Annotated in this window: 127 protein-coding genes, 2 pseudogenes and 1 riboswitch (1 of these 130 running past the window's edge); of the genes and pseudogenes, 18 read left to right on the forward strand and 111 right to left on the reverse strand. The window is 38.0% G+C overall.

What is annotated here, in order from left to right; all coding sequences use genetic code 11:
- Positions 1–189 precede the first annotated feature (189 nt).
- The 32 genes and pseudogenes from lhaT to ACFFHF_RS21145 all read right to left on the reverse strand — a co-directional run bounded on the left by lhaT (position 190) and on the right by ACFFHF_RS21145 (position 28,585).
- On the reverse strand, positions 190–786 hold the full coding sequence (gene lhaT / locus ACFFHF_RS20990) for a lipoprotein heptaprenylglyceryl N-acetyltransferase LhaT (RefSeq protein WP_340904480.1): 597 nt from the start codon (positions 784–786) through the stop codon (positions 190–192).
- Between the two features lie 60 nt (positions 787–846).
- Positions 847–1,614, reverse strand: a complete 768-nt coding sequence (locus ACFFHF_RS20995) for a menaquinol-cytochrome c reductase cytochrome b/c subunit (RefSeq protein ID WP_160547155.1) — start codon at positions 1,612–1,614, stop codon at positions 847–849.
- Between the two features lie 53 nt (positions 1,615–1,667).
- Entirely contained in the window at positions 1,668–2,342 is a 675-nt protein-coding gene (qcrB, locus tag ACFFHF_RS21000) for a menaquinol-cytochrome c reductase cytochrome b subunit (protein WP_377058975.1), read from the reverse strand.
- A 3-nt stretch (positions 2,343–2,345) separates the two neighbouring features.
- Positions 2,346–2,852: a QcrA and Rieske domain-containing protein gene (locus ACFFHF_RS21005; protein ID WP_160547153.1), complete on the reverse strand. Its 507-nt coding sequence runs from the start codon at positions 2,850–2,852 to the stop codon at positions 2,346–2,348.
- A gap of 150 nt (positions 2,853–3,002) precedes the next feature.
- On the reverse strand, positions 3,003–3,467 hold the full coding sequence (locus ACFFHF_RS21010) for a YpiF family protein (protein ID WP_340904482.1): 465 nt from the start codon (positions 3,465–3,467) through the stop codon (positions 3,003–3,005).
- A 90-nt stretch (positions 3,468–3,557) separates the two neighbouring features.
- On the reverse strand, positions 3,558–4,106 hold the full coding sequence (locus tag ACFFHF_RS21015) for a ReoY family proteolytic degradation factor (RefSeq protein ID WP_160547152.1): 549 nt from the start codon (positions 4,104–4,106) through the stop codon (positions 3,558–3,560).
- A gap of 56 nt (positions 4,107–4,162) precedes the next feature.
- Positions 4,163–5,425, reverse strand: coding sequence for a tetratricopeptide repeat protein (locus ACFFHF_RS21020; RefSeq protein WP_377058976.1), 1,263 nt, complete (start codon positions 5,423–5,425; stop codon positions 4,163–4,165).
- Positions 5,426–5,448: 23 nt separating this feature from the next.
- Positions 5,449–6,348, reverse strand: a complete 900-nt coding sequence (locus ACFFHF_RS21025) for a hypothetical protein (protein ID WP_377058977.1) — start codon at positions 6,346–6,348, stop codon at positions 5,449–5,451.
- A gap of 113 nt (positions 6,349–6,461) precedes the next feature.
- Positions 6,462–7,748, reverse strand: coding sequence for a 3-phosphoshikimate 1-carboxyvinyltransferase (aroA, locus tag ACFFHF_RS21030; protein WP_377058978.1), 1,287 nt, complete (start codon positions 7,746–7,748; stop codon positions 6,462–6,464).
- Between the two features lie 28 nt (positions 7,749–7,776).
- Positions 7,777–8,883, reverse strand: coding sequence for a prephenate dehydrogenase (locus tag ACFFHF_RS21035; RefSeq protein WP_377058979.1), 1,107 nt, complete (start codon positions 8,881–8,883; stop codon positions 7,777–7,779).
- 21 nt (positions 8,884–8,904) lie between these two features.
- Positions 8,905–9,999, reverse strand: coding sequence for a histidinol-phosphate transaminase (gene hisC, locus ACFFHF_RS21040; RefSeq protein WP_377059002.1), 1,095 nt, complete (start codon positions 9,997–9,999; stop codon positions 8,905–8,907).
- A 29-nt stretch (positions 10,000–10,028) separates the two neighbouring features.
- Positions 10,029–10,391: a chorismate mutase gene (aroH, locus tag ACFFHF_RS21045; protein ID WP_377058980.1), complete on the reverse strand. Its 363-nt coding sequence runs from the start codon at positions 10,389–10,391 to the stop codon at positions 10,029–10,031.
- Positions 10,388–11,476: a 3-dehydroquinate synthase gene (gene aroB, locus ACFFHF_RS21050; protein WP_377058981.1), complete on the reverse strand. Its 1,089-nt coding sequence runs from the start codon at positions 11,474–11,476 to the stop codon at positions 10,388–10,390. The genes aroH and aroB overlap by 4 nt, the downstream gene beginning before the upstream one ends.
- The gene (aroC, locus tag ACFFHF_RS21055; RefSeq protein WP_160547145.1) at positions 11,476–12,639 is read right to left on the reverse strand and encodes a chorismate synthase; all 1,164 of its coding nucleotides are present in this window, start codon (positions 12,637–12,639) and stop codon (positions 11,476–11,478) included. Before aroC ends, aroB begins: the two co-directional genes overlap by 1 nt.
- A gap of 114 nt (positions 12,640–12,753) precedes the next feature.
- Positions 12,754–13,530, reverse strand: coding sequence for a CheR family methyltransferase (locus tag ACFFHF_RS21060; RefSeq protein WP_340904486.1), 777 nt, complete (start codon positions 13,528–13,530; stop codon positions 12,754–12,756).
- A gap of 167 nt (positions 13,531–13,697) precedes the next feature.
- Entirely contained in the window at positions 13,698–14,144 is a 447-nt protein-coding gene (gene ndk, locus ACFFHF_RS21065) for a nucleoside-diphosphate kinase (protein ID WP_160547144.1), read from the reverse strand.
- A gap of 92 nt (positions 14,145–14,236) precedes the next feature.
- The gene (gene hepT, locus ACFFHF_RS21070) at positions 14,237–15,199 is read right to left on the reverse strand and encodes a heptaprenyl diphosphate synthase component II (protein ID WP_160547143.1); all 963 of its coding nucleotides are present in this window, start codon (positions 15,197–15,199) and stop codon (positions 14,237–14,239) included.
- A 39-nt stretch (positions 15,200–15,238) separates the two neighbouring features.
- Entirely contained in the window at positions 15,239–15,940 is a 702-nt protein-coding gene (menG, locus tag ACFFHF_RS21075) for a demethylmenaquinone methyltransferase (RefSeq protein ID WP_377058982.1), read from the reverse strand.
- A gap of 5 nt (positions 15,941–15,945) precedes the next feature.
- Positions 15,946–16,764: a heptaprenyl diphosphate synthase component 1 gene (locus ACFFHF_RS21080; RefSeq protein ID WP_377058983.1), complete on the reverse strand. Its 819-nt coding sequence runs from the start codon at positions 16,762–16,764 to the stop codon at positions 15,946–15,948.
- A gap of 152 nt (positions 16,765–16,916) precedes the next feature.
- The gene (gene mtrB, locus ACFFHF_RS21085) at positions 16,917–17,156 is read right to left on the reverse strand and encodes a trp RNA-binding attenuation protein MtrB (protein WP_160547140.1); all 240 of its coding nucleotides are present in this window, start codon (positions 17,154–17,156) and stop codon (positions 16,917–16,919) included.
- Positions 17,157–17,218: 62 nt separating this feature from the next.
- Positions 17,219–17,785 (reverse strand): GTP cyclohydrolase I FolE, encoded by a 567-nt coding sequence (folE, locus tag ACFFHF_RS21090; protein ID WP_160547139.1) that lies wholly within the window; start codon positions 17,783–17,785, stop codon positions 17,219–17,221.
- Positions 17,786–17,986: 201 nt separating this feature from the next.
- Positions 17,987–18,103: pseudogene (locus ACFFHF_RS21095) on the reverse strand (HU family DNA-binding protein); the annotation flags it as partial.
- Positions 18,104–18,284: 181 nt separating this feature from the next.
- A complete protein-coding gene (ltrA, locus tag ACFFHF_RS21100; protein ID WP_340904492.1) occupies positions 18,285–20,180 on the reverse strand; it encodes a group II intron reverse transcriptase/maturase in 1,896 nt (631 codons plus the stop codon).
- A gap of 780 nt (positions 20,181–20,960) precedes the next feature.
- Positions 20,961–21,113 (reverse strand): annotated as a pseudogene (locus ACFFHF_RS21105) (HU family DNA-binding protein); the annotation flags it as partial.
- 346 nt (positions 21,114–21,459) lie between these two features.
- Complete coding sequence (gene spoIVA / locus ACFFHF_RS21110) at positions 21,460–22,938, reverse strand: stage IV sporulation protein A (RefSeq protein WP_160547138.1); 1,479 nt, start codon at positions 22,936–22,938, stop codon at positions 21,460–21,462.
- Between the two features lie 188 nt (positions 22,939–23,126).
- Positions 23,127–23,834 (reverse strand): YphF family lipoprotein, encoded by a 708-nt coding sequence (locus tag ACFFHF_RS21115; protein ID WP_377058984.1) that lies wholly within the window; start codon positions 23,832–23,834, stop codon positions 23,127–23,129.
- Positions 23,835–23,871: 37 nt separating this feature from the next.
- A complete protein-coding gene (locus tag ACFFHF_RS21120) occupies positions 23,872–24,072 on the reverse strand; it encodes a DUF2768 family protein (RefSeq protein ID WP_160547136.1) in 201 nt (66 codons plus the stop codon).
- A gap of 225 nt (positions 24,073–24,297) precedes the next feature.
- Positions 24,298–25,350, reverse strand: a complete 1,053-nt coding sequence (locus ACFFHF_RS21125) for an NAD(P)H-dependent glycerol-3-phosphate dehydrogenase (protein WP_160547135.1) — start codon at positions 25,348–25,350, stop codon at positions 24,298–24,300.
- A gap of 18 nt (positions 25,351–25,368) precedes the next feature.
- Complete coding sequence (der, locus tag ACFFHF_RS21130) at positions 25,369–26,679, reverse strand: ribosome biogenesis GTPase Der (RefSeq protein WP_160547134.1); 1,311 nt, start codon at positions 26,677–26,679, stop codon at positions 25,369–25,371.
- 226 nt (positions 26,680–26,905) lie between these two features.
- Positions 26,906–27,091: a capping complex subunit for YIEGIA gene (locus tag ACFFHF_RS21135; RefSeq protein ID WP_160547133.1), complete on the reverse strand. Its 186-nt coding sequence runs from the start codon at positions 27,089–27,091 to the stop codon at positions 26,906–26,908.
- Position 27,092: 1 nt separating this feature from the next.
- Positions 27,093–27,980 carry a YIEGIA family protein gene (locus ACFFHF_RS21140; protein WP_377058985.1) on the reverse strand — a complete coding sequence of 296 codons (888 nt, stop codon included), beginning with the start codon at positions 27,978–27,980 and terminating at the stop codon, positions 27,093–27,095.
- A complete protein-coding gene (locus tag ACFFHF_RS21145) occupies positions 27,977–28,585 on the reverse strand; it encodes a YphA family membrane protein (protein ID WP_160547132.1) in 609 nt (202 codons plus the stop codon). Before ACFFHF_RS21145 ends, ACFFHF_RS21140 begins: the two co-directional genes overlap by 4 nt.
- Positions 28,586–28,690: 105 nt before the next feature.
- On the opposite strand from ACFFHF_RS21145, the gene ACFFHF_RS21150 reads away from it, so the two are divergent.
- Complete coding sequence (locus ACFFHF_RS21150) at positions 28,691–28,834, forward strand: YpzI family protein (RefSeq protein ID WP_160547131.1); 144 nt, start codon at positions 28,691–28,693, stop codon at positions 28,832–28,834.
- Positions 28,835–28,862: 28 nt separating this feature from the next.
- Here the strand turns inward: ACFFHF_RS21150 and fni are convergent, their stop codons facing one another.
- The 9 genes from fni to prsW form a co-directional block, all read right to left on the reverse strand.
- The gene (gene fni, locus ACFFHF_RS21155; RefSeq protein WP_377058986.1) at positions 28,863–29,912 is read right to left on the reverse strand and encodes a type 2 isopentenyl-diphosphate Delta-isomerase; all 1,050 of its coding nucleotides are present in this window, start codon (positions 29,910–29,912) and stop codon (positions 28,863–28,865) included.
- 12 nt (positions 29,913–29,924) lie between these two features.
- Complete coding sequence (gene rpsA / locus ACFFHF_RS21160) at positions 29,925–31,061, reverse strand: 30S ribosomal protein S1 (RefSeq protein ID WP_160547129.1); 1,137 nt, start codon at positions 31,059–31,061, stop codon at positions 29,925–29,927.
- A gap of 161 nt (positions 31,062–31,222) precedes the next feature.
- Entirely contained in the window at positions 31,223–31,804 is a 582-nt protein-coding gene (locus ACFFHF_RS21165; RefSeq protein WP_160547128.1) for a 1-acyl-sn-glycerol-3-phosphate acyltransferase, read from the reverse strand.
- A complete protein-coding gene (cmk, locus tag ACFFHF_RS21170; protein WP_160547127.1) occupies positions 31,801–32,478 on the reverse strand; it encodes a (d)CMP kinase in 678 nt (225 codons plus the stop codon). The genes ACFFHF_RS21165 and cmk overlap by 4 nt, the downstream gene beginning before the upstream one ends.
- A 151-nt stretch (positions 32,479–32,629) precedes the next feature.
- Complete coding sequence (locus tag ACFFHF_RS21175) at positions 32,630–32,812, reverse strand: YpfB family protein (protein WP_160547126.1); 183 nt, start codon at positions 32,810–32,812, stop codon at positions 32,630–32,632.
- 54 nt (positions 32,813–32,866) lie between these two features.
- Positions 32,867–33,529, reverse strand: a complete 663-nt coding sequence (locus ACFFHF_RS21180; RefSeq protein WP_160547125.1) for a flagellar brake domain-containing protein — start codon at positions 33,527–33,529, stop codon at positions 32,867–32,869.
- Positions 33,530–33,632: 103 nt separating this feature from the next.
- Positions 33,633–34,985, reverse strand: a complete 1,353-nt coding sequence (ypeB, locus tag ACFFHF_RS21185) for a germination protein YpeB (protein WP_160547124.1) — start codon at positions 34,983–34,985, stop codon at positions 33,633–33,635.
- A gap of 13 nt (positions 34,986–34,998) precedes the next feature.
- Positions 34,999–36,045 (reverse strand): spore cortex-lytic enzyme, encoded by a 1,047-nt coding sequence (gene sleB, locus ACFFHF_RS21190; RefSeq protein WP_160547123.1) that lies wholly within the window; start codon positions 36,043–36,045, stop codon positions 34,999–35,001.
- A 131-nt stretch (positions 36,046–36,176) separates the two neighbouring features.
- Entirely contained in the window at positions 36,177–36,869 is a 693-nt protein-coding gene (prsW, locus tag ACFFHF_RS21195; protein ID WP_160547122.1) for a glutamic-type intramembrane protease PrsW, read from the reverse strand.
- 141 nt (positions 36,870–37,010) lie between these two features.
- Here prsW and ACFFHF_RS21200 point away from each other — a divergent pair, with 141 nt between their 5' ends.
- Positions 37,011–37,979 carry an asparaginase domain-containing protein gene (locus tag ACFFHF_RS21200; RefSeq protein ID WP_160547121.1) on the forward strand — a complete coding sequence of 323 codons (969 nt, stop codon included), beginning with the start codon at positions 37,011–37,013 and terminating at the stop codon, positions 37,977–37,979.
- A 29-nt stretch (positions 37,980–38,008) separates the two neighbouring features.
- Here ACFFHF_RS21200 and ACFFHF_RS21205 read toward each other — a convergent pair whose 3' ends face one another.
- From ACFFHF_RS21205 to ACFFHF_RS21260, 12 genes are all read right to left on the reverse strand, one after another.
- Entirely contained in the window at positions 38,009–38,974 is a 966-nt protein-coding gene (locus tag ACFFHF_RS21205; protein ID WP_160547120.1) for a YpdA family putative bacillithiol disulfide reductase, read from the reverse strand.
- Positions 38,975–39,049: 75 nt separating this feature from the next.
- Positions 39,050–40,327: a Glu/Leu/Phe/Val family dehydrogenase gene (locus ACFFHF_RS21210; protein ID WP_340906275.1), complete on the reverse strand. Its 1,278-nt coding sequence runs from the start codon at positions 40,325–40,327 to the stop codon at positions 39,050–39,052.
- A 274-nt stretch (positions 40,328–40,601) separates the two neighbouring features.
- Positions 40,602–41,180, reverse strand: a complete 579-nt coding sequence (locus tag ACFFHF_RS21215) for a genetic competence negative regulator (protein ID WP_160547119.1) — start codon at positions 41,178–41,180, stop codon at positions 40,602–40,604.
- A gap of 84 nt (positions 41,181–41,264) precedes the next feature.
- The gene (locus ACFFHF_RS21220) at positions 41,265–42,173 is read right to left on the reverse strand and encodes a MerR family transcriptional regulator (protein WP_160547118.1); all 909 of its coding nucleotides are present in this window, start codon (positions 42,171–42,173) and stop codon (positions 41,265–41,267) included.
- An 82-nt stretch (positions 42,174–42,255) separates the two neighbouring features.
- A complete protein-coding gene (locus ACFFHF_RS21225; RefSeq protein WP_160547117.1) occupies positions 42,256–43,038 on the reverse strand; it encodes a metallophosphoesterase in 783 nt (260 codons plus the stop codon).
- A gap of 17 nt (positions 43,039–43,055) precedes the next feature.
- Positions 43,056–43,448, reverse strand: coding sequence for a hypothetical protein (locus tag ACFFHF_RS21230; protein WP_160547116.1), 393 nt, complete (start codon positions 43,446–43,448; stop codon positions 43,056–43,058).
- 122 nt (positions 43,449–43,570) lie between these two features.
- Positions 43,571–43,846 carry a CBS domain-containing protein gene (locus ACFFHF_RS21235; protein ID WP_160547115.1) on the reverse strand — a complete coding sequence of 92 codons (276 nt, stop codon included), beginning with the start codon at positions 43,844–43,846 and terminating at the stop codon, positions 43,571–43,573.
- A gap of 79 nt (positions 43,847–43,925) precedes the next feature.
- Positions 43,926–44,384 carry a YpbF family protein gene (locus ACFFHF_RS21240; RefSeq protein WP_160547114.1) on the reverse strand — a complete coding sequence of 153 codons (459 nt, stop codon included), beginning with the start codon at positions 44,382–44,384 and terminating at the stop codon, positions 43,926–43,928.
- A gap of 97 nt (positions 44,385–44,481) precedes the next feature.
- A complete protein-coding gene (locus tag ACFFHF_RS21245; protein ID WP_160547205.1) occupies positions 44,482–45,180 on the reverse strand; it encodes a LysM peptidoglycan-binding domain-containing protein in 699 nt (232 codons plus the stop codon).
- Positions 45,173–45,775 carry a CPBP family glutamic-type intramembrane protease gene (locus ACFFHF_RS21250; protein ID WP_160547113.1) on the reverse strand — a complete coding sequence of 201 codons (603 nt, stop codon included), beginning with the start codon at positions 45,773–45,775 and terminating at the stop codon, positions 45,173–45,175. The genes ACFFHF_RS21245 and ACFFHF_RS21250 overlap by 8 nt, the downstream gene beginning before the upstream one ends.
- Entirely contained in the window at positions 45,765–47,267 is a 1,503-nt protein-coding gene (locus tag ACFFHF_RS21255) for a RecQ family ATP-dependent DNA helicase (protein WP_377058987.1), read from the reverse strand. Before ACFFHF_RS21255 ends, ACFFHF_RS21250 begins: the two co-directional genes overlap by 11 nt.
- Entirely contained in the window at positions 47,264–48,313 is a 1,050-nt protein-coding gene (locus ACFFHF_RS21260; protein ID WP_160547111.1) for a helix-turn-helix domain-containing protein, read from the reverse strand. The genes ACFFHF_RS21255 and ACFFHF_RS21260 overlap by 4 nt, the downstream gene beginning before the upstream one ends.
- 245 nt (positions 48,314–48,558) lie before the next feature.
- Between ACFFHF_RS21260 and ACFFHF_RS21265 the strand changes: the two genes are divergently transcribed.
- Positions 48,559–48,807, forward strand: coding sequence for a ferredoxin (locus ACFFHF_RS21265; RefSeq protein WP_066047499.1), 249 nt, complete (start codon positions 48,559–48,561; stop codon positions 48,805–48,807).
- Between the two features lie 46 nt (positions 48,808–48,853).
- Here the strand turns inward: ACFFHF_RS21265 and ACFFHF_RS21270 are convergent, their stop codons facing one another.
- The gene (locus ACFFHF_RS21270; protein ID WP_160547110.1) at positions 48,854–49,438 is read right to left on the reverse strand and encodes an ECF transporter S component; all 585 of its coding nucleotides are present in this window, start codon (positions 49,436–49,438) and stop codon (positions 48,854–48,856) included.
- A gap of 160 nt (positions 49,439–49,598) precedes the next feature.
- A riboswitch (FMN riboswitch) is annotated at positions 49,599–49,734 on the reverse strand.
- A gap of 156 nt (positions 49,735–49,890) precedes the next feature.
- Here ACFFHF_RS21270 and ACFFHF_RS21275 point away from each other — a divergent pair.
- Together ACFFHF_RS21275 and serA are read left to right on the forward strand one after the other, a co-directional pair.
- Complete coding sequence (locus ACFFHF_RS21275) at positions 49,891–50,826, forward strand: manganese-dependent inorganic pyrophosphatase (protein WP_160547109.1); 936 nt, start codon at positions 49,891–49,893, stop codon at positions 50,824–50,826.
- Between the two features lie 174 nt (positions 50,827–51,000).
- A complete protein-coding gene (gene serA, locus ACFFHF_RS21280; RefSeq protein ID WP_160547108.1) occupies positions 51,001–52,575 on the forward strand; it encodes a phosphoglycerate dehydrogenase in 1,575 nt (524 codons plus the stop codon).
- Positions 52,576–52,612: 37 nt separating this feature from the next.
- Here the strand turns inward: serA and ACFFHF_RS21285 are convergent, their stop codons facing one another.
- The 18 genes from ACFFHF_RS21285 to ACFFHF_RS21370 all read right to left on the reverse strand — a co-directional run bounded on the left by ACFFHF_RS21285 (position 52,613) and on the right by ACFFHF_RS21370 (position 69,296).
- The gene (locus ACFFHF_RS21285; RefSeq protein WP_160547107.1) at positions 52,613–53,425 is read right to left on the reverse strand and encodes a histidinol-phosphatase HisJ family protein; all 813 of its coding nucleotides are present in this window, start codon (positions 53,423–53,425) and stop codon (positions 52,613–52,615) included.
- Positions 53,426–53,496: 71 nt separating this feature from the next.
- Complete coding sequence (locus tag ACFFHF_RS21290; protein WP_160547106.1) at positions 53,497–54,438, reverse strand: peptidoglycan DD-metalloendopeptidase family protein; 942 nt, start codon at positions 54,436–54,438, stop codon at positions 53,497–53,499.
- 231 nt (positions 54,439–54,669) lie between these two features.
- A complete protein-coding gene (locus ACFFHF_RS21295; protein ID WP_377058988.1) occupies positions 54,670–55,866 on the reverse strand; it encodes an RsiX family anti-sigma factor in 1,197 nt (398 codons plus the stop codon).
- Positions 55,863–56,390: an RNA polymerase sigma factor SigX gene (sigX, locus tag ACFFHF_RS21300; RefSeq protein ID WP_377058989.1), complete on the reverse strand. Its 528-nt coding sequence runs from the start codon at positions 56,388–56,390 to the stop codon at positions 55,863–55,865. The genes ACFFHF_RS21295 and sigX overlap by 4 nt, the downstream gene beginning before the upstream one ends.
- 179 nt (positions 56,391–56,569) lie before the next feature.
- On the reverse strand, positions 56,570–58,345 hold the full coding sequence (locus tag ACFFHF_RS21305; RefSeq protein WP_377059003.1) for an ATP-binding protein: 1,776 nt from the start codon (positions 58,343–58,345) through the stop codon (positions 56,570–56,572).
- Complete coding sequence (locus ACFFHF_RS21310) at positions 58,342–59,058, reverse strand: response regulator transcription factor (protein WP_160546478.1); 717 nt, start codon at positions 59,056–59,058, stop codon at positions 58,342–58,344. Before ACFFHF_RS21310 ends, ACFFHF_RS21305 begins: the two co-directional genes overlap by 4 nt.
- Before the next feature lie 82 nt (positions 59,059–59,140).
- Positions 59,141–60,328 carry a c-type cytochrome biogenesis protein CcsB gene (ccsB, locus tag ACFFHF_RS21315; protein WP_160546479.1) on the reverse strand — a complete coding sequence of 396 codons (1,188 nt, stop codon included), beginning with the start codon at positions 60,326–60,328 and terminating at the stop codon, positions 59,141–59,143.
- On the reverse strand, positions 60,325–61,971 hold the full coding sequence (resB, locus tag ACFFHF_RS21320; RefSeq protein WP_377058990.1) for a cytochrome c biogenesis protein ResB: 1,647 nt from the start codon (positions 61,969–61,971) through the stop codon (positions 60,325–60,327). The genes ccsB and resB overlap by 4 nt, the downstream gene beginning before the upstream one ends.
- Before the next feature lie 19 nt (positions 61,972–61,990).
- Entirely contained in the window at positions 61,991–62,518 is a 528-nt protein-coding gene (gene resA, locus ACFFHF_RS21325; RefSeq protein ID WP_340904518.1) for a thiol-disulfide oxidoreductase ResA, read from the reverse strand.
- Between the two features lie 115 nt (positions 62,519–62,633).
- A complete protein-coding gene (gene rluB, locus ACFFHF_RS21330; RefSeq protein ID WP_160546482.1) occupies positions 62,634–63,356 on the reverse strand; it encodes a 23S rRNA pseudouridine(2605) synthase RluB in 723 nt (240 codons plus the stop codon).
- A gap of 147 nt (positions 63,357–63,503) precedes the next feature.
- Positions 63,504–64,037, reverse strand: coding sequence for a nucleoside recognition domain-containing protein (locus tag ACFFHF_RS21335; protein ID WP_160546483.1), 534 nt, complete (start codon positions 64,035–64,037; stop codon positions 63,504–63,506).
- An 8-nt stretch (positions 64,038–64,045) separates the two neighbouring features.
- Positions 64,046–64,633 carry a nucleoside recognition domain-containing protein gene (locus tag ACFFHF_RS21340; RefSeq protein ID WP_160546484.1) on the reverse strand — a complete coding sequence of 196 codons (588 nt, stop codon included), beginning with the start codon at positions 64,631–64,633 and terminating at the stop codon, positions 64,046–64,048.
- Entirely contained in the window at positions 64,626–65,759 is a 1,134-nt protein-coding gene (locus ACFFHF_RS21345; protein WP_340904519.1) for a D-alanyl-D-alanine carboxypeptidase family protein, read from the reverse strand. The genes ACFFHF_RS21340 and ACFFHF_RS21345 overlap by 8 nt, the downstream gene beginning before the upstream one ends.
- A 100-nt stretch (positions 65,760–65,859) precedes the next feature.
- A complete protein-coding gene (locus ACFFHF_RS21350; protein ID WP_160546486.1) occupies positions 65,860–66,756 on the reverse strand; it encodes a Fe-Mn family superoxide dismutase in 897 nt (298 codons plus the stop codon).
- Positions 66,757–66,861: 105 nt separating this feature from the next.
- Entirely contained in the window at positions 66,862–67,350 is a 489-nt protein-coding gene (locus tag ACFFHF_RS21355; RefSeq protein WP_340904520.1) for a YpuI family protein, read from the reverse strand.
- 59 nt (positions 67,351–67,409) lie between these two features.
- Positions 67,410–67,832 (reverse strand): hypothetical protein, encoded by a 423-nt coding sequence (locus ACFFHF_RS21360; RefSeq protein WP_160546487.1) that lies wholly within the window; start codon positions 67,830–67,832, stop codon positions 67,410–67,412.
- Between the two features lie 124 nt (positions 67,833–67,956).
- Positions 67,957–68,544 carry an SMC-Scp complex subunit ScpB gene (gene scpB, locus ACFFHF_RS21365; RefSeq protein ID WP_160546591.1) on the reverse strand — a complete coding sequence of 196 codons (588 nt, stop codon included), beginning with the start codon at positions 68,542–68,544 and terminating at the stop codon, positions 67,957–67,959.
- A gap of 8 nt (positions 68,545–68,552) precedes the next feature.
- A complete protein-coding gene (locus ACFFHF_RS21370; RefSeq protein ID WP_160546488.1) occupies positions 68,553–69,296 on the reverse strand; it encodes a segregation/condensation protein A in 744 nt (247 codons plus the stop codon).
- A 177-nt stretch (positions 69,297–69,473) separates the two neighbouring features.
- Between ACFFHF_RS21370 and ACFFHF_RS21375 the strand changes: the two genes are divergently transcribed.
- Positions 69,474–69,998 (forward strand): DUF309 domain-containing protein, encoded by a 525-nt coding sequence (locus ACFFHF_RS21375; protein WP_160546489.1) that lies wholly within the window; start codon positions 69,474–69,476, stop codon positions 69,996–69,998.
- 21 nt (positions 69,999–70,019) lie between these two features.
- On the opposite strand, the gene ACFFHF_RS21380 is transcribed toward ACFFHF_RS21375, so the two are convergent.
- From ACFFHF_RS21380 to spoIIM, 17 genes are all read right to left on the reverse strand, one after another.
- A complete protein-coding gene (locus tag ACFFHF_RS21380) occupies positions 70,020–70,373 on the reverse strand; it encodes a GNAT family N-acetyltransferase (RefSeq protein WP_160546490.1) in 354 nt (117 codons plus the stop codon).
- Between the two features lie 348 nt (positions 70,374–70,721).
- A complete protein-coding gene (gene lysA, locus ACFFHF_RS21385) occupies positions 70,722–72,041 on the reverse strand; it encodes a diaminopimelate decarboxylase (RefSeq protein ID WP_160546491.1) in 1,320 nt (439 codons plus the stop codon).
- Between the two features lie 120 nt (positions 72,042–72,161).
- The gene (locus ACFFHF_RS21390) at positions 72,162–73,643 is read right to left on the reverse strand and encodes a spore germination protein (protein WP_160546492.1); all 1,482 of its coding nucleotides are present in this window, start codon (positions 73,641–73,643) and stop codon (positions 72,162–72,164) included.
- The gene (gene spoVAEA, locus ACFFHF_RS21395) at positions 73,636–74,205 is read right to left on the reverse strand and encodes a stage V sporulation protein SpoVABEA (protein WP_160546592.1); all 570 of its coding nucleotides are present in this window, start codon (positions 74,203–74,205) and stop codon (positions 73,636–73,638) included. The genes ACFFHF_RS21390 and spoVAEA overlap by 8 nt, the downstream gene beginning before the upstream one ends.
- Before the next feature lie 25 nt (positions 74,206–74,230).
- Entirely contained in the window at positions 74,231–74,653 is a 423-nt protein-coding gene (locus tag ACFFHF_RS21400) for a stage V sporulation protein AB (RefSeq protein WP_160546493.1), read from the reverse strand.
- Positions 74,643–75,266, reverse strand: a complete 624-nt coding sequence (locus tag ACFFHF_RS21405) for a stage V sporulation protein AA (protein WP_340904526.1) — start codon at positions 75,264–75,266, stop codon at positions 74,643–74,645. The genes ACFFHF_RS21400 and ACFFHF_RS21405 overlap by 11 nt, the downstream gene beginning before the upstream one ends.
- A gap of 121 nt (positions 75,267–75,387) precedes the next feature.
- Positions 75,388–76,146, reverse strand: coding sequence for an RNA polymerase sporulation sigma factor SigF (sigF, locus tag ACFFHF_RS21410; protein WP_119709002.1), 759 nt, complete (start codon positions 76,144–76,146; stop codon positions 75,388–75,390).
- Positions 76,147–76,159: 13 nt separating this feature from the next.
- Positions 76,160–76,600, reverse strand: coding sequence for an anti-sigma F factor (gene spoIIAB, locus ACFFHF_RS21415; RefSeq protein WP_160546494.1), 441 nt, complete (start codon positions 76,598–76,600; stop codon positions 76,160–76,162).
- A gap of 3 nt (positions 76,601–76,603) precedes the next feature.
- Complete coding sequence (gene spoIIAA, locus ACFFHF_RS21420) at positions 76,604–76,954, reverse strand: anti-sigma F factor antagonist (RefSeq protein WP_340904530.1); 351 nt, start codon at positions 76,952–76,954, stop codon at positions 76,604–76,606.
- 125 nt (positions 76,955–77,079) lie between these two features.
- A complete protein-coding gene (locus ACFFHF_RS21425; protein ID WP_160546495.1) occupies positions 77,080–78,249 on the reverse strand; it encodes a D-alanyl-D-alanine carboxypeptidase family protein in 1,170 nt (389 codons plus the stop codon).
- 122 nt (positions 78,250–78,371) lie between these two features.
- Complete coding sequence (locus ACFFHF_RS21430) at positions 78,372–79,676, reverse strand: pyrimidine-nucleoside phosphorylase (protein WP_160546496.1); 1,305 nt, start codon at positions 79,674–79,676, stop codon at positions 78,372–78,374.
- Positions 79,677–79,711: 35 nt separating this feature from the next.
- Complete coding sequence (locus ACFFHF_RS21435; RefSeq protein ID WP_340904532.1) at positions 79,712–80,533, reverse strand: purine-nucleoside phosphorylase; 822 nt, start codon at positions 80,531–80,533, stop codon at positions 79,712–79,714.
- Positions 80,534–80,555: 22 nt separating this feature from the next.
- Positions 80,556–81,737, reverse strand: coding sequence for a phosphopentomutase (gene deoB, locus ACFFHF_RS21440; RefSeq protein WP_340904534.1), 1,182 nt, complete (start codon positions 81,735–81,737; stop codon positions 80,556–80,558).
- A 194-nt stretch (positions 81,738–81,931) separates the two neighbouring features.
- Positions 81,932–82,822, reverse strand: coding sequence for a site-specific tyrosine recombinase XerD (xerD, locus tag ACFFHF_RS21445; protein ID WP_377058991.1), 891 nt, complete (start codon positions 82,820–82,822; stop codon positions 81,932–81,934).
- A gap of 6 nt (positions 82,823–82,828) precedes the next feature.
- A complete protein-coding gene (locus ACFFHF_RS21450) occupies positions 82,829–83,056 on the reverse strand; it encodes a YqzK family protein (protein WP_119709010.1) in 228 nt (75 codons plus the stop codon).
- Between the two features lie 163 nt (positions 83,057–83,219).
- Positions 83,220–83,675, reverse strand: a complete 456-nt coding sequence (gene fur / locus ACFFHF_RS21455) for a ferric iron uptake transcriptional regulator (protein WP_160546500.1) — start codon at positions 83,673–83,675, stop codon at positions 83,220–83,222.
- 117 nt (positions 83,676–83,792) lie between these two features.
- Positions 83,793–84,437, reverse strand: a complete 645-nt coding sequence (spoIIM, locus tag ACFFHF_RS21460; RefSeq protein ID WP_160546501.1) for a stage II sporulation protein M — start codon at positions 84,435–84,437, stop codon at positions 83,793–83,795.
- Positions 84,438–84,583: 146 nt separating this feature from the next.
- On the opposite strand from spoIIM, the gene ACFFHF_RS21465 reads away from it, so the two are divergent.
- Positions 84,584–85,147: a GNAT family N-acetyltransferase gene (locus tag ACFFHF_RS21465; RefSeq protein ID WP_377058992.1), complete on the forward strand. Its 564-nt coding sequence runs from the start codon at positions 84,584–84,586 to the stop codon at positions 85,145–85,147.
- Between the two features lie 23 nt (positions 85,148–85,170).
- Here the strand turns inward: ACFFHF_RS21465 and ACFFHF_RS21470 are convergent, their stop codons facing one another.
- Positions 85,171–86,334 (reverse strand): endonuclease Q family protein, encoded by a 1,164-nt coding sequence (locus ACFFHF_RS21470; protein WP_160546503.1) that lies wholly within the window; start codon positions 86,332–86,334, stop codon positions 85,171–85,173.
- The gene (locus ACFFHF_RS21475) at positions 86,331–86,885 is read right to left on the reverse strand and encodes an NUDIX domain-containing protein (protein ID WP_160546504.1); all 555 of its coding nucleotides are present in this window, start codon (positions 86,883–86,885) and stop codon (positions 86,331–86,333) included. The genes ACFFHF_RS21470 and ACFFHF_RS21475 overlap by 4 nt, the downstream gene beginning before the upstream one ends.
- Positions 86,886–86,958: 73 nt before the next feature.
- Between ACFFHF_RS21475 and mciZ the strand changes: the two genes are divergently transcribed.
- Together mciZ and ACFFHF_RS21485 are read left to right on the forward strand one after the other, a co-directional pair.
- Positions 86,959–87,093, forward strand: coding sequence for a Z-ring formation inhibitor MciZ (gene mciZ, locus ACFFHF_RS21480; protein WP_160546505.1), 135 nt, complete (start codon positions 86,959–86,961; stop codon positions 87,091–87,093).
- 85 nt (positions 87,094–87,178) lie between these two features.
- Entirely contained in the window at positions 87,179–88,087 is a 909-nt protein-coding gene (locus tag ACFFHF_RS21485) for an aldo/keto reductase (RefSeq protein ID WP_377058993.1), read from the forward strand.
- Between the two features lie 64 nt (positions 88,088–88,151).
- Here the strand turns inward: ACFFHF_RS21485 and ACFFHF_RS21490 are convergent, their stop codons facing one another.
- The 3 genes from ACFFHF_RS21490 to ACFFHF_RS21500 all read right to left on the reverse strand — a co-directional run bounded on the left by ACFFHF_RS21490 (position 88,152) and on the right by ACFFHF_RS21500 (position 89,833).
- Positions 88,152–88,403, reverse strand: a complete 252-nt coding sequence (locus ACFFHF_RS21490) for a YqkE family protein (protein WP_160546507.1) — start codon at positions 88,401–88,403, stop codon at positions 88,152–88,154.
- Between the two features lie 68 nt (positions 88,404–88,471).
- Positions 88,472–89,128 (reverse strand): 3-oxoacid CoA-transferase subunit B, encoded by a 657-nt coding sequence (locus ACFFHF_RS21495; protein WP_160546508.1) that lies wholly within the window; start codon positions 89,126–89,128, stop codon positions 88,472–88,474.
- 15 nt (positions 89,129–89,143) lie between these two features.
- Positions 89,144–89,833 carry a CoA transferase subunit A gene (locus ACFFHF_RS21500; RefSeq protein WP_340904542.1) on the reverse strand — a complete coding sequence of 230 codons (690 nt, stop codon included), beginning with the start codon at positions 89,831–89,833 and terminating at the stop codon, positions 89,144–89,146.
- A 145-nt stretch (positions 89,834–89,978) separates the two neighbouring features.
- Here ACFFHF_RS21500 and ACFFHF_RS21505 point away from each other — a divergent pair, with 145 nt between their 5' ends.
- Positions 89,979–90,881, forward strand: coding sequence for a hydroxymethylglutaryl-CoA lyase (locus ACFFHF_RS21505; protein ID WP_160546509.1), 903 nt, complete (start codon positions 89,979–89,981; stop codon positions 90,879–90,881).
- 85 nt (positions 90,882–90,966) lie between these two features.
- Positions 90,967–91,890, forward strand: a complete 924-nt coding sequence (locus ACFFHF_RS21510) for an alpha/beta hydrolase (protein WP_340906279.1) — start codon at positions 90,967–90,969, stop codon at positions 91,888–91,890.
- Positions 91,891–92,432: 542 nt separating this feature from the next.
- Here the strand turns inward: ACFFHF_RS21510 and ACFFHF_RS21515 are convergent.
- A complete protein-coding gene (locus tag ACFFHF_RS21515; protein WP_377058994.1) occupies positions 92,433–92,963 on the reverse strand; it encodes a hypothetical protein in 531 nt (176 codons plus the stop codon).
- 109 nt (positions 92,964–93,072) lie between these two features.
- On the reverse strand, positions 93,073–93,402 hold the full coding sequence (locus ACFFHF_RS21520; RefSeq protein ID WP_160546511.1) for an iron-sulfur cluster biosynthesis family protein: 330 nt from the start codon (positions 93,400–93,402) through the stop codon (positions 93,073–93,075).
- 146 nt (positions 93,403–93,548) lie between these two features.
- On the opposite strand from ACFFHF_RS21520, the gene ACFFHF_RS21525 reads away from it, so the two are divergent.
- Entirely contained in the window at positions 93,549–93,758 is a 210-nt protein-coding gene (locus ACFFHF_RS21525) for a CDGSH iron-sulfur domain-containing protein (RefSeq protein ID WP_160546512.1), read from the forward strand.
- Between the two features lie 35 nt (positions 93,759–93,793).
- Here the strand turns inward: ACFFHF_RS21525 and ACFFHF_RS21530 are convergent, their stop codons facing one another.
- Positions 93,794–94,126 (reverse strand): YolD-like family protein, encoded by a 333-nt coding sequence (locus ACFFHF_RS21530; RefSeq protein ID WP_160546513.1) that lies wholly within the window; start codon positions 94,124–94,126, stop codon positions 93,794–93,796.
- A gap of 12 nt (positions 94,127–94,138) precedes the next feature.
- Positions 94,139–95,398, reverse strand: a complete 1,260-nt coding sequence (locus tag ACFFHF_RS21535) for a Y-family DNA polymerase (protein ID WP_160546514.1) — start codon at positions 95,396–95,398, stop codon at positions 94,139–94,141.
- Between the two features lie 161 nt (positions 95,399–95,559).
- Between ACFFHF_RS21535 and ACFFHF_RS21540 the strand changes: the two genes are divergently transcribed.
- The gene (locus ACFFHF_RS21540; protein ID WP_160546515.1) at positions 95,560–95,736 is read left to right on the forward strand and encodes a YqzH family protein; all 177 of its coding nucleotides are present in this window, start codon (positions 95,560–95,562) and stop codon (positions 95,734–95,736) included.
- A gap of 23 nt (positions 95,737–95,759) precedes the next feature.
- Here the strand turns inward: ACFFHF_RS21540 and ACFFHF_RS21545 are convergent, their stop codons facing one another.
- Both ACFFHF_RS21545 and ACFFHF_RS21550 read right to left on the reverse strand, forming a co-directional pair.
- On the reverse strand, positions 95,760–96,563 hold the full coding sequence (locus tag ACFFHF_RS21545; RefSeq protein WP_446695006.1) for an SDR family NAD(P)-dependent oxidoreductase: 804 nt from the start codon (positions 96,561–96,563) through the stop codon (positions 95,760–95,762).
- Between the two features lie 58 nt (positions 96,564–96,621).
- The gene (locus ACFFHF_RS21550; RefSeq protein ID WP_160546517.1) at positions 96,622–98,019 is read right to left on the reverse strand and encodes an aminotransferase class I/II-fold pyridoxal phosphate-dependent enzyme; all 1,398 of its coding nucleotides are present in this window, start codon (positions 98,017–98,019) and stop codon (positions 96,622–96,624) included.
- A gap of 115 nt (positions 98,020–98,134) precedes the next feature.
- Between ACFFHF_RS21550 and ACFFHF_RS21555 the strand changes: the two genes are divergently transcribed.
- Positions 98,135–99,052 carry a DMT family transporter gene (locus ACFFHF_RS21555; RefSeq protein ID WP_377058996.1) on the forward strand — a complete coding sequence of 306 codons (918 nt, stop codon included), beginning with the start codon at positions 98,135–98,137 and terminating at the stop codon, positions 99,050–99,052.
- A 36-nt stretch (positions 99,053–99,088) separates the two neighbouring features.
- On the opposite strand, the gene ACFFHF_RS21560 is transcribed toward ACFFHF_RS21555, so the two are convergent.
- Positions 99,089–100,057 carry an MBL fold metallo-hydrolase gene (locus ACFFHF_RS21560; RefSeq protein WP_160546519.1) on the reverse strand — a complete coding sequence of 323 codons (969 nt, stop codon included), beginning with the start codon at positions 100,055–100,057 and terminating at the stop codon, positions 99,089–99,091.
- Between the two features lie 462 nt (positions 100,058–100,519).
- Between ACFFHF_RS21560 and proC the strand changes: the two genes are divergently transcribed.
- Positions 100,520–101,365, forward strand: a complete 846-nt coding sequence (gene proC / locus ACFFHF_RS21565) for a pyrroline-5-carboxylate reductase (protein ID WP_340904546.1) — start codon at positions 100,520–100,522, stop codon at positions 101,363–101,365.
- Positions 101,366–101,561: 196 nt separating this feature from the next.
- Here the strand turns inward: proC and ACFFHF_RS21570 are convergent, their stop codons facing one another.
- Positions 101,562–102,032 carry a peptide-methionine (S)-S-oxide reductase gene (locus ACFFHF_RS21570; protein ID WP_377058997.1) on the reverse strand — a complete coding sequence of 157 codons (471 nt, stop codon included), beginning with the start codon at positions 102,030–102,032 and terminating at the stop codon, positions 101,562–101,564.
- 625 nt (positions 102,033–102,657) lie between these two features.
- Here ACFFHF_RS21570 and ACFFHF_RS21575 point away from each other — a divergent pair.
- A complete protein-coding gene (locus tag ACFFHF_RS21575; RefSeq protein ID WP_160546521.1) occupies positions 102,658–102,843 on the forward strand; it encodes a hypothetical protein in 186 nt (61 codons plus the stop codon).
- Between the two features lie 156 nt (positions 102,844–102,999).
- Positions 103,000–104,157 (forward strand): glycosyltransferase family 2 protein, encoded by a 1,158-nt coding sequence (locus tag ACFFHF_RS21580; protein WP_340904547.1) that lies wholly within the window; start codon positions 103,000–103,002, stop codon positions 104,155–104,157.
- 37 nt (positions 104,158–104,194) lie between these two features.
- On the opposite strand, the gene rnz is transcribed toward ACFFHF_RS21580, so the two are convergent.
- The 4 genes from rnz to ACFFHF_RS21600 all read right to left on the reverse strand — a co-directional run bounded on the left by rnz (position 104,195) and on the right by ACFFHF_RS21600 (position 107,920).
- The gene (rnz, locus tag ACFFHF_RS21585; protein ID WP_340904549.1) at positions 104,195–105,121 is read right to left on the reverse strand and encodes a ribonuclease Z; all 927 of its coding nucleotides are present in this window, start codon (positions 105,119–105,121) and stop codon (positions 104,195–104,197) included.
- A 296-nt stretch (positions 105,122–105,417) separates the two neighbouring features.
- The gene (locus ACFFHF_RS21590) at positions 105,418–106,218 is read right to left on the reverse strand and encodes an ABC transporter permease (protein ID WP_377058998.1); all 801 of its coding nucleotides are present in this window, start codon (positions 106,216–106,218) and stop codon (positions 105,418–105,420) included.
- Between the two features lie 16 nt (positions 106,219–106,234).
- A complete protein-coding gene (locus ACFFHF_RS21595; RefSeq protein WP_377058999.1) occupies positions 106,235–107,032 on the reverse strand; it encodes an ABC transporter permease subunit in 798 nt (265 codons plus the stop codon).
- 3 nt (positions 107,033–107,035) lie between these two features.
- Positions 107,036–107,920 (reverse strand): ABC transporter ATP-binding protein, encoded by an 885-nt coding sequence (locus tag ACFFHF_RS21600; RefSeq protein WP_377059000.1) that lies wholly within the window; start codon positions 107,918–107,920, stop codon positions 107,036–107,038.
- A 332-nt stretch (positions 107,921–108,252) separates the two neighbouring features.
- Here ACFFHF_RS21600 and zwf point away from each other — a divergent pair, with 332 nt between their 5' ends.
- Complete coding sequence (gene zwf, locus ACFFHF_RS21605) at positions 108,253–109,722, forward strand: glucose-6-phosphate dehydrogenase (protein WP_340906280.1); 1,470 nt, start codon at positions 108,253–108,255, stop codon at positions 109,720–109,722.
- A gap of 582 nt (positions 109,723–110,304) precedes the next feature.
- Here the strand turns inward: zwf and gnd are convergent.
- From gnd to ACFFHF_RS21630, 5 genes are all read right to left on the reverse strand, one after another.
- Positions 110,305–111,711, reverse strand: a complete 1,407-nt coding sequence (gene gnd, locus ACFFHF_RS21610) for an NADP-dependent phosphogluconate dehydrogenase (protein ID WP_160546525.1) — start codon at positions 111,709–111,711, stop codon at positions 110,305–110,307.
- Between the two features lie 141 nt (positions 111,712–111,852).
- Positions 111,853–113,127, reverse strand: a complete 1,275-nt coding sequence (locus ACFFHF_RS21615; protein WP_377059004.1) for a DNA polymerase IV — start codon at positions 113,125–113,127, stop codon at positions 111,853–111,855.
- 79 nt (positions 113,128–113,206) lie between these two features.
- Positions 113,207–113,680: a chemotaxis protein CheW gene (locus ACFFHF_RS21620; RefSeq protein ID WP_160546526.1), complete on the reverse strand. Its 474-nt coding sequence runs from the start codon at positions 113,678–113,680 to the stop codon at positions 113,207–113,209.
- A 124-nt stretch (positions 113,681–113,804) separates the two neighbouring features.
- A complete protein-coding gene (locus tag ACFFHF_RS21625) occupies positions 113,805–114,923 on the reverse strand; it encodes a tripeptidase T (RefSeq protein ID WP_377059001.1) in 1,119 nt (372 codons plus the stop codon).
- Positions 114,924–114,998: 75 nt separating this feature from the next.
- Positions 114,999–115,343 carry the final stretch of a carboxyl transferase domain-containing protein gene (locus ACFFHF_RS21630; RefSeq protein WP_160546528.1) on the reverse strand. 1,206 nt of this gene lie beyond the right edge of the window, so the window shows 345 of its 1,551 coding nt (coding positions 1,207–1,551); its start codon lies beyond the right edge, outside the window; the stop codon is at positions 114,999–115,001.

Here is a 115,343-nt window from a genome sequence, read left to right on the forward strand (position 1 = left end):
CGCCCTTGATACTTTTATCGCAACCTTTTTCGACTGTTTGTCAAGAGCGATTGCGGGGCCTCACGTCCCCCCAATGGAAGTGATCTAATACTTTACATAGTTTTCATAGAACTTTTGACACTACCTTATACTATTAAATGTTATGTATGGGAGGACAAGGTTAGACCATAAAATATCAACTAGGTAAACTCAAATTGTTAGTTCCATTTTCTTGCTGTTTCCTCTTACCACAAACCAATAGGCAAGCGCTAAAGATACTATACTTAACCAAAATGTAAAATAACCAATTTGAGGTATATAGTCATCTAGCATATGATATCTAGGCAGCATTTTAAACACATAATCTATCACGTCATTATGTAGTGTCCAAATACCCGTTACAATTAAATGCCACGCCTTAAAACGGTAAAAAGGTGCATACAATAACCCCTGTAAGGCCATTGCACCATGCGATAGCATAAGCATATAACCGATTATATCTAATTCACCAGACACAACTAAAACAAGGTAGTTCATAACGACTGCCCAAATACCATACTTAAACAAGGTCACCATAGCTAAAGCCTCAAATAAAGGCCAGTTTTTCCCTAGTATAAAAGCAATTAATACAAATACAAAAAATAAACATGCTGTTGGGCTGTCTGGAACAAAAATTAAAAAAATCGGTGGTGTTTCAGCTAACTGATACCGGTACCAATAATAGGCGTAGATGGTCCCTAGAATATTAACTACAAGTAAGAACCAAAGAATCGTTCGATGGGTTAAAAAATAGTAAATCCACTTCATCATGCACACCTCGCTATCATTTGAAAAAAGCTGGCATATACTATGCCAGCTCTCAGGTTATTATTCACTTTTAAGAGAAGAGACAAACTCTGCAAGAACTTCTAACTCTTCATCAGTTCCTTTAAACATTCCAGCAGGCATAGAGCCTCTACCATTTTTAGCAATATCCTTAACATCATCAGCAGTTAATTCATTACCAACTAAAGCTGGATTTGGGCCTCCCCCTTGGAGATCGCCACCATGACAAGCTAAGCAGCCATTTTGATCGAGAAGCTTATAGCCGTCAGACTCTTGGTCAAACTCGACCTCAGCAACGATTTGACCTTGAGCTTTAGCAGCTTCCCAGTCATGTGTTGCAACAGATTCCCAAGTTAAGAATGTGATCGCTGCAAGAGCTAATAACATAAAACCAGTTGCTAATGGACGTTTAGAAGGACGACGTTCAGGTCCACGGTCGATAAATGGTGCTAACAATAATCCACCAAATGCTAAACCAGGAATAATAAATGCCCCAATCGCATTGTATGGTCCTGAAGCATAGCTATACTTTAACAATTGGTATAAGAATAAGAAATACCAGTCTGGCAGTGGAATATATGCCGTATCTGTTGGATCAGCCATTTTCTCTAGAGGAGATGGATGAGCAATAGTTAAACATAAGTATCCAATAAGGAAAACTGCTCCTACCATCCATTCTTTGAGAAGGAAGTTAGGCCAGAATGCTTCCGTTTTGCCAGGAAATTCCGAGTAGTCTTTCGGAATATTCGGTTTGCGTTCTGCAGGTACACGAGAATCACCTACGAACTTCATACCTTTTCCACGATGCATACAACAATCCCCCTCCTTTTTTATCAATCTCTTTCAATAGATTACATTAGATTTTACAATGGACCAGAGATACCTTGCTTACGAATCATTAAGAAGTGAGCTCCCATTAATCCTAATAGAGCACCAGGTAAGAAGAATACATGAATTGCAAAGAAACGAGTTAATGTTTGAGCACCAACAATATCAGAGTGTCCAGCAAGTAAGATCTTCACTTGTTCCCCGATCAATGGTGTTGACTCAGCAATTTTTATCCCTACCTGTGTAGCAAATAGAGCTTTCATATCCCATGGTAATAAATATCCAGTGAATCCTAAACCTAGCATAACGAAGAAAATTAATACTCCGACAACCCAGTTCAATTCACGAGGCTTTTTATAAGCACCTTGGAAAAATACTCGCAATGTATGTAAGAACATCATAACGATAACAAGACTAGCACCCCAGTGATGCATGCCACGAACAATTTGTCCAAATGCCACTTCATTTTGAAGGTAATAAACAGATTCCCAAGCGTTTTTAATATCTGGTACATAATACATTGTTAAAAACATACCGGATAAAATTTGAATTACAGTAACAAAGAACGTTAAACCACCAAAACAGTACACGAATGCTGAAAAGTGATGAGCAGGGTTTACGTGCTCAGGTACTTCATGATCAGCAATATCGCGCCACATAGGCGTAATATCTAAACGTTCATCTACCCAATCATAAATTTTGTTAAACATCTATTACGCCTCCTCTCTTGGCTTGGCTTTTCCTAAAAGTAGAAAGCCGTCTTTTTCTTGCGTTGGATATACATCAAGTTTTGCAATCGGTGGTGTACCAGGTACGTTCGTCCCGTCCTTTTCATACAATCCACCATGACAAGGGCAATAAAAACGATTTTGGTTTGCTTTGTCAGTGTTCCAGTCAACCACACAGCCTAAATGCTTACACACAGGTGATAAAGCGACGATCTCCCCATTTTCATCCTTGTATACCCATGCCGTATTTGTTACTTCTGAAGTGTACCAAGCATCTTTTTGCTCAAATGAAAAGTCAACTCGAGTTGGTTCTTCAGTAATTTCACTGATTTTCTGCGGAGTAGGAATAAAATCCCCACTTGCACTCGCTTTCAATACTGGATCTACAGCAAAGCGAACCATTGGCATAAGCATTCCAGCAGCCATGAAACCGCCTACACCAGTGAGAGTGTAGTTTAAGAATTGACGTCTAGAAACACGATGTTTGCTCATACTTTTCCCCCCTCTATTATGAAGTTGAGTCCAACGGACATAATTCAACACATTATAAAACTAGGACATAACCATGATATATCAAGATGTAAGCGAGGTCAATATAATACTTTGACCAAACGTTGTCAACTGTGTGACTAATATCTCATTTTATACATCTTCTTGCCATTTTTGCATGAACAATTGTAAGAGTTGTTTTACTTGGTCCTCTAAAATATTGTTTCTAGCTCCCTCATCCATAGCAGCTAACGGTATGGAGGGTAGCCAAATTAGACCTGCTTTTAATTCCCCTTCCAAAGATTTCCAAACGCTATCTGATGTGACAAAGAAAACATGTTTAAATCCATTATCAAAAAGCTCTTTCTCCCAAACAGCAGCTTCTTCAATTAACTTCTCTTTGCTCTTATTTTTTAAATAACTATGTCCGGGAAGCATGATCATTCTTCCCTTAAACTGCCTTTCTAGGGGAATTGTAAGCAGTTGGATAAATTCCGTCATCGCAACTGATTGTTTAATATCATTTCCAAATGACACTGGATATAAAGGCAACACAGCAGTATCTACATACTCTCTTGCTCCTAAAAACATGTCCATATCCTGAGAAACCCATTTCACGAGAACCACTCCATTTATCTATTAAATCATTCCTATCATACCATTTATTAGAAACAAAAAAAACCTGCTATGTACTAGCAGGTTTTTTCTTTATTCACTGTTTCCGAGCCGTTTTAGCTGTCCTGTTAGTTCCTGAAAGGCTTCCTGATCCTGTCTGTCAAGTGCATCATCAATCAACGTAAGAAGCTTATCACGCTGGAATTTTGATAAACTAGTTGTTAAAAATCTTTCAGCAAGGATACGATCCTTTTCATTAATTTGCAGACTGTTTGGCATAAATGGATTATCCTCTAACACAATCACATATTGATGCGCTTGATTTGATGCGTGAAAATTCAATTGAATATAAATCTCTTCATCTCGGTTTAGGCGAATGTCATGGAATGATTTTTCAGCATCCGTTGTCATCACATTTTCCTTATAAAAACGAAATGGTACTTCATCGACGCAATGTGTTGACATAACAAGACCACGTGGGCAATATTGCGCTTGATCAACAAAATGTACTTTCTCCATTAATTGATCATGGCTCATTAAGTAATTTAATATCCATACACATTCTCGTCTTTTAAGTTGATAATGATTTAAAAACCAGCGAATAAAATCTTTTTTCTCGTTGACAGATACAGGGGTCGTCATCGTTGCTTCCCTCCTCTGCATACAACTAATTTCGATTAAACACCTGTTTTTTTCACTTACACGTCTTCAGAAAATCTGTGCACCAATTCTGCAAACTCTTCATTACTTGGATCCATTTGAAGAAGTATACTAAAAATTTCTGCAGCGTCATTCGTTTTTCCTTCTTCAATTAAAAAATAACCGTAGTCTGATAAAAATTCTTGTTGATTCTTAAAGAAATTATATGCAAGTTGATATTTGTTTAATGCCTCTGAATATCTTTCAACATTCGCCAAAGCATTCGCTTCATCCCACAATAACTGCGGTTCTTCTACTCCTTGCTCATTCATAATATCAATAATTTCTAACACATCATCATATTTTTCTTGGTGAAAAAACAGCTTATTTAATGTAAGTGCGGCTTCAACGAACTCCGGATCAAGTGCTAACGCCTCCCTGATAAGCCTCTCTGCTTCATCCTCAAGATTTAATTTTAATGCAATTTTCCCACCATAAAAGAAGAGGTCTTTATTAAACTCGTCATATTGAATGCCTTCTTTAATAACCTCGAGGCTTTTCGTTAATTCTTCTTCATGCTCATACGCTTTAGCTAAATATAAGTAGAGAGAGTTGTACTCACGGTCTATATTCTTCAATTCTGTAAGTTTCTCGATCGCCGTTTGATAGTATCCCGCATGAAGGGCTGTAAAACCATACCCGAACAATGTATTCACTTCAAATCGGTCTTCTAGTGCTTGTTCGTAATGTGGTAATGCCTCCTCAAACGCACCTCCCGCACTGTACGCCTCTGCTAATCGTTGGTGAATACTTGTGCCAGCAATCTCTTTTTCCTTTTTAAGTATATCCTCATACAATCGAATCGCATTTGTAAATCTTCCTTGTTCCATATAAAGCTCTGCCAAAGCAAAGTCAATCAGAACTTCATCAGGAAGAACTTTTTTAGCTGTTAGAAGCTTCTGTTCACTTACCTCAAATAAACCCTGCATTTGGTATAAATCAGCTGCAAGAAGCAAGGCCTGAGGATAGCTTTGATCAGAAGAGTGTATTTTTTCTAAAGCTAGCATTGCTTCCTCCTCATTACCAAGCTCAATACAGGCCTCTGCTAATAACACCAGTAATTCTCCTTCTTCCGGGTACGCAATTAATAGCGTTTCAAAAAGTTCTTTTGCTTCTTCAAGGAAGCCTAGCTGAAGAAGTTCCTCACCAAGAACAAATCTTTCTTCATTTGATCCATTTAATAAAATATCTTTATAACTTTTTATTGCTTCATCATGTTGACCACTTTCTAATAGAGAAAGGATCTTTTCTACTTTATCCATCTTGTATCCCTTCTTACTTTAAACTATTCCCCTGTAAAAAAACTAGGAGTCTTTATGATGACATGTTCTCCATAGCCTGATCGAAACCATACCTTATCGCCTGCACGAATTACTTCGCCTTTATGGACGGTTACAAGGAGTCTATCACTATGATATAAAAATAGGCTCTTTTCATCAATATTTATGATTTCAGATGATTTCCTATAGAAATTATAGCTCACTTCACTTCCTGCATGTAAATGCGATTTAAGCGGTAAGATTCCGATCTTATGCAGGGCCTCCTGTGTGAGGGGTTCCCCTTGTATCAACTCTTCTCTTATATTAGCGATGTTATGTTTAGCCATGATTTCATTCCATACTTGTTTAGCACGCTTCTTCTCGCGTTCTCCGTCCATTTGAAAACATGGAATTAAAGGACTGTTATATGGAAACATAGCTTCCCTGATCCATCCCCATGGTTTCTCTTTTAGTTCATCTACTGAAGAAAACTCTATAAAAACAGGAACCTTTTCTCGTTTAGTCGTTCGTATAAAGGATGGTGTCAACGCAGATAAAGGAATCTTCACTCCAATAACATAGTCAATTGGACTGCTTAATAACCCCATTTTCGCCTGTTTTAAGCTCGTTTTTAATTTCTTTTCTTGAGATACTGAAACATATGTTAAAAATGTGGTACAGCCCCTTTTAAGAAACCTCTCCGTCATATATGACTTCATGTCTGAAAAGGATGTGAGAGTTGGTATTTTCGGGTCAAAAATGATATGAGGATTTGTCGTTATATAGCCGCTGGCATTCATTTTTACATAAGAATAGTTTTTCATTTCATTTGTGATTGTGGAAATACGCTCATTTTTCACAAGAATAGATATTTTCTCTAGCTTGTCCTTCTTTAAAAGGTTCATATTCTCTATAATATACGCCATAAAACCACCTCTTTTTAGGGTCTTATGACAAACTATGAAACAAAATGGACATTCATACATATTTATAGAAAATATAAAACTGACACGTATTAAATACGGGCCAGTTTCTTTTGTTAATTAATTAATTTATTTAAGTGTGAGAAGAACATTGGATATGACACAGAAATTGCTTCTTCATTTTCTAAGGTTACTTCCTCACTGCTAATTAAACTTGCAATGGCAAGCATCATTCCGATTCGATGATCTCCATAGCTATTCACTTGGCCCCCATGAAGTTTGCTACCACCGTGAATAATCATACCATCGTCCGTTGCTTCAATCGATGCTCCTAATTTCTTTAACTCATTTACAACTGTATCAATTCGGTTTGTTTCTTTTACCTTTAATTCCTCAGCGTCCTTAATAACCGTTGTTCCGTTTGCCTGTGTAGCTAATAAGGCAATGATAGGAATTTCATCGATTAAGCGCGGAATCATATCTCCCTCAATCGTTATTCCCTTAAGACTTGAGGTTGTAATCGTTAAGTCTGCTACAGGCTCTGCCGCATCTTTACCTTCTTCAGAAACATGAAGAGAGGCACCCATTTGAAGCATCACATCAATAATCCCTGTTCTAGAAGGGTTAATACCCACATTGCGCATTGTTACTTCACTATTAGGTACAATCGCTCCTGCAACTAAAAAGAAGGCAGCAGAAGAGATATCACCCGGTACATGAACATGAGTTGCCTGGAGTGTTTGTCCACCAGTTACGGAAACCTTTAAACCATCAACAGACACTTCCCCGCCGAATTGGCGAATCATTCTTTCTGTATGGTCTCTTGTTTTTGATGGCTCAATGACCGTTGTCGTACCATTTGCTTGTAAGCCTGCTAGGATAATGGCTGATTTTACTTGCGCACTTGCCATTGGTAGCTCGTACGTAAATCCTTCTAAATTTCCACCTCTAATAGAAATAGGAGTGAACTTCCCATTTTCTCTGCCGTCAATTACTGCTCCCATTTGGCTCAACGGATTCGTAACCCTTGTCATTGGACGTTTGGCGATTGAAGAATCTCCTTCCAATGCAGCATAAAAAGGTCTGCCTGATAAAATGCCAAGCATTAATCGTATCGTTGTTCCCGAGTTCCCCACATCAAGTCGTTCAGTAGGTTCTACTAGGCCGTCAAAGCCCTTCCCAATGATTTCAACCTTATCTTCGTGCTGGTGAATCGTTACCCCTAATTTTCGAAAGCAAGCAATCGTACTAAGACAGTCTTCACCTGTAAGAAAATTAGATACTGTTGTCTTCCCATGAGCAATCGCTCCAAACATAACAGAACGATGAGAAATAGACTTATCTCCTGGTATAGAGAGTTCACCTACCAGTCTCTTTACTTGTGACGTTAACACCGTTGTCATTGATTGTATCCTTCCTTTCGTGTAACCCCTATAGGCCGGTTGAGGTACCATAATTGGTATAACGCTGTATGCATTCCTCTGCTTTGGCCATATCGGTCTCTGTTTGAAAACTGATAACAAGTACACCGTTTATATCTTCTCTAGTTTCTAAAATACGGATATTTGTAATGGATATACGCTCTTTTGCTAAATAACCTGTGATTTCCGAGATAACACCTGGATAATCCGGAACATCCACAAATAGATCGTAAAATGCAGGGATTGCTCCCTTTTCCTTACTAGGTAGATCATCTCTAAAATTTTTGGCTTCAGCAAAATAATCGAATAGCTGGTCCTCATTGTTATCAGATAATATTTTCGAGAATTTATCCATTTCATCCTTCCAACGATCTAACAAAGAAAGAAGTACCTTCCTGTTATGAAGGGAAATATCCTTCCACATGGCTGGACTGCTAGAGGCAATTCTAGTAATATCTCTAAAACCACCGGCAGCCAACCTTGTTATAAGCTGATGATCTCTACTTGTTTGCTCAGCTTGATGTACGAGAGAGGCCGCAATCACATGTGGAAAATGGCTTATAACACCTGTTAAGTAATCATGTTCTTCAGGTGAAATAGTAATAAATTTTGCTCTAGTTCCTTCAAGCCAACGCTTTAATAAATCCACCTTTTCATCTTGGATATGTGGCTCTGGTGTAAATAAATAAAATGCATTTTCAAATAGAATTTCCTTAGCTGCTGCAACCCCACTTTTGTGTGAGCCAGCCATCGGATGCCCACCAATAAACGTAATGTTTTTCTCCTTTAAACACCTTGCTTTTAAAACAATTGCTTCTTTTGTACTTCCAGCATCACTTATGATCACATCTTGCTTTAGCGGAAGCTCACAAAGCCTCTCAATCATTTTTTCAGTTTCGATAACAGGCGTTGAAATAAGAATGACATCTGCGTTCACTGCTTCTTCTTCCAGATTGAAACAAATTTCATCAATTACACCAAGCATCTTTCCAAGACGGCATTGTTCAATATTTATGTCGAAACCTATTAGTGTTGATTCTGGGTGTCTTTTCTTAACGCAAAGAGCTAATGACCCCCCAATTAGCCCTAGTCCAATGACTAGCACACGCCCTTTCAAGAAATCACCGCCTAAAGTTACTTAATGTGCTTTCACTTGCATGTATTGTGACATTTTTTCAATAATGCCAGCATTTTGTTCTTTCGAGCCAACCGTAACTCGGACGGATGTTGGAAAACCAAGCGCATTTCCTGACCGAACGATATAGCCTCTCTCTAATAAGAACTGAAATACTTCATTGCCATCAGTCTTAAAATCTATTAAGATGAAATTCCCTTGGGAAGGCATATAAGACAGATTGTGCTCCTTACAGAAATTGTAAAACTGTTCTAATCCTTGATGGTTTAAGGTACGACAGTTTTCCACATACTCTTGATCACCTAAAGCTTCAATAGCCGCTAATTGTGCAAAGCTATTCACGTTAAATGGCTCTCTCACCGGTTCCAGCGCTCGAATGATTTCTTTGGAAGCAAATCCATATCCCACACGCAAGCTAGCTAGACCATAAATTTTCGAGAAGGTTCTAAGAACAATCAAATTTGAATACTGCTCTACTAGTTCCACAGAATTATAGTAATCATCCGCTACTACATACTCGAAGTAAGCTTCATCCAATACCACAAGTGTTTCTTTTGGAACTCTAGCAAGAAAACTTTCCAACTTTTTTTTTGGAATATATGTACCAGTTGGATTATTCGGACTACATACCCAAACAACATTTGTTTTCTCATCAATGACCGCAAGCATTTGATCTAAATCATGGTGACCATCTACCAGAGGAATTTCACGAATTTCTGCACCTTCAATAATCGCATTGTGCTTATACTGTGGGAAAGTTGGCGTAGCCATTACCGTATTAAAACCTGGTCGTAAAAGGGCACGGGCAATAATTAGAATCAGTTCATCTGAACCGTTTCCAAAGATCAATTGATCTTTTGTCACTCCCACATGCTCTGCTACACACTCGCGTAAGTTAGTGGCATAGCCATCTGGATAAAGTGCGAAATAGCCTGTCTCTTTAGACATGACTTCACTCACTTTTTTTGAACAACCAAAAGGATTTTCATTAGAAGCTAATTTTATGATTTCTTCCAACCCATACTGCCTTTTTACTTCATCCTTTGATTTCCCCGGCTGATAAGGGGCTAACGACTTTATTTGATCCTTCCATCTCATCATCCATCACCTCTTACGTATAAATATTCCTATTTCTTTAAATCCGGTCGTAAAAGAACGGCTTCTTCCAAATAAACATGTTCGATTTCGGTTTGTGCTACTTCAGTATTTACATGCATCATGACCCTAATACATAATTTGATACCAGTCGAAACAGAGATTTCCTTCATACACATGACAGGAACATAAGTCCAACCCTCTATTTCACGCATAGCTTTAGCTGGAAATGCAGCTGTAACATCATCGGTTACAGAAATAAATACCGATGCGACTGACTCTGGAGAGATTCGATTAGCTTGAATCATTTCATTGAGCAGTCTCTTGGTGGATGCTATAATTTCTTCCTCTTTATTTTCTTGTATCGTAATAGCACCTCTAACTCCTCTAATCATCGGCTCTCCTCCTTCATAAATTGTTTCAGTTCTTCTAAGAGGACATTTTCGTCAATTTTATAAAGGACCGGTTTCCCAACTTCCTCTAATAAAACGAATTGTATTACTTGTCCAATGGTCTTTTTATCCTGCTTCATACGATCGATTAACTTTTCTTCATAAAGGCCAGAAGGAACTTTTGTTGAGTAACCGAGTTTATGTAGCCATTCGAGAAATTCTTGTTGTTCAAACTGTAAATGTAAAAGTTTTTTACTTAACCGTAATGCGAATACCATCCCGATTACAACTGCTTCCCCATGTGTTATGGAGCCATACCCAGCCTCCGCTTCAATAGCATGACCAAGTGTATGTCCAAAATTCAAAAATGCTCGTATACCAAGCTCTTTTTCATCTTTTGAAACAACAGATTCTTTTACTTTTATTCCCTTTGATAAACACTCCTGTAATTGCTCGGTTGTTATCGTTTGAAGATTATCTATATCTGTTAAAAGCCATTGATAAAAATGAAGGTCATTAATTAGAGCATGCTTCATGACTTCTGCAAAGCCTGAACGACGTTCCATCGCTGGAAGGCTTTGTAGAAAATCAATATCGTATATAACAGCTTCAGGTTGATAGAATGCACCTATCATGTTTTTACCAAGAGGATGATTGATTGCCACCTTTCCGCCAACTGCACTATCGTGTGCCAGAATGGTAGTAGGCAACTGAATAAAAGGAACGCCTCTCATAAAAGAGGCAGCAACAAACCCACATAAATCACCAATCGCCCCTCCACCAAGTGCGATAAACAATGATTTACGGTCGAGTTTCTCCTGTAAAGCAGCCGTTAGACAATCATAAAAAACGTCAAACGTCTTGGCTTTTTCTCCATTAGGAACAAGATGTGTGACAACTTCGTATTCACCTAATTGATGTTTTACTTGATTTAAATACCTATCACCAACATTACTGTCGGTTATAATCATGATTTTGGTTACGTTTGAAAGATGTTCTTTTAAAAAAGGGGCTAAAGCTGTTAATGCCTCAGCCCCTAAAATTACAGGATACTCCTTAGAAGTGGTATGGATTTGAATCGTCTCCATTAAAACTCCCTCGCATATGCTCTTTGATCTTCAATCGATTTAATTAATGTATCTAGACGATCTGCATAGAATTGTCCAGTTATTGCTGTAGCAAGCTCCCAAGCAATCACATTTTCAGCAACGACTGCGGCAGCAGGTACTGCACAGCTATCTGATCTCTCAATACTTGCAGTAAAAGATTCTTTAGAATCGATATCCACACTTTGTAATGGCTTATAAAGTGTTGGAATAGGCTTCATTACTCCACGAATAACGATTGGCATGCCCGTCGACATTCCACCTTCAAGTCCACCTAGACGATTTGTGCTGCGATGGAAACCTTCTCCTTCACTCCACTCAATTTCATCATGAACTTCGCTACCAGGCTTCCTAGCTGCTTCAAACCCTATCCCAAATTCAACACCCTTAAAGGCATTAATACTTACGATAGCAGCAGCTAACTTAGAATCGAGCTTTCTGTCATAGTGAACATAGCTTCCTACACCAGGAGGCATTCCCTCAACAACTACTTCGACGATTCCTCCGATAGAGTCACCATTCGCTTTTGCATCATCGATGGCCTGCATCATTTTCTTTTCAGCCACAGGATCTAGACATCTTACTGGTGAATTCTCGGTAATTTCCGCCAAACTCTCCATGGAGTCATATGCATGTACCTCTGATTTAATCCCACCAATCTCAACCACATGAGAAGCAACCTTAATTCCTAGTAATGATAAAAGTTTTTTTGCAACTGCTCCAGCAGCCACTCTTACCGTTGTTTCTCTAGCAGAGGATCTTTCAAGAACATTACGCATATCTCGATGTCCATATTTAAGTGCGCCGTTTAGATCGGCATGTCCTGGACGTGGACGAGTAATAACACGCTTAACTTCTTCATCATCGGTAGGTTCTGCACCCATAATCTTTGTCCAATGCTTCCAGTCGTCGTTTTGTACAACGAGTGCTACAGGTGATGCAAGTGTTAATCCATGTCTGACACCGCTTGTAATATGTACAGTATCCTTTTCAATTTGCATTCTTCTACCGCGACCATGCCCTTTTTGTCTTCTTGCTAATTCTTTGTCAATGTCCTCTGCAAGAAGCGGCATTCCTGCTGGTAAACCTTCAATAATTGTTGTTAATTGTGGACCGTGTGACTCTCCTGCTGTTAAATATCTCATTTCTCTTTCCCCCTTCAACTCATTAAAGGATTATTTCTCAATATAACATATGTCCTTAAATAAACATAGCAGAAATTTGTGAATTTACAAAAAAAGAAGCCAAATTTTTGGCCCCTATCTTCTACGATAAAAAAAAGTGTCTTCTGTTTCAAGTCCATATACAGATGGATTAAAGATTTGCTCGGTACTACCGACAAAGAAAATCCCTTCCTGTCTCAATGCCTCACTGAATTTATAGTATAATACATCTTTCGCTTCTTCCGTAAAATAAATTAATACGTTTCGACACACAATCAAGTCAAAAGGCCCTCCAAAAGGATCAGCAAGTAAATTCTGCTTCTTAAATGTTACCGTCTTTTTGATATCGTCAGAAATCTTAAAGAAACTTCCATCCTGTGTGAAAAATTTCTTTTTCATTTCGGAAGGTACTTCATTCAAAGAACGTTCTGGATACATGCCGATCTTTGCTCTTTCTATTACATTATCATCGATATCAGTAGCCAAAACTTGAATCTGTGAAAGTGGCATAAAGTTTGAAAGGATCATGGCAATTGTATACGGTTCCTCACCTGTTGAACAAGCAGCACTCCACACCTTCAGACGCTTATTCTTCTCTATTAGTTTAGGAAGAATTTTCGTTTCTAATACTTCCCATCGTTTCCCATTTCGATAAAATTCCGACACATTGATCGTCATACGATCAAGAAACTCATTTAATAATAGCTTGTCCTGACTAATTGCTAAGTAATAGTCCTGAAATGAGCGAAACCCTTTTTTTTCATATAGAGAAATTAAGCGCCTTTTCATTTGTGCTTCTTTGTATAACGACAAATCAATCCCAGTCTTTTTCTTTATATTTATAATAAATTGTTCATAATCATTTCCCAGCATACTTTTTCTCCCCTGAACTTGAACTTTTCTATCTGTATGTATTATTATAGCGAAATTCAATAAAAAAGGAGAAAAATTATGTGAGAAAAGCCTTGGGTATTTTTCACTCCTATGTTTTGAATACGGTTACAAAAAAGAGACTTGTAAAAAACAAGTCTCTTTTAGTATTAATAAGCCCAATTGTTTATAAGCTTGTTATATGAAAGAAGTTCCTCTTCTTTAAAAAATAAAGCGATTTCTCTTTCAGCACTGGCAGCTGAATCTGATCCATGGATAATATTTTTCCCAACAATCACAGCAAAGTCCCCACGGATGGTTCCCGGTTGAGAATCCTTTGGATTTGTTGCACCCATCATTTGGCGTGCAGCAGCAATTACATTTTCCCCTTCCCAAACCATTGCGAAAACAGGACCTGAAGTGATAAAGTCAACCAACTCACCGAAGAAAGGGCGTTCTTTATGTTCACCGTAATGCTGTTCAGCTAACTCATTAGAAATCAGCATTAACTTTGCACCCACTAATTGAAAGCCCTTTCTCTCAAAACGTCCAACTATTTCACCAATCAAATTGCGTTGGACCCCATCTGGTTTAACCATTAAAAATGTTTTCTCCATCAGTTACACTCCTCTATGATTCGTATATGTATATGATTGCCAATAAACAATCCACGAAAATCGTAACATAGTTATAACTGATTTCGCAACATTTAAAATTTTCGTTTACCTATGTACACAGCTATATCTCTTAACGTCTTTTTGGCACGGTTATTTGGTAATTGATTTAATACATCAATCGCCTTGTGTAAGTACCGATCACTTATAGAAAGTGAACGCTCAATCGCATCAGAATTCTTTATTGCACGGATAATCTCTTCAATTTCTGCGGATGAAGTATGTTCATGAACAGCAGTAATTTTTTTACGTAAAGAATTATCTTCCATTGCAAACAATACTGGTAGGGTAATATTCCCTTGTAATAAGTCTCCTCCAGCTGGTTTACCTAATTGCTCTTCCGTACCCGTAAAGTCCAGAACATCATCCGTGATTTGAAAAGACATACCTACATAATATCCAAACTGATACAGCTTCTTGTGAATCTCTTCATCCACGTTTGCTGCCACCGCCCCGAGTTGACAGCTAGCTGCAATCAATAAAGCTGTTTTTCGCTTAATACGCAGCAGATAGTCACGTAGTGTTTGATTGTAATCATATTTAAATTTTATTTGCTCAATTTCCCCAACACATAACTGAACAATCGTTTCAGAGAGAATTTGGTGAGCAAGTGGGTTTTTAATATTTGTCATTAATTCTAGCGATCTGGCAAAAATATAGTCGCCTGTATACATCGCAATCCGATTATCCCATTTGGCTTTAATGGTTGGCTGGCCGCGTCTAAGTTCTGCATCGTCAATGACATCGTCATGAACAAGTGAAGCCATATGGATAAGTTCTAGCGCTACTGCCACGTTCTTCATTCCATGTATATCATAGTCGCCAAACTTTCCTGACAGCAAAACAAAAACAGGGCGAATTCTCTTCCCCCCTGCTTGCAACAAGTGTAGAGATGCTTGACGAAGAAGAGGTGACTCAGCCTCCACCGTATCTTCTAGTGTTTTCTCAATTATATTAATATCTGAGTTTAAAAATGAATACATCATTTTCAGCTTCATTCGTGAATCACCTAGCCTAACCTGTACATGAAGATTATTTTATTTATGACCAAAATGAACAGCAGCTGCCCCGCCACTGTATGGCTTATAAGTGACGTCCTTAAAACCAGCTTGTTTGAATAATTCAGCGAGTTCTTTTACCCCTGGAAAATCTCTAGCTGATTCTTGCAGCCAGGAATATTCACTATAACTTTTTGCAAACATCCTACCAAACAACGGCATAATAAATCGAAAATAAAAATAGAAGAGCTGTCGATAGCCTATTATTGTTGGTTGTGATGTTTCAAGACATACTGCAATTCCGCCCGGCTTTAATACACGATTCATCTCTTTCAATACTTGAAGATAATCGGGTACATTTCTTAATCCAAATCCAATCGTAACATAATCAAATGAATGGTCAGGAAATGGAAGCTCCATGGCATTTCCATGGATGAGCGTCACTTGATTGAGATTGGCCTCAGTAATCTTTTGTTTACCCACATTAAGCATATTTTGGCTAAAGTCAAGTCCTACCACTTCACCGGTATAGCCTACAGCATCTGCAAGTGCAATGGTCCAATCGGCTGTTCCACAACAAACATCTAGTGCCTTTTTCCCTTTTTGTACTTTCATTCTTTTCATCGTATCTTCTCTCCATTTAGTATGGAGTTTAAAGCTAATAACAGAATTCATTTTGTCGTAGTTATCTGAGATCTTTTCAAAAACGTTATGAACTCGTTCTTCTTTCGATTGATTCATACTTGTTACCCTTCTTCCACAAATGTTTTTGCCATCGTTTTTTGGTTTATAATGGATGTGATTCGAGAATCTAACAGCTCATTTATTCGAGGAAGCTCTTTTTTAGCCTTTTCTAATAATTGTTTAGAGAACTCTATATATCGGTCACAAATCAATATTAAGTAGTTTTGTTGCTCAAGAGACAGGTCTTTAAGTGAACCGTTATGTTTTGGAAAAACAAGAGTATGAAGAGCGTCAAATACAATCGAGGATTTTCTTTGTACAAAATTATCCTTTTCCTTACTAAGCCGCTTTATTAACAAAAAATTTTCAACAATGCTATCCCATCCATCTAAACGAAAATAATCAGTAAATTGATCAATAAGAGATGATTCGATCAACTTGACATTATTCATCAACGTATCAATTTCAGAACTACCTTTTTGATATACAATTATTTTTTTATCATTAATTTTTTTTATTCCTTGAGCTAGCATCCGGATAGCGTGAACATCATTACACTCTGCTAGTAGTTTATAATATAACCCACTATAATAAACGCCAGCTAATACAGTTAATTGCCTCTGCTTTAAGATTTCATTATTCGTATTTGTGTTGGTCACTTGTTCATGAGTATCAAGGGCTACTTGAAGCAACATGGTCGTTATAGTATAATTCTCCAACTCTTTATCAGATAACTTACACTGATCCAAAATCGAAATTAACAATAAAAGCTTATCTTCGTCTAACACTGGTTTATTAATATATTGGAACATATAGGGGTGAAGGAGCCTTTCCTCTACTTTTTCCTTCACATCGGCTATTTTTCTTTGAAAGTCTCCCACAATTATCACCCTTGTATCCCCAAATTCTGTATATGTAATGTGATTACCCTTATTATAATTCATAAAGTTTACTGCATATGTACGATTTATTACTCCACTAAAGGCAGAGACAATTATAACACAAATGCTTAACAAATGGTCATGTTTAGCATTTATTTCCCTTTTGTTTCGCTCTCAACCTCTCCATAAGAAGTGATAATTTTTGCATTTCCGCGAATTTTTATCGCTGATGTGTGTTCAGTAAACTGAGCAATCATTACTTCGCCTTTATCTAGTTTCTCTGAGTGATGAAACTTGGTATCGGTCCCTCTTGTTAAACCGATTACATTGACACCATCTTCTATTGCTTTAATAACAATATAATCACTTGTTAGCGAAGTTTTTGGGTCCATTATTTCTCGCTCCCTCATTTTGATTGAAAGGGCTAACCGTTATGTAGCCCCCTCTATAATGTTTAGTATTTAATTAAGGAAAGCACCTCAGCTCTTGCTGTTGCGTCCTCCGCAAGTGAGCCTCGGACTGCTTGAGTTACGGTCTTAGCACCAGGCTTTTTAACTCCACGCATAGTCATACACATATGCTCTGCTTCAACAACGACCATTGCACCATAAGGCTCCAGTTTCTCCATAATCGCGTCAACCACTGTGGAAGTAATTCTTTCTTGCAACTGAGGACGTTTAGCTACTGCTTCAACAGCTCTAGCTAACTTACTCAAACCCGTGACACGACCATTTCTTGGTATATAAGCTACATGAGCGACACCATAAAAAGGTACAAGATGATGTTCACACATGGAGTAAAACGGAATATCTTTTACAAGGACAATCTCTTCATGGTCCTCACTAAATACTGTTTCGAAATATTCTTTTGGATCTTGTTTCAATCCCGAGAATACTTCCTCATACATTTTCGCTACTCGTTTTGGCGTATCTAACACACCCTCACGATTTGGATCTTCTCCTACGGCTTCTAATATAAGACGCACCGCTTCCTCTATTTGGGTACGATTAACTTCTGACATACTAAATTCCTCCTACTGCAATGAGTTCCCTCTGTTTTTTCATATCATGCCAACTATACTTATACATATTAGCACAACCAAATTCTTTCTAGCAAAGTAGAAGGTTCTTTTAATGTGCCACAAAAGAGCAGAAAAAATAGAAAAAGGATCACGTATAAACGAGATCCTTTTCTATAACATAAACATATATCAATTTATGTATTATTTTACAGCGTCTTTAAGCGCTTTTCCTGGTTTGAAAGCAGGAACCTTGCTAGCAGAGATTTCGATCTCTTCACCAGTTTGTGGGTTACGTCCTTTACGAGCTGCACGCTCACGAAATAGTGATAGGTAACGTTTTGTTTATGCAACTCCACGTTTTCCCCCACTCCACACCGTACGTGCGAGTTTCCCCGCATACGGCGTTCCATCGATACAGATACCTAATGGTTTACCCAGTACATCGTCGCCTCCGTATGGGCATTCTAGTTAATTCTCGTCGCTCGTTTAACAACTATACCTATTCAGTCATAGTTAATTCTTTTCTTAACTTAAGAATTTTCTTCTGCTGATTAGGCTTTAAGCCTTCCATAACCTGTACATCATTATGGACATATTTATGGCACTGAACACACAATGTCGTCAAGTTAGAGACTTTATTCACTTTATCAAGGGACAATTCAGGTTTGCGATGATGTACCTCCACTGAATGTGGGTATACAAAATCTTTGCAAACTGAGCATTTGGCTTTATCACGTTTAATAGCGTATGGTCGATTCATATAATATTCAAAGTTGTGTTTATGGTTATTTAGGTTCGCATATATTCCTAATTTATCGTAATTAGTCCATATGTCTTCGAGATGTAGCTTACGATTCTTTTGAGTCGATTCGTGCCATTTGTCTCGCCCCGCAGGGGTGTAAGGAATCCAAGCAGGATTGAATAACTTTGCATACTCAATCTTAGTGATTGCAGTAATAGTTATCCCCACGATACTGTCTTGATATACTTCTGCGTATGTCTTGAAGTTATACCCTTCGTGCCTTACAACCCTGTTAGAAAGCTCGCATACCTTATAGATATGTTTGGTATGATTTCCACCATAGAGCTTCCTAAAACTACCCAACGTTACTCTGAATAATAAATTATCGATTTTCGAAAAGGTTTTCTTTGCTATGCCGATTTTATAATAGTTGGCTATACCAATGATTTTTGAATTGATAAGTTCAATCCGTGCTACTCTGTCTTTAGCGTGTTTTAGTCTACGTAATTGGTTAATATCCTGACTAATTTCATTAATCTTAGGCAAGAGCTTCTTCCAATCAGGATAGACTTTCCCAACTATCTTACCATCCAGACGTTTAGGTTCGGCTTTGATTAAGAAACCGAGAAAGTGTAATGGTTCTTCTCGACAGTCTGTAATGACCGTTTTCTCCTCGGATAATTCAAGTGAGAGTTTATGCTTCATATACTTCCTTAGCTTAGTGAGAAGCGTTTGGGCGTATTCCTTGGATTCCGTGAGGATTATCCAGTCATCTGCATATCTCACAAGGTTTACCTTGTGGTGTTTCGCAACCGTCTTATTCCGTAAGGATTGGTAAGTCTTTTCTTCGACAGTTTTTCCTTTTCTAGTAGTGGTATAAGTCACTACCGCTGGGTGTGATTCCCATAAGTCGCTAACCATCCAATCGAAGTTGTTCAGGTATATATTTGCTAGAAGGGGGCTGATAATACCACCTTGCGGTGTACCCATATCAGAGTCGATTATCTCACCGTCATCTAGTATCTTCGATTTCAGCATCTTTTTGATGAGAGCAAGGAATTGTTTATCCTTGATTCCCATTTCCCATAACATTGCTAGTAGCTTGTTGTGGTTGATGTTGTCGAAGTACCCTTTAATATCGCCTTCGATGGCAATATAGGCTTTCGCATTGATGTTTTGTACAACCCTTGCGATGGCGTGTTCTGTACTCCTGTATGGTCTAAAACCATAACTATGAGGGTAGAATTTTGCTTCACAATAGGGTTCGATAGCCATCCTTGCTATTTCCTGAATAATTCGGTCAACTATTACGGGTATGCCAAGTGGTCTGAATTTGCCTGTATTTTTCCCTTTAGGAATATAGGTTCTTCTAACCATCTTTGGGTTATAGTTGTCAATTTGAGATTTAATAAGTTCGATAAGTTCCAATCTATCCATTTGTAGATAGTCGTTGATGGTTGCACCATCGACTCCCGCAGTTTGGGAACCCCGATTGGATTTTATGTTGTGTATGGCTTTATCAATTACTGGTTCGGATTTCATAAACTCAAGTAAATTGTATAGAGGTTTTCCCTCTAGAGCCACTTGATATAACTTATCTTGGAATCCTATTAAGTCTCTTTCTCCTGCGATTGTACGACCTTTAAACCCCATATCATCACTCCTTTTGTAGTAGTGACTGATAGGTTAGCTGTTTAACTCGGACTTGCCTTGTATTGTCGTACGTCGATTTTCACTATCTTCTCTACCGACTAGTCCCCTTCGCTCAGAGATGTTTATATCCTTCATATAGAATTACTCCTATACTAATAACGGCATCTCGTCATCACTACTATGGGACGCTGACTGCTTTCATCACGCTCTTAGGTAATAGCATACCTCCTGTGATTACTCGCTCTCGACTGTTCCACACGACCTTTCCTTTAAACTGAACTTAGGCTCCCTCTTTACGCCGTTAGGCCTGAATAGAGTTTAATATCACAAATTGTTCTCTATTTCCAATACTATTTAGTGTATTAGATGATGGAACCATCGAAGAAAATCCCATCACACCTACTCTGTGTCCCCTTAGTGACAAGGGGAGGCGGCAATATCGACGCTTCACACAAGGGTTAGTCACCTAGCCATATTCAGTTTTGGAGTCCCGCATCATTGTTACGTTCTCAACCGAAGTAGAGATTCTTCATATAGAAGAGAGTCACTCGCAACGTAGATTACGACTTTACCTAGCTTCGTACAATCTGGTGTGCTATCACCTCGTTGCACGTAGGAGTCTCAGACTCATATCCAAATGTGATATTAGATATGGGGCGATTTTTCATACGCCCATCAGGTGCGTGTAGTTAGACTCCAACGGAGTCCGCTCATTTCCTAACTTTGGATTTGCATCCTATAGCGTTATGCTACGTTAGTTATGGAGCAACAGCCCGCACCTTCGAAGTTCCCAAATCCGATTAATTGAACTTTATCACCGTTTTTAAGGGCTTCAAGAATTGAATCGAAAACTGCGTCAACTGCTTTAGTAGCGTCCTTTTTAGAAAGTTCACTTGCTTCAGCAACTGCGTTGATTAGTTCTGTCTTGTTCATGCCTTTCACCTCCTCCCAAAATGGTATATTCAGTAAGTGAAAACGTTCTTATCTTCATTAGTAAACAATTTAGTTGAATTCTATACGTAATTGAAGCTGTTTTCTCTGACATGCCTTATATTAAATGATGAAAACTAATTTTTCAACGTTTTTTTTACGAAAAACCTTTATTTATAAGGGTTTGACGGCATATCGTAGTAATTCTGTTAAAAGATTATCATAATAAATTGGGGTTATCAAGAATTTTCGCTAATTTATGGTAGTATTTTCGTGGTTTTTAACGAATTTTGTCGTAGTTTTATTAAAATCAATCAAAAAAAAAGACTCCTAGATAGGAGTCGATACATTATAAGATTATAGCAATTAATCCACCAGAACCTTCATTGATGATTCTTTCTAGTGTTTCTTTTAGTTTATATCTTGCGTTTTCAGGCATTAATGATAATTTTGCTTGAATCCCTTCACGAACAATTGAACTTAGGCTTCTTCCAAAAATATCAGAGTTCCAGATAGAAAGTGGATCGTCCTCAAAATCCTGCATTAAGTAACGAACCAATTCCTCACTTTGCTTCTCTGTACCGATAATCGGAGCAAATTCAGACTCTACATCCACTTTAATCATATGAATGGATGGAGCTACCGCTTTTAAGCGTACACCAAAGCGTGGTCCTTGACGGATGATCTCAGGCTCATCCAGGCTCATATCCGCAAGTGATGGTGCAGCAATTCCATAACCTGTTTGTTTCACCATCTTAAGCGCATCAGAGATTTGATCATATTCTTGCTTAGCATGTGCAAAGTCTTGCATTAGCTCTAACAAATGATCTTTTCCTCTTATTTCTACTCCGACAATTTCTTTTAAAATGTCATCGTATAAATCATCTGGAGCGTATAGGTCGATCTCTGCAATTCCTTGCCCCATCTCAATTCCAGCAAGACCTGCACGATCAATAAATTCATAATCACTAAATTGACTTACGACTCGGTCAACATCTCTTAATCTCTTAATATCTTTAACTGTGTCTTTCACTGCTTCCTGATAGCTTTCCCTTAACCAGTGATCTTCTCTAAGTACCATAACCCAGCTAGGAAGATTCACGTTTACTTCGAGCACAGGGAATTCATAAAGCGCTTCACGCATCACGTTCATGACATCACCTTCGCGCATTCCCTCTACACTCATAGCTAATACAGGAATATCGTATTTCTCTGAAAGCTCTGAACGTAATTTTTCCGTATTTGGATGATATGGTTGTACGCTGTTAATGACCATAATGAACGGTTTGCCAACCTCTTTTAATTCATTGATTACTCTTTCCTCGGCTTCTAAGTATGCAGAACGTGGAATTTCTCCGATGGTACCATCTGTAGTAATAACCACACCAATCGTTGAGTGCTCTTGTATAACCTTCCTTGTTCCAATTTCAGCTGCTTCGTGGAATGGAATAGGCTCCTCATACCAAGGCGTATTAATCATTCTTGGTCCATTTTCGTCTTCATAACCCTTTGCACCTGGGACCGTATAGCCCACACAGTCAACTAAGCGGATATTCACATCCAACCCATCGTCAACATGAATGCTTGCAGCCTGATTTGGAACAAATTTTGGTTCAGTTGTCATAATCGTTTTTCCAGCAGCACTTTGAGGCAATTCATCTTGGGTGCGAGCTCGATCTGATTCATTTGCCATGTTTGGAATAACAACTAGCTCCATAAATTTCTTAATAAAGGTTGATTTTCCTGTTCTTACAGCTCCTACAACTCCTAAATATATATCGCCGCCCGTTCTTTCGGCAATATCTTTAAAAATATCTACCTTTTCCAAGTGATCCCCTCCTGAAATCTATGAGATAGTGGGATAAAATAACCCTAATGTATAGACAATATATGTGTATGACGTTGTCCTACAACGTTATGACAGTTTTTATAATTTTTTTTGCCTAACTGTTATAGTCCATACAAATATAAAAAGCCCCTCTCCTACATTCTATTTCTGTAGGTGAGGGGTTATGACTAATCCACTAAAAAGATAGGTTCTTTCGTCTTTTCATCCATTGTATAAGGTAGTGAAAAGGCAGGCACAAACAATGAATCTTGCAATAAGCAGTCGCGAATATCCTCTCCCGCTGTCTTCTTACAACTTCCACTTTGCATCGCTTGATATAAATCACTTCTGTAATCTATAAATACTTCACCACTTCCAGTAATAACAAAAGAAAGGTTTTGGTTCGTATAAGGACTAACAACAAATGGTTCTTCCTCATAACCTATTTTCTTGAAATCCATTGTGTATACACCTTTTGTTATTTCTTCTTTGTATGGAGGGTATTTTTGTAAACTAATTAAAAGATTTATATCTTTAATTTTTTCCGCCATTCGCAAATCAAAGATCTTTACCGTTGGATTCTCCTCTACGTCAACTAGTACGTATTGAAATATACCTCCGGATTCATAAGCGTTTCCAGGTGGTTCTGCTAAATACTTTGGACTGATTCGGTTAAAATCAATCGGATACTTTTCGTAAATAGGAGTATCCATTTCCTTTGTCTTTATAGGTAAGATGCCACCATTGTCCTCTTGAAATTGCTTAACCGCTGATTGAACTGCTTGAACTTGATCTTCGTACGGTATTTGGTTTTGAGCTAACTCATCTTGAGGATACATGCAGCCCGTCAATAATATTAAAACAATAGACAATAACAATACTACTTGGTTTTTCATACACTCAACCCTTTTAACCTATGTATTTCCAATACACTTAACTTGTTGGTCCCGATAGCACGACAAAAAAAATGATTATTCCAGAAATAACCATTAAAGAATAAGCAATAATAGCCGTTATTGCTTTTAAAACTTTGTTAGAAAATTTAAATCTGCTTAAGTAAATTAAAATAATGGAAATAAACATAAAGCCCATCCCCGCCAAGGAGATCCACATTTTCATTAGTGACGTTGACATAAATAACTCCCTCCCTTTGCCTAAAATATTATATCATAAATGCTCCAATGCTTGCCTTACTCATTTAAGATCAAAAAAAGCTGAAGCAAAGGAGGGGCAGCTCTTTACTTCAGCTCGTAAGACTAAATATACATACTCCCTGTTCATTTCACCAGGTTTGCTTCGTTGCATTGTATGCATTTCTCTATGTAAACGCATCATTGAAAAGCCCAATTTTGAAAATATTTATTCCAATCCCTTTTCAACTAGTACATTTGCAAGATCTTCCATCTCATGAGTTTTTACACGTGTCATGAGTAAATCCACTTCATCCTTCGGTTTTGCATGGTTAAATAGAACATTATATAAAGCCGTTGTAATTGGCATCTTCACACCGTACTTTTCTGCTAGTTGGTAAGCGGCTTTTGTGGTTCTTACACCCTCTACTACCATGCCCATATTTTCAAGCACCTCATCTAAATTCTGGCCTTTGCCAAGCAAATTCCCAGCTCTCCAGTTTCTTGAGTGAACACTTGTAGAAGTAACGATTAAGTCCCCTATACCTGTTAAGCCTGAGAATGTTAGAGGACTTGCCCCCATTTTTGTACCTAACCGAGCTATTTCTGCAAGCCCCCTAGTTATTAAGGCAGCCTTTGCATTATCCCCATATCCTAATCCATCCGTGATCCCGGCAGCTAACGCAATAATATTCTTTAATGCGCCACCCACTTCTACACCTATAATATCAGGATTTGTATATACCCGGAAATGCTGATTAATAAATAAGTCCTGCACACGTTCAGCTGCTTCCATGCTCTTGGATGAGACCGTCACCGTTGTTGGTTGACGAAGACTTACCTCTTCAGCATGACTCGGCCCAGATAATACAACCACATCTTGTAAAAGACTCTCTGGCATTTCATCTTCAATCATTTCTGAAATGCGCATAAGTGTATCCGGCTCAATCCCTTTACTAACATGAACTATTGTTAGTGGATTTTCAAGGAATGGAATCATCTTTTTAATCACTTCACGAATCGCCTTAGTTGGTACAGCTAATATGATGGTGTTTACTTCTTTTAAAACTTCTTCAAGAGAGTCGTAACCAACAATTGTTTCAGGAAGTATGATTTCTGGTAAATACTTCTTATTCATGTGAGTGGCATTTATCTCGCTGATTTGATCCCGATTATGTCCCCATAATCTCACTTCATGATCATTGTCCGCTAACACTAAAGACAAGGCAGTTCCCCAGCTTCCCGCTCCAATTACAGCAATTTTTTCTTTTTGGATTTGCATAGCATCACAACCTTTAACTTATTTTCTTTCTCTAGCAAAGATTTTGATAGGAGTTCCTTCAAATCCGAAAGCTTCTCTAATACGATTTTCTATAAATCGCTGATATGAGAAATGCATAAGCTCTGGATCATTGACAAAGACAACAAAGGTAGGTGGCTTGACTGAAACTTGAGTCGTATAATAAATTTTAAGACGCTTTCCGTTGTCTGTTGGCGTAGGGTTCATCGCTACAGCGTCCATAACAATATCATTTAATACACTTGTTTCCACTCGCATCGAATGATTTTCACTCGCTTTGTTTATCATTGGAATCAATGTATGAATTCTCTTTTTTGTTTTAGCAGATAAGAAAACAATTGGAGCATAGTCTAGGAATAAGAAATGCGCACGTATTTTTTCCTCGAATTCTTTCATCGTCTTTTCATCTTTTTCCACTGCATCCCATTTATTCACGACTACCACAATAGCTCGTCCTGCTTCATGGGCATACCCAGCTATCTTTTTATCCTGTTCGATGATTCCTTCCTCTGCGTTAATAACGACTAAAACGACGTCGGAACGTTCAATCGCACGTAGCGCACGAAGCACACTATACTTTTCTGTTGTTTCGTACACTTTTCCTCTTTTTCTCATTCCTGCCGTATCGATAATGACGTAGCGTTCTCCATTAACAGTTACCATTGAGTCTATCGCATCTCTAGTTGTACCAGCGATATCACTTACGATTACTCGTTCTTCTCCAAGCATCGCATTGACAAGTGATGATTTCCCTACATTTGGTCGACCAATTAGAGAAAACTTAATAACGTCATCATCATAGTCATTCTCGTCCTTGCTTGGAAAATGCTGTGCTGCAGCATCTAAAAGATCGCCAAGACCTAAACCATGTGAACCCGAAATTGGATAAGGTTCGCCAAAGCCTAAGGCATAAAAATCGTAAATGAGATCTCTCATTTCTGGGTTATCAATTTTATTTACAGCAAGAACCACTGGCTTTTTAGCGCGATAAAGAATCTTTGCTACTTCTTCATCTGCAGAGGTAACTCCCTCTCTACCATTTGTTAAGAAAATAATGACGTCTGCTTCCCTGATCGCAATTTCTGCTTGTTGACGAATTTGTTCTAAAAAAGGTTCGTCTCCAATATCAATTCCACCGGTATCGATAATATTGAAATCATGACTAAGCCACTCAGCTGAACTATAAATTCGATCTCGAGTAACCCCAGGTATATCTTCAACTATCGAAATCCGCTCACCAACTATTCTATTAAAGATTGTAGACTTTCCAACATTTGGACGACCCACAATCGCTATTACAGGTTTTACCATTTTTTTCATCCTTTCTAAAATAATAAAAGAGATATCAACAATATTTCAGACAATGTATAAGCAAAGTTATGTATCCGTGCAAGAACCGTTGAAATTACAAACATCTCATTTCATTATGGTGTAAATCAGCATTTAGTAAAGAAACCCTTCTACAAACAGAAGGGTCTAACTTTATTATATTATCAAAGTGGTCATGTACTAGCAAACAAAATTAGAAGAAACCACTTTAATGTTTGACAATGACGTACAAATCCTCCGTAAGAGAATGTGCAATCCCATCCAAAATTGCTTCTAGATTCCTCGTGATTTTTTCCATCTCCTCTTTATCATCACAATGAAAAACTGCTACACCACATGGGACTTTTTTAGGATTCGTCGTAATCGCAGCTAGGATAAATTTTTCAATATCCATTTTATCTCTCCTCTAGTTTTTTCTCTCTCTCTTTAGGCATTCGAATGGCATTTTCTAAAGTTGGAACCTTTTCAATGATTTTCATCGCCTTCTCAATATCATTTTCTTGCGGTAGAATAAATACCCCGACCCTTCCATCATCTAGGTCTCTTTTCGCCAAGGGAACGAGAGCTGGTGTACCAGAATCTCGATACACACCTAGAGAGTTGGATACATCATGTAGAATAGCTTGACGCTGCCCTAGATTCGCAATTGTCGCTCTTGCGTCAAAATTTTTCGGCTTAAGGATAAACCCCATCCCATAGCGTAGTACTTCCTTTTGTCTTTCCGGGAGTCCAATGTTCATTATATAAATATTGTCCACATACAAGCCTGGACCGTCAAACCGAGGTTCAATGTACTCAACTTCTACAATATCACCAAGCCTACCCCCAGACATTAGTTTGGTAGAAATTAATATCGCAATCACTGCTGCAATTAGTCCACCCCAAATATTAAAAAGGAGATACCCAAGTGTACTTAGAAAGGAGGTGAAGATTACCAAATAATTTCTACTTTCAAAAGCTATTGCAATTCCTTCAATATACGTTTTACCTCTTGGTACTAATTCATAATTATCCAGTTCATTTAATGTGTTTCTCTCCATATTTCTGACATCTCTAAATTGTGAGGCTGCCAAAGTTAAAAAGGTGATGGCTGTAAACTCTTCCTCAAGTATAGAAGGTATGGCCACAGTACCAAGCCCTGCAGCAATAAACCCTAATGCCACATGGATGATTTTCCCGTGCAGATAAGTGGGGTACTGTCGATAATCCGTTCGTAGCATATAAATTCTTGTTGCTGTTCCAACAATCACTCCAAATAATATAGGATAAGTGTACTCACTCACGATTGTCTTCCTCTCCCCTTTTCTAGTTGATAAACATGTCCTTCAAAAAGGCTAGTAAGCTTCTCAAAACCGCTCCAGGCCAAAATGAGACAAACAGATATAGAAATAACATCTAAAAATTGAAGTGACCCGATTGGAATTTCCATTGAGTATACATCCAACACAAGAGAATAAACAATTTCTCCATGGATACTACCAAAAATAAGTGCAATCACTCTTTTAAAAACCTCTTTATGCATCATAATGGTCATATAAGTTAATACAACAGCAAACATCCAATCTCTATCAAGGATTAACCAAACAGGGTCAAAAAGCTCAAATAATTGAAAACTCCCATAGGCAAGCATAAGAATAAATGATGTGATTAGAAAGTAGGCCATTGATCTTCCTTTCATTTTCCCGACCTCAAAGTAGGCTAGGAATAAAAGGAAAATGGAAACAACGGACACTTCCAGCCCAAAAAAATGGATGGAATGGGAAGACAGTATAATCGAAAATAATATGATGACCGTATACTTTACACGCCTCGGATTCGTTTTACTCATAAAAAAGGTCGTACAAATCCATAGAACCCAAAATGTCCAATAAAAGATTATTCCTTCCATGTCACCCCTCCTATCATCTCCATTATGGCTTTTCAGTATGTACTTTAACCGTATGATGTATAAACTTTCAAAAATGATTCATCTTAATTAGGAGGAGGTGGGATCATGGGTAAAGATCGTCAACAAAGCAAATTAAAAGCAAGTGGTCGCGTCGAGTCTGATCGAGACCAAGAGTTGGAGAAAAAAGGAGCAACCAAACTTTCCAGTCCAGAAGAGGCTAGAGAGCTAAATGATAATAAAAGATACTAATGAAAAAAAGCTCCCAATCCGGGAGCTTTTATCTATTGCTATATATTTTTGTGTTTATTCCTCGTTCATTAAGCCAATGATGAGTTTTTCCCTCGATAATCAAAGGTGCCTTCTGAAGATCCTTAATAGTTGTCGAACCAAGAGCGGTCATTACATACCCAATTTCCTTTTTGATTTCTTCAATTTCTGTCATACTTTCCTCTATTCCTTCTTCTAGAAGGATTTTCAATATATAACCCGCCAAGCCAACAGCGGATGCACCTAGAGACAATGCCTTAACAACGTCTAAGCTACATTGAACCCCACCTGAACCTAATACCGTTAGATCAGGGAAACTGCATTTCACTTCTGCAATGGAAACAACTGTAGGAATACCCCATGAGTTAAAAAACGACAGCAATCGATTTCGTCTTTCATTTTCGATTTTGGCAAAGTTTGTACCACCAAAACCACCGACATCTACAATAGAAATTCCGATTTGGGTGAGCTTCTTTGCTGTTTCACGACTCATGCCAAAACCAACTTCTTTGACTATCACAGGCACAGGTAATTTTTTAACTATATCCTCCATACGCCTTAGAGCACCCGTAAAATCACGATCTCCCTCTGGCATAGTTAGTTCTTGAATGGTGTTTAAGTGGATTTGGAGCGCATTTGCTTCGAGCATATCGACTGCTTGAAGCGCCTGATCCACTGATGCTTCACTCCCTAAATTGGCAAATATTAAACCATTCGGATTTTCTTTTCTTACAATTTTGTAAGTGCTTATCTCACTAGAGTTTTTTATGGATGACATCTGGGAGCCAACAGCCATCGCAACTCTTGTTTCACTAGCAATAATAGCTAGTTGCCTATTTATTTCTTCTGTTCGTTCTCCACCACCGCCAGTCATGGCATTGATAAAAAGAGGCGAACTCAAAGAAAGTTCGCCAACCATAGTCTTAAGACTCACCTGCTCTATTGAGGAGTCAGGCAAGCTTTGGTGAATAAACGTTATATCATCAAAACCAGTATCTCTAGATTGTCCTGTTGTAAGGGCATATTGTATATGATCCCATTTTCGTTTCGATCTAGTCAATGATCATCACCATTATCTCTTTAAATTCTTCAGTTGATCTCCAATCATTTCACCTAATTGAAATCCTTTTGACTCTTCAGGAAGTTCGTAATCCTTCACTTCTTCTTCCTTTTCAGCAAGTTCTTTCATACTTAGAGAAAGTCTTTGCTCTTGCTCATTTACTTCAAGAACCTTAACTTTCACCGTTTCATTTTCCTTTAAAACCTCATGCGGAGTAGCAATATGCTTGTGGGAGATTTGTGAAATATGAACTAACCCTTCTACACCTGGGAACACTTCAACAAAAGCTCCATAAGAAACAAGGCGTTTTACTACACCTTCTAAAGTAGTTCCTTTTGCTGCTTTTTCGGAAATATTAGCCCATGGTCCAGGTAATGTTTCTTTAATCGATAAAGAAATTCGCTCATTATCACGGTCAACACTTAGCACTTTTACTTGAACTTGCTGTCCCTCTTGAACAACATCCGTCGGTTTAACTACATGCTCATGTGACAGCTGTGAAATGTGGACCAATCCATCAATCCCACCAATATCGACAAATGCACCAAAATCAGTAATTCTTTGTACGGTACCTGAAAGAACCTGACCAGAAGCTAATGAATCTAATATATTTTTCTTTTGCTTTCCTTTCTCAAGCTCAATAACAGCACGATGAGAAAGGATCAGACGGTTCTTCTCCTTGTCAAGTTCAACAATTTTAAATGCCATCGTTTTACCCTTATAATCAGAGAAGTCTTCAACAAAGTGTGCTTCCACTAAAGAAGCAGGAACAAAACCTCTTACTCCCAGATCAACTACAAGACCGCCTTTTACCACATCTTTAATTTCAGCATCAAAGACATCACCAGATTCAAACTTTTGCTCAAGCTCTTGCCATGCATTTTCAGCATCCACCTTACGCTTTGAAAGGATCAAGGCATCTTCTTCTACCTTTAATACTTCTAATTCTAGCTGATCACCTTCATTCACCGCATCACTTGCTTTTTCGATGTGAAGACTTGATAACTCACTTATGGGAATAATTCCATCAAGCTTGCTGTTTGGGATTGTGATAATAACCTGTTTTTCTTCCACCTTTGTTACTTGTCCGCTTACTTTGTCACCCACTTGAAAATCCATAACTTCCACTTGATTCATTTCTTCAGACATATGTACTCCTCCTTAATCCTTTGACTGCTCCATTTTTATAAAAGGTGATGTTTTCATCACCGTTTGAAACAATGGTACCTGACCATACTTAGAGAATAATCTAAAAAATCTCTTTAATTAAACTTCTTATAAATGACTTCTTTTGTCAAGCGAGATACTCCCTATTTGTTCGCAATAATCAGTTTTCTGATTTCTTCCATAATGATTTTTGTAGCCTCATCAGCGGATATCTTATTTTTTCGATATTCTGTAAAATCAACCGGCTTTCCATAAACCACCTTTAGCTTATTAAGTGCCTTATATGGACCAATTACTGCACAAGGGACGATTAATGCTTCGGATCTTGTTGCAAAGAAGCCAGCACCTGCTAACCCTTCACCAAGCTCACCCGTCTTACTACGAGTTCCTTCTGGGAATAAACCAAGAACCCTATTTTCTTTAAGAATCCCAAGCCCCTTCCTAAGCGCCTCACGATCACTCATGCCCCTTTTAACTGGAAATGCATTCAAATAAGGGACAAGCTTTCCCAATAATGGAACTTGGAACAATTCCTCTTTTGCCATAAAATGAACAGGCCTAGGAGTTGTAATACCTACGACAATTGGATCAAAATTTGAAATATGATTGGAACAAAGCAAAACCGATCCTTCTTTAGGAATATTTTCTTGGCCAATTGTCTCTATTCGATACAAAGGCTTATAGATCATGTTTACAACCGAGCGTGCAAAAGAATACATCGTCAATAGGATCCTATCCTTTCCTCTACTAAAACTAGGATTTTCTCAACCACTTCTTGAATGGATAAGGAAGTGGTATCTATCTCTACTGCATCCTCCGCTTTTTTCAGAGGTGCTACTTCTCGTTCAGAATCTAGTTTATCTCTAGCCGCAATTTCCTTTATAAGCATTTCTAAGTCGGCTGGAAAGCCTTTTTCAAGGTTTTCTTGATATCTTCTTTCCGCCCTTTCCTGAACGCTTGCCAGAAGAAATACTTTTATTTCTGCGTGAGGAAGGACATGTGTGCCAATGTCTCGGCCATCCATGACCACTCCCCCATTCGCCCCGAATTGCTGTTGTCTTTTAACCATTTCTTCACGTATTAAACGGTGTTTTGCTACGATGGAAACTTGATTTGTCACTTCGGCAGAACGAATTTCGTTTGTAACTTCTTGTCCGTCAAGGAAAACAAGTTGTCCTTTTTCACCTGGCAACAAGTCAATTTTTGTTTGTGCTAAAAGGTCATTAAGTGCGCTCTCATCAGTAAGCTCACAATTTACTTGTAAAGCTTTATATGTAATTGCACGATACATAGCACCTGTATCAATATAAATATATGAGAGTTTCTCAGCGATTATTTTGGCAACAGTACTTTTTCCTGCCGCAGCAGGACCGTCAATTGCGATAGATATTTTACTCATATGTCCTCCTAGTTGTTTGAACTCCACTATTTATATTAGTGTGTTCAATTTGAATCGTTAATGACTGATTCCTTATATATTTTAGCATATACTTGTTCGTTGCTTGTTAATAATATTTTAAAAAAGAAAAAAAGCAGGAGCTCCCTGCTTTTCATTTCCCATTAAAGGTTTCTAAGAAATCCGCAAAATTATTTTTGTTTACACCCTCATATTTTGTAATAATTTTCAACTCAGGAAAAATACTTAACTGATGAAAGAAAAGCTGTGTACCGATAAGGAAAAGAAACTGAATGACAATGATCTTAACTATAATACGCTCAAACGTCTTCACCATTTCACTTCCTCCCATAATATCCGTACTATTATAGGGAATTTATGGATTTTTTATTCAAGATTCTAGACCCTTCTTCTTCATAAGCAACTGGCGATCAAAGCTAAAACGAAGCAAAAGCTGACGGTCCTGTGAGTTCATATCGACAAATTGTAAAGATGCCTTCATACGACTGTCATCTAATGGAATTAGTCTTACTACCTTACTCTTAACTTGTAAATAATGAATTTCACCGCTTTGCATAGGAAGTACTAACCATAATTGAATAGTATGACCAGCACGGACTCCATGTTTATCGTTGATTAGGATTGCTGCACCGCCTGCACTAATATCATCTGTAACTGTTGTGAATGGTTTAAACTCTGCATTGGTTGAATGCACTGCCACGTCTGCAGTTGTTTCGACCCTTACATATTGACGTCTCTGGATTTTAACTAAGTGTTCGTCACCAGGATAAGATAAAATAAGCATAGGAATATTCTGCTTGGTTCTTCCTAATACCTCAGATTCAAACAAAAAGACTGAGTTATTATCCTGAGAAACAAAGGAACCTTTTAACTGTGTCCCATCAATTAAAAAGACTGTTCGTTCAGTTGCCGTATTGATTGGATAATCAATATAGATTTGATTTTCTTTTTGTTCTACTACTTTACACTTAAACTTATCTAATTTATCTCCATACTTTAACTCGAGCATAATTACATTGCCTATTTTAAACATAAGAATCACACATCCTGTCAAAACTTGTCACTACAAATTATGACATGAACTTAATCATTGACGCAATATGAATCTAAAAAAAAGGAAAAGCGGGTGCTTTTCCTTATACAACGTCCTCATATATTTCCTCGGCGTTTTCTAGTTTATAAACCTTTTCTTCAATGCCACTATTTGCATTTATGAAAATACGATACGTATCATCACCAAGAGTTCCCATGAATTCATAACACAGTACTTCTTCGTTCATATCATTTATAATGATCGATTGTCTATTTTCCATTACCTTAACACTTGGGTTAATTTTCTTTTGTGCGTCTTCCACTGATAGAGTTGGCTTTGGAATGTCTCTAACATGGTGAGAGCGTAGATAATCATCAGCAGAAAAACCTAAAATATTTCCATTATCCAAAGCTACTTTTACATTAATTGCATCAGGATACACTCTAACATCATTTTCGTTTGTAACAAAGGTAAATACTCCAATATTATCGTACTGCGTGCTTTCAAACAGATCTAAATTTTCGAAACCCGTATCTTTTAAGAATTGAATCGCTTTCGTACTTGCATCATTTAGACTTAGTTTTTGTTCTTTCACATCACGAGAGTAGATAAACCAAATGGGATAACCACCTTTTTTCGTGACATCCATACTTGCTTCTTCATTGGTTCCCTTCTTTTGTACAGAAACGCTATAAAAACCAGTACTTGCCCCTTTTCCACTTTCTGTAACCTTAACAGCCACATCATTTCCAAAGGCTGCATATTTTTTTGCGATTTGGACCGCCTCTTCTTCTTTTACTTGTTTGCCTTGCAAGAATTTAAACTCGTTGTCTTCTTTTTGACTTAAAGACACAAAGGCAGGTCCAAAATCTGTGTCTCCATATCCTTCTACTGTTTTCTCAACGGTCTTAAAACCATCAATAATTGTATTATCTAAAGGCTCTTCTGATGATGCTAGAGCCAACTCCACATCCATCCAGCGTAAGTTATTTTCTAAAACCATATGCTGTACCTTTCGTAATTCTCCCTGAATTTCTGCAGACTGCTTATACAGGTCCTGTAACGATTGGTACTCTTTATCGGTTAGTGGCTCTTTCTCTAAATCTCTAATGGCGGTACGATAACTAAAATCACCTATTTTCGCGAGAAACTCCTCCGTCTTGTTGAAAGGTAGAAGTGTTAATGGAAGTTGCCCAACATCACTATGAGCATCAGATGTTATTTTCCAAACCTCTGCTAAAGAAGGCGATAATGATTCCCTTGAATTCATCGCTAATGTTGTTCCTATTTTATTATTCAGTAAATCTACCTGATAGCTTAGATCATGAAACGCTCTTTGATAGTTGTTCTCTGCATTAATGAGTACGGCATTTTTTTCACGATGCTCTTGATAGCCCCAAAAAGCCGTTCCTGCTACCCCGAGCACCAAAACACCTATTAAGATTGTTCTAATCAATTCGACCTCACCCCTATTTACAGAATATATGCTTTCCGATGCGCTTAATTTGTGGCCTAGACCAAATCCATCCACTTGTCGCCGTGTCAGGGTTAAAATAATAGATGGCATTACCAGTTGGGTCCCAACCATTCATTGCGTCTAGAACAGCTTTCTTTGCGTTCTCATTTGGGGTTAACCAAATCTGGCCATCCGCAACGGCAGTAAACGCTCTTGGCTCAAAAATAACCCCTGAAACCGTATTTGGAAATGTAGCACTTTGTACCCTGTTTAATATGACAGCTGCCACCGCCACTTGACCAATATAAGGTTCACCTCTCGCTTCTCCATACACAGCGTTTGCCATTAGCTGAATATCATTCTGTGAAAACCCACTTGGTACATTAGCTGCTGTAGGTTTTTTTGGTGGAGTTGCAGCTGTTGCTTTCGGGCCAGTTTGATTCCCAGCATTCGCTTGTGGTGCCGCAGGTTTTTTTGCTGTCGTATTATTATTTTGAGGCTTCTTTGCGGCTGTTGTATTCTGTTTCGGTTGTTGTGCAGTTGGTTTTTTCGCTTGAGTTTTTGCCGTTGGTTTTTGTTCTTGAGTTTTTGCAGTTGGTTTTTTTGCTGTTGCCGTTCCTTGATTGTTATTCGGCTGTGCCTTATTTACTTTTGGGTCTGGCTTCTTTTGCTTTGCTAAATCTACTCCACCATAATGAGTAAATTTGTTTCCCTTATTAATTTGTTCCTTTACAAATTGCTCATTGTACTTTGTTGCCTTTGCTAATTTCTGCTTTGTTGTTGGTCCAGCAAGTCCATCGATTGGCAATCCAAATTCGTACTGAAAGTTTCTTAGAGCCCAATACGTCTTCCATCCAAATACACCGTCAATTTTTCCATTATAATATCCGATATACTGAAGACGTGATTGAAGTTCGATAACATCTTCACCTACTGCCCCTTGTTGAATTACTTGATTGGTGAAGGCGTCAACCTGATCCACCTTTGTGGTAAAGGGGATAATCACTTGAGTTAAAAATAAGATTGTAGCTACTTTCATTAATAAAATTTTTTTGTTCATCGTTTGCAACCCCCAGATGTAAATCTTATTAACATTAATCCTATTTTTTGTAGAGGTTGGTTTTTTATGCAAAAAAGCTAGCAGAAACTTCTTTAACAAGAATTTAGGACAAAACAAAACCCCTTTCAATTTTAAAATTGAAGGGGGTTCTGAATTTGTATATCATCATTCGATGCCTTTATTCCGCTCAAGTGCCTCGCACTCTTCACTTTACGGAGAGCCAGCCACCATAAAAAAATCATAAATGGTAAAATAAAAAGCAACCAATACTCAAATGACATTAGTATATAATCGTAAATACCATGAAAAAATACTGGAAGAAGCAGTGAAAAAAGGAGCCATTTTCCTTTTTTATCTTTCGTGAATTTTCCTTTTCCTAAATAGTAACCCATTAATACACCAAAAAGCGCATGACTTGAAACAGGTAATAGCGCTCGACCTATAGCATGTTCAACCCCATTTGCCACCAAATATAATATATTTTCACTTGTTGCGAACCCTAGTGCTACTGAGGTACCATACACAATTCCATCGTATGGCTCGTCAAATTCAACATGTTGATAAATAGCATAAAAAAGTATGAACCACTTAAAAAATTCTTCCAAAAAACCCGTTGTAAAGAAGGCGTTTAAAAAATCAGAAACAACCAAATGCTCTACTTCAATCACATATTGAATAAACATAATTGGAAATACAAGCAGTGCACCATATATAAATGTGCGAAAAACCACTGAGATTGGTTCTGAGCCGTACTCATCTCTTAAGTAGAAATAACTAAGAAGAGCTAAGCCAGGAGCTATCCCAGCAGAAAAAATCCCTAGCATTTGCTATCCTCTTTTCCATTCGTTTCTTCCATCGTACCATGAGTTCTTAAGAAAGAAAATCTATATTTTTAACGTTACGTGTAGACGAAGTAGCTTTCAAATAGGTATGATTTTAAGTGGATGACATAACAGGAGGTTCTTATGAAAAATCTACTTGTAATCCATACAGGTGGGACGATTGCCATGAGTGAAGATACGGAAACGGGAGCGGTAAAACCGGGCGAAAAAAATCCAATTGTCGATAAAACAAAGGAGCTTTTGTCCGTTGCGAATTTAATCATTGAGGAGCCTTTCCAGCTGCCCTCACCCCATATTACAGCAAAAGAAATGCTGCAACTAAAAGATATTATTGAATCTTATTTAAAGGAAGATAAAATAAACGGAGTTGTGATTACACATGGTACAGATACATTGGAGGAAACTGCCTATTTCTTAGATTTAACGATTCGGTCAAGCATACCGATTGTACTGACAGGGGCAATGAGATCAAGTAATGAAATTGGTTCAGACGGTCTTTATAATTTACTTTCTGCTTTAAAAGTAGCAAACAGTGATGAAGCCGTTGGAAATGGCGTTCTAGTTGTGTTAAATGATGAAATACATACAGCAGTAAATGTAACGAAGACACATACAAGCAATGTATCTACCTTTCAAAGTCCGCAGTATGGACCGATAGGGACAGTGACAAAAAGAGGAGTTTTCTTTCACCACTCACCAAGAAAAAAAGAAATATATCATATAGATAAAATTTCCAAACGGGTGGTACTAATTAAAGCCCATGCCGGAATGGATTCCTCCCTGCTTTATGCGATAAACGATTTACATTTTGACGGAGTTGTCATTGAAGCATTAGGACAAGGAAACCTACCTCCAGCTTCTATTCCTGGTATTAAGCTTTTACTCGAAAACAAAATACCCGTTGTTTTTGTATCAAGATGCTTTAATGGCCTAGCGGAAGATGTGTATAGCTATGAAGGCGGTGGGAAACAGTTTAAGGATTTAGGCGTTATTTTCTCTAAGGGTCTGAATGGGCAGAAGGCTAGAATAAAATTGATGATTGCTCTAGAATCAACTAGTCATATAACCAAATTGGATCGCATGTTTCAATAAAAATACCGGGCTTAAATGCCCGGTATTTCTTACGATTTTTTATTAGCTATCGATTGAGCGATTTGCTCTCCATGAAAGCGGCCGTTTTCAATAAAAATTTCATTCGCATTGTTTCCAGCCGCCAATACACCTGCAATATAAATGCCGTCAATATTGCTTTCCATCGTCTCTCCATCATACCTTGGTCTTCCAGTCTCTCTGTCAATTTCTATACCCATCTGAGCAAGAAAGCCATGATCTGGATGATAACCAGTCATAGCAAAAACAAAGTCGTTTTTTATACTAAACTCTTTGCCATGTTTGACATAAGTTACTTTGTCAGCTTCGATTTCCTTTAATTCTGCTTCAAATTCCATCTTTACGACACCATTTCGAACGAGCGAATCAAATTCAGGAAGAATCCACGGTTTAATAGAAGGAGAATATTCTTTCCCACGGTAAATGACAGTTACTCTTGCACCTGCTTTTACAAGCTCAATCGTAGCGTCAACGCTTGAGTTCTTCCCTCCGACGACAACAATATCCTGATCGAAATAAGGATGAGCTTCCTTAAAATAATGAGATACCTTTGGTAAATCCTCACCTGGAATTCCCATTATATTTGGATGATCATAATAACCGGTTGCTACAATCACATACTTTGCAGTGTACTCCTTTATATCTGTGCGAACGATAAACTCATTCGCTTCTTTTTTCACACTTGTTACTTTTTCAAAAGGTTGAACCCGTAATCCTTTTCTTTTTACTACTTCGCGGTAATAAACCAATGCTTGATTCCTTCTTGGTTTGTATTCTTCTGTTAAAAAAGGAACTTCACCAATTTCTAATTTCTCACTCGTACTAAAAAAAGTTTGGTGTGTAGGATAATGATAAATTGCATTCACTATATTTCCTTTTTCAATAACCAGGGGATTTATTCCAATTTTTTTCAATGCGATGGCCGCTGATAAGCCACACGGCCCTCCACCAATAATAATTGCATCTTCTATTTGCATCGCTCTCTCTCCTAAACAAAAAATCTCCATCATTATATGATAGGAGATTTTTTCTTGCTTTTCAAATATAAATCATTAAATCCAACCTCTAAATCTTGATGCTTCGGCCATTTTCCTTACACCGACCATATATGCGGCTAAGCGCATATCTACTCGTCTGGTTTGTGCAGTATCATATATATTATTAAAGGATTTACACATAACCTTTTCTAATTTTTCTTCCACTTCTTCTTCCGTCCAGTAATACCCTTGATTATTTTGAACCCACTCAAAATAAGAAACGGTAACTCCACCCGCAGAGGCAAGCACATCAGGTACAAGTAAAATCCCTCGGTCCGTTAAAATCTTAGTTGCTTCGAGGGTCGTTGGACCATTTGCTGCTTCAACAACAATCTTTGCGCGAATATTATGGGCGTTATCTTCAGTGATTTGATTCTCAATTGCTGCAGGAACCAAGATGTCACATTCTAATTCAAGCAACTCTTTATTAGAGATTGTATTATTAAAAAGCTTCGTAACTGTTCCAAAGCTATCACGTCTATCCAACAAATAATCTATATCCAATCCATTTGGATCATGTAATGCTCCATAAGCATCGGAGATACCCACTACTTTTGCACCTGCGTCATGCATAAACTTTGATAGATAGCTGCCCGCGTTTCCAAACCCTTGGACAACCACGCGCGCACCTTCAATATTAATACCCTTCTTCGCAGCTGCTTCTCTTATACAAATGGTTACACCTTTTGCTGTTGCCGACTCCCTGCCATGTGAACCACCTAATACGAGTGGTTTTCCAGTTATAAACCCTGGAGAATTAAATTCATCTATTCGACTATATTCATCCATCATCCAAGCCATAATTTGTGAATTTGTAAACACATCTGGCGCCGGAATATCTTTGGTTGGTCCAACAATTTGACTTATTGCTCTAACGTAACCACGACTTAATCGTTCAAGTTCACGAAATGACATATCACGAGGGTCACACACAATGCCCCCCTTACCTCCACCATATGGTAAGTCAACGATTCCACATTTTAAGCTCATCCAAATAGAAAGCGCCTTTACTTCCTTTTCTGTTACACCAGGATGGAAACGAATTCCTCCTTTTGTAGGTCCAACAGCATCATTGTGTTGTGCACGATACCCTGTAAATATCTTTACTGACCCATCGTCCATCCTTACTGGGATTTTTACTGTTAACATTCTCATTGGTTCTTTTAATAGTTCATATACTTCTTCAGGGTAGCCAAGCTTTTCTAATGCACTGTGAATAACAGTTTGAGTCGATCTTAGCACATCAAGCTTTTCTTCATCGTTTATGTTTGTAGTCCCTTTTTCGGCCACTATTTTACCCTCCTAAAATCACTAACAATGTTGTCCCATTCATGACATAGTATACACTTTTGGGTAATTTATGCAATAATAAATGAAAATTTTTTGACATTTTTACGATATTTATTGAAAACGCTGTCATTGTTGTTGTTTAGGGAATTTTCTGTATTTTTCATCTTTCCCTTACTTGCCTTTCAAAGGGCTTTCTCCTTTTATTTGAATACTATTTAGTAGTGTCTGTTGTTCGCCGTAAGATATTCTTTTAGAAAAAAACGGCAAAGACAGTCCATTACTTAAAGTAATGGACAATTGTCTCAACCGCTTTCTGATCAATCACTGTTTTCCCATACTCTTTTATACGATGAATACTTTCAAGAGTAGGGTTTGAGTATTCAGATAGAACAACTGCCACTAACATTAAGTTACAGTCTTCTACATTTTCTATACAAAAATAATACCTGTCCTCCATTACATATAAGCTTCCCCCAGTAAAGCCGAGTACTTTGAGCTGATGGGACACTTGAATGACATATTCAAAATTGGTAAATTCATAAATGAGGTCCTGCTTTTCCTTAACACTTACCTGTAAATCATAGAAGGAATCCATTAAGGAGCTGTCTTCTTCTTCCTCATCCATCGTGACAATCATGACCATTCCCTGAGTATGCATCGTAAAGATTTCTACCGCAACCGTTCCTTGTATATCCACATCAAATTGTTCACTTGCTTCTTCAAGCATTTCATGGAACAATTGATGCCATTTTAATGAATCTTTCCATATATCCTCTTTTGTTAATCCTCTTTCAGATAAATCATCAATAGTTAAAAAAATTTTTATTTTATTATACGTTAATCGTTCTAAGCGCATTATAAAGCCCCCTGCTGTGAACAACTGTTTGTTTAGTGTATGATATTCTTGCAGGAAGGTGAATTGTCTAATTGATATTCCTTCTTACATTCTAGTTTTTAACCAACTTTCCCACTCATTTCGTGAGGTACCTAAAATGTGTTCATGATATTTGAGTTTTTCTTTTTCAGAAATGGTATCAAACGCAAAGCCGCCTAATCCAATATGTATGTACTCATAGCTCTTCACCAAGTTCTCTGTGAGTTGAAGTGTTGCGCTAACATTATCCTTCATTGTACAGGAAAAGAAGATAAATTTTGGCTTCACAATCTTAATAACCTCATCTATATCTTTTTCAGCTATACTTGCCCCCAAATAAATGACCTCAAATCCTCTACGTCTTAAGAATAACGTAAAAATTAGCAGGCCAAGCTCATGCCACTCTCCTGGTCCACAAACTGCAATCGCCTTTGGCATCATTGGATTTTGCGGAAAGGAGTGCAAAATCATCCCTATTCTTGATCGGAGAATAGAAGAGGCAAAGTGTTCATGTGCAGTGGTGATTTTAGAATTTTCCCATAAATCACCAATTTTTACAAGTAATGTACCCAAAATATCTACTAATACCTTATCCACTGTAAAAAAGCTAAATGCTTGATTAATGATGTCATGTGCTGTTTTTTCGTCAAAGACAAGTAGTGATTGAAGTAACTTGTCCGCCATAGCAATTGATTGGTCAACACCTGTTTGAACAAGCAAGAGACCTTCTTTTTCTTCAAGTTCATTATTTTCAAGTAACGAAACAGCTTGACTTATCGTAAATCCTTTATTCACTTTATCTTGAAGCCATCTTAATATTCTTACATGTTCTTCCGTGTAAAGACGATGTCCCGATTCGTTTCTTTTTGGGGCTACCATCTGATAACGCCTTTCCCATGCTCGTAGCGTTCCTGCTTGAATTCCTAACATTTTTGAGACCGCTTTTATATTATATTTTCCATCTTCTGTCTCCATTGTCTTTCCTCCGTATAACTCGTAGCATACTCACATTATACAGTTCATATAAAAAATGTGTAAACTTTGTATAGGCTGATACTTACACTTGATCTTTATTAGAAATGGAAATGAAGTGCGTTTCAGCTCTTGCGCCTAGCCTTAGTGGCATAGCAGTCGTTCCATAGCCATTACTTACAAGAAGTGAGGTGTTTTCTAACTGTTGAAATCCCCCTACCTCATACGGTCCGAATCCAAATATTCTAATTTGTCCTCCATGAGTATGACCACTCAACACTAACGAAATTCGGTCTTGTGCCTGTATCTTTTCCGTAATTCTAGGATTATGGCTGACGAGTATACGAAAACCCTCCTCTTGGGCATCCTGAAGTGCTAAGTCCAACCGATCTCTCTTTAATTGAAGATCATCAACTCCAAGTAGGACCATCATTTCTCCTGCTTCTGATTCAAAGGAAACCGCTGTATTATCTAAAATCTTCACTCCGTTATCAAGAAGCAAAGCATCCAGCTCATGATAATCGACCTCATAATCATTATTTCCCCAAACAAAATACAATGGTCCCAACTGCTTGAGAAGGGTAAGATTGTGTCTAACCTTTTGAAAATCGACTCCTTTTTCAAGAAGGTCACCACCAATGATTACTAAGTCTACCTGTCCTTTTGCTTTTACATCCTGTATTATTTTGTCAGAGACTTGGCGCTTATGAATATCCGATATAAAAAAGAGCTTTAGTTCACCAAAGCTCTTAGGAAACTCTGAAAAAGTAAAATGATGGGTTTGAACTTTATTTCGAAATGCCTCTTTGTACATAAAAATAAGGAGCGAGAATGCCACTATAACTAACGCATAAAATAAGAACTCCATATATCCTCCTCTTTATTTTATTCTTTACTTTCTCGAAGAAGCTCGTAATCTAATGAAATCATACCATAAAGCAATGAGAAACTAAAAAAAGCAACAGCTGGCCATAGAGAGACCATTGCTAGTAAATAAAAACTTAAACACACCAAAAATAATAAAAGAAACTCAAGTTTTAATAGCTTTCCCCTCAACCTGCTTACAACCATCATTTCAACGCCGTTCTTAATTAAGTCAGCATTTATTAAAAACCCAATAAAAAACGCTAAAATAGAAGCAAGAAAAGGAACAGGACTTAATACCACCTCTACAATAATATCTGATAAGTTATTTGGAAAATGGATAGGTATCCATACAATAAATAATAATCCACATATATATCCGAAGAAAAGTTTCAACAGTTTTTTCACATACACAAAAATCCCTCCCATAAACAATGTATGAGAGGAATCAATCTTGTTACACATTTATCTAATAATTAGTCTTCATGTATGTGTAGAATCCGAAAACCAAAATCCTTTAGATCTAACAATAAATTCTAAAAGATTTCATTTCCTTCCAAAAAGCGATCTTGATGTGTTGCAATTTGTGAGACAGTAGTATTTGTTAAATACTCATCCTTTGTTTGCTGGCTTTTAAAATAATTTTCATAAATGCTGTATCTTGTAACTGTTCCTACATAAGTTGGTCCATCTAACACGGGCAACCCATCAATTTGTTCTTCCTCAAGTTTAGTAAGCGCACTTAACAAAGTGTCTTGATGAGAAACAACATGACACTGATGCTTTGGAATCATAATACTTTTTACGAACATGTCAATCACCTCAGGAAAGAGTAAATGTCTTCCATATTTTATTCGTCATTAAGGGTAAAAAATCCTTTTTCATCAAATCCTATTTACTTTCATGATAAAGGTTTATGTCAAAGTTTTTCTTCATCATTTCAAATACTTTGTGACGGTTTTTCCACTCATCTTCTTTTTTCCAAAGGTCCTTACTTTTGTCAATGATTTCACATCGAAGTGCATGATATTCCTTTTCGGCTTTCTCACGCTTTTCTCGAAGTAAATTCATAAATCCATATAATCCAACAATGATGACAAGGACATAAAGATTACTTGATTGATTAACAAATTGTGAAAACATGGATGCAAAAGAATACGAGTACGGAGTCAGTACTACTTTATAAAGATAGTAAAAATAAAAAAAACAGAGAAAAATGGTCGTCCACATCACAAGTAAATGGCGAAGCTTTAATTTATCAAACTTCCTTTTTTTATCTATTACTTTTTGTAACATTTGCCTAGTTGCTTGGTCCGTTCGATCGTCCAATAATAAGATTTCCGATTCCATTATTCTACCCTCCCCCTATCAAATAAATATGAACTTGTCCGACGTTTTATGATGATTCAAAAAAAAGAGCTAAGCCATTTGTATGGCCCAGCTCAGGTTACTTACTTAGCGGTATGGTTAAGGTTTGTCCAACTGTTATTTCGTTTGATGGTAATGAATTTGCCTTCTTAATAATATCAATACCAGACTGTGATTTATAGTACTTCATAGCCAGTCTAAATATGGTTTCTCCTCGCTGAACTTTATGGTAAACAACTGTTTGATCTACAGGCTCTGCTTTTGTGTTTGAATTAGTTGAGCTTTCTGGAGTAATCGTTGTTTCTTGGACAGTTTCGATACTATTGGCCCGTTCCGCATTTGCAGATTCTTCAACAGCACTTGCTTCTGCTCCTCCATTCTCGTCCGCCACTGCTTCTTCTGTTACCGTATTTTCTTCCTCTACCTCTTCGGCAATATCCTCTTCTGCATCCGTATAATAAACAGCTTCTGCTCCCTTACTTTCTTCAACCGTCGAACTAACCGATGATTTCTGTGACTCGTTATATGTGTAAATACTAAAAATCACGATTGGAAGTAAGATAAAAAACATACCTAGCAAGCGAATAAGGGGATACTTTACTTTTATTTTTGTCTTTTTTTTCAATTGTTTCTGTTTATGAACTCGACTCCTTGGTGGAAGCTTTTCATTTGAAAGGGTAGTATTTCCATCCTTTGGCGAATCTACTTTTTGATCAACATCCTTCATCCTTTTACGAAGTTTTTCTGCTTGATCTCTAATAGGCTCTTCTTTATTCATTTCTTTCACGTTCCTCTCTTATCCTCTCTTTTCTTTTGATAATAAATCCCAATAACGTATCAATAACAAAATGCATCGCAATAGTCACCAGGAGATTTCCTGTCCACTCGTATATAACCCCAATTAAGAAACTGAGGAGAGTGATATTCAAAAAGAGAAACCAATTAAATAGATAACGATAATGGATTAAAGCAAAAATAACGCTAGATACAATCAATCCAAAATGAGTTTGTATGACCCCTCGAAATAGAATTTCTTCACAAGTAGCTACAATTGCTGCAATAAAGAGAATTTCCCACCATTTTCTCTTCGAAAACAATTTTTCATTCAACCCTCCATCGTCATAATAAGAGGAAGGAAGAAATTTCATAAACATTGCATCTATACAAACGATAAGTAATCCTGCAGGAACCCCTACCCACCAGATAAAAGGGTCGTTCCAGTCAAAGAGTTCGAGAAAGGACTTCAGACTGTCAAATAATAAACTCCCAATAATTACGGAAAGAACCACGAGTATGACTTGTGTCAAGTAGAGGTGTTTTAACAATTCCTTATCTGATAATTCATCAATCAATTCTTCATATTTACTTTTCATAACTAGTCCCACTCTTCGTAAGTAAGCCCCTCAAATATTCCTTCCACTGAAAAGGCGTAAACTCTACTTCATCTGAACACTTGGTTTTGTATCGATCGTAAACAATTCCACACACATGACAACAATCGTCTACGGTGCCGTGGGAAACTTCTCCAAAGTAAGAAAGAACCCCTTTACGTTTACACTCCTTCGACTGAATCCAGTTCAAAATCTCCACTATCTTTTTTCTTTTATGCTTTTTTCTAGTGTTAACATACTCTATAAACCGTTCTTTCTCTATTATTAAATCCATACTGTTCGTTAGACTACGGAGAAAATCCCTTGTTAATCTCCAAGATGTTTCTGTAAATCCCCCCATCTGTTGAATGGATTCCTCCATTTCTTCCCACTCATAAAGCAGCTGATCTCCAAAATGTCGAAACAACCAACTTATTTGATATTCTGTAGGAAGCTCTCCTTCTGCTAACTGGTAAGGAAGCTGCTCATCATGGGGAGAATACAAAAGAATAGATATACTATTCTCCCCATCCCTTCCAGCTCTTCCGATTTCCTGTAAGTAAGACTCTAACTGCAAGGGCATATGAAAATGGATTACAAATCTCACATTTTCTTTATTGATTCCCATTCCAAAAGCGCTAGTTGCACAAATCACATCAAGCTGCCCTTTAATAAATTGCTGTTGAATCAGTATTCTACTTTCCTGGTCAAGCCCACCGTGGTATGCCATTGCTCTTGGAACCCCACTGTCCCGAAGAATAACGGCTACTTCTTCAGCTAATTTTTTACTAGAAAAATAGATAATTCCTGGACCTTGTAAAAAAGATACCCATTCCAACAGCCTATCAAGCTTTTCTTTTGTATCGTAGACATAGTCTACGACCATTTTAATGTTGGGACGGTCTACGGAGGACACAAACTCCTCCCACTTGTCTAACTTTAATGTTCGGACAATATCGGACCGAACCTCTTGATCTGCTGTGGCTGTCAAAGCAATCGTTTGCGGACTACCAAGAGATTCTCGAACGTCACCTAGCTTTAAATAATCAGGCCTAAAATCATAGCCCCACTGCGAAATACAATGTGCCTCATCTACCACAAATAAGCTGATGACTAGCTTTTTTAGCTTTGTAACTACGAACTCATTCATTAGCATTTCAGGTGAAATATAAATAAACTTATACGTATGCAATCGACCAAACACACGGCCTCTTGTCTCACGGTCTAGAAAAGAATTTATTGCTACTACCCGTTTTTCACCTCGTGACATCATCTGTTCAACTTGGTCCTGCATCAATGAAAGCAATGGAGTAACTACTACCACTACACCTTCCATTAGATAAGCTGGTAGTTGATAACAAAGTGATTTACCTGTTCCAGTTGGGAGCATTGCAAGGACATTCTTTCCATTTAACAATGCTTCGACAATCTCTTTTTGGCCCATTTTAAATTGGTTGTAGCCAAAATGGGTCTTTAATTCATATTCTAGCATCATAATAGGTCACCAAATTTCGCAATCACTAATCGAATTTGAAAATAATCTACATCTATTATTTCTCGGATTTTCCTCAACTGCTTGGATGAGGCTTTTTGAATCGCCTCTTTTATCCTTTCCTGAAGTGGCACTTCAACAAATCGGTCAATATTAAATCCGTTCACGAAAAGGGCAATCTCAACGATATGATCTTGAATTGTACTTTCTTTTAATTTTCTTATTCGGCCGATTTCTACAATCCCTTTTCCTTTCTTTATTAATTCGAATGTTTTTTTGGCAGAAGCTGTTAACTGCTGAAACTCATCAGTCACTGCCATTCTAGCTAATAATGGATAGGCAGAAGGATTTTCTTCGATTGAACTCATTAAAAAATGAAGCAATGCTTGAAATTGAAATCGATAGTTATTCTCTTCGATACCAAGCATTTCGATGGTTTGCATTTCCGTTAAACCAATTGACTCAAACCCGGACAATCTTGCAACTAATACGCTTGGGTCAATCTTCAGTTCTGAAGACTCCAATAAAGCCTGTAATTCCCTTAACAACTCATGAGGAAAGTTCTTGCTGTTTCCTTCCGATGTTGCGAACAAATGCTTAATCCAATTTTGAGTATCTTTATTTTTCTGAACAGGTATATAGCTTGTTTGATTATTGATTTGATTAGAGCATACTTGAATAAGTAAAGATAATCTTTCCCAAAATTGTAGACAATTGTGATACCTTCCTCCTTGCAAGTTTTTCAAGAATGGGTACATTGAATACAATTCATGAATCAAAAGTTGTCCACTTTCGCTAATGCCAACCTGCTGATCGCCAGAAATATATATAAATTCATGTTTTATTAGTTTGCTTATAATGCTCTCATATTGCTCTCTTGTTAAATGATGTGCTGTATGAAAAAAGGAATCCAATTGAAAAAGATGTGAGTCCTGTATGGTTTGAGATGATTTTTTCCCATTTAATAAGTGAAACACGCTTGAGCTGCTTCGTTCTTTACCAAGTTTTGATAAACAATATAGAACGACGTGTTCAAGAATATTTATCAATTTACCTCACCTTCGATACTTAGGTTTTTTTGTATTTTTATGTCTATTATTGTAGCATGAAATGAGTCGCATTTAATGAATAAAAAATGCCATTAATGTCCAAACCCTTATATGATAAGCATTCTCAATACTTTTTCTATTGAAATGTTGACCATTCAGTTTTACAATAAGATATGAGGGATGCATTCCTAGTGAATTTGGGAATGATAAAGAATACTTGTTTAATTTTTTGGGAGGTATTTTACATGGCAAAATACACAATTGTAGACAAAGAAACTTGCATTGCATGTGGTGCTTGCGGAGCAGCTGCACCTGACATTTACGATTACGATGATGAAGGCATTGCATTCGTTACTCTTGACGATAACCAAGGTATCGTTGAAATTCCAGACGTACTATTAGACGATATGATGGATGCTTTCGAAGGTTGCCCAACAGATTCTATTAAAGTGGCTGATGAAGCATTTGATGGAGACGCACTTAAGTTCGAATAGTAAATAAGTAAAAGCAACGGCTTCGCCGTTGCTTTTTTTTGTGTGACTATACAGCTCTACTTTGCACTTTTTGTTTGTTCATCCATGTTCCCATTCTTGCAAATAAAAGCATAAAAATAACTGATATTAAAATCCCCTTAACAAGGTTAAAAGGAAGTATTGCCGTAACAATCATTTGCCTTGTTTCTTCTCCTGACATAGCAGGTGTATTTAAGAAGAATGTATAAGCAGGCAAAATAATGTAATAGTTAAGCACACTCATTAGAACTGCCATAGATATTGTACCCACAACTAAGCCAAATGTCATACCTTTTGAGGATTTCACTTTCTGATAAATGTAGTATGTTGGCAATATAAATAGGATACCCGCAACAAAATTTGCCACGTGGCCAACAGGAACTCCTGTTGCACTTCCAGTTAAAAAATAATCAAGTACGTTTTTTAGAAGTTCAATTAATATTCCAGCTACAGGTCCGAGTATTAAAGCACCAATTAAAGCTGGGACATCACTAAAATCCACCATTAAAAACTGCGGAAAAGGTGGAAGTGGAAAATTAAGAAGCATTAATACATACGAGATGCTACTTAACATTCCAATCAATACAAGTGTTCTTACGTTAAAACTTTTCATTTCCCTCTCTCCTTTTTTTAGGATCCATCTCACCTAAAGAAGAAAGGTTCAGCATCACGTACCTCATTAAAAAAACCCCAAGCGATTCGCTTGAGGGAGTTTGATTAGAAGTCACGCTTAATAAACGTTCAAAACTCTCCTTTTTGAACGTCTGCAGAACCTCCATCTTCTCCCATCCAGACTTTACTGTCGGCTTTGGAATCGCACCAAATCCTGCCCAAAAACCAGGCTCGCGGGCTTAGAGTGTTACACTCATTACCGCCGGTCGGGAATCACACCCTGCCCCGAAGATAGACCAATATTATATTTTCCACATCATTATAGCTTAGTTCGTATTTTTTGTGAAGAAGTTTGCATTCTGAGTGAATTATTTTTTGTCCTTCTTTTGTATTTGTGTTAAATTATTAAAGTATATATACATACGAAATTGATTAATTTTAAAGGAGATAATCATGGAAAAAGTTCTTATTTTTGGTCATAAAAATCCTGATACTGACACAATTTGCTCAGCGATCGCTTATGCAGAATTAAAAAAAGCTCTTGGTATGGATGTGGAAGCCGTTCGATTAGGAGAAGTGAGCGGTGAAACACAATTTGCTCTTGATACATTCAAAGCAGAAGCTCCAAGACTCGTTGAAACAGTTGCTGGTGAAGTCAACAGCGTTATCTTAGTTGACCACAACGAAAGACAACAAAGTGTAAGTGATATTGATCAAGTTCGTGTTATAGAAGTCATTGACCATCACCGTATTGCAAATTTTGAAACGAGTGACCCACTATACTACCGCTGTGAGCCTGTTGGTTGTACGGCAACTATTCTAAACAAGCTTTATAAAGAAAATGATGTTCAAATTCGCCCAGAGATTGCTGGTCTCATGCTTTCTGCCATTATCTCTGATTCATTATTATTCAAGTCCCCTACATGTACAGCTGAAGATGTAGCAGCAGCAAAAGAATTAGCTGAAATTGCTAGTGTAGATGCAGAAAGTTATGGATTGGACATGCTAAAGGCTGGCGCAGATTTAAGCGACAAATCCATTCAGCAATTGGTATCCCTTGACGCAAAGGAATTCCAAATGGGAGCTAGTAAAGTAGAAATTGCACAAGTGAATGCAGTAGATATTAACGATGTATATTCAAGACAAGCTGAATTAGAAGAAACATTATCAAACATCATTTCAGAAAAAGGTCTAGACCTGTTCTTATTTGTTGTAACAGATATCTTAACAAACGATTCAACAGCTCTTGCATTAGGAAATGCCCGTTCAGCTGTAGAAGAAGCATACGGTGTAACCTTAGAGAATAACAAAGCCGTGTTAAAAGGTGTAGTTTCACGTAAAAAACAAATCGTACCAGTCCTTACAGATCTATTCAATTCAAAAATGTAGTATTTTTAGCGCAAACTTTGAAAGTTTGCGCTTTTTGTTAAAAAATTTAACAAAATCGTGACTTTAAAGCATTAAAGCGTTTACATTATTTGTTCTGAACGTTTTAGTCCATTGACAGATAAATGTTCGTTTTGTAAAATAATCAGAAAATTGATAATTGGGTAGGTGTTTTGAATGTTTCAAATTTTAGTAGCCGATGCAATAAATGAGGAAGGTCTTTCTCCCTTATTAGATTTTAACGAAGGCACATTAATTCAAAAAAAAATTAATGATCCAGAAGTAGAATTAGAAAAAATTGATGCGCTTTTAGTTCGAAGCGCTACAACTGTTACTGAAGATCTGCTCGAAAAAATGCCTCAATTGAAAATTATCGCACGTGCTGGTGTTGGTGTCGACAACATCGACGTAAATGCGGCTACGAAACGAGGAATCATTGTCGTCAATGCTCCAGATGGTAATACGATTTCTACAGCTGAGCATACTTTTGCCATGATGGCATCCTTAATGAGAAATATTCCACAAGCCCATCAGTCGGTTAAAAATCTTGAGTGGAAACGAAATGCCTTTATCGGAACTGAACTTTATGGAAAGACTCTCGGAATCGTTGGTATGGGTCGTATTGGTTCTGAATTAGCTAAAAGAGCAAAAGTGTTCGGCATGAATGTAAAAGTATACGATCCTTTCTTAACCAAGGAGCGTGCATTAAAGCTAGGTGTTTCTCATGGTAGTTTGGAAGAAGTATTAGCAGAAGCAGATATTATCACAGTACACACACCATTAACACCAGAAACTAAAGGACTTATTAACGAAGAAACATTAAGTCAAACGAAAAAAGGTGTATACTTTCTTAACTGTGCCCGCGGGGGAATTATCGATGAACTCGCTCTAGCGAAGTTCGTTGGCAATGGGCATGTAGCCGGAGCTGCTATCGATGTATTTGAAGTAGAACCACCTGGAGAACATCCGTTATTTAAATATGATAATGTAATCGTCACACCACACTTAGGTGCGTCCACAAAGGAAGCCCAGCTTAATGTTGCTACACAGGTAGCTAAAGAAGTTCGTATGTATTTTGAAGGCAAGCCAGTCCAAAACTCTATTAACCTACCAGCAATGTCTAAAGATATTTTTGAAAAGATCAAACCATTCCATCAGTTATCTAAGCAAATCGGATCCATTTTATCACAGTGCATGAAACAAGGAGTAAATGAAATCTCTATTACTTACTCTGGCACCGTAACAGATCTTGAAACATCTTACTTAACAAAAGCCGTTCTTTCTGGATTCTTTAAAAATAGAATAGATGTGAACGTCAATGAAGTAAATGCCTTACTAGCTGCCAAAGAAAGAGGCATTACCGTTGGTGAAAAAATATCAACGAATACTTTTGGTTATGCAAATAGCATCACAGTCACAGCTAAGGCAGAAAACCATCAGTTTACGGTAAGAGGTACCTTTATTGACCATTATGGGCCAAGAATTGTCTACTTAAATGACTTTGTAATCGACTTTTTACCTGAAGGAAATATGGTTTATATTCAACATATGGACCGCCCAGGTGTCGTTGGTAGAGTGGGTAAAATCCTTGGAGATCAAGAGGTAAATATAGCAACCATGCAAGTGGGAAGAAAGCAAGCAGGTGGAGAAGCTATCATGGTTCTATCATTTGATAAACCACTAGATGACAAACAGATGGCAACTCTAGCAGCTCTTGAAGATATAGTATCGATTAATCGAATCAATCTATAAAAAAAAGAGATCGGAGGGTTTTCCTCCGATCTTTTTCTTATCCTAGTGGAAGTATTTTACGCTCTCCTTTTGAGAACGTCATAATTTCTTTATATCCTACCTCTTTTGCAAGCACCAATGCCTGATCATAGTCAGCACCAACATGCTCTGGAAAATGGGCATCAGATGATAATACGATTGGTATCTTTTTATCGAAGCACATCTGCAATAATCGTTTGTCAGGATACAATTCACCGATAGGCTTACGTAAACCAGCTGTACTAATTTCTACACATGTTTTCGAGTTCGCTAGTGCTGTTGTCGCCTTATCATATTGCTCTAATAAAAACTCTTCTTCCTTCGGTATATATTTAAAAATTTTCACTAAATCCAAATGACCGACAATATCAAATAAATTTGACTCCGCTAATGTTACGACCTGTTGAAAGTAATTTCGATAGACTTCATGCAGATCACGCTTTTCCCATTCATGAATATATTCCTTTAAATCAATTCCAAAGTCATCTACCCAATGAATCGAACCAATTACGTAATCGAAATCATAGCTTTTAATAAAAGCTTCCATCTCCGCATGTTTTCCAGGAGTATAGTCCATTTCAATCGACATTTTTACATCGATCTCATGACTCCATGCCTCATGAAATAAATTCACATAGTCTTTCATGTCATAGTATCTACGTTCATTTACCCATGGATTTTGAAGAATATCTGCTGTTTGATAGAAATGATAAGCATGCTCAGAAATCCCAAATTGCCCGATTCCCTTGGCCTTTGCCTCATCTGTAAATTTCTTTAAATAATCTAACGTTAATGTCCCTGTCTCCAAATGATTATGATAATCTGTTAACATCCAACCAGCCTCTTTTAGAATTTTCTTTCTATTATATACCGATTCGAAGGCTGCCGCAATGACAATTCATATTATTCTAATTGCAATACTTGTCTTGGTATGATTATATCATTTTGTAACTGATTCACCTGTTTTAGCTGCTGCACAGACTTACCTGTTTTATGAGCAATGTGTTCAAGTGTATCTCCTTCTTGAACAACATATTTATTTGTATATGATTCGTCAATTGTTAGCGTTTGATTCGCAACTATCGTATCGCTAGTAAGATGGTTGGCAGACTTAATCGCATGAATACTTATATTGTATTTTTCTGCAATAGCCGATAGTGTTTCCCCCATTTTTACTGTATGAGTGATGTTTGATTCTACTTTTTCCGCAGACAACACAACGCTCTCCGATTCTTCTTTGGCAACATAAGTTTTTCCGTGTCCTTCATAGAGTCTCGTTTTTGCAACTGTCTCTAATACACTAGAGTCATCTTCCCTTTTTTGTACCACTACTTCTTGTCCCACTTTTATATCACCTAATGCTAGCACTGGATTAACAGCATTTCTCTTATCAACCGTCCACTCGTTAAGATGAACTTCAAAGTGCAAGTGAACACCAGAAGAGTCACCGGTGCTTCCCATTTCACCAAGCTGTTGACCTGCTGTTACCGTATCTCCAGCATTTACGAACCTTGCTTTTAAATGAGCATAAACCGTTTCAATATTATTTTGATGTTTCACGAATATTACATGTCCATATGAACCCGAATAGTAAGATTTAGTTACAACTCCACCGTCAACGGAGTAGATGGGTGTTCCTAGCGAAGATGCTATGTCGATTCCTTTGTGGCTCCCTTTTCTTGTTCCATATGTATCGGTGATCATTCCATCAGCCGGCCAAATCCAGTCAGCGGTCTCCTGACTAATATTCATACTTGCTTGAGAGTGTTTTCCTCCGAGAAATAGCAATGTGACACATAATGCCATTAAACCCGCAATCAAAAAACGTTTTATGTAGTCTCGCATTTTTTTCCTCCTTGTTATTGTACTCTCCTTTCTCACTCTATGACAGCCTGTCTAAAAAAAGACCTCTATCTAAAAAGTACAATTAAGGAAGCAGCCTCCTTTTATATATCCTCACTTTTAAAAAAGTGAGTGATTATTAAAAACACATTCGTTATTATTTGGACGAAGTGTTTTCTTTTATTCATGAAAGATAGAAAAAAAGATCAGCAACTTTGCTGATCTCCTCTTTTTTTAGTCGATAGATTGTTTATTTGCTGCGATTGGTACTTGGATTTCTTCTTGCAATGAAAATCGTCCAAGAGTATCAATCGGTGCATTACTAAATTTCACTTTTTCAAATCCAAAGCTCTGCGCCGTTAAAAGGATGGCTTCAATAGATTGTATGGTTTCAGGAGTATCCTCTATGTTTACCTCTTCGTTGAACGTGATGTTTACTCTATTATTGGTTTCTTCTATAGAAACTGAGGTGATTTGCTCAACCAATAGGGGCGCTTTTAGGTTATGTGTTTCTATATCTGTTTTCATTGCGTTATAAGCTTCTTCAATGGTAGAAAATGATTCTGTAAATGGAACAAGGTAAGGTTTTGTTGATTCATTATTTGGATAATATAAATAAAATGCGAGATTTGAGGTCTTTTCCACCAGTTTTTCAGTGATAAAATCGTGACCAGTTGACATACCTTTTTCTGTTTCATTCGTTGTAAAAATCGCTTTTTCTAGATTGAGGTTGAGTAGTAAATGCTGAATGGCATTTAAAAATGGTATACTAGCTGTTCCATTTTGATACGGATGGTCAGCCGCAACATTGACATTCAATGTACTGTCATTCGCATCTATTGAAAAGTCAGCCTCTAACGGATAATAATCATCTAGTCCCCACTCTTGTTCGTCCATACTTGCCATGACCTCTTCTATCTTAGCCAGTTGATCTACTTGGTCTGAAGATTCAATCAAGAAGCTAACTGGAATAATATTTTGAACTTGGCTGTCTGGAATAGCTAACGTAAAAACCTGCATGGCTCCTAAATCCTCTGCATATATGGCAGTTGTCGGGTCTTCCGTCGCTTGGAATGTAATATCATTCATTTCAGTCGAGTTTTCTTCGTTACCAACGTCCATTCTTGCTTCATTTTCGACAGTTGATTCTTCCTTTTTTAACGAAGTATTTTGTTCAGTTGCCGCTTCCTCTTGTGTGCTTTTATCTGCTGAATGATTGATACTTGCTCCATCAAATAAATTAAAGGAAAGAATGGCCATTAAAAATACTGCTGCTGCGGTTGCAAATGAGGGAATAATCCACGTTTTCCTCGGCCGTTCTTCTAGCTTTTTTGAAATATTCTCGTATATGTCATGAGGATCACGATGATCTTTAAGCTTTGGCATTTCTCGTAACCATTCTTCTAGTTGTTCATCACTTATCTTTTTCATCGATTCCCCTCCTTTTCTAAAAGTTGTTGCATTTCCTTTTTCAGAACTTTTAACGCACGGTGTTGAGTAGTTTTCACTTTACTTTCAGTCCAGTTTAAAGCTTCTGCGGTTTCGGCGATTGAAAGCTCTTGAATATACCTCATAATAATTACGATACGCTGGTCAATTGTACAATGATCTAAGCATTGGTAAATATACTGATATTCTTCCCTTTCCATCGCAATCTCTTCAGGAATGGGATTCATATCCTTCACTTGCTGAGTTGACCAATCAAATTTCTCAATGATTCGTTGCTTCCATCCTTTTTGCTTCCTGAATGAATCAATCGCTACATTTCTAGCGATAGAGAAAAGCCATGTCTTTTCACTACTTTTTCCTTCAAAGTTTTTATATGCCTTCAAAACTCTTATATATACCTCTTGAGCAAGATCTTCAGCTTGCTCTCGATTCTTCACCATATAAAACAAGAACTGAAATACGTCTTGATGATATTTCTCGTACAACTCGTCAAAAATCGAGTTCACCGGGTTCCCCTCCCCGTTCATCTAATTAGTCGATCTTTATGTATAAAAAGTTACACTTTAAATATATTATCTATCTAAATAAAAAGGAAGGATTTATTACATAAATCCTTCCCATCATACACAATATTCAATAAGACATGTTTCCCGTGAATCAAGAATATTCGGCATTCTTTAGCAAATTATCCAGTTATTCGAGGAATTTGAAAGCTAAATGTCGTACCATGGTTAAGTTTGCTTTGTACCGTTATATCACCTTTATGAGCTTGAATAATATTCCTTGCAATCGCCAATCCTAAACCGGTACCAGATCTGCCTCTTGTTCTTGCTTTATCTGCTTTATAAAAACGCTCGAACACAAATGGGAGATCTTCTTCGGAAATTCCAGAACCTGAATCACTTACTTCCACATGGAAATTTTGATCATCGATTTTTGCTATTACCTTAACCGCTCCACCTTCTGGTGTATGTCGAATTGCATTATCAATCAGATTCGTTAGAACCTGCTCAATACGGTCTGGATCAAATACAGTAGTGGAGAATTTTAGATCATGCTCGTAAAGTACCTCAATTTCTTTTTCCTTTGCCAGCCCTTGAAACTTACGTATAATCCTTTGAATATACGAGTCAATTTCAACGGGTTCATTGGTTAATTGGATATGTCCAGCCTCCATACGGGCAAGATCTAACAGTTCGTTCACAAGACGACCCATCCTTAGTGATTCATCGTAAATCACTCGTGCCATTTCTTTCTTTTCCTCTGTTGTCTCAGCAATATCATCTACGATTGCCTCGCTATAACCCTGAAGCATAGAAATAGGCGTTCGTAACTCATGAGATACATTCGCAATAAAATCTTTCCTTAGCTTGTCAAGCTGTCTCTCTTCTGTCATATCACGAACAACAGCCACTGCACCACGTATGAATGTATTGTTATAAAGTGGACTAACAATGACCACCCAATGACGACCTTGAACGGAAAATTCCCCTACTTGTTCCTGCTCCATGTCAACTGCCCATTGGAAAAGCTCCATGACATCATGTGGAACCGCTTCTGCCTGAACTGGTTTTCCTTCTTGTGTAAAATACCAGTGTTGCAAAAAGCGCTCAGCAGGGGGGTTTGTGATTAAAATTGTTCCATCCCTATTAAACGTAATAACTCCATCTGCCATACTACTTAATATGCTGGACAGTTGTTCTTTTTCCTGACTTAAGGCATTCATATTAAACTTTAATTGCCTTCCCATCTGGTTGAAAGCAGTTGCCAGCTCTCCAATTTCATCCCTGGTAAGAATAGGAACCTTCGTATCGAACTTTCCTCTTGCCGCCTCCACAACAGCCTCCCTCATTTTACGTAGTGGGGCTGTGATACGAGTTAATAAGAAGAAAGCAAAGATAGTGGTTAGGATGATCGCAATGCCAGCAGCTAAGAGGATAAACTTTGTTGTTGATTCAGTTGTTTCATGAAGGGCTTGTAATGATTGAAAAATATAAACAGCCCCGTCTTCTCCGTCAAGATTTGAAATCGGTACTCCAATAATTAAAATACTTGAGTCTCCTTGTGTTTCAGAAGAAGGAATCTCAACTATTTTTTTTGCCATTTTCTGCTGTTCTAATACTTTTGATAATTCTGTATCTTTTTGAAAGAAACTTACCGGCAGCTCTAAGGATTCGGGGATATCCGGAGAATAGAAGAATTCATCTTCACTTCTTATCACCATTGCCCCTGTAACGTCGTCAAGTAGCTCCCATGAAATTTGCAATCCAATCTCTAATTCCTGATCCTCTACAAAATGAGCCATATTAGAAGCAAGATTGGTCAAATTGCCCTCAGTTTCATTTATATGATAATTCTCAAAAAACTCTAGTAACAATACCGTTAAAATTAAAAGCACAAATGATACGAGTAGGAGTATAGTGAACCATAGCTTCCCAACAACACTACGCCAAAACATTATTCATTGACTACTTCGAACTTATAGCCAACACCCCATACAGTAACAATCATTCTAGCCGCTTGCTCAGATACTTTGTTTAACTTCTCTCGCAAACGTTTTACATGGGTGTCAACAGTTCGTAAGTCTCCGAAAAACTCATAATGCCAAACCTCTTTCAGCAATTGTTCTCGGTCAAACACCTTATCTGGAGATTTAGCTAAGAAATATAATAACTCATACTCTTTTGGTGTAAGGCTCACTTCTTTTCCATCTGCTAAAACACGGTGTGCATCATTATCAATGGTCAAATGAGGGAAAACAATCACATCTTTAGCCGTTGTTTCTGTGTGTAAATAACTCGTGCTTGAAGAACGACGGAGTAGTGCTTTTACACGTAATACCACTTCTCTTGGGCTAAACGGCTTGACAATATAATCGTCTGTTCCTACTTCAAATCCCTGAACGCGGTTTACTTCTTCTCCTTTAGCTGTAAGCATAATAACAGGTGTTGCCTTTTTTTCACGAAGTTCACGACAAACCTCAATTCCATCCTTACCAGGCATCATTAAGTCTAAAAGAATCACATCATAGTCATTGCTTACCGCCTTCGTCAATGCTTCATTTCCATCTTCCGCTTCATCAATCATATAATTTTCACGCTCTAAATACATTTTCAATAAACGGCGAATTCTTTCCTCATCATCTACAACTAGAATCTTAACTTCCTTTTCCATTGACAATCCCCCTAACTATTAATTACGTATGTGTTTAGAAAACAGCCCTCACGAAAAGTAAGGGCTATTTGAAATCTTTCTTTTAGGATCCTGCGTAAGAATGAAGCCCTGCAATCACAAGGTTGACAGCAACTAAATTAAACATAATAATAATAAATCCAATAACAGCTAACCACGCAGATCTTTCCCCATGCCATCCTTTAGAGAGGCGAAGATGTAAAAATGCTGCATAAAAAAGCCAAGTAATAAGTGCCCAAACCTCTTTAGGATCCCAGCCCCAAAAACGGGTCCAAGCGATTTGTGCCCAGATCATTGCAAAAATAAGTCCACCTAATGTAAACACTGGAAAACCGATTAACACTGAACGGTAGCTGATTTCATCTACTAAGTCTAGATTAATATTTTTTGTAAATGGTTTCAATGCTGCCCCAATTCTTTTTCTTAAGACTAAGCGAAAAAGACCATATAGGAGGATACCCGCACCAAATGACCAAATAACCGTATTTAGTTTTTTCGCATTGATAATACCAGGTACTGAAACAAGTGGTTCCATTTTCCCGTCGGTTAGAAGTTCTCCTTGATTTGGACCAACTAGAGCTGGCAAATGGTACTCAACTTTTGCTTCATTGTCATTTTTATCAACCCAATTAAATTCTGCTTTATAATCAGCAAAGGAAAATGCTGATACCACGATGACAAATCCCAATGTAGCGATTAATCCATACATAACAACCTCTAACCAGGTAGTACTTTTACTCTTTTTTGTTTGATCAATCACTTTTACTAAATATATTAATGCCGCTCCAAAGCTAACGGCTAGAATAGCTTCACCTAATGCTACAGTTGTTACATGTATATGAAGCCAATCACTCTGTAAAGCCGGAATTAGTGGAGAAATATCTGTTGGGAACATACTAGCAAAAGCAATCACCAATAAGGCAATTGGCATTGTAAATAATCCTAATAAAGGTGTCTTATAGATAAAATAGATAATGATAAAAGCACCAACTAAACACATTCCAAAAAAAGTCGTAAATTCAAATAGATTACTCACTGGAGCATGTCCGGCAATTGACCATCTTGTAAAAAAGAAACCGAGCTGTGCAGCAAATCCAATAATGGAAATGACGATCCCAAAAGTGGCCCACTTGCCACTATTTTGTTGATGATCTAAGTTTTTCTTTTGCTTTATTGCTCCTCCAAAAAACGGAATAGAAAGTAAGTAAAATATAAACGCAATATATAATAGATTCTCACTTAGAGTGATCAATCTGTTTCCCCCTCGTCCACCTGGTTGTCCTTCAATTGGTCCATTGGTTCTTTTATTTCTGTCCCTGTAAGAACCAGCTGTATTTCTCTTTTCAGTCCAAACCAGTTTTTATTCGTATGTGCTGCTACCCAAACCTCGTCACCTTTACGCTGAATCCATATACGACGATGGTTCCAATAAGCACCTTGAATCACACCAATCATGAAGATCAACCCGCCCAGTCCGATAATCCATAGAGTTAAGTCTTTACGAACGGTGAGACCAGTCACATCCTTTGTCTCAATTCCATTGAAGGCCATCTTGTATTCATTATCCCCTAGAGGTTCAATCGTTTGCTGGATGGCAACGAAACTAACTTCTCCTTCAGGTTTTTCTGGTGAATACATCTTAAATACGAAAGCTGGATTATTTGGAACTCTTGACTTTGTTGTAGGATTCCCATCTTCGCCAAATTCAAAGTCTGGGAAGTAACTCATTAGTTCAACTGAGTAACCGTTATTAAGTACATACATTTTTTCCGGGTCGTTCAAATTAATAGTAATATCACCAAAGGTTTCCCCTGAAGTTTTATTTGTTAGTAAAAATGACATCTTAGACAATTCATCGAGTTTATAGTTGACCTGATAAAGAGCAAACTTTTCAAACTTTAGCGGTTCATTCACTCGAATACTACTAGATTCCACTTCCTCTAGTTCAGGTTCCTCACCTGCTACCGTATTTCCCTTTGTCTTATATAATATGACATCAGATTGATAGTTTTTTGCAACCATTCCTGCACTATCTAGAGCATCACTGAATGCTTCATTATCTGTTTCCTTATCATACACCTCTAACTTAAAATCCACATTCTTTAGGTAATATTGTCCATCTGTCTCGGGAATCACTTTTGTTTCGCCTTCTCGGAGCCAAAGAATTTCATCAATGTACATTCCTGGAACAAACCGGAGCATACTACCAATGAGAAAGATGATTAAGCCTACATGATTCACATAAGGACCCCATCTAGAGAAACGGCCTTTTTCAGCTAAAATATTCCCTTCATCTTCACGGATGTTATAATGTTTCTTTTTTAATTGTTCTTTCAATAATTCATAGGAATCTTTACTTACTTCCATGCTTGTCGTTCCAAAAATTCTTTGTCTTTGCAAAAAGCTCTCATGTCGAATGACTCTTTGTTTCTTTAATGCTCTATATAAGGGAACCACGCGATCAAGACTACAAATTACCAGTGAAACCCCGATCGCTGCAATTAATAATAGATACCACCATGAGCTATATAAATTATGAAAACCAAGATCATAATACAATCTACCAAACCAACCGTATTGGTCCTCATAATAATCAGCGACAGGCATAATATTTGGAATATACATCTCTTGAGGTAAAATGGTTCCTAACGAAGAGGCAATAAGTGTAACAATAATCAGCCATACTCCTACTTTTACCGATGAGAAAAAGTTCCAAACCTTATCAATCATTGATTTATTATATGTTTGAGACCTTCTTGCACTTCCTTCGTACCGCATGTCTATTACCGGTTCTGCTGTAATTTGAGTTCCATCCTCTATGATTTTCCCACATGCCTCACAGAGGATCGTGCCATGTGGATTAACATGACCACAATCGCATTTAACTTGATTCATTGCAAAATCTCCTCATACCCTATGGTTTTATCTTCTCCATCATCTCTTTAACATCAGCCTCCGCAATGATCTGCCCCGTATGTATTTCTACCACATTTCCTTGTTTATCAATTAAAAATGTGATGGGAAGTGGGTCTACTCCGTAAGCTGTCATTACTTGACTGTCTTTGTCTGTAACAATTGGAAATTGCAAATCATAGCGCTTTGAAAAATCAGAAACAGCAACATTTGATTCCCCAACATTTACTGCAATTACATGTACCCCTTGATCTTTATACTCTTGATATTGGTTATTTAAAAACGGCATTTCTTTTTCACAAGGTTTACACCATGTTGCCCAAAAGTTTAACAGAACACCCTCTCCTTCATAATCGGAAAGCTGATGTTTTTCCCCATCGAGATCGGTTAGAACAAAGTCAGGTGCTTTTTTCCCTACCTCCACCTTTCGAACCTCATCCTTAGTAAAATTGGCGTACAGTGTATAGGCAACGGCAGCGCCAAGAAACAGTAAAATAACCGTTCGAATTAATAGCCTCTGCTTTTTCATATGGTTCCTCCCCCATCACAGTCAAAAATGGCACAATTTGCTTTATTATATCATTTTTCAACATATTCATATTGTTATCGCTAACAAAAGACTGTGACACTTCTATGAACTTTTTCTATTTTTTTAGTGCAAGTGCACGTAATTGTTTTACTTCATGAGGGGAAAGCTCACGAGCATCGCCCACTTTTAATCCTTGAAGGGTCAGAAAACCATAACGCTCTCTTTTTAATTTAAGAACAGGATTACCTACAGCTTCAAACATTCTTCTTACCTGTCTGTTTCTTCCTTCATGGATGATAATTTCAACGATGGCTGTTTGTTTTTTCTTATCTACAGTATGCATTTTCACTTTTGCTGGAGCGGTTTTTCCATCCTCTAGACGAACCCCTCTTTCAAGCGCCTTCAACGCTTCCTTTGTAGGAATCCCCTTTACCTTTGCCACATACACTTTATCGATTTGATTACTTGGATGCATAAGTGTATTAGCAAATTCGCCGTCATTTGTTAATATTAGTAGACCAGATGTATCATAATCTAACCTTCCAACTGGATATATTCGTTGTTCAATCATTGGGAAGAAATCAGTTACTACTTTTCTTCCTTTATCATCGTTTACACTTGAGATAACTCCCCTAGGCTTATAAAGCATAAAGTAGATCGGTTCTTCCCTTTCAAGAGGAATTCCATCCACTTCGACTTTATCTGAGGAAGAAACCTTTATTCCTAGCTCCTTTACAACCTTCCCATTTACTCGAACATGTCCTTCTTCAATTAATTGTTCTGCTTTTCTTCTTGACGCAATCCCTGCGTGTGCAATTACTTTTTGTAATCTTTCCATCTATGTCACCTCATTGTTTGTGTTTCCTGTAGTGTTTACTCCTCTAGCATTATGACATATATTTTCATGATTTCAAAGTAACCTTTACGAATTAACCATTGTAAAAAAAGATACTCTCCACATAATGTGAAGAGTATCTTAGATAAATTAATATCCAAATACAATGGTCACTACAACAATGGCAGCGATAATTCCTACCAAATCAGCTAGAAGCCCGACTTTTAAGGCATCCCCCATCTTTTTTATTCCTACAGCACCAAAATAGACGGTTAACACATAGAAAGTAGTATCCGTACTTCCTTGTAAAGTAGCGGCTAATCTACCAATATACGAATCTGGACCATGCTGTGCCATCAAATCGCTCGTCATCCCTAATGCGGCTGTTCCGGAGATTGGTCGAATAATGGCTAGTGGAGCTATTTCCGGAGGTACACCGATTGCTTCAAGGGCTGGTTTTAGAAAACCCATGAAATACTCCAACGCACCTGACGCTCGAAAAACGGAAATAGCCACAAGCATTCCGACTAAAAAGGGAATGATTGAGACGGCTATTTTTATTCCTTCTTTCCCGCCTTCAACAAAGCTTTCATATGTTGGAACTTGTTTATACGTTCCATATAAGAGAATAACAGCAATCAATACGGGGATAAACCATAATGAAATAGCTGTAACAATACCCATTTTCTACATCATCCTTTACGGCTTCTTCGGTAGTAATAAAAACGATCGATGAGGATTGCACCTATGGAGGAACAGATAGTTGCAATCAAGGTTGGACCAACTATATCCGTAGGGGAGGCTGAATTATAATTCATCCGAATCGCGATTACCGTCGTTGGAATGAGCGTGATACTTGAAGTATTAATGGCCAGAAATGTAATCATGGAGCGGCTGGCTTCATTTTTACCACCATTAATTTTTTTCATTTCCTCCATTGCTTTTATCCCAAGAGGAGTAGCCGCATTTCCTAGTCCAAACATATTTGCCATCATATTTGAAAGGATATATCCCATTGCTGGATGATTATGAGGGATTTCTGGGAATAATCTCGTCACTATCGGTCTAAATAAATTTGATAATTTATTTAACAACCCCGCATCTTCCGCTATCCTCATCATGCCAAGCCAGAACACAAGAATACTAATGAGACCAATACAAAGTGTAACTGCTTCCTTGGCTCCACTAAATATAGCCTCGTTTACCTCAGACATTGTTCCATTAACCATTGCAAATACAATTCCAATTACGGTTAAACAAACCCATATAATATTAACCATTCGCTTTCACGCCTATCATTGTAGTAAATACTTTCTTAAAAGACTCGAAAAAACTCGTTTCATCTTTTTCATTGTTATAATAAATTGGCAGCGTTTTGATTGGCTTATCATCAAAGGTAATGATTACTTCCCCTATTACTTCAGGAATATTTCTTTCTCCCTTTAATTGTTTTAATTTGTACTCAACCTCAAATTTATCTTTTTCTGTTTCTAATATGGGGTACATAAAGTCGTGTTTGACCAAAGCCTTATTCTTATACTTGTCAGATTCAATTCCAGAGATGAAGCCTTGTTCAACAACTTGTACCATTTCATACGTCTTAAAAGCGGTTTCGAACATATTAATATGATCATTCCAATCGTCTGGTCCGTTCAATGTGACCGCAATTAAGTCCATTCCATCTTTCGTAGCAGTGGATACTAATGTTCGTTTTGCTAGCTTTGTAAAGCCCGTTTTCCCACCTGTACTATATTCATATAACTCTGTTAGCAATCGATTTTTGTTCCGCCATATCCTGTCCCAGCTTTCTGTAGGGTTTGGGGCTCTGTGTACTTCTGTTCCTGCAATCAACTTATAAGTATCGTTCATCATTGCATATCTTGTTAATACAGCCATGTCATATGCTGTGGAATAATGATTATTTGAATCATCTAAGCCATGTGGATTGGTAAAATGAGAATGTAACATTCCGATCTCATCTGCCTTTTGATTCATTAAGAACGCAAACCCCTCTACACTGCCTCCGATATACTCAGCAATCGCAACCGCCGCGTCATTGCCAGAACGAAGCATTAAGCCGTACACTAAATCTTCTAGCTTGATTTCTTCGTTTTCCTTTAGATATAAGGAAGATCCTTCTGCTCTAGTCGCATTTTTACTGACTTTTACCATCTCATTTAGTTTTCCTGACTCGATGGCAAGGACAGCCGTCATAATCTTAGTGATACTTGCGATTCGCCTTTTTTCATGTGCACCTTTTTCAAATAATACTCTTCCTGAGCTTTGTTCAATCAAAACTGCATATTGTGAGCTAACATTGATATTGGTGTTAGCACTCACTGGAATATGAAAAAGAATCAAAAAGGTGATTATTATTAACACAAATACCTTTTTACTTCTAGCCATTCTTCAACCCTCGTCTCCTAATTATGTTTGTACAAGTTTATGCTTGATAAAAATGAATATGCCAAAAAGAGTCCACAAGCAAAGCGGTGGACTCTTCCGTTTACAATAGTTTCCATTTTATTTGTGATGCTTGTGAAAGTCTTTCCTCGACTTTTCTCCAATTCACTACGTTCCACCAATTAGAGACGTAATCCGCGCGATTATTGTTATATTGTAAATAATAGGCATGTTCCCATACATCTAACGGCAAAAGTGGAATCGTATCCCATTGCGTCAAATTCATATGTTTTTCTGATTGAAGAATTTCTAGATGACGTGATCTTGGTGACCAAACTAAAATAGCCCATCCGCTTCCTTCTACTGCTTTTGCAGCTTCAGTAAAATGCTTTTTAAAAGCATTAAAATGGCCAAAATATTTGTTGATCTCCTCAAGCAGTTTTCCTGTCGGCTGCCCCCCACCATTCGGCTTCATCGTTTCCCAAAAGAGAGAGTGTAAGTAATGTCCTGATCCATGGAAAGCCAGCTCTCTTGACCAATGTTTTACTAACGAATAATCACCCTTTTCTCGTGCTTCCTTAAGTTTGATCTCCGCATTATTCAATCCATCAACATAGGATTGATGATGCTTACTATGATGTAATTCCATAATTTTCTCAGAAATATAAGGTTCTAATGCATCATAACTGTAAGGTAGTTTGGGCAAAACATGCTCCCCTGCTTTTACAGCAGGCTCCTGTATATAAATGGACCCTATCTGTTGCCTCTTTGAAAAATATGCCTCCATTTCGTCATGTAATTCTTCTACCTTTTCTTGGACAGTCGTAAATTCTTCCTGAGTTAAGTCTCCACTCCTTGAAATATGATTCATAATCTCACTAAAATGATCCAACTTACTCCATAATCCATCTTCTTCTGGGACATGTTCCTGCTCTAAGAAACGTTTAAGCTCTTCGTTGTAGCTTATAACTTCCTTAACATACTGTTCAAATCGATTCATTATCATCACCTCAGAACAAATGGGTTTACCTTAAAGCATATGAGGGAGAGGCCTGGTTGACACCATAAAGAATAAAAGCACAAAAAAATAACGACCGATTGGTCGTTATTTCGATTGTGCCATTTTTGTTCGATAATCTGTTTCGTAGTACTCCAGCTCTTCACGGATCTTCTGGAAATCTCCTTCAAAACCTTTTAGCAGTTGAAGAACACTTTCAGGAACGTCCTCTTGAAATTTTATTGAGTTTTTACCCGTATAAGCGGATCGGCTATCTTCATACCATACATCATTTTTTGGTGAAAAAAATTCTTCAATACATTTATGATAAATACCATAAAGCGTCTTTTCTGCTGCTCCTTTTGGAAAAGATTCTGACTGTAAAATCACAGAACAAGCATCCAATCCCTCTTCACAATATACAAGCAGCTTTCTTAAATTACCTAAGATTCGTTTATAGTATTCTTTGTCACCTTGTTTTTCTGACAATAATCCATCAATTGTTGTACTGTTTAAGAAAGACTCTAATCCAGATACTGTATTTGTTAAAAAAGACTTTACGTCCATTATTTGAACTTTCACCATTGAATTACCCACTGTCTACACCCCTGCCCTTTGTAATAACTCTGAATGTTTGGTTTATTGGATAACTAATTTTATGCTTGCACCGTAAATTCCAACAGAGAGTCAAGCTGGCAAGCCTGATTACTTTTTACCTTTTTAACAACTTTAATAATCTTTTCAAAATCAATGTCTTGAAAATAAGCAGCAAATTCATTCTGGTTATTGATATACACTCTTTTTCGATGTCTAAAACCTGGATTTTTAATTAATAATACTAGAGCAACTATATCCATTAAATGAACTTCTAGCCCAGCCTCTTGAAAGATTGGATTGGCTGAAAATGGAGTGAACTCATTCAACTTCTCCTCAAAAAATCGAACATAAAGAACAGCTAGCGTTTTCTCCGTATTCTCTTCTATAAAAGTTACTTCGCTTCGGTTGAAAAAATCCTCCGAAGTGTTAGATTTTTCTTTTTCCAGCTCATACCCTACACAGCTTTTAATTAACACGTTCATACATCCCTTTCTTACCTCCGGATGAGGCAGGTGCAAATTGTGTTAAAAATGCCCCTAAATAGAAGCATTTCCCTGAAAATTAATTATATTTTATCACAAATAATGAATATATGCGTAAGAAAACTTATGATTCCAGATTTTCTTGAAACTTTTCAAAAAACAAGTCTGCTTCTTCTTGAACAAACTCATCATCCACTTTCTCCGGCAATGGAGGCAGTTCCTCTAAACTCCTAAGACCAAAATAATCTAAGAATTCTTTTGTGGTACCATAAAGGATGGCCCTGCCAGTTCCTTCCGCTCGCCCAACTTCTTTTACCAACACTTTTCCAACCAATGTTTGTAATGGCCGCTCGGTCTTTACCCCTCTAATTTCTTCTATTTCTGCTCGAGTGATCGGCTGTTTATAAGCGATAATAGCTAGCGTCTCTAACGCAGCCTGTGAGAGTGTTGATGTATTTGGTGATTCAACCAGCTTCTTTAAGTAAATAGAATTCTCTTTCTTTGTTGCGAGCTGATAGGTACCAGCCAGTTGAACGACGGCTATTCCTCGGTTTTCATTTTTTGAAAGCTCGTTCATTAACTCCCTAACAATTCGCTCTGCTTCGACCTCTTCGATTTCAAGAACCGTTGCAATTTGCTTAATGGTTAAGCCCTCATCCCCTGCTGCAAACAGAAGACTTTCCACAATTCCATTCCAATTAATAATATCCAATGACAATGTTATACTCCCTTCGCAATGACAAAAATCTCAGAGAAATTGCTTTCTTGCTCTACAAATATTTCTTTCCTTTTCATTAGCTCTAGAATGGAAAGAAAAGTTACGACAATATGATCCTTCTCCTGGATGGGGAATAAATCATAAAAGCTAATTCTTCCTTTCACCTTTCGTAGCTTCCCCATGATTTCATCCATTCGTTTTTCTATAGGAATTTCTTGTCTTGCAATCTTTGTAGACAACGGCTTTTGTAGCCTTTTTCTTCTCAACAGCTTCTGAAAAGCACCCAGCATATCGTACAACGACACGTCTAGATGTCGTCTATCTACTTCCTCCTCTTTCGAATAATCCGAAAGATCGCTAGGGGGCTTCGTGAACATTAGCCCTCTTTCCTGCTCTAAAGCCTTTAAATCGTCAGCTGCTTCTTTATATTTTTTATATTCCATTAGTTTTTCAATTAATTCTTCTCTCGGGTCTTCTTCGTAACCAAATTCCATATCATCTTCAAGCTCTTCTTCATGTTTTGGAAGTAACATCTTACTTTTAATGGCTAGCAAAGTGGCTGCCATGACCAAATATTCACTTGCTACATCTAGCTGTAGCTCCTTCATAGTGTGGATATATAGTAAATATTGCTCTGTAATTTGTGCTACCGGTATATCATAAATATCAATTTCTAGTCGATTAATGAGGTGTAGTAATAAATCTAACGGTCCCTCAAATGCATCGATCTTCACATTATAGTGCATATTCCCACCAAAATTTCTTTCTTAATTTCTTAAAATAACTATACTTAGTATAGAGGAAAGATTGCGTTAATCCAAGATTCTTTCTGAAAGTTTGTGCCTATTTCTTCATGTATGAAACAACGTAAAAAGCGTATAGATAGAAATCATGGTAAAATTAAGTAAGAAAGGAGCGTATCTATGTTTACAACAGATTTCATTGATTACTTAGTGCATTTTCATAGTGACAGAGATTATTTTGAATGTCACGAAATTCTTGAGGAACACTGGAAGAATGTAGATGCGGGTAATAAGGAATCCATTTTAGTTGGCTGGATTCAGCTGGCTGTCAGTCAATATCATCACCGTCGTGGAAATTTCGCTGGAGCTTTGCGTACGATACAAAAAGCATTATGGTTACTAACCATCCATAAACAGTCCATCAAAGAATATGGTATTGATGAGGATAAATTAATTGGAGCCATCTTAAGAAAAAAAGAAGAGATTGAGCATACACTTCCATACAAAAGCATGAATCTCCCTATAAATGATGCCTCCTTATTAAGTGCGTGCAAACGTCAAGCCGAAAAAGCTGGTCTCATATGGGGTGTGGATAGCAATCTAACAAAAAGTGAAATTATTCATCGACACTCGATGAGAGATCGTTCAGAGGTTATCCAGAACAGATTACACGCATTAAAACAAAAAAAAGGAAGCAGTGACTAAATCACTGTTTCCTTTTTCTATTTATGATAAAAGAGAGTCGCATTTTTCAAAGAAAGCTGATGTTTCTTCATTCGCTCGTATCTCTTTTCCAGGGAAAAAATCTTTTAATGCCTTTATCATCGTTTTTCCAATTCCTTGATGCCGATGCGAAGGATTCACTGAAATATGTTGAATTTCTAGCATGTCCTCTGACACTTTCGTTACCCCAACTAAACCAATAATATCTTCTTCTTTCCAAAGAAACAATTGCCAGTCCTCGGATTGGTCATACTGTTTCATTGTTTGCTGTAGCTTTTTCAGGTCTTTTTCGTTAGGCATAAATGACAGCAAGCCCATCGCAATTTTTTCAAAAGCTTTTTTGTAGCGAATTAACATAAGTGATCCCTCAATATCCTGAGCTTTTAAGGAGTTAAATTTCCTTTAAATACATTTGTATTATATGTCAATTATTTCTTTTTGTTTCAATGTATATTCCTCAATACGATATTATCATACAAGATTCTCTACATTTCTTCAATGTATTTTCAGATTCAACAACTTTTGTATCATAATATAAGCTTTTTTCTTTACAGCCCTGGTGATAAGAATAACCAATAATACGCGCCCCATATGAGCGAAATAAGTAAAATGAAAATAAATAAAAGCGCATTATTCTTTTTCACAAATACCTCCAAAAGATCTATGTAATGTAAAAAGCTGTCACAATCGCGACAGCTCTCTAGATTAGCTTTTTACTCGCTGAACAAATGGCAAATCTTGTTTAACAATGTCTTCAAACGTCTCCCGACGAACCACTAATACCGCTTTCCCATTTTCAACAAAGACCACTGGTGGCCTTGGAATACGATTGTAGTTGTTTGCCATCGAATAACCGTAAGCACCGGTACAGAAAACGGCTAGAATATCGTCACTGTCCGTCTTCTGTAACGGTAAATCCCAAATAAGCATATCTCCTGATTCACAGCATTTTCCTGCAATAGAAACCGTCTCTTCGATTGGCTGAAGTGGTTTGTTCGCAAGGATCGCTTCATATTTTGCTTCATACAATGCTGGACGAATATTATCACTCATCCCACCATCTACGGCTATATATTTACGAACATTGGGAACATCCTTTTTTGAACCAATTTTATAAAGAGTAGTCCCCGCATCACCTACAAGGGAACGACCTGGTTCAATCCAAATTTCTGGCATAGACATAGAGAACGCCGAGGCCTGTTTCTTTACTTCTTCGATAATTTCTTTTACGTATTGGGAGGCAGGAATGGGCTCGTCTTCACTCGTATAACGAATGCCGAATCCGCCACCTAAATTTAATACCTTTGATTCAAAAGAATACGTTTCTTTCCACTCATGAAGCTTAGAAAATATTTTTCTAGCTGCTAACAAAAATCCAGTTGTTTCAAATATTTGTGAACCGATATGACAGTGTACACCAAGCAGGTCTAAGTACTCTGAATTCATAGCCTTTTGTAGTGCCTCTGCCGCTTGTCCATTTTGCAGATCAAAACCAAATTTCGAGTCTTCTTGGCCCGTAAGAATATAGTCATGTGTATGTGCTTCAATCCCTGGTGTGACTCGAAGCAAAATAGAGACGGATTGATTTCTCTCCGCACAGATCGTATCTAATAATTCTAGTTCATAAAAGTTATCAACAACAATACAGCCGATTTGATAGTTTAATGCCATTTCAAGTTCTTCACGACTTTTGTTGTTTCCATGAAAATGAATTCGCTCCACTGGGAATTCAGCAGCTATTGCCGTATAAAGCTCTCCCCCAGAAACAACGTCCAAAGAAAGCCCCTCTTCTTCAGCAAGTTGAATCATTGCAATCGTGGAAAATGCTTTGCTAGCGTAAGCAACTTGAGCTTTAATACCCAGTTGGTCAAAGGTTTGTTTAAAACCTCTCGCCCGCTCACGAATTAATGATACATCATAAACATACAATGGTGTTCCGAACTCTTTTACAAGGTCTGTCGTATCGACTCCACCAATTTCTAAGTGGCCTCTTTCATTTATCTTTGATGAACCATGAAAAAACATTTCTTCCCCTCACTTCTATGGATACACAAATAGACAGCCAGGCTGTCTATTTGTTAATTAAACCAGTTTGAAATTAAACATTACTTTACCATAGATATAGTAAATTCGCAATATTCCCATTTAACTCCCTTTTGTTTTTTGTCTGTAACGATCTCTAGGCTGCACAATGCTTGGTCTAAGTTTTGTCCCCGGAACCGATCTACGGAAAAGTACTTCAAGAAAGGCTTTAGGATGGAACGGCATGAACGGCCACATATAGGGACTGTTCAAGGATCGAATACTAGTTAAATATAGAATATAGGCTGTTACTCCTATTACAAAACCTGGTAGTTTAAATATCGCTACAACAATTAACAAGAAAAGCTTCATAAGGTTATTTGCAATTCCAAGTTCATAACTTGGAGTGGTAAAAGTTCCAACTGCCGATACCGCTACGTACAATATCACTTCTGGGACAAATAAGCCCACATTAATGGCAATTTCACCAATGAGCACGGCGGCCACTAAGCCCATTGAAGTTGCCAACGGAGTTGGGGTATGAATAGCAGCCAGTCGTAAAAACAAGATACCGAAATCGGCCAAAAACAATTGAACGACTGTTGGAATATTTGTGGTTTTGTTAGGACCAATAAATTTAAGAGCCTTGGGTAATAATTCAGGCTCTAAAACAAATAAAAACCATAAAGGAAGTACGAACAAGGATGCTAATACACCAAGCAAGCGCGTCCAACGTACGACTGTACCAACAAGTGCTGATTCACGATACTCTTCGGCATGATGTAAATGATGAAAATATGTAGTAGGCGTGATAATAACACTTGGTGATGTATCCACATAAATTAAGACATGTCCTTCTAAAATATGTGTTGCTGCAATATCGGCTCTCTCCGTATACCTTACCAAAGGATACGGGTTATAGCCTTGTTTCACGAGGAATTCTTCTACAGCTTTATCTGCCATTGTTAATCCATCAATCTCAATAGCTTCGAGTTCTTTTCTTATAATATTCACAAGATCAGGATTGGCAACATCCTTTAGGTAACCAATTACAATGTCTGTCTTTGATCTCTCACCAACCGTTAACTTTTCGAATCGTAATCTTCCATCTTTTATTCTTCTTCTTGTTAACGCAGTATTCACGATGAAATTCTCTACAAAGCCGTCACGAGAGCCCCTTATTACCTTTTCAGTATCAGGTTCTTGAGGTGTTCTACCTGGATATGCTCTAACATCTATTACTAAAGCTTCTGAATATCCTTCGATAACTATGACAAGTGTTCCTGTTAGAACTTGGTCGACGATTTCACCTATTGTCTTAATTTTAGAAACAGATTGATGAACTAATCGATTTTCTATTAAGGCTAAATAATCGGAAGTGGTTTTCTCATGGTCATTGATTCTTACGATTTCCTCCGTGTTTTGAATAACAACGTTTGTGTCCACGAGACCATTTAAATAATACACATGTACATCCTTTTTCAACACCTTAAACTTTCTGACTCCAATATCAAACGTTTCCTCTAAACCAACATGTTCCTTCATATAATTTTCAAGTTCGTCAAGAGAAGGTATTGGTAGAGGATTGATTGGTTTCTTAGTCATAGAACCCACTCCTTTCTAGGATGATTTGTACCGCTTTGTGTGTGATGGGGGCTCCTATTTTAACATCGTCATTTCTAGCCATTTTACCTATGTCGCCTATACCAACTACTACAGGTGCATGAAGCTCATCTACACAATAGACGGTGTCTCCATTCATTCTTCCAAGTTCTAAATCAGGTTCTCCAAATTTATCTACCCCATAAGGAGTGAGTTCACCGTAACGGTCCACACAAACATCAATTTTAGTCCATTCGGCTTTCCTTGTTTTTGCTGCTACCGCTAATACACCAAGAACTTCTATATCTTTATGTGTTGCTACATACCTCATTGCCTGTTCTCCTGCACCTTCTCCTACGTATCCACTATCATCAAACATGACAAGAACCGGATCATTGGGTGCCTTTTTTATGAGCTTGACCATTTCCTCCCCTGATTTCGTCGTCGGGTTTCCATACGACATAGAGATACATCTTCCACCAATTTCCTTCGCAACATGTTCGACTGCTTTTCTTGCGTATTCATCTCCATCTGTTACAAGAATTACGCGGCGCCGTCTATCCATAGGAAATGTTCCTTTCTTTACTTTTTTACTCATTTACGAAGTACATCCAATGAAACAGGGAACCGAATATCTTACCAAACACAAAGGCCATCATCAAGATCATGATTTTGTCTTCAATTCTTACTCTTTTTGCTAGGATAGGAAAAACATTTAAAACTTCTGTTAAGGCTGCTGCAAGTAAACCAACAAATACTCCTCCAGCAAGTCCTAAAGGAATGAGTATTATAGAAGGTAAAAAAAGAGCAGGATCTCTTAAAGAGGCAATTGTCCCAGCAACTGCACCGAAAACAACAGACCCTTCGTACCAGTGAATCATCTTCATGGTTTTAGATAATTGTGTAAGTCTTGGAATAACTCCTAAAACGGTTAGGAAAGCGACAAATCCCGAACCAACTGCAATTCCTCCCGCAAGACCGATAAAAATGATGAATACGATATTAATGATCATGATGATTTCGTTTCATACTTTCTTCATTTTCATTAATGATTACATAGCGGTCCAGGTCTTGCTGATAGTTGAACATTTCCACTTCAAGCGGACTAGGTTCTTCATTTAAACGTTTTTTAAATACATGGTTAAAAAATAAGATCATACCTAACCCTAGTCCAATTGAATAAGGGATCTGAAATATAAGTGGTTTTATATTTTCCTTACCCGTAATAATTTTATAAATCCGCTGATGGACCGCTTGCATACTAACATCTTCATGGAAATTCATAATGGCGAGTGCTGCACCAAAAAACAATAGAAGCCAAATAAGAATAAAAAGAGGAATAGATACCCCGATTTTTTTATATACCACTTCAACAATCGTTTGTGTTTGACCAATAATCTCAATATTTATTTGCTCAACCACATTTGTTAAGATTGGTATTACTTTCATCACATCCAAAATAATAATATTTTGGTCTTTCTCTGACACAGTATAAACAATACATTCCTTTACCTTTTCTAATAGTGAATCTTCAGCGATTATTTGCGCAACATCCTGAAGTTTTATGGAATCATGAGGTCGAACTTGGAGGCGATGTCGCATTCGGATGTAAATCGTATTTTCCACAACGTTCACTCCCACACAGTGATTTCCTCGTATAAATAGTATGCTTTGGATTGTTTCCCTTCATGTTCACCAATAAGTGGTTAGGCTGGATCAAATAACCAATAAAAAAAGATCGAACGGATTATAAATCCATTCGATCTTTCATTTGTTGTAATATCTTTTTTTCCAGTCTTGATACTTGAACTTGCGATATTCCTAGCCGTTCTGCTACCTCTGATTGCGTTTGGTCCTTATAATAACGCAAATATACAATCAGTCTCTCGCGTTCATCCAGCTCTCGAATTGCTTCTTTTAATGCAATTTTATCAAACCATTTTCCTTCATTCCCATCATCAATTTGATCAAGTAAGGTGATAGGATCACCATCATTTTCATACACAGTTTCATGGATAGAAGATGGTTGCCGACTTGCTTCTTGAGCTAAAATGATATCTTCTGGGGTCAGATTCAAATGTTCTGCTATTTCGGAAACAGTTGGTATTCTTCCTAGGTTTTTGGACAATTCGTCCTTTGCTCTTCTTATTTTATTGCCCATTTCTTTTAAGGAACGGCTCACTTTGACAGATCCGTCATCTCGGATGAAGCGTTGGATTTCTCCAATGATCATTGGTACTGCGTAGGTTGAAAATTTCACATCATAAGATAAATCAAATTTATCGACAGATTTCAATAAGCCTATGCATCCAATTTGGAATAAGTCATCTGGTTCATAGCCTCGATTGAGAAAGCGTTGAACAACTGACCAAACAAGACGCATATTTTTTTGCACAATTGTATCTCGAGCTTCTTGATCTCCATCTTGACTTCTCTTGATTAGATCCTTCACTTCATGATCCTTTAAATACGTTTGTTTGCTATCAGTCTTTACCTCCACATCCATAAGCAATACTCCCTTAATTGCATAGCATTTGGCTCTTTGCTAAATGCTTTCTTAATCGAATTGTGGTACCTATTCCTAGCTCTGAATGAACGTCGATTTCATCCATAAAATTTTCCATAATCGTAAAGCCCATTCCTGATCTTTCTAACTCTGGCTTGGTTGTAAATAAAGGCTGTCTTGCTTCCTCAATATCCAAAATTCCAGAGCCCTCGTCTTTTATCTCTAACTCAATAAAACTATCCTCAATCTTTACTGAGATAAAGACCGTACCTGAAGGATCGTTGTTGTACCCGTGAATAATGGCATTTGTCACTGCCTCAGAAACGACAGTTTTAATTTCCGTCAATTCATCCATATTTGGGTCTAGCTGTGCCACAAAGGCTGCTACCGTGACACGTGCGAAAGATTCATTTTGACTTAAAGCTGTAAATTGAAGCTGCATTTCATTTTTCATTGTTTACGCTACCCCCAATACTCGAAGAGCAAATTCTTCTGTCGGCTCCAAACGGATAATTTTAAATAAGCCTGACATATCAAAAAGTCTTTGAATAGGAGGCGAAATTGCACAAACAACCATTTCACCATGCTGCTGCTTAATTTGCTTGTATCTCCCAAGAATCACACCTAAACCTGAACTATCCATAAAATCTAACTGCTCTAGGTTAAGAATAATATGACGTATATCATTTGTTTCAATGGCTTTGGTTGCTTCTGCACGAAGTACATCTGCAGAATGGTGGTCCAATTCGCCGCTAAGTCGTAACAATAGGACATCGTTCTTTGTTTCCATATCAATGTGTAGACTCACTATCCATAGCCTCCTTATGTGGTATAAGGAGTCTTTTTCGATATTGGGTTGATGATTTCCTTCTTACAGACAAAACTAGTGTTCTTTCGCTAAAAAAAGTATGAATAAAAAAACATTCGACATATTTATTTGGTCGTTTTAGTGAACATTCCAAACGCTCGTTTATAAAGCGTCCACCAATTTGCTTCGTTAATAGATTCTTTAGCTACTAGTGGACTTGAAACAAGCGTTTCTCCATTTCTCACGAGCTTTAATGTACCAATGGTTTGCCCTTTTTCAATTGGTGCTTTTACATCTTTTTCATAAGTGATTTCCTTCTTAACATCATCTACTTTTTCACCTTTTTTCGTTAACAGGGAAATCGGTTCACTCGTAAGAGCCTCGACCTTGCTCTCACTTCCCTTACTCACCTTTACTTCACCTACTGAAAAACTTCTTTCATACATTGGATGAGTTTGATACTGTGCAAAAGCATAGTCCAGCATCTTTGAAATTTGAGCATTTCGTTCTTTAGAGGTTGGAGCACCAAAAACAACTGCAATCACACGCATTCCATCTTTCTCAGCGGTTGCCGTTAAGCAGTATTTTGCCTCATTCGTAAATCCGGTTTTTAACCCATCTACTCCAGGATAAAAACGAACAAGACGATTTGTATTAACAAGCCAAAACTTTTTATCGCTTTGTTCACGTAGGTAGGCTTCGTATGTACCTGTAAACTTTGTTATTCCTTCATATTTTAATAGCTCTTTTGCCATTACTGCCATGTCATGAGCTGTACTATAATGTCCATCCTCCGGTAAACCGGTAACATTTTTAAAGACCGTATTTTTCAAGCCTAGATCTTTTACCTTTGTATTCATCATCTCGACAAAAGCTTCTTCTGAACCTGCAATTCTTTCCGCCATCGCAACGGAAGCGTCATTTGCAGAACCGATCGCTATCCCTTTGAGCATTTCTTCAGTCGTCATTTCTTCGCCAGGCTCTAGGAAAATTTGAGAACCTCCCATCGAGGCTGCATATTCACTTGTTCGAATTTTTTCGTCCCATTTTATTTTCCCTAGGTCGATAGCCTCCATAATTAACAGCATCGTCATGATTTTTGTCATACTTGCAGGTGGAAGCATTTCATCACTGTTTTTGTTATAAAGAATTGTTCCTGTATCTCTTTCAATTAATACGGCTGACTTTGCATTATCAACAAGCTCAACACCCGTTGTTTTCTCTTCAGCAAAAGTTGGGGTTGCAATAGATGTTAAAAAAGTAAAAGCCATTAATAATGATAGAATCTTCTTCATAGCACATAGCCCTCCATTCTTTATACATCCATTTTTCACCAAGAAATGAGAAAATATACAAAAAGAACCAATCAAAGAAAAAAATAAAAAACCTTCCTAATATTGGGAAGGTTTTACACTTACTATTCCGTTATTTCTTCATGAACGAGTATTGGAGCAGAGACTTTTTCTTTCGTGATTGTAATGCTGTTATAAATCTTTTCTTTTACTTCTTGAACATCCTCAAAATTACTATAAATGGTGACAATGGATTCTCCTACTTGAACTTGATCTCCAATTTTCTTTTTCAATAAAAGTCCAACGGCTAAATCAATCTCTGATTCCTTCGTCGCTCTACCAGCTCCTAAAAGCATGGCTGCTGTTCCCATTTCATCTGCAATAATTTCTGCTAAATAGCCTTCTTCCTTCGCTTCTACTTCTATCTTAAAGCTTGCTTGAGGGAGTCTTGCTGGATCGTCAACAACAGAATCATCTCCTCCTTGAGATCGAAGGAAGACTTTCAATGTTTCAAGAGCTGAACCATCCTTTATAGCATTCTTTAGCATTTGACGTGCCTCTTCTACATTTGTAGCTTTTTCTGCTAACAAGACCATGTGGCTACCAAGGGTTAAACAAAGTTCTGTTAAGTCCTCTGGTCCTTCCCCTTTTAACGTATCAATGGCTTCCTTTACTTCTAAAGCATTTCCAATAGCAAACCCTAAAGGCTGACTCATGTCAGAGATGACAGCCATCGTTCTCCGGCCAACATTGTTACCGATTCGTACCATTGCTTTTGCAAGTTCACGAGAATCCTCAAGCGTTTTCATAAACGCTCCAGCACCAGTTTTTACATCTAACACAATCGCATCGGCGCCCGCTGCAATTTTTTTACTCATTATGGAGCTAGCGATTAATGGAATACTTTCTACTGTACCTGTTACATCTCTTAAGGCATAAAGCTTTTTATCAGCTGGTGTTAAGTTCCCACTTTGACCAATAACCGCTAGTTTATTTTGGTTCACTAGACGGACAAACTCTTCATTTTCTAATTCCACATGAAAACCTTCAACAGATTCAAGCTTATCAATGGTTCCACCTGTATGTCCGAGCCCTCTTCCGGACATTTTGGCAACAGGAACGCCTACAGAAGCGACCAATGGTCCTAATACGAGAGTGGTTGTATCTCCCACTCCTCCTGTCGAGTGTTTATCCACCTTGATTCCATGTATCGCAGATAGATCGATTTGATCCCCTGACTCAACCATAGCCATCGTTAGAGTTGCTCTTTCGGCCTCTGACATCCCTTGAAACACGATTGCCATTGTAAGAGCACTCATTTGATAATCAGGAATGCTTCCATCGGTGTAGCCTTTTATACAAAATTGAATTTCTTCTGTTGTTAATTCTTTGCCATCACGTTTTTTCTCAATAATATCAACCATTCTCATTTTTCTCACCGCTTCATAAGGAATATTGTTTTCTTTTATGCTCCTATTTCCTTAACCACTGCTTTAACTAATCTTAAAAAGTCATGCTTTACTTTTTCAGTTGTTTCTATTACTTCTTCGTGATTTAATGGCTGGTCTAATATTCCTGCTGCCATATTGGAAATACAAGAGATGCCTAGAACCTTTAAGTTGGCATGTCTTGCTACAATAACCTCCGGAACAGTTGACATTCCCACTGCGTCGCCACCCATCACACGTAACATACGAACTTCAGCTGGTGTCTCATATGTAGGTCCCGTGTTTCCAACGTACACTCCCTCTTGAAGTGTAAGACCTAATCCATTCGCTACCTGCTTTGCTTTCTCACGTAAATCTCTTGAATAGGCCTCAGACATATCAGGGAAGCGTACCCCTAATCTTGAATCATTTGGTCCGATTAACGGATTCGATCCCATATTATTGATATGATCGGTAATTAACATTAAATCACCTGGATTAAAGGACTCATTAACACCGCCCGCTGCATTTGTGACAATTAGTAGCTCTACACCAAGTTCTTTCATTACACGAACAGGAAATGTTACTTTATCAAAGCTATAACCCTCGTAGTAATGAAATCTCCCTTGCATGGCGACGACCTCAACACCTTCTAACGTCCCGAATACAAGCTGTCCAGCATGTCCTTCTACTGTTGAAACGGGGAAATCTGGAATTTCATTGTATGGAATTTTTGTTGGCTCAACAATCTCATCCGCAAGCACACCCAGCCCCGAACCAAGGATCAGTCCAATTTTTGGTGTTTTTTTGTATTTACCTTTTAAAAAAGAAGCTGAATTATTTATGTTTAACACGTTCATCTTACAAAACCCCTTTAAGAATTTAATTTAATTCGTTTAAAAAGCTTTTACCGTACTTTGGCAGTTTCACTTGGAAATTCTCTGCTACGGTTGCTCCAATATCTGCAAACGTCTCACGAATCGGCAGTTTTTTTCCACCCTTCATGATAGGTGAATACACCAATAAAGGAACATATTCACGTGTATGGTCTGTTCCAGGGTGAACCGGATCATTTCCGTGATCAGCCGTAATGATTAACAAATCGTCGTCTTTTAATTTTTCAAATACTTCAGGTAAACGAGCGTCATATTCTTCTAGAGCTTTTCCGTAGCCAATTGGATCTCTACGATGTCCATATAACGCATCAAAATCAACTAGATTTAAAAAGCTCAAGCCTGTAAAATCCATATCAAGCGTTTGAACAAGCTTATCCATTCCATCCATATTCGACACCGTACGTAAAGACTCTGTTACTCCTTCACCGTCGTAAATATCTGATATCTTCCCTATCGCAATTACGTCAAACTTACTATCCTTTAATTCATTCATCACTGTTCTGTCAAATGGTTTTAATGCATAATCATGGCGGTTCGCTGTTCTCTTAAAATTCCCTGGTTCTCCTACAAATGGTCTGGCAATAATTCTACCGACCATGTATTTTTCATCCAAGGTTAGCTCTCTAGCTATTTTACAAATTTTATATTGCTCTTCAATTGGAACAATATCTTCATGTGCCGCAATTTGTAAAACGGAATCAGCAGATGTATAGACAATTAACGCACCTGTCTTCATATGTTCTTCGCCCAGTTCATCGAGTATTTCCGTTCCACTGGCAGGCTTATTTCCAATAATTTTTCTACCTGTCTTTTCTTCTAGTTCAGCTAATAATTCATCCGGGAAACCATCCGGAAACACTTTAAACGGGGTTTTTATATTGAGTCCCATAATCTCCCAATGACCTGTCATCGTATCTTTTCCATTTGAGGCTTCTTGCATTTTTGTATAGTAAGCTAGCGGGGAATCTGCTTTTTCAATTCCACCTATTGATTCAATATTACTCAGGCCAAGCTTCGCCATATTTGGCATATGTAAACCATTCATTCTTTCTGCAATATGACCTAATGTATTTGAACCTTTATCTCCAAATCTCTCAGCATCTTTTGCTTCTCCGATCCCAACTGAATCCATCACAACTAAAAAAATCCGTTTATATTGATAAGGCATTCAATTTCCTCCTTAAAATTAACCGTTTACAACTCTCTTCAAATAGCTTTCCCCATTATTCATCTAACAGTTCAATATCTTACAACGTCAGAAGTCTGACATCTCCATTGTACAAGAAGTTTTGTATAAAACACAACGAAAAGCTGCTATCTTTCATGGCAGCTTTTTGAACATTCGTACTCTCTCTTAATCTATCAGGCTCTTGGGTGGAATTGACTATACACGTCCTTTAAACGTGTTTTCGTTACATGTGTGTATATTTGCGTAGTCGATATATCCGAATGTCCTAGCATTTCTTGAACGGCTCTTAAATCTGCTCCGTTCTCGAGAAGATGGGTCGCAAAGGAATGTCTAAGTGTATGAGGAGTTAGATCCTTTTCAATGCCTGCTTCCTTCGTTAACCCCTTTAAAATCTTCCAGAATCCCTGTCTGGTTAATCTTCTTCCATGATGGTTGACGAACAACGATTCTTCCCGTTGGTTCTTAATGAATTGCGGGCGCCCCTTGTTTAAATACTCTTGAATCGCTGTTGCGGCTGTTCGGCCTAATGGAATTATTCGTTCTTTATTTCCCTTACCGATACAACGAACAAATCCCATCGTTAAATGGGCATCATCAAGATTCAATCCTATTAGTTCACTCACACGAATTCCTGTTGCATATAAAAGCTCCAGCATTGCTTTATCTCGCAGGCCATAGTGGGTGGTAAGCTTCGGTGCCTCTAACAATCTTTCTACCTCTTGCAGATTCAACACCTTTGGAAGTGTTCGTTCTAGCTGAGGTGTTTCAATTTGTACAGAAGGATCCTGCTCAGCTACTTTTTCACGTAATAAGAACTGATGAAAAGCACGTATAGAGGCTATATTTCTGGCGATCGTTCTTGAGGATTTTCCTTGTTCTTTTAAATGACCTAAAAAGTGTACAATCTGAATCCGGCCGATCCCGTCAATGGATTGAACATTTTCTACTGTCTTTATATATTTTACATACGCTTTTAAATCTCGTTCGTACGATACAATCGTATTTTTAGCTAATGCTTTTTCAACTATTAGAAAGTGCATAAAGTCCTTTAACTCATCTTCCATCTAACATTACTCCCCATTTAAGTAAAAAAGAACGATGCGATCAAACCAAGTAGATTTTTCAGTATCTACATTCGCTGACACTTTTACCGCTGTCCCGTTTGGTTCATCGTATCGATGATAATCTTGATACTCTTCATTTACCCACATAATACCATAATAAAAGAGGATTGTGCATCCGGTAAAAAGGATAAATACCTTCAAGGTTTGAAAAACGAGCTGGAACCACGTTTTCATTTCTGGTGTCCCCCAAGTCCAAAATAAAGTATTGGTTCTTTCTCTTAAAGAACCTACTAGTAAAGGGTATGCCAGTTTGGACAAGAATTATACCTAAAGGGCAGTATCTGTTTAAAAAAGAACAAAAATAAAAAACCTTTCCATTTGAAAAGGTTTTGCTGATTTATTCTTCATCCTCTACTTTGTCATGGCAGCGGTGGCAAATACCATGAAAGGTTAAACGGTGGTCCTTAATCTTAAAGTTCCAGCGGCGCTCTACCGTTTCTTCCACATCTTCAAGTAGATCTTCTTGTATTTCGTCAACTGCTCCACATTCAATACATACTAAATGGTGATGGAAGTGTGCTGCACCTTCTTGTCTCAAGTCGTACCTTGAAACTCCATCTCCAAAGTTTATTTTATCAACAATTTTCAATTCAGTAAGTAATTCCAAAGTTCGATAAACAGTTGCCAATCCAATCTCAGGCGATTTTTCTTTTACAAGGAGGTATACATCTTCCGCACTTAAATGATCCTCTTCATGCTCTAATAACACTCGAACGGTTGCTTCGCGCTGAGGTGTTAACTTGTAACTGGACGAATGTAACTGTTTTTTTATTCTATCAATTCGATTTTCCATCACGAAAGTCCTCCCTCGCCACTGTCAATACCCATTATAACAGATGGTAATAGACTTTCAAAATAAAATAATTACAAATAAGCGAAAATAAATATTATCATATAAAAATAATTATTATTAAGAATGTACCGATTCAACAATTGTTTTCATTAATAAAGGAGATATATATGCCTCAATGGCAGCTGCTATCGCAATGAATACAAGAGCGGCTAAAAAGGCTGCAACGTATCCACCTAGCAACGGCATGATTGGCTGGCCCTGTTTTTTCATAAATTGTCTTCGAATCATCTTTAGTGAGAATGCTACTGACAGGGTCGCACCGATAATAAAAACGGGAATAACTAATAGATTTTGCGGAAGTACAGATACAAATGATAAAACAAAACCTTCCCAGCCCATTTGATTCACTAAAAAACCAACCGTAAACCCAACAACCATTCCTTTCATAAACAAAAGTATGAGTGTGATCGGCAAGCCGATAATTGATACACCTAAAACCCACATGAGCCCTACAAACTTACTGTTATGAAAGAAACTTTGATAAAACAAATCTTTTGATGCCGCTACTTTTCCGTCTGATACTTGTCCGAAAAACTGTGACAAATAATAAAACAAGTCTTCCTTCTGGGTAAAGCTTAAACTATTGACGATAATCGCTCCAAAGATGACCCCCATCAGAAATAACACCACGACAAATAAATAAATCGAGGAGTGCTCGCGGAAATGCATGGCTACGACGTTCTGGTATTTTCTTTTCTTCAATTGCTTTTCCTCCCCTTACAACTCAGTTAGTAAAATGTATGCAAACTCTAGTAATGGTATGACTAGATAGATTCTAAAATCTCTTGCCTTAACCATAACTTTCCAGTTATAATACTCGAAATCTCATTTTTTGGAGGGAAAAGATAATGAAACCTATATTAATAGATTTTCCAGAAAAAATAGAATCAGAGCGGCTCTATATTCGTCCTTGTATGCCTGGAGACGGTCATCTTGTATATGAAGCCATTCAAGCCTCCCTTAATGAGTTACAGCAGTGGCTCCCATTCGCTCATCATAGTCAAACGCTTGAAGAGGTAGAAGAAGGGGTTAGAAAATCGTATGCACAATTTATATTAAAAGAGGATATTCGTCTTCATATTTTTAGAAAAGAGGATCACCAATTTATTGGTTCAACTGGGCTGCACCGAATCAATTGGGAGGCAGGTTGCTTTGAGATCGGATATTGGTGTGATAGCCGTTTTACAAAAAAGGGGTATATTACTGAATCAACAACTTCTTTAATAAAAACTGTATTTGAAGATTTGCAAGCGAATCGCGTCGAAATCCGTTGTGATCCGGATAATATCGCCAGTCGCAGCATTCCAGAAAAACTCGGATTTACACTAGAAGCGACCTTAAAAAACAATAGTAAAAGCGCAGATGGAAAAACACTTAGGGATACTTGTGTTTTTTCAAAGCTAAAAAAATAGAAGAGACAGTATCTTTGTCTCTTCTATTCAATGATCTTCCCATATCTTCCTCCACCGCCCGCATGGAAATGAAGGTCTCCGTTTCTAGCTGCAACAATTAATTCTGCCACGCGTTTTGGAACAACCTCATATAAAGCTTCTTCCGGCACGTGATGGAGAATGGCCATTTCCGTTCCAAAATGATCTAGTAATTTTTGAAAAAGCTTTGGTCCGAGCCCTGGAATAAAGTCTAAAGGAACTTGATGAATATATGGAGGACGCCCCTGCCTTCCCTCTTTAGAGGTTTGAAGCTCTCGTATTCTTGTGGCAACTCCTTTGATGAATTTTGAATGGCCACAAGCTGCGCATGATTGATCGGACAACTGAACTTTTTCATTGCAGTGAGCACATACGGTTTCGTGATACTTTCCAAGCAATGGATCAAGACCATAGTTTGCTTCCACATACTGACCATCCTGGTTGTATAAAGCCTCCTGAAAGCTAGTAAAAGACAACTCTTTCATTTTTATCTGTTGATACTCTCTAGCGATTTTTCCTAATGAGTGTGCATCTGAATTCGTCACATACGAATAACGGTGAAGCTCACCTATTTGGTCTGCCATTTGCGTATTAGCACTTAAGCCAAGCTCTATGCCATCTATTAAGTTCGGATCAAATACCTCGGTGAGTGTCTGTTTTACCCCTTTTCCAAACAAGCTTTTAAAAGGAGTAAATACATGGGCTGGAATAAATAATCCTCCTAGCTCCTTCACCTTTTTCTGCAACTCGAGCCCTGTAACATAGATCCGCTGTGAGCTTAGGTTGATATTTTTCAAATGATTCGAAAGCCATTGAGAAAATTCCTTTAATCGAGCCATGTCAGGTAAAAAGGCTAGTATATGAATAGGTCCCATGCAGTTATCGTCATAGATTTCAAGTTCAGAACCCATAAGGATAAGCATGTCTCCATACAATAAACCACCTCTAGGGGCCTCTATTACTTCCCCTCCACTTATCAATGCTTCTATTTCTTGTATGACCTCAGGTGAATGGCAATCGATGATTCCAATGATATCCAATCCTTTGATCGTTCTCGCATGCTGAATAATATTTGTAAACGTTAATGATTTTGACCCCGTAATTTTCACTGCCTTCCCATTCCATGTTCTCCCAATATGGATGTGAAGGTCGGCGAAGTATGAGTTCATTTCTTTAATGCCTCTTGAAGTTGTAAGTATTGAACAGCGTAGGCTGTTTTTGCATCATATATTTTTCTCTCTTCTATGTACTCTAGTGCTTCTTCAAGCGTTAGCTCTACTAATGTTACAAATTCATCCTCATCTGGTGGTGCAGCGTCTTCTTTTTTCTCTAGTCCTCGTGCCACATATAAATGAACAAGTTCATCCGCGAAGCCAGGTGATGTGTAAAAAGATATCAGCCAGTCTAAGCTTTCACATACATAACCTGTCTCTTCTTCTAACTCACGCTTCGCACAAAGAGATGGTTCTTCTCCTTTTTCAAGCTTTCCTGCAGGAATTTCTACTACATCTCTTTCCAAAGCCTTTCTGTATTGCTCAACCATTACGATTTTTCCGTCATTCGTTATCGCAATAACCGCAACTGCACCGGGATGTTTAATCAGCTCGCGTTTTGAATATTTTCCATTCGGAAGCTCCACATCGTCTACCTGTAACGAGATGATTTTCCCAGAGAAGATCTTTTCCGATTTTATTGTTTTTTCTTCAAAGGATGAACTCATTTGTCTCCACTCCTGTTCTATAGTCAGCTAGTTTCCTCATACATTTTATCATACCTTAATTTGGAGGAAAGTGATGAAAATATACTTACATGGAAAAGGAATCGTTCTTGTCGGGAAAGCATGGGAAATTCGACACAAACTTCTCCAATATTCTAAAGACTATACTCTTGTAAAAGACTGGGTCGAGGACGAGAGAAAGAAAAAGTAAGGCTTGTTCTTCGCATCAATGGAAAATTTTCTGTAAAATAATGAGCAGAAGGTAATCTATTTTATAGAAGAAGGTGCTTAATCCCATGGAAAAGAGACGTCTTGGAAAGTCGGATTTGTATGTAACAGAACTAGGACTTGGATGTATGACGCTTGGAACAGATGCACTTGCAGCAGAACGAATCATCAATGCCTCCTTAGAAGAAGGAGTCAATTATTTTGATACGGCAGACTTATACGACTTCGGAGTAAATGAATCCGTTGTCGGACGAGCTTTGAAACCTGTACGAGAGAAGATAATTATTGCAACTAAGGTGGGAAACCGGTGGAACAGCAATAAGGCTGGTTGGAGCTGGGATCCGAGTAAAACGTATATTAAGGAAGCAGTTAAAGACAGTCTCACTAGACTCGGAACGGATTATATTGATTTATATCAGCTTCATGGCGGAACTTTGGATGATCCAATTGATGAAACGATTGAGGCATTTGAAGAACTTGTCAGTGAGGGAATTGTTAGATACTATGGCATATCCTCGATCCGACCAAATGTGATTCGGGAATATGCTAGTAAATCGAATATCTCATCCGTAATGATGCAGTACAGTATCCTTGATCGCCGTCCGGAAGAGGAAGCTCTAAGTGTTCTTCGTGAGAATGGTATATCAGTTGTGGCACGAGGACCTCTTGCAAAGGGTTTATTAAGTGATGTTGGTGTGAATAAAATTATGGAAAAGGGCTTTATGGATTATTCAGAGGAAGAGTTAGGCTCGCTCTTATTAAAATTGAAAAACCATTTTGGAGATCGGTCTTTAACTGAAGTTGCTTTGCGATATGTTCTTCATAACCCTACCACTGCGAGTGTTGTTGCTGGGGCAAGCACGGTGGAACAAGTGAAGAACAATGCAAAGGCTGTACGCTCTCAAGCCTTAACAGAAGAAGAGGTTTCTTTTATTAAGAAAGTTTCAAAAGCGAATATGTATGGTGAGCATCGGTAATACGAAAATGACCGTCTAACAATGGAAGGTCCTTCATCACAAAGATGAAGGACCACACATGCAATCACTTAAATTTCTTCCAATCAAATTCACTTTCATTTAGAAGTTCTTCAAACGTTTTGTTTTTTTCTTTTAGGCGGCGTTCTTCTCTTTTTCTTTCCTCTTCCGCTTCCTTTTTCGCTTGAGCTTGTTCCTCTAATTCATTTTTTGTATTCTTTAATTGTTTGACTAGATCCACATTCAATAGGTCACCGAGTGTGACTGGTTTGTCTTCGACTTTCTTTTGAGCCGGGCGAGTTTGTTTTTTCTTTTTCATTCAAAATCCCTCTCTACATGTTGATGACGAATATTATACCAAATGTTCGGTCATCGTTCTATCCATCACTAAAATGCATTTAATCGAACCTTCTCATCAATTAACAATTCAGGCTCAGTGGATGCAACCACTTCTTTAACCGTGTAGCCCTTTGCGACTTCCACCAACTTTAACCCATTAGAAGTTACATCAATGACAGCTCTGTCAGTAATAATTCTGTCCACTACACCTTGACCCGTTAAAGGCAAACTACAATTTTTAAGGATTTTTGCATCACCACTTTTGTTCGTATGCTCCATAATGACGATGATTTTTCTCGCCCCATGAACCAGGTCCATCGCTCCACCCATGCCTTTAATCATTTTCCCTGGAATCATCCAGTTCGCTAAATCTCCATTTTCGGACACTTCCATCCCTCCTAGGATGGCGATATCCACATGCCCACCTCGAATCATCGCAAATGACTCTGCACTATCAAAATAAGCAGCTCCTGGTATAGCCGTAACGGTCTCTTTCCCCGCATTAATTAAATCTGCGTCCACTTCCTCTTTCTTTGGAAAAGGTCCTATCCCGAGCAGACCATTTTCAGATTGTAAAACAACCTCTTTATCCTTTGATATAAAATTCGCAACAAGAGTTGGCATTCCTATCCCTAAATTAACGTAAAAGCCGCTTTCAATTTCTTTTTCTGCTCTCTTTGCAATTCTTTCACGAATATTTGTCATTTCCCCACTCCCTTTCTAGCCCTGAACGGTTAGTCTTTCAATCCTTTTTTCCTGTTTTCCAACAATGAGTCGCTGAACATAAATGCTCGGTGTATGGATTTCATTCGGGTTAAGTTCTCCTTTTTCATATAAATATTCTACCTCTGCAATGGTTACTTTCCCTGCAGCTGCCATCATGGGGTTAAAGTTTCGAGCCGTCTTATGATAAATGAGATTTCCCATTTGATCTCCCTTCCAAGCTCGAATGAGGCTAAAATCAGCTTGTAGCGCCTCCTCTAGTAAATATTCTTTTCCATTAAACGCTCTTGTCTCTTTTCCATTTGCAATGGGAGTACCTACTCCAGCCGGTGTATAAAAGGCCGGAATACCAGCTCCACCCGCTCGAATCTTCTCAGCGAGAGTTCCTTGTGGGGTCAATTCCACTTCAAGCTCTCCTGACAAAACTTGCCTCTCAAACTCTTTATTTTCACCCACATAGGACCCAATCATTTTTTTAATCTGCTTATTTTTTAGTAATAGCCCTAGACCCCATTCATCCACTCCACAATTATTAGAAATGACCGTCAAGTCAGTTACTTTCTTTTCAACGAGCGCTAAAATTAAATTTTCGGGAATGCCACAAAGCCCAAAGCCACCCACCATAAGAGTTGCACCATCATGAATATCCTTTACCGCCTCCAAATAAGACGTATAAATTGGTTTCACATCATTCACCCCTTCTCTTTATGTAAACGCTACCACTTCTCTGTTTCTAAAAAGAAAAACTCTTTTATTCCAAGAAAATTTCTATTATTCTTGCATATTCAAAATCAATCACTCTACAATTAACGTATGAAGGGGTGAAAAAAACATGACGATTGATTTACCTAACAAAGTGACAATTATTGAAGTCGGACCTCGTGATGGGCTTCAAAATGTAAGCGTTTTTATCTCAACGGAGGCAAAACTTCAATTTATTGACCAATTAAAGAAATCGGGTATTAAAGAAATGGAGATCACCTCCTTTGTCTCACCAAAGTGGGTTCCACAAATGCAAGATGCCGAGGATATTGTCTGGCACTCCCTAGATCTTAACACCCGCACTATTGTCCTAACTCCTAATCGTTCGGGTATTCAGCGAGCTCGCTTGTCCAATTGTCAAGAAATTGCTCTGTTCGTCGGAGTAAGCAACACGTTTAACCAAAAGAATATTAATCGAACAACGGCTCAGGCGACAGAAGAGCTTCTCCCACTTATAAAAGAGCTAAAAGAGCAAGGTGTTTTTGTACGAGCATGCATTTCTACCGCTTTTTACTGCCCGTTTGAAGGCCGAGTCGAAGAAAAAGAAACCATTCAATTATGCAAGCAATTCGTTCATGCAGGGGTGGATGAATTAAGTGTTGCAGACACCATCGGAATGGCTGCACCGCACGAATCGTATTCTTTGTTTTCAAAGCTTACTACTCTCTTTTCTACTACACTTATTACAGCCCATTTTCACGACACCCGAGGGATGGCACTTGCCAATATATTTGCTGCCCTACAAGCAGGGGTTTCCCGCTTTGATACATCTGCTGGGGGAATTGGTGGTTGTCCGTTTGCTCCAGGGGCGTCTGGAAATGTAGCCACTGAGGATGTTGTTTTTATGCTTGAAAGAATGGGCATTCAAACGGGTATACAATTACCCCTCCTTGTTCAGGCAATAGATGTTATCGCTCCACATCTTCCAAAACCCATTTCAAGCTCTTTTTATACTCTTTATTCCAAAGCTTAGAGATGCTTTCTAAGCTTTTTTTTGTTTTAAATTCCTGTTGAATGGTAAAATTAAGTAAAACACTTTGTATCGGAGGGATGTTTGCCTGAGAAAAGCACTCCGTTTCCTTTTGGGCTTTTTTCTTTTTTTTATCACTTTCGGTTTGTACTTTACCAATCGGCTTATGTATATGAGAACAAAGGATCCTCTTTTTGTTGTTGATCGTGAACAAACAGCAGGTCGTTACAACCCTGATGATTTTGATCGAATCCCTAAACGCGAAGTACTAATTACCTCACCATTTGGATACCCATTAAAAGCCATTGTGCTGGAGCCACATCATACAAAGAAGTACGTGATTATTTGTCATGGCGTTACCGAAAACAAATTCAATTCCATTAAATACATGAATTTGTTTATCGAAAGAGGTTTTAACGCGGTTATTTATGACCATCGTCGCCACGGAGAATCTGGAGGAAAAACCACCAGCTACGGTCACTATGAAAAATTTGATTTAAAAGCGATTGTTGATTGGTTAAAGGCGGACCAAGGTCCACATCTCCTTCTTGGTATTCACGGAGAGTCAATGGGTGCAGCAACTATGCTATTGTATGCAGGAATGCTTGAGGATGGGGCAGATTTTTACATCGCTGATTGTCCCTTTTCTGACTTTAAGGCGCAGCTTGCTTATCGTTTAAAGCGAGAATTTAAACTCCCTGGAAAGGTGTTTCTCCCTGTCGCAGATTTGTTCCTGCGAATTCGCGATCGCTACTCCTTACAAAGCATCGCTCCTATTACCGTTATTGACTCGATTAAAAAACCGATTCTTTTCATTCACAGCAAAGAGGATGATTTTATTCTTCCAACGATGACGCAAGCGTTGTATGAAAAGAAGAAAGGACCTAAAAAATTATATCTTGCTGAAAATGGTGTTCATGCTCAATCGTTAAACGAAAATAAGGAAGATTACGAACAAGTCATTGACGAGTTTCTCCATGATTTTGTTTTCTCCCCCATTTTTAAGCGATAAATAAAAAGCCAAGAACCTTTCTATAGGGTTCCGTTTTCCGGTGCTTTTCTTAAAATACGTGCCGAGATGACAGTCGTATTGGCATCGTCATTGGTATAAAAAAGGAATACTCGCTCCCTTTGAAATAAGACGTCTTGTCCTTATTCGAGTAACCTGCAAAAGTAAGAAATAAGCGGAGTTTTTCCGGTTAAATGTAGAATGAAGCCCGTTTCGGGGTAAATAAGGGGAGATTTTCCGTTTAAGCAAGAAAAATCTCCCCTTTTTCACGTTTTTTGAGTCAATAGGTGGAATTTCTCCGTCTAAATAAGCTATTTTTTATCGTATTTGCTAATTAAACGGAATTCCTCCGTCTATTTTTCAGCTCGGATGCTTAACTTGATCCGCCAACCGAAAAGCGCGGGCCCATTTGATCCGAGTTGCGTTAATCAGCAGCTATTTATCGTCTGGAAACCTTGATAAATAAGGATAGACGTATGCCAATTCATACGTCTATTATTGTGTCCTTTAATTAGAAAGCACCTGAAAACGGAACCCTATAATTTCTAACGTCTCGGCTTCTCTTCTGCAATCACGTTCTTCTCCTTATTTAGTGCTCGAATGTAAGGGTACTTCTTCATTTCAAAAAAATACCTCTTTCCTTCTATGTCAATTATTTTTAAATTGACGTATTGATTGCCAGTTTCTGATCCTTCAATAGATACAATGTCCGCACTTTCAACCTGTCCATATGTAAGCTGAAATCTACTTAGAATTTCCCCCTGACTGCTGTAATCATATATGTCTCTGTAATAGACGGTTAGTGGGGCATTCCCTTTATATTCCCAATGATTACTGCCTTCATTCGTCCAGCCCTTCTCTTCATCCCCCTCCAAGTACGCGATGCTTAACGCGTCAAATTCTTCTCCCCCATTCTCTTGTGTTGTTGTATACATGATGATCGCACCATCCGTAAGCTTTTCTTCTACAATGGTTTCTTTTACTTCAAAAGGCACTGCCACTTCTATAGTTGCTGCCCGACATGATGTGAGTAGAATAGCAATACCAATTAGCAGTAATCCTCGCCAATCCCGCATATCATCCCCCCACTATCAGTCAATGTAAGAATCATCCAAAAAATGCTAATTTTTCTTTAAAAAGAAAAACAGATCTACTTTTTGTAGTAGATCTGCTCGTTGTATGGTTCTATTTTGTTTTATCAACAAAGGCCATTCTTGGGTTTAGGTATTGTCCTACACTTTTTAATTGGAATGTATTTGAGCCTTTAGAGAAATCAATTTTTAGTTCTTCATCAAGAAATACCGCCTTTGATTTTTCGATATAAACCGTTTGCCCATTCGTTTCAATGGCTGTATCATCATCCTCATCCAGCTCATTCACTAACCATAGAGTTGGTACACCACTTACTACACACCCACAGCCTTCTATATCGTACTTTAGCTTCAAAAAGCCTTGCTTTCCACTTATCTTCTCGGTAATCTTTTGTGCTGCTATTTCTGTTATCGTAATATTCATTGTCTGTTCCTCCAGCTTTTCATCATGTTTCCTACGCCACTTCATATAATCATTGTAACATAGCGTTTTTGTATTGCCCTATGATTTGCTTTTCGGCAATGAATCCTTTACGATATTATTACATTTTTTTGGTAGGAGTGATCAGTTTGTCGAAGGTTCAGATTAAAGTAATGGACAACGGTTCTTTACGTGTCACTGGTGAGGTTGAATTAATTGATATGGACGGAAATGTATTTGAAACGAAACCCACGTTCTCTTTATGCCGTTGTGGTCTCTCATCTAAACGCCCCTTTTGCGATGGATCGCATAAAGGAAAGTTTCAGGCTCGTGATCGCGCAGTAAAAACTCCTGAATAATCTTCAATCAGCGGTTTCCTTTTTGGAGACTGCTCTTACTCTTTCATTTGTACATCTACAATGCTCGAAAGGGGGACTCGGTGAACCTCCCCAAAATGATCCACAATATGAAGCCTTTGCTGAAACTCATCCCAATAATGGATTTGTCCGATAATTAATTCATGCTTCCGGTAACGATAATGAGTGACCATCACCACTTGATGCTCCTCCATTGCCGTTAATAACAAATGGTTCATCTCCTCCAGCTTTTGTTCATCCATCTCCTTTTCTTTCTCGTAAGAATCCGCTTCCGCCCAATCACGCAATAGCTTTACATGCTCAGGAAGCATCATTGATGTCCACTTGATTCTTCCTCTATCTCGAATCATCCTTGTTCCTCCTTACCTCTTATGACCGCCAACTAGCTTGGCACGATGCTTCGCTGTTCCCGCTGCTGTATACGATACCGCACGTAATAGAGCACCATGTCCATACCGATTGCGGATGCGGTCCACAACATACCCGAGCTCTCGTTCCTTCCAGCCATTCGGTTCAAAAATATTTAACTGATAGTCTGTATCATCACAAATATTGCTAAGGGCGATGGAGATTTTCCGCACCGTTTTTCCTTCATAATGCTCAGCAAATAGACGTAGACAAACATCATACAGCTCCATCGTGACGTTCGTTGGTACTTCAATCGACCGCGAACGGTAAAAGCCGCCACCGAACTCGTCCTGACTATAACCAATGCCGAAACTGATTGTTCGACCTGCTTTCTTATGGGTTCTTGCTCTTCTCGCAACCTCTTCACACATTTCTAGAATTACACGTTTAATTTCTATTTCTTCTTTATAATCACGAAGCAAAATTTGACTCTTTCCAAAGCTAATTTGCCCTTCCATAATAGGTGCTCCAATTTCGGATAAATCCACTCCCCATGCGTGGTGGTACAGTTGATTTCCCATAATCCCAAACTTTTTCTCAAGCTTTTGCAAATCGAAACGAGCAAGCTGACCGACCGTAAAGATTCCCATTCCATTTAATGTTTTCTCTACCCTTCTTCCGATTCCCCACATCTCACGTAAAGGGGAAACATTCCAAAGCTTTGTTCTTACATCCTCGTACGTCCATTCAGCAATCCCCTTCTTTTTCGCTTCCAAATCAAGACAAAGCTTCGATAATAGCATGTTCGGACCAATTCCAATTGCACAGGGCAGCTGAAATTCTCGCTCAATATCATCACGAATCTTCTGTGCAACCGTCCAGGCATCTCCCCATAAATGAAGGGCTCCATCAATTTTTAGAAAGCTCTCATCAACGCTATACGTATGAATAGCTTCTTTTGGAACATAACGATGAAACACCTTCGTAATTTCGGTGGAAATACGTAAATAAGTAGCCATTTTCGGTTCAACTACTTTAATCTTCGGATCCTTTGGAATTTCAAACTTCCTTGATCCTGTTTTAATGCCAAACTCTTTCTTCATCTTCGGGGAGGCTGCCAGCACAATGCTTCCCTCCCGCTCTTTATCACCAATCACCGCCAAATAACACTCAAGTGGATCCAGTCCTTCAATAACGGCTGAACAGCTAGCATAAAAACTCTTCATGTCCACACATAAAATCGTTTGATGGGGCAACTCACTGTAATTAATCATCGTGTTCTCTCTCTCCCAAACATCAAATAGGAACATTCGTTCTCTTTTTAGTATATTCTTATATTAAGCGAATATACGTTCTGTTTCAATGGAAATTTTATTCTCAATTTCTTTTTGTCCATTTTGATAAGTTATAATGGCTAAAGAAGAGGTGTACGGGAATGGAGAAGAAACTTATTTATAAAATGATTAGGCAATGCTTTCAGCAGTACGAGCATGAGGCAAGTGAAGAGGACTATGAGAAATTGTACGAACGGGTTGTTGAAGAGGCCGAAGAAGCTGAAGTTGCTTTGTATGAACTCATTAATGATGTCGTATACGAATACCTAACCAATTAAAAAAATCACCCACAAGGTGATTTTTATTTTTTATCGAAGAAGCCGCCAACAAAGCGTTCAGCGAGACCTGGGATAAGATTATAGATGGTACTACCCATATTCATCCAGCCTGGAAGGTTAAGCTCACGCTTAGGGTTGAGCATTAATTGAATAATTCTTTCAGCAACGTAATCCGATTTCAGCATGAATCGATTCACGTTTTTTACGTAGTTTCCTGATTTATCGGCAATGGAAAAGAAATTGGTTTCTATCGGACCAGGATTCACCGCTGATACGCGTATATTTGATTTCGCAAGCTCTAATCGTAAGCTATTTGAAAATCCTAATACTGCATGCTTCGTAGCCGAGTATCCACTGGACTTGGGAGTGGCGAGCTTTCCCGCCTGTGAGGCAATATTAATGATATGACCTGAATGTTGAGCTATCATTACAGGAAGAACCTCTTTCGTACAAGCCATTAAACCGAGGACGTTCACTTGAAACATTTTTTCAATATCAGCAAAATCGGCCTCATGGAAGGAATCAAACACGCCAAACCCAGCATTGTTTACGAGAATATCGATATGGCCAACCTCTTGTTTAATCTGTGAAAACACCTGTTGAACCTGATCAATATCACCTACATCCAATTGAAAAAACAAGGGACTCCCACCCGTTTTTCGGCTAATTTCTTCACTGATTATTTGTAGCTTGTCAATGGAGCGAGCTACAAGAATAGGCCGTGCTCCACGCTCAGCCGCCATAAGTGCTACCTTTTCTCCAATCCCTGACGAAGCTCCTGTAATAACAATATGTTTCCCTTTTAATTTATCCAATACAATCACCATCTTATCTATGTAGCATTAAATATAACTTACCACAAACCCTTTGAAAAAAGCTAAAAAATCATGCATACGTATTAACTACCTCGATTAGCCTTCTTACTCCTACCCTTAGCTGTTCTTCATTGGCGTAAGAATAACTTAAACGAAGCGAAGAGGAAAATCCTTGTTGTAAAGGGTCACAAATCAATCCAGGGACAAAGGAAACCGAATTCTCAATCGCTTTTTGCAGCAACTGATCTGTTGGAAGGGGGTCAGGAAGCTGAACCCATAAATTTAAGCCTCCATCGGGACTTATCCAGCTCCAATTCGTCTTCTGTAATTCTTCCTCCATAATTTCCTTACGAATTTGCAGAGCGATTCTAAGTTTTTCTAGGTGCTGCTGCAGCCGAGGTGAGGAAAAATAGTGAAGAAAGATTTTTTGATTAAGTAATGGTGAGCCATTATCGGCAAGCCCTTTAACCGTAAGCAATCCATCCTTCATGGCAGGTGGAACAACACAAGCTGCCACACGTAGTCCAGGTGAAACATATTTGCAAAAGCTTCTTACATAGATGACGACACCAGCTGTATCAAATGTATAAAGAGGCGGTGGTGGTGCTTTTTCGAAATAAATATCGTGATACGCATCATCCTCAACAATTACACAATTGTATCGTTCAGCTAGTTCCACTAACTTCTTTCGTTGTGCCGTTGGAACCGTATACCCAGTTGGATTATGAAAAGTTGGATTCACATAAAACAATCTGGGTTTATATTGTTTCATAAGCATTTCTACTTTCTCTAAATCATAACCATAAGGCTGAATATCGATCGCTATCAAATGGGCATCCTGGCTTTTAAAAATATCAATTGCAGCGCTATAGCTTGGGCGCTCAAGCAGCACCGTATCTCTTGGTTTGATAAATAATTGAGAGATCAGATGGAGTGCTTGCTGAGAGCCTGAAGTGATGAGGATATCATCATGGGAAAGATGCGTTTTATAACGTGTAATAAAATAGGTCGCCAAGGTATCACGCAGCTCCATATCCCCTTGTACGGTAGAATATGTGGAAAGCACCTTAGGATACAAATCAAAAACCTTTTTAACATAATCTGATAGGAAATGATTAGGCAATAAATTAGGATCAATTAATGCTTGGGAAAACTGATATTGAACGCTTTGTTGGTGTATCTCAGATAGAGTATATGTTTTCTCATTAGCTCGAAGCAAAGAGTGACCATCTATAGGGGATGTAGAACTTCCTTGAACATAATAACCAGATTTATCTTTTACAAATACCTTTCCTTGTTGCTTCAGCATTTGATAGGCTTTGTAAACGGTCAACCGGTGAACGTTCATTTCCATTGACAATTCACGAATCGACGGAAGCTTGTCACCAGTCTTCCAGTCCGAACGCTCTATTCTTTGCCATAAATACTCATATACTTCCTCAAAAAGGTATTTTCGCTGTTTATTCATTAAAGACACCCCCTTATGATTGTTGATTGTAACATAATTTACCTTCATCTGTTCTGTTCATCCATAACTGTTCTATTCTGCTAGCGGTATGATTAGTCGCAAGGAGGAATGGAAAATGATTATTTTATTTTATTTACTCATGTGCTTTATCTTTGGAACCACCTTTTTAGCGATTAAAATAGGGGTCGATGCAGGAATACCACCGTTTTTCGGTGCTGGTGTTCGATTTTTCAGTGCCGGGATTCTATTATTTCTATTTATGAGGTGGAAGGAAAAGGTTTCTTTAAAAATTCTTTTTAGAAAAGAACTCTTTTTCACAGGGGTGGGGTTAACATTCGGAACTTTCGCCACATTATATTGGGCAGAACAATACGTTTCTTCAGGGGTAGCAGCGGTTCTATCGGCAACTGGACCGATGATGATTTTAATCATATCCACAATATTACTAAAGCAGAAAACATCTTTTACATCCACGATAGGATGTATAATTGGTTTGGCTGGCGTAATCGTGTTAATTTTACCGAGCATTTCTTTAAACGTACATTTCTTATGGATCATGGGATGTCTAGCAATCGTCTTAGGTGAAGTCTTTTATGCTTCAGGTACAATTTATACCAAACGGGTGAAAGAGAAGATCATTGCTTCTCCCCTTGTATTAAACGCCGTTCAAATGATGTACGGTGGTTTACTTTTATTGCTACTGTCTTTGATAACAGAGAAGGTTCAACCCTTAACTTTGGTTCACACGGCATCTATTGGTTCCCTAATATATCTAATCATCATTGGATCTATGATTGGACATAGCCTTTATTATTGGCTTGTGACAAAAACGGATCCTGTGTTCCCTTCCACATGGCTATATATTTCACCGCTTATCGCAGTGGGATTAGGTGTCACCTTCTACCATGAAGAAATGACATGGTATACCGGTATTGGTGCCGTTACCATTTTATTAGGGACGATTTTAGTAAACTACTCTGCTTTACAATCTCTACTATGGAAAAAAACTCTTTTCCCAAAAAGGGTAAAATGATGCTCCTTACCTATATAGGAAGGAGCCTCATTATCATTATAAGATTGCACTGTAAATAAAGGTGTCCTTTACCTTTGTGGCTTTTATTTTCTTACCATCTAATAAATAGTCTAACTGTGCGATGGATTCAGAAATGGTTAGCCCCAGCTGTCTCTTGTAGACGGAAGGAAATAGACGTTCACATATTTGAAAAGCGGTCATAGATTCCCGCTCCAGCCATTCCTTCACTTGCTCAGCGCGTAAAACTTGATGAGATAGTCGCTTTTCAACCAGACCATGAACATCTGTTATCTCTTCACCATGTCCCGCATAAGTAAGACGAATAGGAAAGGTAAGAAGCTTCTGTAAGGAATCATTGACTTGCAACTGTGGCTTTGGACGTTCTCTCTCTCCTGGGAGCGGAGGCTCGAGAAGTGGATTCGCTGAAATATGCGCCAATAAAAGATCTCCCCCAATCAGCACCCCATCCTTTTTACGAAATAAACCGATCTGACTTTGGGCATGACCAGGCGTTTCAATGACCGTCCATTCAGATAATCCGATTGGAACATCCCCCTCTGAAAGCGTACCTGTTAACGATCGGTTGCAGGAAAACAAAAGCATTTGTTTCATTCCACCGATAAAAGGATCATAATACTTGTCCGGAATGCCACATTCCACAAACAGCTGCCGATAAAAAGAGTCGTAGTCATGATAAAACTCTTCGGTTCGATTTAGCCAGCGTTCATTGTTAGCATGTCCATAAACCTCTAAATGAGGAGAAAACCAATCGAGCAAGCCTGCATGATCCGGATGATCATGGGTCAGTATGACTTGTTCGATATCTGTTAGCTGGAGACCTAGTTGAGCCAGTTGATTTTGAAGCGATATAAATGCTTGCTCCGTATTTGGACCTACGTCTACTAATGTCAAGCGTTCCCCCTTTATTACATACACGTTCACATCGCCGACTGGAAAAGGAGTAGGCAAAACCAGTTTTGCAATTCCATCACGCCATTCTGTCATATTCGAACTCCTTGATTATGAATGTTATATAACAATAGTACATAAGTATATTTTACCCAACGTTATCAAGGATGTCATTATTTTCATATACTGTTTTTTGAAAAATTTGAAAAATCGGGCGGTATTCCCTCTTGACAGAAAGGCTTGTTATCTTGCATAATCACTAGTAAATCATTTAGAGCGTTAAAGTGGCAATGAATAAGACCAGTACGTGGCAAAAGACGAAAGAGAGTAAAGCTCACCGGCTGAGAGGCTTTACCGTCCCTTACCCACCGAACCTACCTTATGAGCTGTTAGGTAAACCTAACCGTGTTCTCCGGCGTTAACGGATTTGAGTTTCATTTATGCGTGAACGCGTAAAAATGAAAATGAAGGTGGTACCACGGAAGCTAAGACCTTTCGTCCTTGTTAGGATGAAGGGTCTTTTTTGTTTTTATAAATGGATTTTTAGGAGGAAGAAACGTGGAGAAAATAGCGATTATCGGAGCAGGATCAATGTCAGAGGCATTAATTGCGGGGATTGTGGAAAATCAATTAATTAGCCCAGAAAAAATATGGGTGACCAATCGCAGCAATGCAGATCGACTGGCAACACTTCACGAGCAATACGGCGTCAGCTCCACGTATGATCATCGTGAACTATTGGAAGGAGCAGACATGGTTCTACTTGCGATGAAGCCAAAGGATGCTGCAGCCTCCATTGAACAAGTACGGCATTTATTAAAGTCAAACATGTTGATTGTCTCTGTTTTAGCAGGTGTCTCAATGGATTCGATTGAATTACTCTCACAAAAGCAGCTAGCAATCGTTCGCGCGATGCCTAATACATCAGCAACAGTAGGCCTATCTGCCACAGCAATTGCTGTCAATGATAAAGTAGATGACGATCAAAAAAGAAATGTGCAAATGCTTTTTGGTACAGTGGGAATGACAGCTTTTGTAGAGGAACACCAATTAGATGCCGTCACAGGCTTATCCGGTAGTGGCCCTGCATATATCTATTATTTGATCGAAGCGATGGAAAAAAGCGCCGTCGAAATAGGCTTAGAGCGAGAAATGGCCCAACAATTAATTGTTCAAACCTTAATTGGTGCCGCACAAATGGTAGCCAAGACGACTAAAACGCCACAGGAGCTTCGCCATGCGGTTACAAGTCCTGGAGGAACAACAGAAGCAGGTTTAAAAGTACTTGCTGCTCACGGGGTTCAAGAAGCGTTTGTGGAATGTATTAAAGAGGCGACAGCTCAGTCAAAACGGATGGGGAAGGCGATTGCAGAGCAGATGGAAAGTGTTCAGAGGAGTTTGTGAGATTTTTAAAATCAGGTACCACTTCGTTGGTGGTATCTGTTTATTGTTTACACACTCCACATGACTTGGATGTTGCCCTTTTGTGGAAGAAGAAAAAAGGACCGCCACAGCAAATATTTTAATGCAGTAAAACACCAAAAACACCTGCCTCGCTTTACATCTCAGGAGGTCCAGGCGTTTTTTATAGGTATTGGGTCTACTTATATCTGTTTAATATTTCTTTTGGAATATGACAATAATCATTTGGACATCTAGCTAACCTATCTTGATGTTCTTCTGCACTTCTCACATAGTTTGTAAGAGGTAATACTTCAACAACTATAAGGTCATAATCATTTCTCTCACTAAGAAACGCCTTAGCCTCTATTAAGTGCTCAGGCTTTTCACTATACACTCCTGTTCTGTATTTCTTACCAACATCCTGTCCTTGTTTATTCAAACTGTACGGATCAATAATTTCAAAAAAATATCCCATTAATTCCTTGATCGTTACAACCTTCGGATCAAATCCTGTTTTTACACATTCGGCGTAGCCATCATAATCACTATCAAGTGTTTGACTTGTTCCATTAGCTCTTCCCGCTTCTGTAAACTTAACTCCAGGTAAAGTTTTTATAAAAGCTTGTACTCCCCATAAACATCCACCTGCAAAATATACTATTTCCATATTGACTCTCCTCTTTGTTTAAACACCCAAAATTTTCATTCTAAATAAATAAAAAAGGAAAAAACTGCTGTTACTATGATACGGCTTATTCAAATTACTTTTTAAACACCTTCGGATAAATAATAGTATTCAATAAAAAGGGCATTAATCCTTCTAGAATCAATTCACCTGTTACTTAACACGGCTATCCGAGAATAATCTTTTTTTAGGATTTATCCCCTCTGCATTATACAAGACAAGCTTGAAAGGTAACTTTTTATAAACATTTTAAAAAGATCAATAATAATACACCAAAAGAATATCGAAAACTCCTAAAATCAGGAATTTGAGGTTACTGGTAATTTGAGGTTTTGAAAAGGAGATTTAGAATGAATCGAGTTTTAGGTCTGGATGTTTAAAAGGTAAGAAGAACAAAAGTAACAGTGAAATCGTTGGAGGTTTACAGACAAAGGCGGCTTCTTTGAGAGACTAACTTGAACCATAATACAGAACCAAAATTAGCATATGAATTACTCAAACCCTATAGCTTGAATTTTTTCGTTGTATTACCAACACTGTGTATAGAAAGCTAGTAAGAGAGAAAACTAATTTTAAGTATTTAATTTTTTTAAGGGTGGGAGCATATTTGGGGGTAAACGTACTGTGGATTACATTAGCGTTTTGTGTTGGTTTAATTATCCTAAATGTGCTTAATACTGTTCTAGTGGAACGGATGAGTAGTGATTTGGCTTTTGCTATTACTGGGGTGGTACTTCTTGTTAGTGGTATGGCCTATCTTGTAACTTGCGGAATTATGCTAGAAGCGTTATAGGGGGCAATTGCTCTTAGTAGGAGTTCTGTATTTGCGGAACTCCTTTTTTATTATAACTTAGGGGATTCCATTAGAGAGTATTTGATTGGTTCTTTCCTATAGAACAAGTATAATCAAAACTGTAATATAACTACTTACAAATAAAAGGGTGTTTTGATGTCCTTATTTCTAATGGTGTCTTCCTTATTAGCTATCAGCATTGTAGTTTGGCTTCTGATCTTTATTGATGCAAAGATGGGACTACAGAGAATCGATCGTCTCGAAAACGAACCAGCGTCTAAGGTCGGTCCTTTAGTGTCTATTATTGTTGCGGCACGTAATGAGGAAAAAGGAGTAAAAGAAAGCCTACAAAGTCAAATTTCGCAGAGTTATGATCGTTTGGAATGGATTTTGGTGAACGACCGATCAACCGATCACACTCCTAACATTATGAACGAGATTCAGTCTGAAAATAAAAATATAAACGTGATCCACATCACAGATCTTCCACCAGGATGGTTAGGGAAGAATCACGCGATGTATGTTGGAGCAAAGCAAGCAAGAGGAGAACTTCTCTTATTCACAGATGCAGACGTGATCTATCACAGAGATGCAATCGCAAAAGCCGTTCATTATTTTATGACACATGAACTAGATCACTTAACAGCTGCTCCTAATTTACGAGGGCAGCGATTATGGTTGAATAGCTTTATTGCCTTTTTTATGTTTGGTTTCTCCTACTTTAAACGTCCTTGGCTTGCGAATCATCCTCGTTCCAAGGTGGGAATAGGAATTGGAGCATTTAATCTAGTGAGGAAAGATGCTTATGAGAGGTTAGGAACTCACGAAATCATTAAAATGCGTCCGGATGATGATTTAATGCTTGGAAAAAAGATGAAGGAAATGGGATTCAGACATCGAATGGTAACGGCTTTGACACTTCTTGAGGTTGAATGGTACTCCACTTTAAAAGAGGCACTTATTGGCTTAGAGAAAAATACGTTTGCGGGACTGCATTACCGAATTAGCATGGTGATGTTTGCGATTTTCGGAGTATTTGTGTCACAGGTACTCCCCTTCTTTACTCTATTTTCCTTGGAACCTATCATAATGTATTTGAGCATCGGGAATATTTTTTTGCTCGCATGGATTTACGCCATGATTATTAAAAGAATGACAACCTATTCGCCATGGATGTTTCTCCTCTTTCCATTTACTTCCATGTTGTTTATTTACTCCATCATTCGGGCTAGCTTCTTAACCTTTAAAAGAGGGGGCATTATTTGGAGAGGGACGAAATATCGCTTAAAAGATTTACGTAACAACAATACGTAATTCTCTTAAAATAAATCGGGACCCTATTGTACCCGATTTATTTGTGTACAGGAATCGTAATTTCTTTAAAATCATCAGCGATTTCGGTATTCGGAAACACTTCTCTCGCTTCCTCCACATGTAATTGCGAAGCTCTTTTGTCGTATCTTGAGCTAATATGAGTAAGACACAGTTGTTTCACACCAGCGTCTCGCGCGACCTGTGCGGCTTGTGTAGTCGTTGAATGAAAGTAATCATACGCAAGCTGTTCCTCTCCCCTAGAAAACGTAGCCTCGTGGATGAGAAGGTCAGCGTTTATTGCAAGTAAACTGGCGTTGTCACATAGTCTTGTATCACCTAAAATCGTTACGATCCTTCCCTTTATGTCTTCACCACGAAACTCGGAAGAATCAATGATAGTTCCATCTTCTAAAACAACGTTTTCTCCAGCCTTAATTTTTTTGTATAGAGGACCAGGTGGGATTTTTGCTTCCTGTAGCTTTTCTACTAATAAAGAGCCTGGACGGTCCTTCTCCACCACTCGATATCCGTATGATGGAATTCCATGCTCCAATTTACGAGCTTCAACTTTGAACTGCTCATCTTCAAAAACAATCCCCTCCTCAATTTCTACGATCTTTAGAGGGTACTTTAAATACGTTCCGCTTACTTGCAAAGAAATATCTACATAATCTTTTATCCCCTTAGGTCCATATACCGTTACGAGTGACTCTCCGCCTTGGAAGGAACGACTGGACAATAAACCAGGCAAGCCATAGATATGGTCGCCATGAAGATGAGTAATAAATATCTTTTCAATGCGGCGTGGCTTAACAGACGTATGTAAAATTTGATGCTGAGTGGCCTCACCACAGTCAAACATCCAAAGGGTCCCTCTCTCATCCAACAGCTTCAGTACAAGAGAGCTTACGTTTCTATGTTTTGCGGGAACTCCTGCGCCCGTACCGAGAAATAAAATATCCAATTCAAACGCTCCTTTATGTAAAAGGCTCTTTTCTAAAACATTGTTGCTATCTACACACTTTTTCGGAAATAAACTATATGTTCAACAGCCAATCTGGATTTTATCACCTTAGAAAAGAGCTACTCTCAAAATAGACCAATAAAACTTAGCATTATACGGGGAAAAATCCGGCTTCTAGGTTTTTTCCAAACCAACAAACTTTACGAAAACAGCCATGTAAAAAACCGACGTCAATAAAGACATCGGATTACTATCATTATTACCATCACTATACCATATTTGTCACGAGATACTTACTAGATATGCAGATCTCTCTTTTCATAAGCGATAAAGGTATAGCTCGTCATGACTACAACTAATAGGGCGCTTACCGTAATATATATGGCTTCATATCCGGTTCCACTAATGATGTCCTTTGCCTCAAAATATTTGAAAGGAGTAAAGACAGAAAGAATCTCGAGATTCTCGTTAAGGTCAATCGCCATTGATAAGAAAAAGGCAATTAGTAACACAGCAGTAGAAATACTTGCAGCTCTTTTAGGATGCTTAATGCTAGCAGCAACGGATGTTCCTAAGGATAAAAACAGGAGCTGCAGGATAAACATACCACCCATTAATTTAGCAATCTCGATCAGATACGACTCATCTGTCTTATTATAATAATCCACCATCAAATGTGAAATCAAAAAAGTGACAAGATTTAGCACAAAAATAGCGATCAAGGATGCCATCCATTTCGAAAAGATCACCTGTTTTCTAGAGATTGGCTTCACTAATAAGAATTCTGCTGTTTTATCTCTCTCCTCTTTAGAAATGATATTCGCTCCTAACATCACAGCATGAATCGTAGTCATAACCATTAAATATAAAAACAAAATGCCGTAATAACCGCTAACAGTCGTTAAATCCAACGAGCCTGTTCCCATAATGGCCTGCATGGCTTTTGGCATACTTGCCATGAGATCATTAATAGACTGACCGGAAGATTCTGTTGCCACGTACTTACTCATCCCCCCAGCTACCATAGCAAGAATTCCTAAACACCAAATAACGAGTGACTTTCTTAGTGCTTTTAACTCTCTAATAAATATATTCACCTTACCCCCTCCTTCCTTACACCGCATTCATATCCCTTTTAGTATAGATGTAAAAGCTAGCAATAAAAGCTGCTATAATCCACACCAAACCGACTATCACATACGACCATTCATACTGACTGTATTTAATAATATACATGTAGTCAAAATACTTGAAGGGGGTAATATATCGAACGGACGCTTCACCCACTGTAGATCCAAACATTCCTATAAAAAAGAAAGCAAAGACGACACCTAGTGATAAAGAGAGAACCGATTTCAACTTAGGTAATAGCATGGAAGCAATCACTCCAATGGCTAAAAACATAACTTGAACGAAAAAGAGCGTGAATGAAAGAAGAAAAAATGCTTGTTCATTAAAATTCTCTGTCTTTACATAGGAAGCAATAAAATAAGCACAAAGAATGAAGGATAGGCTAGTAATTGCAATAGACACAAATGCCGCAGAAAGCTTTGATACAATGATCGTTGTCCTTGAAACAGGCTTGGTAAGGAGAAAATCAACTGTCTTTTCCCGTACCTCCTTGGATAGGATAGATGCACCTATCATCATCGCCTGTATCGCACCGCATAACGAGATATACATGAAAACATACGAATAAAAACCAAGGATGCTAGTAAAATGACCAATTTCAATCCCAACCGCTTTACGCAATGCTTCCGGGAGAGTTTGTAAAAGCTCGTTCACTTGATCTGCATCTTTCGCAAACGAAGGAAAAAGTGACATAAAAAAGAGCACAAGTGCAATAAGAGAAACCGTCCAAACAATCGTCGACTTTCCAAAAGCTCTTATTTCATGAAGAAAGATATTCACCTTCTACTCCTCCTTTTCGTAGTAGTGCATGAAAATCTCTTCAAGGGTTGGTTCTTCTACCCACAAATTCTGAAGTGGTATCTCTGCAATTTTTCTAATAATTGCATTCATATTCCCTTTGTAGATAAAGGACACCGTCTTTTCTTTCACCATAATATCTGTGACACCATCTAACTGAAAAACTTCAGAAGTTACGTGATTAACAGCTTCAAGTCTAAATTTCTTATAACTATTCTCTGTTAAAGCGCTCATCGTCTCGACCTTCACGATTTCGCCTTCTTTAATAATAGCCACACGATCACAAAGTTTTTGAACCTCACTTAAAATATGGGAGGAGAAAAGAATGGTAGCTCCCTTTTTATTCTCTTCTCTTAATAATTCAAAAAATTTCTGTTGCATTAATGGATCCAAGCCACTTGTCGGCTCATCAAGAATAATGAGCTTTGGTTCGTGTAATAATCCTTGAACGATTCCAACCTTCTTTTTATTGCCAAGTGAAAGATCGTTAATCTTCTTAGAAACATCTAGATTCAACGTTTCAGCAAGCTCATGTATTCTCTTTGTACAATCCTTTTTATAAAAGCTTGCAGAATACTTAAGCAAGTCAATAACTTTCATATTTTCATAATAAAAGACTTCTGATGGAAGGTACCCAATCTCCTTCTTAATCTCGGGGGCATATTTAATACAATCCTTCCCAAAGATCGTAGCACTCCCACTTGTTGGATAAATAAGCGCAAGCAATGTTCGAATGGTTGTCGATTTCCCAGCTCCATTTGGTCCAATGAATCCAAAAATCTCTCCTTCTTTTACAGAGAAACTGACATTAGAAATCCCTCTTGCTTTTCCATACATTTTCGTTAACTGATTGCTTTCAATCACATTCATAAAGAAAGCCTCCTTTTCAGACAGTTAAACTTTCTAACACCATCATACTACATGAAAAATAAGGTAACAATTATTTTATGAAATATTTTTATCAAAACATTTCATAAAATAAATTAATAACGCTTTCATTTGTATTAAGGATAGTTCAAGCGATTTGGTTAAAAATAAATACGTAATTTTGTGAAGAATTATTTGCTTATTTGGCTAGAAACCGATAAAATTCTGTACTTGTATAGGTCAATTTTTTTTATAAAAATACATATATAACATGGAAATACCCTGGAAGAGAGGTTCTTAACGTGACACAAAACGAGAAACCGACTGCATTAATCATGATATTTGGAGCAACTGGTGATTTAGCAAATAGAAAACTGTATCCTTCGCTCTATAAACTGTTTGAAAAAGGAAATCTTTCAGACAAATTTGCTGTCATCGGAGTTGCAAGAAGACCATTAACGAATGAGGAATTCCAAGAGAATATCAAAAAATCGGTAAAGTCTTCAATTCAAAAAGAGGATCGAATCGATGAATTTGCTTCTCATTTTTACTATCATTCACATGATGTAACTGATTCAAATTCATACGCAGTGCTTAACAACCTAGCAAATCAACTTGACTCAAATTATGATTTACAAGGAAATCGCATCTTCTACTTAGCGATGGCACCTGAGTTCTTTGGAACAATTGCACTACATTTAAAAGAAGATGGGTTGACCAATGTGAGCGGGTTTAAACGCTTAGTCATTGAAAAACCATTTGGACATGATCTTCAATCAGCACAAGAGTTAAATGATCAAATCAGAACCGCCTTCTCTGAAGATGAAGTGTACAGAATCGACCACTACCTAGGAAAAGAAATGGTTCAAAATATTGAAGTTATTCGATTCGCCAATGCGATTTTCGAGCCGCTTTGGAACAACCGTTATATTTCGAATATTCAAGTAACTTCTAGTGAGGTTCTTGGAGTAGAAGAACGTGGACGCTATTATGAAAAAAGTGGTGCGTTAAGAGATATGGTTCAAAATCATATGCTCCAAATGGTCGCATTACTTGCGATGGAGCCACCAATTAAGCTAACCACAGAAGAAATTCGCTCAGAAAAGGTGAGAGTCCTTCGTGCTCTTCGTCCAATTGAAGGTGAAGAAATAAAAGAATACTTCGTTCGCGGTCAATATGACAAAGGCACAGTGGAAGGTACACAGGTTTTAGGATACCGCGAAGAGCAAATGGTTAACCCAGAGTCTAACACAGAAACATATGTAGCTGGAAAATTGATGATTGATAATTTCCGCTGGGCAGGGGTTCCTATTTATATACGGACAGGAAAGAGAATGGATGCCAAATCTACAAAAATTGTTATCCAGTTTAAAGACATTCCTATGAACCTATATTATAGCCCTGAAGAAACATTGAATCCGAACCTACTTGTGATTCATATTCAACCTGAAGAAGGCATTACACTGCATCTAAATGCGAAAAAAGCGGGTCAAAACATCGCAGCCACTCCTGTTAAGTTAAACTATGCAAATCGCGGAATCGATGGGTTAAATACACCAGAGGCGTACGAGAAGCTTCTATTCGATTGCATGCGCGGTGATGCGACCAACTTTACACATTGGGATGAAGTTGCTCTATCTTGGAGCTTTGTTGATAAGATTTCTGATGTTTGGGAAAATCAAAAGGCCGAGAACTACCCTAACTACAACGCAGGTACGATGGGTCCTCGTGAGGCGGATGAGCTTCTTGAGAAAGATGGCTTCCATTGGTGGCCGATCTCTAATTTTGATGTTGATAAGTGCTAAAAAACATGCTCATTCCCATTTAGGTATGGGTTCTGTTTTCGGGTATCTTCTTAATTAAAATACACAGAAAAGACGTATGAATTGGCATACGTCTTTTCTTTATTTATTAAGCTGCTCATTCCCACATCTAGGTTCAAGAGGGTCCGCACTTATCGGTTGGGGATCAGGTTTAATCACCCGAGCTGATAAATAGACGGAGAAATTCTGCTTAATTAGTAATTCTTATTAAAAAAGGCTTAAATAAACGGAGAGATTCCGCCTATTGGCTCGAAAAAGTCAAAAAGGAGCGATTTTTCTTTGAAAAAGCGGAAAACCTCCCCTTATTTACCCCGAAACGAGGCTCCATTCAGCATCTAACCGGAAATTCTCCGCTTAATACTTTTGCTAGTTACTCGATTAAGGACTTTTATATACCAATAACGATGCCAATACGACTGTCATTTCGGCACGTATTTTAAAAAAAGCACTTCAAAACGGAACTCTTTACCATTTAGGATAGGAGCTTTTTAACGCCCCATCCCTTATCAATGGCACACAAAATAGCCTACCCTATTGGGTAGGCTATTTTTGCTTTCAGAAGGCTTAGAACCAGTTTGTATGGAATGTTCCTTCTTTATCTGTACGTTGGTACGTATGTGCACCGAAATAGTCACGTTGAGCTTGTAACAGATTCGCTGGAAGTGTTTCTGTACGGTAGCTGTCGTAGTATGAAAGCGCAGCTGAGAAACATGGTACAGGAATACCGTTTTGAACGGCAACAACCATAATGTCACGAAGAGCATGCTGGTAGCTTTCAACAATTTCCTTGAAATATGGATCAAGTAATAGGTTTTTAAGCTGTCCGTCACGATCATACGCTTCTTTGATCTTTTGAAGGAATTGAGCACGAATAATACATCCTCCACGGAAGATCATCGCAATTTCTCCGTATTGTAAATCCCAGTTGTATTCTTCTGAAGCTGAACGCATTTGTGCGAAGCCTTGTGCGTATGAACAAATCTTACTCATATAAAGAGCTTTACGAACTGACTCGATAAATGCCTTCTTATCACCAGTGAATTCCTTCGCAGTTGGTCCACCTAATACTTTACTAGCATGAACACGTTCTTCCTTCATTGCTGAAAGGAAACGAGCGAATACGGACTCCGTAATAATTGGTAGTGGTACTCCAAGATCAAGAGAGCTTTGGCTTGTCCACTTACCAGTTCCCTTTTGTCCTGCTGTATCAAGAATTACATCAACAAGTGGTTTACCTGTTTCTTCGTCTTTTTTCGTAAAAATATCAGCTGTAATTTCGATTAAGTAGCTATCAAGCTCGCCTTTGTTCCACTCAGCAAAAACTTCATGAAGTTCGTCTGCGCTCAGACCAAGTACATGCTTTAATAGGAAGTATGATTCAGAGATTAACTGCATATCTCCATATTCGATTCCATTATGAACCATTTTCACATAGTGACCTGCTCCGTCTGGACCGATATAGGTTGTACAAGGCTCACCATCAACCTTTGCAGAAATATCTTTAAAAATTGGTGCAATTAATTCATATGCTTCTTTTTGTCCACCTGGCATAATTGAAGGTCCTTTAAGAGCTCCTTCTTCTCCACCTGATACGCCTGTTCCAACAAAATGAATACCTAATTCACTAAGTTCTTTATTACGGCGTTGTGTATCAACAAAGTATGTGTTTCCACCGTCGATAACGATATCACCTTTATCAAGCAATGGTTTTAGTTGTTCAATTGTCGCATCAGTTGGCCCACCAGCTTTAACCATAAGCATGATTTTACGAGGCTTTTCTAATGATTCAACGAACTCTTCCATGCTATATGTACCAAATATGTTTTTTCCATTTGATTCTGCAAGCATTTCATCTGTTTTCTCGCTTGAACGGTTATAAACTGAGACAGTATAGCCGCGGCTTTCAATGTTCCAAGCAAGGTTTTTCCCCATTACTGCTAACCCAATAACACCAAATTGTTGTTTTGACATTTTTTTCTTCCCTTCTAGCTAAGTACTATATACATAAGAATCCACTTTACTTTAGCAAGATTAAGCAAAAAGCGCAAGTAAGGTGATTAATTAAATATTCAATCAAATATATTTTTTCCTGAATTATTTTATATATAACGCTTACTCTTCTTTCTTTTCATGTGTTATGTGTAAAAAATCTTTGTTAAAACTTGTATCTGTACCGATCGACGGGTAAGGTTTGTTTTTTCGTACCATTCCCGCTCGATTTATGATGGACGTGCCGTATTTTTCTTTTAATTTTGAAACAGCATTTAATAGTGGCTCTTTTTTTGCATCGCGTTCATATGAGAAAAGATCAAGCTGTTTTACCGCTTCATTCACAGAAATCAAGTCTGTTCCGGTGATCCCAAGAAGACGGATGGCATTTCCATTCCAATTTGAATGAAATATTTTTTTGGCAAGTTGTGCAATTTCATCTTGCTTTTCAACTGGATTGTCTAGTTTTTTACTCCTAGTAAATGTCTTACGGTCCTTATACCGTATCGTTACACTTAATCCCGTTGCCAACACTTGTTTTGCTTTTAATCTAACAGATACTTTCTCTGCCAACTGCTCTAGCACTGTGTTTAACTCTTTAACATTTGTTACATCCTTTGGAAGTGTTGTTGAATTTCCAACACTTTTAAAATCAGAAACAGAGTTTGGATCCACTTCACGGTGATCGATTCCATTCGCTCGTTCCTTTAGTCTTATTCCATTAATACCAAGCAGAGATTTTAACTGAATATCATTTCCTTTGGCTAAGTCACCAATCGTTTGTATGGCCATATGATTTAATTTTTCGGCTGTCTTTTGTCCAACTCCATGCATTTCACCCACATTTAATGGCCACAGAACGTGTTTAATATCTCTCTTTCTAAGAACGGTTATCCCCAAAGGTTTTTTCATATCTGATGCTGTTTTTGCTAAAAATTTATTAGGAGCTATTCCGATACTGCAAGGCAGATCAAATTGTTCTAACATTCGCTCTTGAATCGTCTTTGCAATTTCAAGAGGTGATCCAAACTCATAGCCTTCTGTAATATCTACATATCCTTCATCAATCGAAACTGGTTCTACTAAGTCTGAAAACTGCCTTAACAAGTCAAAGATAGCGACGGAGGCAGCCCGGTAGCGTTCAAAATTGGGTTTCATTACAATTAAATTAGGACACAGTTTTCTAGCTTCCCAAAGCGGCATCGTCGTTCTAACCCCTACTTTTCTAGCTTCGTAGCTACAGGTGATAATAATCCCGCGTCTTTCCTCGACATTGCCCGCAATCGCAAGTGGCTTGCCCTTTAAATTTTGATCGTAGGCCATTTCTACGGACGCATAGAAACTATTCATATCCACGTGTAGAATCACACGGCCATTTTTGGGGTACATTTCCTTCAGCGCCATCTACCTCCTCACCACTTCCACCACTAGTATTTTACCAAAAGAATGACGAGACGAAAAAGAGCAGCCTCACTGGCTACTCCTCTTGATGTGATTTCATATATTGTTGAATTTCCTTTATTCCTTCTAGCGATTGAACAAGCTTGGATGGATCAATGATTGTAATTAAACGCGAATCCAGGTTGGCAATGGAAGAAAAGTAACTTGTTTTATTAAATGCAACTAACCCTAACTGCTTTAACTGTTCCTTTTCAATATCAATAATCTCTTTCGCATCGTTAACAAGGACTCCTATGGATAGTTCATCTGTCTTTACGACAATCATCCTCGTTTGGTCATTGTATTGAATGGTTCGGTGATATAAAATTTCTTCAAAATCAAGAACAGGGAGTAATTCACCTCTCACTTTCACAATACCTTTCACGTACACAGGTAAATGAGGGATCGGTGTAATTCCTTCCACCTTCTCTATTGAAATTACATGTTCAATAGTGATCGCATATTCTTCCTTCCCTACTTGAAAAACGACTACTTTGGTTGTTGTAAGCATGGGTACTGGCTCCAATCTAGCACAAAGGCATCATACTTTATACCTGTATCATACTAACATTTCTGCTATTTTGTCTATCGAAAGTAACAAAAAAAGAGTGAAGAATCTCCTCACTCTTTGTCTATTAAGCAGAAACTTCCTCAATGATCGCAATCACATACTCTGCCAACTTATTGAGTTCTTCAACAGGCATTCTTTCATTCGTTGTGTGAATCTCTTCATAACCAACTGCTAGGTTAACGGTCGGAATTCCAAATCCAGCGATTACATTCGCATCACTGCCCCCGCCGCTTCTTAACAGCTCGGATGAGCGACCAATTTTGGCAGCCGCTTTTTTCGCTACTTGAACCACATGATCTCCTTCTCCAAATTTAAAGCCAGGGTACATTACTTGAATATCAACCGCTGCTCTGCCACCCATTTCTGAGGCCACTTCTTCAAACGCAGTTTTCATTTTTTGCACTTGCTCTTCCATCTTCTCATTTACCAAAGAGCGTGCTTCTGCTAAAATCTCCACGTGGTCACAAACGATATTGGTTTGTGTACCGCCTTCAAAACGACCGATATTTGCAGTTGTTTCCTCATCAATGCGGCCAAGAGGCATTCTTGAAATGGCTTTCGCTGCAATCGTAATAGCCGATACACCTTTTTCAGGTGCCACACCAGCATGTGCGGTCTTTCCAAAAATTGTTGCCTTTACTTTTGCCTGCGTAGGTGCAGCAACAATAATATTACCTACTTGACCATCACTATCTAGAGCATAGCCATATTTTGCTACAAGTAACGCTGGGTCTAATACTTTGGCACCAACTAAGCCAGACTCTTCTCCAACAGTAATGATAAATTGAATCGTTCCATGTGATATTGATTGTTCCTTTAATACACGGACGACTTCAAGCATAACGGCAAGTCCCGCTTTATCATCCGCTCCGAGAATGGTTGTACCATCTGTAACTACATACCCATCCTTAATGCTTGGTTTGATGCCTTTACCAGGGACAACTGTATCCATATGGGAGGTAAAGTAAATGGTGTCTACTTCCTCCTTTGAGCCTTTAAGAGTGCAAATTAAGTTTCCTGCCCCATGTCCAGTAGTTGCCGTTGTATCGTCTTCCACTACGTCAACGCCAAGCTCTGTAAATTTCTGTGTTAAGACCTTTGCAATATCTGCTTCGTTCTTCGTTTCTGAGTCCACTTGAACGAGCTCAAGAAATTCCTTTAACAATCTTTCTTCGTTAATCATCCTGTCCCCTCCATCAATCATACATTCACTCTTGTAGTATAACTTTTTCGTATCACAATCAGCAAATGAATGGGTTTAAAGGGGAATATTTCCGTGTTTCTTATTCGGACGAGTTTCTTTTTTATTACGTAGCATCTCTAAAGATTGAATAATTTTTATTCTTGTTTCACGTGGGTCAATGACGTCATCTACCATTCCCATACTTGCGGCCACATAGGGGTTAGCAAATTTTTCACGATACTCTTTAATTTTTTGTGCTCTTGTTGCCTCAGGATCTTCACTTTGATTAATCTCCCTTGCGAAAATAATATTCGCAGCCCCCTGCGGTCCCATCACTGCAATTTCAGCGTTGGGCCAAGCAAACACAAGATCCGCACCGATAGACTTCGAATTTAATGCCACATAGGCTCCGCCATATGC

The organism is Robertmurraya beringensis (assembly GCF_042433785.1).
Lineage (GTDB): Bacteria > Bacillota > Bacilli > Bacillales > Cytobacillaceae > Robertmurraya_A > Robertmurraya_A beringensis.

Coding starts and splice junctions, on each gene's coding strand:
- lhaT (WP_340904480.1), bottom strand. CDS start 786: ATGAAGTGGATTTACTATTTTTTAACCCATCGAACGATTCTTTGGTTC.
- ACFFHF_RS20995 (WP_160547155.1), bottom strand. CDS start 1,614: ATGCATCGTGGAAAAGGTATGAAGTTCGTAGGTGATTCTCGTGTACCT.
- qcrB (WP_377058975.1), bottom strand. CDS start 2,342: ATGTTTAACAAAATTTATGATTGGGTAGATGAACGTTTAGATATTACG.
- ACFFHF_RS21005 (WP_160547153.1), bottom strand. CDS start 2,852: ATGAGCAAACATCGTGTTTCTAGACGTCAATTCTTAAACTACACTCTC.
- ACFFHF_RS21015 (WP_160547152.1), bottom strand. CDS start 4,106: ATGACGACCCCTGTATCTGTCAACGAGAAAAAAGATTTTATTCGCTGG.
- ACFFHF_RS21020 (WP_377058976.1), bottom strand. CDS start 5,425: ATGGATAAAGTAGAAAAGATCCTTTCTCTATTAGAAAGTGGTCAACAT.
- ACFFHF_RS21025 (WP_377058977.1), bottom strand. CDS start 6,348: ATGGCGTATATTATAGAGAATATGAACCTTTTAAAGAAGGACAAGCTA.
- aroA (WP_377058978.1), bottom strand. CDS start 7,748: ATGACAACGGTGTTAACGTCACAAGTAAAGAGACTGGTAGGTGAACTC.
- hisC (WP_377059002.1), bottom strand. CDS start 9,999: ATGAGATGGAAGGATCAAATAAAGTCGTTAGCCCCTTATCAGCCGGGG.
- aroH (WP_377058980.1), bottom strand. CDS start 10,391: ATGATTAGAGGAGTTAGAGGTGCTATTACGATACAAGAAAATAAAGAG.
- aroB (WP_377058981.1), bottom strand. CDS start 11,476: ATGGAGACGATTCAAATCCATACCACTTCTAAGGAGTATCCTGTAATT.
- aroC (WP_160547145.1), bottom strand. CDS start 12,639: ATGAGATATTTAACAGCAGGAGAGTCACACGGTCCACAATTAACAACA.
- ACFFHF_RS21060 (WP_340904486.1), bottom strand. CDS start 13,530: ATGCTGGGAAATGATTATGAACAATTTATTATAAATATAAAGAAAAAG.
- ndk (WP_160547144.1), bottom strand. CDS start 14,144: ATGGAGAAAACATTTTTAATGGTTAAACCAGATGGGGTCCAACGCAAT.
- hepT (WP_160547143.1), bottom strand. CDS start 15,199: ATGAAGCTGAAAATGATGTATTCATTTTTAAACTCAGATATTAATATA.
- menG (WP_377058982.1), bottom strand. CDS start 15,940: ATGAATCAATCGAAAGAAGAACGAGTTCATAACGTTTTTGAAAAGATC.
- mtrB (WP_160547140.1), bottom strand. CDS start 17,156: ATGGACCCAAAAACTTCGCTAACAAGTGATTATATTGTTATTAAAGCA.
- folE (WP_160547139.1), bottom strand. CDS start 17,785: ATGTCAGAAGTTAATCGTACCCAAATAGAGGAAGCGGTGCGTCTTATA.
- ltrA (WP_340904492.1), bottom strand. CDS start 20,180: ATGGGGTTTAAAGGTCGTACAATCGCAGGAGAAAGAGACTTAATAGGA.
- ACFFHF_RS21115 (WP_377058984.1), bottom strand. CDS start 23,834: ATGAAAAACCAAGTAGTATTGTTATTGTCTATTGTTTTAATATTATTG.
- ACFFHF_RS21120 (WP_160547136.1), bottom strand. CDS start 24,072: ATGTCAACGTCACTAATGAAAATGTGGATCTCCTTGGCGGGGATGGGC.
- ACFFHF_RS21125 (WP_160547135.1), bottom strand. CDS start 25,350: ATGCAAATCCAAAAAGAAAAAATTGCTGTAATTGGAGCGGGAAGCTGG.
- der (WP_160547134.1), bottom strand. CDS start 26,679: ATGGTAAAACCTGTAATAGCGATTGTGGGTCGTCCAAATGTTGGAAAG.
- ACFFHF_RS21135 (WP_160547133.1), bottom strand. CDS start 27,091: ATGGATATTGAAAAATTTATCCTAGCTGCGATTACGACGAATCCTAAA.
- ACFFHF_RS21145 (WP_160547132.1), bottom strand. CDS start 28,585: ATGGAAGGAATAATCTTTTATTGGACATTTTGGGTTCTATGGATTTGT.
- ACFFHF_RS21150 (WP_160547131.1), top strand. CDS start 28,691: ATGGGTAAAGATCGTCAACAAAGCAAATTAAAAGCAAGTGGTCGCGTC.
- rpsA (WP_160547129.1), bottom strand. CDS start 31,061: ATGTCTGAAGAAATGAATCAAGTGGAAGTTATGGATTTTCAAGTGGGT.
- cmk (WP_160547127.1), bottom strand. CDS start 32,478: ATGAGTAAAATATCTATCGCAATTGACGGTCCTGCTGCGGCAGGAAAA.
- ACFFHF_RS21175 (WP_160547126.1), bottom strand. CDS start 32,812: ATGGTGAAGACGTTTGAGCGTATTATAGTTAAGATCATTGTCATTCAG.
- ACFFHF_RS21180 (WP_160547125.1), bottom strand. CDS start 33,529: ATGTTTAAAATAGGCAATGTAATTATGCTCGAGTTAAAGTATGGAGAT.
- sleB (WP_160547123.1), bottom strand. CDS start 36,045: ATGAACAAAAAAATTTTATTAATGAAAGTAGCTACAATCTTATTTTTA.
- prsW (WP_160547122.1), bottom strand. CDS start 36,869: ATGCTAGGGATTTTTTCTGCTGGGATAGCTCCTGGCTTAGCTCTTCTT.
- ACFFHF_RS21200 (WP_160547121.1), top strand. CDS start 37,011: ATGAAAAATCTACTTGTAATCCATACAGGTGGGACGATTGCCATGAGT.
- ACFFHF_RS21205 (WP_160547120.1), bottom strand. CDS start 38,974: ATGCAAATAGAAGATGCAATTATTATTGGTGGAGGGCCGTGTGGCTTA.
- ACFFHF_RS21215 (WP_160547119.1), bottom strand. CDS start 41,180: ATGCGCTTAGAACGATTAACGTATAATAAAATAAAAATTTTTTTAACT.
- ACFFHF_RS21220 (WP_160547118.1), bottom strand. CDS start 42,173: ATGGAGACAGAAGATGGAAAATATAATATAAAAGCGGTCTCAAAAATG.
- ACFFHF_RS21225 (WP_160547117.1), bottom strand. CDS start 43,038: ATGGAGTTCTTATTTTATGCGTTAGTTATAGTGGCATTCTCGCTCCTT.
- ACFFHF_RS21235 (WP_160547115.1), bottom strand. CDS start 43,846: ATGTTCGTAAAAAGTATTATGATTCCAAAGCATCAGTGTCATGTTGTT.
- ACFFHF_RS21240 (WP_160547114.1), bottom strand. CDS start 44,384: ATGGAATCGGAAATCTTATTATTGGACGATCGAACGGACCAAGCAACT.
- ACFFHF_RS21245 (WP_160547205.1), bottom strand. CDS start 45,180: ATGAATAAAGAAGAGCCTATTAGAGATCAAGCAGAAAAACTTCGTAAA.
- ACFFHF_RS21250 (WP_160547113.1), bottom strand. CDS start 45,775: ATGAAAAGTAAATATGAAGAATTGATTGATGAATTATCAGATAAGGAA.
- ACFFHF_RS21255 (WP_377058987.1), bottom strand. CDS start 47,267: ATGATGCTAGAATATGAATTAAAGACCCATTTTGGCTACAACCAATTT.
- ACFFHF_RS21265 (WP_066047499.1), top strand. CDS start 48,559: ATGGCAAAATACACAATTGTAGACAAAGAAACTTGCATTGCATGTGGT.
- ACFFHF_RS21270 (WP_160547110.1), bottom strand. CDS start 49,438: ATGAAAAGTTTTAACGTAAGAACACTTGTATTGATTGGAATGTTAAGT.
- ACFFHF_RS21275 (WP_160547109.1), top strand. CDS start 49,891: ATGGAAAAAGTTCTTATTTTTGGTCATAAAAATCCTGATACTGACACA.
- serA (WP_160547108.1), top strand. CDS start 51,001: ATGTTTCAAATTTTAGTAGCCGATGCAATAAATGAGGAAGGTCTTTCT.
- ACFFHF_RS21285 (WP_160547107.1), bottom strand. CDS start 53,425: ATGTTAACAGATTATCATAATCATTTGGAGACAGGGACATTAACGTTA.
- ACFFHF_RS21290 (WP_160547106.1), bottom strand. CDS start 54,438: ATGCGAGACTACATAAAACGTTTTTTGATTGCGGGTTTAATGGCATTA.
- ACFFHF_RS21295 (WP_377058988.1), bottom strand. CDS start 55,866: ATGAAAAAGATAAGTGATGAACAACTAGAAGAATGGTTACGAGAAATG.
- ACFFHF_RS21310 (WP_160546478.1), bottom strand. CDS start 59,058: ATGGAAAAGGAAGTTAAGATTCTAGTTGTAGATGATGAGGAAAGAATT.
- resB (WP_377058990.1), bottom strand. CDS start 61,971: ATGAATCAAGTTAAATGCGATTGTGGTCATGTTAATCCACATGGCACG.
- resA (WP_340904518.1), bottom strand. CDS start 62,518: ATGAAAAAGCAGAGGCTATTAATTCGAACGGTTATTTTACTGTTTCTT.
- rluB (WP_160546482.1), bottom strand. CDS start 63,356: ATGGAAAGATTACAAAAAGTAATTGCACACGCAGGGATTGCGTCAAGA.
- ACFFHF_RS21335 (WP_160546483.1), bottom strand. CDS start 64,037: ATGGGTATTGTTACAGCTATTTCATTATGGTTTATCCCCGTATTGATT.
- ACFFHF_RS21340 (WP_160546484.1), bottom strand. CDS start 64,633: ATGGTTAATATTATATGGGTTTGTTTAACCGTAATTGGAATTGTATTT.
- ACFFHF_RS21345 (WP_340904519.1), bottom strand. CDS start 65,759: ATGGCTAGAAGTAAAAAGGTATTTGTGTTAATAATAATCACCTTTTTG.
- ACFFHF_RS21350 (WP_160546486.1), bottom strand. CDS start 66,756: ATGAATCGATTTGAACAGTATGTTAAGGAAGTTATAAGCTACAACGAA.
- ACFFHF_RS21360 (WP_160546487.1), bottom strand. CDS start 67,832: ATGAACGTGTTAATTAAAAGCTGTGTAGGGTATGAGCTGGAAAAAGAA.
- ACFFHF_RS21370 (WP_160546488.1), bottom strand. CDS start 69,296: ATGCACTATAATGTGAAGATCGATGCATTTGAGGGACCGTTAGATTTA.
- ACFFHF_RS21375 (WP_160546489.1), top strand. CDS start 69,474: ATGTTTACAACAGATTTCATTGATTACTTAGTGCATTTTCATAGTGAC.
- ACFFHF_RS21380 (WP_160546490.1), bottom strand. CDS start 70,373: ATGTTAATTCGCTACAAAAAAGCTTTTGAAAAAATTGCGATGGGCTTG.
- lysA (WP_160546491.1), bottom strand. CDS start 72,041: ATGTTTTTTCATGGTTCATCAAAGATAAATGAAAGAGGCCACTTAGAA.
- ACFFHF_RS21390 (WP_160546492.1), bottom strand. CDS start 73,643: ATGACTAAGAAACCAATCAATCCTCTACCAATACCTTCTCTTGACGAA.
- spoVAEA (WP_160546592.1), bottom strand. CDS start 74,205: ATGGATAGACGGCGCCGCGTAATTCTTGTAACAGATGGAGATGAATAC.
- ACFFHF_RS21400 (WP_160546493.1), bottom strand. CDS start 74,653: ATGATCATTAATATCGTATTCATCATTTTTATCGGTCTTGCGGGAGGA.
- sigF (WP_119709002.1), bottom strand. CDS start 76,146: ATGGATGTGGAGGTAAAGACTGATAGCAAACAAACGTATTTAAAGGAT.
- spoIIAB (WP_160546494.1), bottom strand. CDS start 76,600: ATGAAAAATGAAATGCAGCTTCAATTTACAGCTTTAAGTCAAAATGAA.
- ACFFHF_RS21425 (WP_160546495.1), bottom strand. CDS start 78,249: ATGAAGAAGATTCTATCATTATTAATGGCTTTTACTTTTTTAACATCT.
- ACFFHF_RS21430 (WP_160546496.1), bottom strand. CDS start 79,676: ATGAGAATGGTTGATATTATTGAGAAAAAACGTGATGGCAAAGAATTA.
- ACFFHF_RS21435 (WP_340904532.1), bottom strand. CDS start 80,533: ATGAACGTGTTAAACATAAATAATTCAGCTTCTTTTTTAAAAGGTAAA.
- deoB (WP_340904534.1), bottom strand. CDS start 81,737: ATGCCTTATCAATATAAACGGATTTTTTTAGTTGTGATGGATTCAGTT.
- xerD (WP_377058991.1), bottom strand. CDS start 82,822: ATGGAAGATGAGTTAAAGGACTTTATGCACTTTCTAATAGTTGAAAAA.
- ACFFHF_RS21450 (WP_119709010.1), bottom strand. CDS start 83,056: ATGAAAACGTGGTTCCAGCTCGTTTTTCAAACCTTGAAGGTATTTATC.
- fur (WP_160546500.1), bottom strand. CDS start 83,675: ATGGAAAATCGAATTGATAGAATAAAAAAACAGTTACATTCGTCCAGT.
- ACFFHF_RS21465 (WP_377058992.1), top strand. CDS start 84,584: ATGAAACCTATATTAATAGATTTTCCAGAAAAAATAGAATCAGAGCGG.
- ACFFHF_RS21470 (WP_160546503.1), bottom strand. CDS start 86,334: ATGAACTCATACTTCGCCGACCTTCACATCCATATTGGGAGAACATGG.
- ACFFHF_RS21475 (WP_160546504.1), bottom strand. CDS start 86,885: ATGAGTTCATCCTTTGAAGAAAAAACAATAAAATCGGAAAAGATCTTC.
- mciZ (WP_160546505.1), top strand. CDS start 86,959: ATGAAAATATACTTACATGGAAAAGGAATCGTTCTTGTCGGGAAAGCA.
- ACFFHF_RS21485 (WP_377058993.1), top strand. CDS start 87,179: ATGGAAAAGAGACGTCTTGGAAAGTCGGATTTGTATGTAACAGAACTA.
- ACFFHF_RS21490 (WP_160546507.1), bottom strand. CDS start 88,403: ATGAAAAAGAAAAAACAAACTCGCCCGGCTCAAAAGAAAGTCGAAGAC.
- ACFFHF_RS21495 (WP_160546508.1), bottom strand. CDS start 89,128: ATGACAAATATTCGTGAAAGAATTGCAAAGAGAGCAGAAAAAGAAATT.
- ACFFHF_RS21505 (WP_160546509.1), top strand. CDS start 89,979: ATGACGATTGATTTACCTAACAAAGTGACAATTATTGAAGTCGGACCT.
- ACFFHF_RS21515 (WP_377058994.1), bottom strand. CDS start 92,963: ATGCGGGATTGGCGAGGATTACTGCTAATTGGTATTGCTATTCTACTC.
- ACFFHF_RS21520 (WP_160546511.1), bottom strand. CDS start 93,402: ATGAATATTACGATAACAGAAATAGCAGCACAAAAGATTACCGAGAAG.
- ACFFHF_RS21530 (WP_160546513.1), bottom strand. CDS start 94,126: ATGATTCGAGATAGAGGAAGAATCAAGTGGACATCAATGATGCTTCCT.
- ACFFHF_RS21535 (WP_160546514.1), bottom strand. CDS start 95,398: ATGATTAATTACAGTGAGTTGCCCCATCAAACGATTTTATGTGTGGAC.
- ACFFHF_RS21540 (WP_160546515.1), top strand. CDS start 95,560: ATGGAGAAGAAACTTATTTATAAAATGATTAGGCAATGCTTTCAGCAG.
- ACFFHF_RS21545 (WP_446695006.1), bottom strand. CDS start 96,563: ATGGTGATTGTATTGGATAAATTAAAAGGGAAACATATTGTTATTACA.
- ACFFHF_RS21550 (WP_160546517.1), bottom strand. CDS start 98,019: ATGAATAAACAGCGAAAATACCTTTTTGAGGAAGTATATGAGTATTTA.
- ACFFHF_RS21555 (WP_377058996.1), top strand. CDS start 98,135: ATGATTATTTTATTTTATTTACTCATGTGCTTTATCTTTGGAACCACC.
- ACFFHF_RS21560 (WP_160546519.1), bottom strand. CDS start 100,057: ATGACAGAATGGCGTGATGGAATTGCAAAACTGGTTTTGCCTACTCCT.
- ACFFHF_RS21570 (WP_377058997.1), bottom strand. CDS start 102,032: ATGGAAATAGTATATTTTGCAGGTGGATGTTTATGGGGAGTACAAGCT.
- ACFFHF_RS21580 (WP_340904547.1), top strand. CDS start 103,000: ATGTCCTTATTTCTAATGGTGTCTTCCTTATTAGCTATCAGCATTGTA.
- ACFFHF_RS21600 (WP_377059000.1), bottom strand. CDS start 107,920: ATGAATGTGATTGAAAGCAATCAGTTAACGAAAATGTATGGAAAAGCA.
- zwf (WP_340906280.1), top strand. CDS start 108,253: ATGATATTTGGAGCAACTGGTGATTTAGCAAATAGAAAACTGTATCCT.
- gnd (WP_160546525.1), bottom strand. CDS start 111,711: ATGTCAAAACAACAATTTGGTGTTATTGGGTTAGCAGTAATGGGGAAA.
- ACFFHF_RS21620 (WP_160546526.1), bottom strand. CDS start 113,680: ATGCTTACAACAACCAAAGTAGTCGTTTTTCAAGTAGGGAAGGAAGAA.
- ACFFHF_RS21625 (WP_377059001.1), bottom strand. CDS start 114,923: ATGATTAACGAAGAAAGATTGTTAAAGGAATTTCTTGAGCTCGTTCAA.